Source organism: Luteimonas suaedae (assembly GCF_008312895.1).
Taxonomy (GTDB): Bacteria; Pseudomonadota; Gammaproteobacteria; order Xanthomonadales; family Xanthomonadaceae; genus Luteimonas; species Luteimonas suaedae.
Window position 1 is genome coordinate 454,010 of sequence record NZ_VSSP01000001.1, and the last position, 113,641, is coordinate 567,650.

99 protein-coding genes and 3 tRNA genes (2 of these 102 cut by a window edge) are annotated in these 113,641 nt (G+C 68.9%); 50 read left to right on the plus strand and 52 right to left on the minus strand.

Going from position 1 to position 113,641, the window contains the following annotated elements:
* The 4 genes from FXO19_RS01975 to FXO19_RS01990 all read right to left on the minus strand — a co-directional run.
* Positions 1–493, minus strand: the 5' portion of a protein-coding gene (locus FXO19_RS01975; protein ID WP_149193369.1) for a methylthioribulose 1-phosphate dehydratase. Its footprint begins 146 nt before the window's first position; 493 of the gene's 639 nt are visible here — the first part of the coding sequence; its start codon is at positions 491–493; the stop codon falls past the left edge of the window.
* Between the two features lie 151 nt (positions 494–644).
* Positions 645–2,003, minus strand: a complete 1,359-nt coding sequence (locus tag FXO19_RS01980; protein WP_149193370.1) for a sodium-dependent transporter — start codon at positions 2,001–2,003, stop codon at positions 645–647.
* 36 nt (positions 2,004–2,039) lie between these two features.
* Positions 2,040–3,554: a Na+/H+ antiporter NhaC gene (nhaC, locus tag FXO19_RS01985; RefSeq protein WP_149193371.1), complete on the minus strand. Its 1,515-nt coding sequence runs from the start codon at positions 3,552–3,554 to the stop codon at positions 2,040–2,042.
* Between the two features lie 13 nt (positions 3,555–3,567).
* Positions 3,568–5,121: an alanine/glycine:cation symporter family protein gene (locus FXO19_RS01990; protein ID WP_149193372.1), complete on the minus strand. Its 1,554-nt coding sequence runs from the start codon at positions 5,119–5,121 to the stop codon at positions 3,568–3,570.
* A gap of 226 nt (positions 5,122–5,347) precedes the next feature.
* On the opposite strand from FXO19_RS01990, the gene FXO19_RS01995 reads away from it, so the two are divergent.
* Positions 5,348–5,929 carry an NUDIX hydrolase gene (locus FXO19_RS01995; protein WP_149193373.1) on the plus strand — a complete coding sequence of 194 codons (582 nt, stop codon included), beginning with the start codon at positions 5,348–5,350 and terminating at the stop codon, positions 5,927–5,929.
* A 152-nt stretch (positions 5,930–6,081) separates the two neighbouring features.
* Here FXO19_RS01995 and FXO19_RS02000 read toward each other — a convergent pair whose 3' ends face one another.
* From FXO19_RS02000 to FXO19_RS02055, 12 genes are all read right to left on the minus strand, one after another.
* Positions 6,082–6,879 carry an HvfC family RiPP maturation protein gene (locus FXO19_RS02000; RefSeq protein ID WP_149193374.1) on the minus strand — a complete coding sequence of 266 codons (798 nt, stop codon included), beginning with the start codon at positions 6,877–6,879 and terminating at the stop codon, positions 6,082–6,084.
* Positions 6,872–7,723 (minus strand): HvfB family MNIO-type RiPP peptide maturase, encoded by an 852-nt coding sequence (locus tag FXO19_RS02005; RefSeq protein ID WP_255516243.1) that lies wholly within the window; start codon positions 7,721–7,723, stop codon positions 6,872–6,874. The genes FXO19_RS02000 and FXO19_RS02005 overlap by 8 nt, the downstream gene beginning before the upstream one ends.
* A gap of 55 nt (positions 7,724–7,778) precedes the next feature.
* Positions 7,779–8,156 (minus strand): HvfA family oxazolone/thioamide-modified RiPP metallophore, encoded by a 378-nt coding sequence (locus tag FXO19_RS02010; protein ID WP_149193376.1) that lies wholly within the window; start codon positions 8,154–8,156, stop codon positions 7,779–7,781.
* A 273-nt stretch (positions 8,157–8,429) separates the two neighbouring features.
* Positions 8,430–9,134, minus strand: a complete 705-nt coding sequence (phoU, locus tag FXO19_RS02015) for a phosphate signaling complex protein PhoU (RefSeq protein WP_149193377.1) — start codon at positions 9,132–9,134, stop codon at positions 8,430–8,432.
* A 146-nt stretch (positions 9,135–9,280) separates the two neighbouring features.
* On the minus strand, positions 9,281–10,099 hold the full coding sequence (gene pstB, locus FXO19_RS02020; RefSeq protein ID WP_255516282.1) for a phosphate ABC transporter ATP-binding protein PstB: 819 nt from the start codon (positions 10,097–10,099) through the stop codon (positions 9,281–9,283).
* Between the two features lie 109 nt (positions 10,100–10,208).
* On the minus strand, positions 10,209–11,063 hold the full coding sequence (gene pstA, locus FXO19_RS02025; RefSeq protein ID WP_149193378.1) for a phosphate ABC transporter permease PstA: 855 nt from the start codon (positions 11,061–11,063) through the stop codon (positions 10,209–10,211).
* Positions 11,060–12,034 carry a phosphate ABC transporter permease subunit PstC gene (pstC, locus tag FXO19_RS02030; RefSeq protein ID WP_149193379.1) on the minus strand — a complete coding sequence of 325 codons (975 nt, stop codon included), beginning with the start codon at positions 12,032–12,034 and terminating at the stop codon, positions 11,060–11,062. Before pstC ends, pstA begins: the two co-directional genes overlap by 4 nt.
* An 81-nt stretch (positions 12,035–12,115) precedes the next feature.
* Positions 12,116–13,216 carry a phosphate ABC transporter substrate-binding protein PstS gene (pstS, locus tag FXO19_RS02035; RefSeq protein WP_149193380.1) on the minus strand — a complete coding sequence of 367 codons (1,101 nt, stop codon included), beginning with the start codon at positions 13,214–13,216 and terminating at the stop codon, positions 12,116–12,118.
* A 63-nt stretch (positions 13,217–13,279) separates the two neighbouring features.
* Positions 13,280–13,531, minus strand: a complete 252-nt coding sequence (locus FXO19_RS02040; protein WP_149193381.1) for a hypothetical protein — start codon at positions 13,529–13,531, stop codon at positions 13,280–13,282.
* Positions 13,532–13,710: 179 nt separating this feature from the next.
* Positions 13,711–14,337 carry a TetR/AcrR family transcriptional regulator gene (locus tag FXO19_RS02045; protein ID WP_149193382.1) on the minus strand — a complete coding sequence of 209 codons (627 nt, stop codon included), beginning with the start codon at positions 14,335–14,337 and terminating at the stop codon, positions 13,711–13,713.
* A gap of 22 nt (positions 14,338–14,359) precedes the next feature.
* Positions 14,360–14,617: an acyl-CoA-binding protein gene (locus FXO19_RS02050; RefSeq protein WP_149193383.1), complete on the minus strand. Its 258-nt coding sequence runs from the start codon at positions 14,615–14,617 to the stop codon at positions 14,360–14,362.
* A gap of 291 nt (positions 14,618–14,908) precedes the next feature.
* Positions 14,909–16,870 (minus strand): PhoX family protein, encoded by a 1,962-nt coding sequence (locus FXO19_RS02055; RefSeq protein ID WP_149193384.1) that lies wholly within the window; start codon positions 16,868–16,870, stop codon positions 14,909–14,911.
* Between the two features lie 263 nt (positions 16,871–17,133).
* Here FXO19_RS02055 and FXO19_RS02060 point away from each other — a divergent pair, with 263 nt between their 5' ends.
* Positions 17,134–19,122 (plus strand): SDR family oxidoreductase, encoded by a 1,989-nt coding sequence (locus FXO19_RS02060; protein ID WP_149193385.1) that lies wholly within the window; start codon positions 17,134–17,136, stop codon positions 19,120–19,122.
* Between the two features lie 70 nt (positions 19,123–19,192).
* Here the strand turns inward: FXO19_RS02060 and FXO19_RS02065 are convergent, their stop codons facing one another.
* The 3 genes from FXO19_RS02065 to FXO19_RS02075 form a co-directional block, all read right to left on the minus strand.
* Positions 19,193–20,164 carry a restriction endonuclease gene (locus FXO19_RS02065; RefSeq protein ID WP_149193386.1) on the minus strand — a complete coding sequence of 324 codons (972 nt, stop codon included), beginning with the start codon at positions 20,162–20,164 and terminating at the stop codon, positions 19,193–19,195.
* A gap of 360 nt (positions 20,165–20,524) precedes the next feature.
* A complete protein-coding gene (locus tag FXO19_RS02070) occupies positions 20,525–21,076 on the minus strand; it encodes a phasin family protein (protein ID WP_149193387.1) in 552 nt (183 codons plus the stop codon).
* Positions 21,077–21,374: 298 nt separating this feature from the next.
* A complete protein-coding gene (locus tag FXO19_RS02075; RefSeq protein WP_149193388.1) occupies positions 21,375–22,640 on the minus strand; it encodes a patatin-like phospholipase family protein in 1,266 nt (421 codons plus the stop codon).
* Positions 22,641–22,726: 86 nt separating this feature from the next.
* Between FXO19_RS02075 and FXO19_RS02080 the strand changes: the two genes are divergently transcribed.
* Positions 22,727–23,446, plus strand: a complete 720-nt coding sequence (locus tag FXO19_RS02080; RefSeq protein ID WP_149193389.1) for a DUF8198 family protein — start codon at positions 22,727–22,729, stop codon at positions 23,444–23,446.
* 49 nt (positions 23,447–23,495) lie between these two features.
* Here FXO19_RS02080 and FXO19_RS02085 read toward each other — a convergent pair whose 3' ends face one another.
* The gene (locus FXO19_RS02085; protein ID WP_149193390.1) at positions 23,496–23,774 is read right to left on the minus strand and encodes a polyhydroxyalkanoic acid system family protein; all 279 of its coding nucleotides are present in this window, start codon (positions 23,772–23,774) and stop codon (positions 23,496–23,498) included.
* Between the two features lie 90 nt (positions 23,775–23,864).
* On the opposite strand from FXO19_RS02085, the gene FXO19_RS02090 reads away from it, so the two are divergent.
* A complete protein-coding gene (locus tag FXO19_RS02090) occupies positions 23,865–24,686 on the plus strand; it encodes an FHA domain-containing protein (protein ID WP_149193391.1) in 822 nt (273 codons plus the stop codon).
* Here FXO19_RS02090 and msrQ read toward each other — a convergent pair.
* Positions 24,671–25,309 (minus strand): protein-methionine-sulfoxide reductase heme-binding subunit MsrQ, encoded by a 639-nt coding sequence (msrQ, locus tag FXO19_RS02095; RefSeq protein ID WP_149193392.1) that lies wholly within the window; start codon positions 25,307–25,309, stop codon positions 24,671–24,673. The two genes, FXO19_RS02090 and msrQ, sit on opposite strands and share 16 nt — an antisense overlap.
* Before the next feature lie 248 nt (positions 25,310–25,557).
* Complete coding sequence (gene msrP / locus FXO19_RS02100) at positions 25,558–26,526, minus strand: protein-methionine-sulfoxide reductase catalytic subunit MsrP (protein WP_149193393.1); 969 nt, start codon at positions 26,524–26,526, stop codon at positions 25,558–25,560.
* Between the two features lie 126 nt (positions 26,527–26,652).
* Here msrP and serC point away from each other — a divergent pair, with 126 nt between their 5' ends.
* From serC to aroA, 4 genes are all read left to right on the plus strand, one after another.
* Complete coding sequence (gene serC / locus FXO19_RS02105) at positions 26,653–27,738, plus strand: phosphoserine transaminase (RefSeq protein WP_149193394.1); 1,086 nt, start codon at positions 26,653–26,655, stop codon at positions 27,736–27,738.
* A 114-nt stretch (positions 27,739–27,852) separates the two neighbouring features.
* Positions 27,853–28,971: a prephenate dehydratase gene (gene pheA / locus FXO19_RS02110; protein ID WP_149193395.1), complete on the plus strand. Its 1,119-nt coding sequence runs from the start codon at positions 27,853–27,855 to the stop codon at positions 28,969–28,971.
* A 43-nt stretch (positions 28,972–29,014) separates the two neighbouring features.
* Positions 29,015–30,178 (plus strand): histidinol-phosphate transaminase, encoded by a 1,164-nt coding sequence (hisC, locus tag FXO19_RS02115; RefSeq protein WP_149193396.1) that lies wholly within the window; start codon positions 29,015–29,017, stop codon positions 30,176–30,178.
* A gap of 115 nt (positions 30,179–30,293) precedes the next feature.
* Positions 30,294–31,625, plus strand: a complete 1,332-nt coding sequence (gene aroA / locus FXO19_RS02120) for a 3-phosphoshikimate 1-carboxyvinyltransferase (RefSeq protein WP_149193397.1) — start codon at positions 30,294–30,296, stop codon at positions 31,623–31,625.
* A 43-nt stretch (positions 31,626–31,668) separates the two neighbouring features.
* On the opposite strand, the gene FXO19_RS02125 is transcribed toward aroA, so the two are convergent.
* Entirely contained in the window at positions 31,669–32,253 is a 585-nt protein-coding gene (locus FXO19_RS02125) for an energy transducer TonB (RefSeq protein ID WP_149193398.1), read from the minus strand.
* A gap of 239 nt (positions 32,254–32,492) precedes the next feature.
* Positions 32,493–33,140 carry an energy transducer TonB gene (locus tag FXO19_RS02130; RefSeq protein WP_149193399.1) on the minus strand — a complete coding sequence of 216 codons (648 nt, stop codon included), beginning with the start codon at positions 33,138–33,140 and terminating at the stop codon, positions 32,493–32,495.
* 118 nt (positions 33,141–33,258) lie between these two features.
* Here FXO19_RS02130 and serS point away from each other — a divergent pair, with 118 nt between their 5' ends.
* Complete coding sequence (serS, locus tag FXO19_RS02135; protein WP_149193400.1) at positions 33,259–34,548, plus strand: serine--tRNA ligase; 1,290 nt, start codon at positions 33,259–33,261, stop codon at positions 34,546–34,548.
* A 198-nt stretch (positions 34,549–34,746) separates the two neighbouring features.
* Here serS and FXO19_RS02140 read toward each other — a convergent pair whose 3' ends face one another.
* Positions 34,747–35,331, minus strand: coding sequence for an FMN-dependent NADH-azoreductase (locus FXO19_RS02140; protein WP_149193401.1), 585 nt, complete (start codon positions 35,329–35,331; stop codon positions 34,747–34,749).
* 115 nt (positions 35,332–35,446) lie between these two features.
* On the opposite strand from FXO19_RS02140, the gene FXO19_RS02145 reads away from it, so the two are divergent.
* Positions 35,447–36,463, plus strand: a complete 1,017-nt coding sequence (locus tag FXO19_RS02145; RefSeq protein WP_149193402.1) for a LysR family transcriptional regulator — start codon at positions 35,447–35,449, stop codon at positions 36,461–36,463.
* A 32-nt stretch (positions 36,464–36,495) separates the two neighbouring features.
* Positions 36,496–36,585 (plus strand) — tRNA-Ser (locus FXO19_RS02150).
* Positions 36,586–36,838: 253 nt separating this feature from the next.
* Here FXO19_RS02150 and FXO19_RS02155 read toward each other — a convergent pair.
* The gene (locus FXO19_RS02155; protein ID WP_149193403.1) at positions 36,839–37,804 is read right to left on the minus strand and encodes a M28 family peptidase; all 966 of its coding nucleotides are present in this window, start codon (positions 37,802–37,804) and stop codon (positions 36,839–36,841) included.
* 46 nt (positions 37,805–37,850) lie between these two features.
* Between FXO19_RS02155 and FXO19_RS02160 the strand changes: the two genes are divergently transcribed.
* A complete protein-coding gene (locus tag FXO19_RS02160; RefSeq protein ID WP_149193404.1) occupies positions 37,851–38,744 on the plus strand; it encodes a ZIP family metal transporter in 894 nt (297 codons plus the stop codon).
* Positions 38,745–38,856: 112 nt separating this feature from the next.
* Positions 38,857–39,504 carry a response regulator gene (locus FXO19_RS02165; RefSeq protein ID WP_149193405.1) on the plus strand — a complete coding sequence of 216 codons (648 nt, stop codon included), beginning with the start codon at positions 38,857–38,859 and terminating at the stop codon, positions 39,502–39,504.
* A gap of 24 nt (positions 39,505–39,528) precedes the next feature.
* On the opposite strand, the gene FXO19_RS02170 is transcribed toward FXO19_RS02165, so the two are convergent.
* Entirely contained in the window at positions 39,529–42,576 is a 3,048-nt protein-coding gene (locus FXO19_RS02170) for an Rne/Rng family ribonuclease (RefSeq protein WP_149193406.1), read from the minus strand.
* Positions 42,577–43,048: 472 nt separating this feature from the next.
* On the opposite strand from FXO19_RS02170, the gene FXO19_RS02175 reads away from it, so the two are divergent.
* Positions 43,049–44,011 carry an RluA family pseudouridine synthase gene (locus FXO19_RS02175; RefSeq protein ID WP_149193407.1) on the plus strand — a complete coding sequence of 321 codons (963 nt, stop codon included), beginning with the start codon at positions 43,049–43,051 and terminating at the stop codon, positions 44,009–44,011.
* Between the two features lie 198 nt (positions 44,012–44,209).
* Here FXO19_RS02175 and FXO19_RS02180 read toward each other — a convergent pair whose 3' ends face one another.
* Positions 44,210–44,551 (minus strand): 4a-hydroxytetrahydrobiopterin dehydratase, encoded by a 342-nt coding sequence (locus FXO19_RS02180; protein WP_149193408.1) that lies wholly within the window; start codon positions 44,549–44,551, stop codon positions 44,210–44,212.
* A 93-nt stretch (positions 44,552–44,644) separates the two neighbouring features.
* Between FXO19_RS02180 and FXO19_RS02185 the strand changes: the two genes are divergently transcribed.
* Positions 44,645–45,238: an NfuA family Fe-S biogenesis protein gene (locus tag FXO19_RS02185; RefSeq protein ID WP_149193409.1), complete on the plus strand. Its 594-nt coding sequence runs from the start codon at positions 44,645–44,647 to the stop codon at positions 45,236–45,238.
* Between the two features lie 16 nt (positions 45,239–45,254).
* The gene (locus FXO19_RS02190; protein ID WP_149193410.1) at positions 45,255–46,880 is read left to right on the plus strand and encodes a hypothetical protein; all 1,626 of its coding nucleotides are present in this window, start codon (positions 45,255–45,257) and stop codon (positions 46,878–46,880) included.
* 256 nt (positions 46,881–47,136) lie between these two features.
* Here the strand turns inward: FXO19_RS02190 and FXO19_RS02195 are convergent, their stop codons facing one another.
* Both FXO19_RS02195 and FXO19_RS02200 read right to left on the minus strand, forming a co-directional pair.
* A complete protein-coding gene (locus FXO19_RS02195) occupies positions 47,137–47,562 on the minus strand; it encodes a c-type cytochrome (protein WP_149193411.1) in 426 nt (141 codons plus the stop codon).
* Positions 47,563–47,573: 11 nt separating this feature from the next.
* On the minus strand, positions 47,574–47,936 hold the full coding sequence (locus tag FXO19_RS02200; protein ID WP_149193412.1) for a c-type cytochrome: 363 nt from the start codon (positions 47,934–47,936) through the stop codon (positions 47,574–47,576).
* A gap of 238 nt (positions 47,937–48,174) precedes the next feature.
* On the opposite strand from FXO19_RS02200, the gene FXO19_RS02205 reads away from it, so the two are divergent.
* Genes FXO19_RS02205 through FXO19_RS02215 form a run of 3 tightly spaced genes read left to right on the plus strand, consistent with a single transcriptional unit; the run spans position 48,175 to position 55,897 of the window.
* Positions 48,175–49,299: an efflux RND transporter periplasmic adaptor subunit gene (locus tag FXO19_RS02205; protein ID WP_149193413.1), complete on the plus strand. Its 1,125-nt coding sequence runs from the start codon at positions 48,175–48,177 to the stop codon at positions 49,297–49,299.
* Complete coding sequence (locus FXO19_RS02210; RefSeq protein WP_149193414.1) at positions 49,296–52,823, plus strand: efflux RND transporter permease subunit; 3,528 nt, start codon at positions 49,296–49,298, stop codon at positions 52,821–52,823. Before FXO19_RS02205 ends, FXO19_RS02210 begins: the two co-directional genes overlap by 4 nt.
* The gene (locus FXO19_RS02215; protein ID WP_149193415.1) at positions 52,820–55,897 is read left to right on the plus strand and encodes an efflux RND transporter permease subunit; all 3,078 of its coding nucleotides are present in this window, start codon (positions 52,820–52,822) and stop codon (positions 55,895–55,897) included. The genes FXO19_RS02210 and FXO19_RS02215 overlap by 4 nt, the downstream gene beginning before the upstream one ends.
* 288 nt (positions 55,898–56,185) lie before the next feature.
* Here the strand turns inward: FXO19_RS02215 and FXO19_RS02220 are convergent, their stop codons facing one another.
* From FXO19_RS02220 to ykgO, 7 genes are all read right to left on the minus strand, one after another.
* Entirely contained in the window at positions 56,186–57,421 is a 1,236-nt protein-coding gene (locus FXO19_RS02220; RefSeq protein ID WP_149193416.1) for a TraB/GumN family protein, read from the minus strand.
* Between the two features lie 100 nt (positions 57,422–57,521).
* Positions 57,522–58,430: an alpha/beta hydrolase gene (locus tag FXO19_RS02225; protein WP_255516254.1), complete on the minus strand. Its 909-nt coding sequence runs from the start codon at positions 58,428–58,430 to the stop codon at positions 57,522–57,524.
* A 76-nt stretch (positions 58,431–58,506) separates the two neighbouring features.
* On the minus strand, positions 58,507–59,115 hold the full coding sequence (locus tag FXO19_RS02230) for a TetR/AcrR family transcriptional regulator (RefSeq protein ID WP_149193417.1): 609 nt from the start codon (positions 59,113–59,115) through the stop codon (positions 58,507–58,509).
* Between the two features lie 146 nt (positions 59,116–59,261).
* Positions 59,262–60,164 (minus strand): carbon-nitrogen hydrolase, encoded by a 903-nt coding sequence (locus FXO19_RS02235; protein WP_149193418.1) that lies wholly within the window; start codon positions 60,162–60,164, stop codon positions 59,262–59,264.
* A gap of 216 nt (positions 60,165–60,380) precedes the next feature.
* Complete coding sequence (locus FXO19_RS02240) at positions 60,381–61,436, minus strand: agmatine deiminase family protein (protein WP_149193419.1); 1,056 nt, start codon at positions 61,434–61,436, stop codon at positions 60,381–60,383.
* A 91-nt stretch (positions 61,437–61,527) separates the two neighbouring features.
* A complete protein-coding gene (locus FXO19_RS02245) occupies positions 61,528–61,857 on the minus strand; it encodes a hypothetical protein (RefSeq protein ID WP_149193420.1) in 330 nt (109 codons plus the stop codon).
* A gap of 151 nt (positions 61,858–62,008) precedes the next feature.
* A complete protein-coding gene (gene ykgO, locus FXO19_RS02250) occupies positions 62,009–62,134 on the minus strand; it encodes a type B 50S ribosomal protein L36 (protein ID WP_005913193.1) in 126 nt (41 codons plus the stop codon).
* 154 nt (positions 62,135–62,288) lie between these two features.
* On the opposite strand from ykgO, the gene cmk reads away from it, so the two are divergent.
* From cmk to galU, 8 genes are all read left to right on the plus strand, one after another.
* Positions 62,289–62,963 (plus strand): (d)CMP kinase, encoded by a 675-nt coding sequence (gene cmk / locus FXO19_RS02255; protein ID WP_149193421.1) that lies wholly within the window; start codon positions 62,289–62,291, stop codon positions 62,961–62,963.
* Positions 62,964–63,192: 229 nt separating this feature from the next.
* Entirely contained in the window at positions 63,193–64,884 is a 1,692-nt protein-coding gene (gene rpsA / locus FXO19_RS02260) for a 30S ribosomal protein S1 (protein WP_149193422.1), read from the plus strand.
* A gap of 67 nt (positions 64,885–64,951) precedes the next feature.
* On the plus strand, positions 64,952–65,254 hold the full coding sequence (locus FXO19_RS02265; RefSeq protein ID WP_149193423.1) for an integration host factor subunit beta: 303 nt from the start codon (positions 64,952–64,954) through the stop codon (positions 65,252–65,254).
* Between the two features lie 147 nt (positions 65,255–65,401).
* A complete protein-coding gene (locus FXO19_RS02270) occupies positions 65,402–65,674 on the plus strand; it encodes a lipopolysaccharide assembly protein LapA domain-containing protein (RefSeq protein ID WP_187775588.1) in 273 nt (90 codons plus the stop codon).
* A gap of 4 nt (positions 65,675–65,678) precedes the next feature.
* Positions 65,679–66,860 (plus strand): lipopolysaccharide assembly protein LapB, encoded by a 1,182-nt coding sequence (gene lapB / locus FXO19_RS02275; protein WP_149193425.1) that lies wholly within the window; start codon positions 65,679–65,681, stop codon positions 66,858–66,860.
* Positions 66,861–67,039: 179 nt separating this feature from the next.
* Entirely contained in the window at positions 67,040–68,017 is a 978-nt protein-coding gene (locus FXO19_RS02280; RefSeq protein WP_149193810.1) for an MraY family glycosyltransferase, read from the plus strand.
* A complete protein-coding gene (locus FXO19_RS02285) occupies positions 68,014–69,924 on the plus strand; it encodes a polysaccharide biosynthesis protein (RefSeq protein ID WP_149193426.1) in 1,911 nt (636 codons plus the stop codon). The genes FXO19_RS02280 and FXO19_RS02285 overlap by 4 nt, the downstream gene beginning before the upstream one ends.
* 201 nt (positions 69,925–70,125) lie before the next feature.
* Entirely contained in the window at positions 70,126–71,025 is a 900-nt protein-coding gene (gene galU / locus FXO19_RS02290; RefSeq protein ID WP_149193427.1) for a UTP--glucose-1-phosphate uridylyltransferase GalU, read from the plus strand.
* Between the two features lie 164 nt (positions 71,026–71,189).
* Here galU and FXO19_RS02295 read toward each other — a convergent pair whose 3' ends face one another.
* The 3 genes from FXO19_RS02295 to FXO19_RS02305 all read right to left on the minus strand — a co-directional run bounded on the left by FXO19_RS02295 (position 71,190) and on the right by FXO19_RS02305 (position 75,698).
* Complete coding sequence (locus tag FXO19_RS02295) at positions 71,190–72,392, minus strand: acetyl-CoA C-acyltransferase (RefSeq protein WP_149193428.1); 1,203 nt, start codon at positions 72,390–72,392, stop codon at positions 71,190–71,192.
* A 119-nt stretch (positions 72,393–72,511) separates the two neighbouring features.
* Positions 72,512–74,887: a 3-hydroxyacyl-CoA dehydrogenase/enoyl-CoA hydratase family protein gene (locus tag FXO19_RS02300; protein WP_149193429.1), complete on the minus strand. Its 2,376-nt coding sequence runs from the start codon at positions 74,885–74,887 to the stop codon at positions 72,512–72,514.
* Between the two features lie 193 nt (positions 74,888–75,080).
* A complete protein-coding gene (locus FXO19_RS02305; RefSeq protein ID WP_149193430.1) occupies positions 75,081–75,698 on the minus strand; it encodes a TetR/AcrR family transcriptional regulator in 618 nt (205 codons plus the stop codon).
* Positions 75,699–76,426: 728 nt separating this feature from the next.
* Here FXO19_RS02305 and ndk point away from each other — a divergent pair.
* The 11 genes from ndk (at position 76,427) to FXO19_RS02360 (ending at position 87,530) form a co-directional block, all read left to right on the plus strand.
* A complete protein-coding gene (gene ndk / locus FXO19_RS02310) occupies positions 76,427–76,852 on the plus strand; it encodes a nucleoside-diphosphate kinase (protein ID WP_149193431.1) in 426 nt (141 codons plus the stop codon).
* A gap of 113 nt (positions 76,853–76,965) precedes the next feature.
* Entirely contained in the window at positions 76,966–78,120 is a 1,155-nt protein-coding gene (gene rlmN / locus FXO19_RS02315; protein ID WP_255516258.1) for a dual-specificity RNA methyltransferase RlmN, read from the plus strand.
* Positions 78,107–78,925 (plus strand): type IV pilus biogenesis/stability protein PilW, encoded by an 819-nt coding sequence (gene pilW / locus FXO19_RS02320; protein ID WP_149193433.1) that lies wholly within the window; start codon positions 78,107–78,109, stop codon positions 78,923–78,925. Before rlmN ends, pilW begins: the two co-directional genes overlap by 14 nt.
* The gene (locus FXO19_RS02325; protein WP_149193434.1) at positions 78,922–79,770 is read left to right on the plus strand and encodes a helix-turn-helix domain-containing protein; all 849 of its coding nucleotides are present in this window, start codon (positions 78,922–78,924) and stop codon (positions 79,768–79,770) included. The genes pilW and FXO19_RS02325 overlap by 4 nt, the downstream gene beginning before the upstream one ends.
* A 108-nt stretch (positions 79,771–79,878) precedes the next feature.
* Positions 79,879–80,511 (plus strand): YfgM family protein, encoded by a 633-nt coding sequence (locus FXO19_RS02330; RefSeq protein WP_149193435.1) that lies wholly within the window; start codon positions 79,879–79,881, stop codon positions 80,509–80,511.
* A gap of 14 nt (positions 80,512–80,525) precedes the next feature.
* Positions 80,526–81,710, plus strand: coding sequence for an outer membrane protein assembly factor BamB (bamB, locus tag FXO19_RS02335; RefSeq protein WP_425481435.1), 1,185 nt, complete (start codon positions 80,526–80,528; stop codon positions 81,708–81,710).
* A 169-nt stretch (positions 81,711–81,879) separates the two neighbouring features.
* Entirely contained in the window at positions 81,880–83,295 is a 1,416-nt protein-coding gene (der, locus tag FXO19_RS02340; protein ID WP_149193437.1) for a ribosome biogenesis GTPase Der, read from the plus strand.
* 33 nt (positions 83,296–83,328) lie between these two features.
* On the plus strand, positions 83,329–83,922 hold the full coding sequence (gene mobA, locus FXO19_RS02345; RefSeq protein ID WP_149193438.1) for a molybdenum cofactor guanylyltransferase: 594 nt from the start codon (positions 83,329–83,331) through the stop codon (positions 83,920–83,922).
* A gap of 7 nt (positions 83,923–83,929) precedes the next feature.
* Positions 83,930–85,153 (plus strand): molybdopterin molybdotransferase MoeA, encoded by a 1,224-nt coding sequence (locus FXO19_RS02350; protein WP_149193439.1) that lies wholly within the window; start codon positions 83,930–83,932, stop codon positions 85,151–85,153.
* Between the two features lie 29 nt (positions 85,154–85,182).
* Entirely contained in the window at positions 85,183–86,379 is a 1,197-nt protein-coding gene (gene moeB / locus FXO19_RS02355) for a molybdopterin-synthase adenylyltransferase MoeB (RefSeq protein WP_255516283.1), read from the plus strand.
* A 113-nt stretch (positions 86,380–86,492) separates the two neighbouring features.
* On the plus strand, positions 86,493–87,530 hold the full coding sequence (locus tag FXO19_RS02360; RefSeq protein ID WP_149193441.1) for a DUF2272 domain-containing protein: 1,038 nt from the start codon (positions 86,493–86,495) through the stop codon (positions 87,528–87,530).
* Positions 87,531–87,558: 28 nt separating this feature from the next.
* On the opposite strand, the gene FXO19_RS02365 is transcribed toward FXO19_RS02360, so the two are convergent.
* Positions 87,559–88,329 carry an alpha/beta hydrolase gene (locus FXO19_RS02365; RefSeq protein ID WP_149193442.1) on the minus strand — a complete coding sequence of 257 codons (771 nt, stop codon included), beginning with the start codon at positions 88,327–88,329 and terminating at the stop codon, positions 87,559–87,561.
* A 2-nt stretch (positions 88,330–88,331) separates the two neighbouring features.
* Positions 88,332–88,655 (minus strand): DUF1244 domain-containing protein, encoded by a 324-nt coding sequence (locus FXO19_RS02370; RefSeq protein ID WP_187775589.1) that lies wholly within the window; start codon positions 88,653–88,655, stop codon positions 88,332–88,334.
* A gap of 102 nt (positions 88,656–88,757) precedes the next feature.
* Between FXO19_RS02370 and folD the strand changes: the two genes are divergently transcribed.
* The 3 genes from folD (at position 88,758) to guaA (ending at position 93,228) form a co-directional block, all read left to right on the plus strand.
* Positions 88,758–89,633, plus strand: a complete 876-nt coding sequence (gene folD, locus FXO19_RS02375) for a bifunctional methylenetetrahydrofolate dehydrogenase/methenyltetrahydrofolate cyclohydrolase FolD (RefSeq protein WP_149193444.1) — start codon at positions 88,758–88,760, stop codon at positions 89,631–89,633.
* 464 nt (positions 89,634–90,097) lie between these two features.
* Positions 90,098–91,555 (plus strand): IMP dehydrogenase, encoded by a 1,458-nt coding sequence (gene guaB, locus FXO19_RS02380; protein ID WP_149193445.1) that lies wholly within the window; start codon positions 90,098–90,100, stop codon positions 91,553–91,555.
* Positions 91,556–91,623: 68 nt separating this feature from the next.
* A complete protein-coding gene (guaA, locus tag FXO19_RS02385) occupies positions 91,624–93,228 on the plus strand; it encodes a glutamine-hydrolyzing GMP synthase (RefSeq protein WP_149193446.1) in 1,605 nt (534 codons plus the stop codon).
* A gap of 105 nt (positions 93,229–93,333) precedes the next feature.
* On the opposite strand, the gene FXO19_RS02390 is transcribed toward guaA, so the two are convergent.
* Genes FXO19_RS02390 through FXO19_RS02400 form a run of 3 tightly spaced genes read right to left on the minus strand, consistent with a single transcriptional unit; the run spans position 93,334 to position 96,579 of the window.
* Positions 93,334–94,305, minus strand: coding sequence for an ABC transporter ATP-binding protein (locus FXO19_RS02390; RefSeq protein WP_149193447.1), 972 nt, complete (start codon positions 94,303–94,305; stop codon positions 93,334–93,336).
* 1 nt (position 94,306) lies between these two features.
* Complete coding sequence (locus FXO19_RS02395) at positions 94,307–95,386, minus strand: FecCD family ABC transporter permease (RefSeq protein WP_223115406.1); 1,080 nt, start codon at positions 95,384–95,386, stop codon at positions 94,307–94,309.
* Entirely contained in the window at positions 95,383–96,579 is a 1,197-nt protein-coding gene (locus FXO19_RS02400) for an ABC transporter substrate-binding protein (protein ID WP_149193448.1), read from the minus strand. Before FXO19_RS02400 ends, FXO19_RS02395 begins: the two co-directional genes overlap by 4 nt.
* A 104-nt stretch (positions 96,580–96,683) precedes the next feature.
* Between FXO19_RS02400 and FXO19_RS02405 the strand changes: the two genes are divergently transcribed.
* From FXO19_RS02405 to tadA, 4 genes are all read left to right on the plus strand, one after another.
* Positions 96,684–98,747 (plus strand): TonB-dependent siderophore receptor, encoded by a 2,064-nt coding sequence (locus tag FXO19_RS02405; protein WP_187775590.1) that lies wholly within the window; start codon positions 96,684–96,686, stop codon positions 98,745–98,747.
* Positions 98,748–99,074: 327 nt separating this feature from the next.
* Entirely contained in the window at positions 99,075–100,847 is a 1,773-nt protein-coding gene (locus tag FXO19_RS02410; RefSeq protein WP_187775591.1) for a sensor histidine kinase, read from the plus strand.
* On the plus strand, positions 100,844–101,221 hold the full coding sequence (locus tag FXO19_RS02415) for a response regulator (protein ID WP_149193451.1): 378 nt from the start codon (positions 100,844–100,846) through the stop codon (positions 101,219–101,221). Before FXO19_RS02410 ends, FXO19_RS02415 begins: the two co-directional genes overlap by 4 nt.
* A 98-nt stretch (positions 101,222–101,319) precedes the next feature.
* Complete coding sequence (gene tadA, locus FXO19_RS02420; RefSeq protein WP_149193452.1) at positions 101,320–101,793, plus strand: tRNA adenosine(34) deaminase TadA; 474 nt, start codon at positions 101,320–101,322, stop codon at positions 101,791–101,793.
* Positions 101,794–101,886: 93 nt separating this feature from the next.
* Here tadA and FXO19_RS02425 read toward each other — a convergent pair whose 3' ends face one another.
* The gene (locus tag FXO19_RS02425; RefSeq protein ID WP_149193453.1) at positions 101,887–102,366 is read right to left on the minus strand and encodes a DUF2721 domain-containing protein; all 480 of its coding nucleotides are present in this window, start codon (positions 102,364–102,366) and stop codon (positions 101,887–101,889) included.
* Between the two features lie 62 nt (positions 102,367–102,428).
* Here FXO19_RS02425 and orn point away from each other — a divergent pair, with 62 nt between their 5' ends.
* On the plus strand, positions 102,429–103,007 hold the full coding sequence (orn, locus tag FXO19_RS02430; protein WP_149193454.1) for an oligoribonuclease: 579 nt from the start codon (positions 102,429–102,431) through the stop codon (positions 103,005–103,007).
* A 34-nt stretch (positions 103,008–103,041) separates the two neighbouring features.
* Here orn and FXO19_RS02435 read toward each other — a convergent pair whose 3' ends face one another.
* Positions 103,042–103,974 (minus strand): mechanosensitive ion channel family protein, encoded by a 933-nt coding sequence (locus FXO19_RS02435; protein WP_149193455.1) that lies wholly within the window; start codon positions 103,972–103,974, stop codon positions 103,042–103,044.
* A 100-nt stretch (positions 103,975–104,074) separates the two neighbouring features.
* A complete protein-coding gene (gene ppsA / locus FXO19_RS02440) occupies positions 104,075–106,471 on the minus strand; it encodes a phosphoenolpyruvate synthase (RefSeq protein ID WP_149193456.1) in 2,397 nt (798 codons plus the stop codon).
* Positions 106,472–106,568: 97 nt separating this feature from the next.
* Between ppsA and ppsR the strand changes: the two genes are divergently transcribed.
* The gene (gene ppsR, locus FXO19_RS02445) at positions 106,569–107,402 is read left to right on the plus strand and encodes a posphoenolpyruvate synthetase regulatory kinase/phosphorylase PpsR (protein WP_149193457.1); all 834 of its coding nucleotides are present in this window, start codon (positions 106,569–106,571) and stop codon (positions 107,400–107,402) included.
* Between the two features lie 163 nt (positions 107,403–107,565).
* Positions 107,566–108,075: a DUF1249 domain-containing protein gene (locus FXO19_RS02450; protein ID WP_149193458.1), complete on the plus strand. Its 510-nt coding sequence runs from the start codon at positions 107,566–107,568 to the stop codon at positions 108,073–108,075.
* Positions 108,076–108,095: 20 nt separating this feature from the next.
* On the opposite strand, the gene FXO19_RS02455 is transcribed toward FXO19_RS02450, so the two are convergent.
* The 4 genes from FXO19_RS02455 to FXO19_RS02470 form a co-directional block, all read right to left on the minus strand.
* Entirely contained in the window at positions 108,096–108,761 is a 666-nt protein-coding gene (locus tag FXO19_RS02455; RefSeq protein WP_149193459.1) for an SAM-dependent methyltransferase, read from the minus strand.
* Positions 108,758–110,116, minus strand: coding sequence for an APC family permease (locus tag FXO19_RS02460; protein ID WP_149193460.1), 1,359 nt, complete (start codon positions 110,114–110,116; stop codon positions 108,758–108,760). The genes FXO19_RS02455 and FXO19_RS02460 overlap by 4 nt, the downstream gene beginning before the upstream one ends.
* Positions 110,117–110,282: 166 nt before the next feature.
* Positions 110,283–110,358: transfer RNA gene (locus FXO19_RS02465), tRNA-Glu, on the minus strand.
* 46 nt (positions 110,359–110,404) lie between these two features.
* A tRNA-Ala gene (locus FXO19_RS02470) sits at positions 110,405–110,480 on the minus strand.
* Between the two features lie 388 nt (positions 110,481–110,868).
* Between FXO19_RS02470 and FXO19_RS19065 the strand changes: the two genes are divergently transcribed.
* Together FXO19_RS19065 and FXO19_RS02480 are read left to right on the plus strand one after the other, a co-directional pair.
* Complete coding sequence (locus FXO19_RS19065) at positions 110,869–111,246, plus strand: CopL family metal-binding regulatory protein (protein WP_187775592.1); 378 nt, start codon at positions 110,869–110,871, stop codon at positions 111,244–111,246.
* Between the two features lie 117 nt (positions 111,247–111,363).
* A protein-coding gene (locus tag FXO19_RS02480; protein ID WP_149193462.1) for a TonB-dependent receptor crosses the window boundary here: on the plus strand, positions 111,364–113,641 show its 5' portion. The gene runs 443 nt beyond the window's last position; the window shows 2,278 of its 2,721 coding nt (coding positions 1–2,278); its start codon is at positions 111,364–111,366; the stop codon falls past the right edge of the window.

The following is a 113,641-nucleotide window of genomic DNA, read 5'->3' on the forward strand; positions in this document are numbered from 1 at the left end:
CGAGCAGGGCGTCGACCTGTGCCGCCAGCGTCGCCATGTCCTGGCTGTTGGGCAGTACCGGCACGTCGATCGCCGCTTCGTGGCTGGTGTTGCCGGCGAAGGCCTTGAGCAGCTCGTAGCCTTCCAGGCGCACGTGGCCGGCGCCGGCGTACAGGCGCGAGGCGACCGTCTGGTTGTGCGAATGGGTATGCAGGATGCAGCCGATGTCGTCGAAACGCCGGTACAGCTGCGTATGCAGCAGGGTCTCGGCGGACGGCCGGTGCTCGCTGCCGACGGCCGCGCCATCGAGGTCGACCACCATGATGTCGCTCTCGCGCAGCCGGCCCTTGTCACGGCCGGACACGGTGATGGCGGCATGGCGCGCGTCCAGCCGGTGCGAGAAGTTGCTGCTGGTGGCCGGCGTCCAGCCGCGCGCCGACAGCTCGCGCACGTTGACGATCAGCTCGCCGGCCAGCTCGCACAGACGGTGATGGTCGTAGGGCGAGGGGTTCATGGGGGGAAGTCTAGCCTGAAAGCCGTGATTGGTGATTCGTGATTGGTGATTGGCAAACGCGTAGGGCAAGGGCTCGTCATCCCTGGGACGGCGGTTCTATAGCTCTTACCGCTCTTGCGAATCACCAATCACGAATCCCGAATCACGGCTCTCAAACCACCGCCCGCACCAGGACGATCAACACCAGCAGCGGCGCCACCACGCGCATCAGCCAGCGCCAGACGAGGAACAGGCTCTCCGGCATGTCCGACAGCTGCTCGCGCAGGATGGTGCGGTTGAGCGCCCAGCCGGCGAACAGCGCGATCAGCAGGCCGCCCAGCGGTAGCATCAGGTCGTTGGCGATGAATTCGATGAAGGTCATGATGTCGCGGCCGAGGATCCGCACCCCGGACAACCGGTTCAGCGACAGCACCGACAGCAGGCCCAGCACCCACGACAGCCCGGCAATCATGATGGCAGCGCGCTTTCGGTGTTTGACCCCGAATCGCTCCACCAGGAACGCCGTCGCCGGCTCCAGCAGCGAGATCGACGAGGTCCAGGCCGCCACCGCCAGCAGGCCGAAGAACAGCAGGCCGTAGACGATCCCGAACGGCATCGCCTCGAAGGCCAGCGGCAGCGAGGTGAAGATCAGGCCCGGACCGCCGCCGGCCGGGTCGATCCCGAACGACAGCACCACCGGAAAGATCGCCAGGCCCGCCAGCAGCGCCACGCAGGTATCGGTCAGCGCCACGGCGATGCCGACGCGCGGGATCGAGACGCCCTTGAGCGGCAGGTAGGCGCCGTAGGTCATCATCGTGCACATGCCCAGGCTCAGGGTGAAGAACGCCTGGCCCATCGCCCGCAGGAAGGTGCCGCCGTCGATCACCGACCAGTCGGGGCGGAACAGGAATACCGCGGCCTGTCCCATGTAACCGGTGGTCATGCCGTAGATCACCAGCAGCAGCAGCAGCACGAACAGCGCCGGCATCAGGAAGCGCACCGCGCGCTCCAGGCCTTTCTCCACGCCCAGCGCGACCACCATCACCGTCAGCAGCATGAAGGCGGCGTGCCAGAACGTCAGTTCCAGCGGATTGCCGAGCAGCGAGGCGAACGTCGCGCCGGGATCGCTGATCGGCGCGCCGCCGAACATCTGCTTCACGTAGAGGAAGGTGTAGTGCAGGGTCCAGCCCGCGACCACGCTGTAGAAGCTCAGGATCAGGATGCCGGCGACGATGCCGATCCAGCCGATGCCGACCCAGCCGCGGCTGACGCCGCTCTCGCGTACCAGGCCGCGCAGGGTGTTGACCGGGCTCACCCGGCCGTGGCGGCCGATCAGGATCTCGGCCATCAGGATCGGCAGGCCGACCAGCAGGATGCAGCCCAGGTAGATCAGCACGAAGGCGCCGCCGCCGTTGTCCGAGGTCATGTAGGGAAAACGCCAGATGTTGCCCAGGCCGACCGCGGAACCGGTGGCGGCGAGGATGAACATCAGGCGCGAGGACCACATGCCGTGGATCGAGGTCTTGTCCATATCGGAGTCCGAAGAGTGCGTGGATCGGGAGTTCGGTCAGTCGCGCGCGTGGGCGGGCGAGGCGGCGGTCGCGGAGATCGCGGCGGCGGCCTCCGCGTCCGATTGCGGTGGCAGCCGCAGGATCTTGAAGCCGGCGTAGGCCAGCACCGTCGCCACCAGCGGGCTGGCGAGGTTGAAGAACGCGTAGGGCAGGTAGTCGAGCGTGGCCACGCCCAGGGTCGCCGCCATGTAGGCGCCGCAGGTGTTCCAGGGCACCAGCGGCGAGGTGATGGTGCCGGCGTCCTCGAGCGCGCGCGAGAGGTTCACCGGCGCCAGCCCGCGGCGACGGTACTCGGGCTGGAACAGCCGGCCGGTCAGCACGATCGCCATGTACTGGTCGGCGGCAACGGCATTGGCGCCGATCGCGGTGCCGAGGGTGGCGGCGATCAGCGAGCCGGTCGACTTCGCCGCCTTGAGCACGCTGCGGATCATCCGCTCCAGCAGCCCGGTCTTCTCCATCACCGCACCGAAACCCATCGCGCAGACGATCAGCCAGACCGTGTTGAGCATGCTGATCATGCCGCCGCGGCTGAGCAGCTCGTCGATCGCGGCATTGCCGGTCTCGGCCTGGTAGCCGTTGAACAGGGCGGTCCAGGCGCCGGACAGCAGCGTCATCGGCCGCGACAGGTCGGAGCGGTCGGCCAGCGCCAGCACCGCCTCCGGCTGGAAGACCACCGCGAACACGGCGCCGAGCAGGGCGCCGATCAGGATCGTCGGATAGGCGGGAAAGCGGAGCACCGCCAGGGCGAACACCACCGCCATCGGAATCAGCAGGTACCAGCCGAGATCGAACTGCGCGCCGAGCATCGCGGGCAGGTCGCCGAAGGCCTCGACGCCGTCGCCGCGACCGCCGCCGCCCAGGCCGATCAGGGCGAACAGCACCAGCGCGATGGCGATGCTCGGCCCGGTGGTCCAGATCATGTGGCGGATGTGCGCGAACAGCTCGCTGCCGGCCGCGGCTGGGGCGATGTTGGTGGTGTCCGACAGCGGCGACATCTTGTCGCCGAAATAGGCGCCGGAGATGATCGCGCCCGCGGTGATCGGCAGTGACATGTCCAGGCCCTGGGCCACGCCGATCAGCGCCACGCCGAGGGTGCCGGCCACCGTCCACGAGCTGCCGATGGCGATCGCGACGATCGCGCAGATCAGGCAGGCGGCGGGGTAGAAATACGCCGGGTGCAGCAGCTGCATGCCGTAGACGATCAGGGTCGGCACGGTGCCGCTGAGGATCCAGGTGCCGATCAACGCGCCGACCGCCAGCAGGATGAAGATCGGCACCACCGCCAGCGCCACGCCCTGCACCAGGCTGTCCTGGATCTCCTGCCAGCGCATGCCGTTGCGCAGCCCGACCAGGGCGGCGATGCCGGCCGCCAGCAGCAGCGCGATCTGGTTGGCGCCGTAGGAGGCGTCGTCGGCGTACAGGTACACCGCGGTGGCCAGCATCGCCATCAGGAACAGCAATGGCGTGAGCGCCTGCAGCAGGGAGGGTTCGCGCGAAGCGGGCCGGTTCATGCGTCGATCGTTCTCAGGAGGGCTGCGGCTGGCGGCGGTAGTTGCGGATCTCGCCGCCGCGCACCCGTGCCAGGTAATGCTCGACCTCGCGCCGCACCACCGGTGCCAGCAGGTACACGCCGATCAGGTTCGGCACCGACATCACCAGGATCATGGCATCGGAGAAGTCCATCACCACGCCGAGATTGCTGGAGGCGCCGATCACCACGAACGTGCAGAACAGCAGCTTGTAGGCCAACGCCACCGGCCGCGACTCGCCGAGCAGGTAGCAGGCCGCCTTCTCGCCGTAGTACGACCATGCCAGCATGGTCGAGAACGCGAACAGCAGCACCGAGACGGTCAGCAGGTACGGGAACCACGACAGCACCGAGGCATAGGCCATCGAGGTCAGCTGCACGCCGTCGCCGACGCCCTCGACCTGGTACATACCGGTGATCACGATCACCAGCGCGGTCATGGTGCAGATCACCACGGTGTCGATGAACGGCTCCCACAGCGCCACCAGGCCTTCCGAGGCCGGCTCGTTGGTGCGCGAGGCGGAGTGGGCGATGGCCGCCGAGCCGACGCCGGCCTCGTTGGAGAACGCGGCACGACGGAACCCCTGGATCAGCACGCCGATGAAACCGCCGTAGCCGGCCTCGGGCGTGAATGCGCCCTCGAAGATGGCGCGGAACGCCGGGCCGACGTTGCCGATGTCGGCGATGATGATGTACAGCCCGCAGGCGAAGTACAGCACCGCCATCACCGGCACCAGCTTGCCGGTCACGCGCGCGATCGACTTCAGCCCGCCGATGATCACCCCTGCCACCAGCACCGCCATCACCAGGCCGAACAGCCAGCCCTTGCCGGCCAGCCAGCTGTCGGCGCCGCCGCTGACCTGCAGCATCTGCTGGAAGCTCTGGTTGGACTGGAACATGTTGCCGGCGCCGAGCGAGCCGCCGATGCAGCAGATCGCGAACACCACCGCCAGCACCTTGCCGAACCCGGCCAGCGACGGGTGCTGCTCGGCGATGCCGCGGCTGAGGTAGTACATCGGGCCGCCGGACACGGTGCCGTCGGCGTTGATGCGCCGGTACTTCACGCCCAGCGTGCACTCGGCGAACTTGGAACTCATGCCGAGCAGGCCGGCAACGATCATCCAGAAGGTCGCGCCGGGCCCGCCGATGCTGATGGCGATGGCGACGCCGGCAATGTTGCCCAGGCCGACGGTGCCCGACAGCGCCGTGGCCAGCGCCTGGAAATGGGTGACCTCGCCCGGGTCGTCCTTGCGCGAGAAGTCGCCGCGGATCAGGCGATAACCTTGGGCGAACCCGCGCACGTTGATGAAGCGGAAGTACAGCGTGAACGCGGATGCCGCGATCAACAGCCACAGCACCACGAACGGCAGGCTGGCGCCGAAGCCGATCGGGATCGGATAGAACACCAGCCACGACACCGCGTCGGCGACCGGGGCGAAAGCGTTGTTGATGGCCTCGTCCAGGCCGGTTCCCGCCGGCGGGGCCGCGTGCACGGCGGCGGTGGACGACAGCGCGCAGAGGCCGGCGAGCGCACGGCCGGCTGCCCTCATGCGGATCCCTCGCGTGGCGCGGGACACGGGGTCCGGATATCCGGACGACGGGCGTGCTCGGAAATGCTGATGCGCAAGTTGATTCGGTCCCCTGGCCTGGCGTGGCCGCTCGATGCGGCTGCCGTACCTTGCCAAAGCACGCAGGCGATCACAAGCGGCGATCGCGGCCGGGCACCGGCGCACGCTAGACTGCGGCCCTTCCCGAGTCTGATTGCGGCAGCGCAGCATGAGTCCGGTTCCCGATTCGCCCTCCGCCCTGGTGGCGGCTTTCGACGCCTATGCCGCGCGCTGGCCGCAGGAGGCGGACTGTGTGGCCCTGTTCATCGCCCTGGCCGGCGACGCACGGCAGGACCCGTTCACGCGCGGGCGGCTGGGCGGCCACTTCACCGCCTCGGCGCTGCTGCTCAGCGGCGACGGCCGCCGCACGCTGCTGACCCACCACCGCAAGCTCGGGCTCTGGCTGCAGCCGGGTGGCCATGCCGACGGTGACCGCGACCTGGCCCGGGTAGCGTTGCGCGAGGCGGAGGAGGAGACCGGCCTGTCGGGACTGACGCTCGAGCCGGGCATCTTCGATCTCGATCGCCACTGGATTCCCGAGCACAAGGGCGTGCCGGCGCACTGGCACTACGACGTGCGCTATGTGATCCGCGCCGGTGACGACGAAGCCTTCGTGGTCAGTGAGGAATCGCATGCACTGGCCTGGCGCGACCTCGCGACCCTGGTGGACGACTCCGCCATCGATGCGTCGCTGCGGCGGATGGCGCGCAAGTGGCTGACGCGAGCGGAGGCCGCCGCCGCGCCCCCGTAGGAGCGCGCCATGCGCGCGATATCGCGGGTGCCGGCGGGATCTCGCGAATGCTGCGATTCCGGACCGGCAGGCGCGCCGGTCACCGGACGTCACGGGCGGCGAGATGCCCGCGGCATCGCGCGCATGGCGCGCTCCTACGAAAGGGCCGGCCGCTACGGAGAATGGCGGATGCCGAGCAGGGTGCCTTCGGCGTGCAGGCGTTGCATCATCGCGGCGCCCTCGGCGAGGAAGGGTTCGGCATCGGCTGCGCCGGCCTCGACGGCCAGTTGCCGCAGGCAATCGCCGCCGCTGCGCGCGTCGTTGCTGCCGAGGATCTCCAGCAGCCGGTAGACCAGCGGCGAGAGCTCCGAAAAGCGCACGGTGCCGTCGGCGTCGCGGCGCACCAGCATCAGGGTCGGCGCCGACGGCGGTTGCAGTGGCTGGAAATGCGGCCCGATCCGGTGGACCGGCCAGCGATAGGCGAGCGCCCAGGCCAGTGGCGAGACCACCGGTACGCCGTCAAGCAGGACCTGGCGCGAACCGGCGATGTCATCGGCGGCGTCGACCGGATCGTGCGGCGGCGGTGCGGCGTCGGCGATCTGCAGCGCCAGTTCCACCCACTCGTAGTGCGCCAGTTCGGGCAGCCAGGGCGCATCGTCCACGGCATCGCCGGCGCGGTCTTCGAGAAAGCGGACGAACTCGCGCCCGATCTCGGTGAACAGCGGCGTACGGCTGCGGTGGCGGGCGAAGAATTCCCGCACCAGCGCGCGCCAGCCGTCCTCGCCCAGGGTGCGCCGGATCACCGGGAAGTTGCCGGACAGCAGGCTGCGGATGTTGTCCTGGAACAGATTGCGGTAGACCGTCAGGCGGCGGTCCTCGATGCCCGGTGGCGGGGGATTGCGTTCCGGGTCGCGCAGGTGCCGTGCCAGTGCGAACTGCTGCGCACGCAGCATGTCGGACGGATCAGGCATGCCCGGCAGCGCGTCCATGCCCGTGCCCGTCACGCTGCAGCTCGCGGATGCGCCGTACCTCCGCCAGCAGCTCGGCGAACGGCGGGAAGTTGAAGTCGCGCTCGAGCAGGGTCGGGCGCAGGCCGTGCAACCGGTAGGCCTGGCGCAGCAGCTCCCAGACTTCGGGGATGATCGCCGCGCCGTGGGTATCGATCTTCAGGTTGTCGGCCTCGTCGTAATGACCGGCGATGTGATAGCTGGCGATACGCCCGGCCGGCATCCGCGCCAGGAAGTCGGCGGCGTCGTAGCCGTGGTTGATCGCATTGACGTGGACGTTGTTGACGTCCAGCAGCAGGTCGCAGTCGGCCTGCTCGAGCACGGCGAGGATGAAGTCGGCCTCCGCCATCGCCTGGTAGGGCGCGGCGTAGTAGGACACGTTCTCGATCGCGATGCGCCGGCCGAGCGCGTCCTGCACGCGGCGGATGCGCGCCGCGGCGTTCCTCACCGAGGCCTCGGTGAACGGCACCGGCATCAGGTCGTAGAGCTGGCCGTCGTCGGCGCAGCAGCTCAGGTGTTCGCTGTACAGCGTCACCCGGTGGCGATCGAGGAACTCGCGCAGGCGCCGCAGGAAGGTCTCGTCCAGCGGCTCGACGCCGCCGAGCGACAGCGACAGGCCGTGGCAGGTCAGCGGGTACCGGGCCGCCAGGGCCTCGAACGCGGCGCCCAGGCGTCCGCCGACGCCGATCCAGTTCTCCGGCGCGCACTCGAGAAAATCGAAGTCGTCGCGCGAGGCGGCCTGCAGCGACGGCAGCAGGCCGCGTCGCAGTCCGAGTCCGGCGCTGGCGGGAGCGAGCGGTGCGGCCACCGGAGTCAACCCATGCCTCGCGTGCCCGGGCTTGCGGGCACGCGAGGCGGATGCTTCAGATGGCGCCGCCGCATTGACCCTCGCCGCACTTGCCTTCCATCCCGTCCTTGGTGGCATGGTGCGCGTCGTGCTCGCTGCTGTCGATGAAGCCGTCGCTGTTGGTGTCGATGTCGGCGAACTTCTCGGCCTTGTCCGGATGCGCGGCTTCGAACTCGGCCGCCGAGATCCTGCCATCGCCATCGCTGTCGACGCGTTCCATGCCGCACTTGCCCTCGCGCGCCTTGTCGGCTCCGGCCGTGGCGGCTTCCTGCGCACCGAGCAGGTAGCCCTGGGCGAGCGGGGTCATGGCGAAGGCGGAGCCGGAGAGCAGCAGGCCGCCGGCGAGCGCGGTACCGAGGGCAACGGCGACGGGTTTCTGGTCGGAACGGGACATGTGCAACCTCCTTGGGGCGTTGCGGGTCATCACCCGCGGGTGGGTGTGGAGTCTAGCGCTGTTGCCGGGGCAGGGGCGGAGTGGGCGGCCGGAGGCGGCGCGGCGGAGAACGCCTCTGCCGCCGGCCGCCCGCCACGCCGGATGCAGCACGGGCTTTGCCGCGATCTTACGCGCGAAAACCACGCACCGGCACGCCCGAAGCGCGCATCAGCATGCGCTTCGGGTGTGCGGAAAGCATGAATTGCAGGTGACGTTAAGCCCGCGTTAGCGGCGTCAGCTGACGGTGTTGGTCTCGTCGCGCTTCTCGCGCGGCGGCAGGGCGTCGTCGCCGTGGACCAGGAACCAGATGTTCTCGGCGATGTTGGTGGCGTGGTCGCCGATGCGTTCCAGGTTCTTGGCCATGAACAGCAGGTGGGTGCAGGGCGTGATCGCGCGCGCATCCTCCATCATGTAGGTCAGCAGCTCGCGGAACAGGCCGGTGTAGATCGCGTCGAGTTCGGCGTCGCGGTCACGGACCTGCTGCGCCGCCGCGGCGTCGTTGTTGCGGTAGGCCTCGAGCACATCGCGCACCTGGCGCACCGCCAGCTGGCCGAGCATGTTGAGGCCGCGGGTATGCGGCAGCGGCGGCGCCTGGTTGAGCGCGGTCGAGCGCTTGGCGACATTGGCGGCGTAGTCGCCGATGCGCTCGATGTCGGAGGACACCCGCAGAGCGGCCAGGATCTCGCGCAGGTCGCGCGCCATTGGCCCACGCAGGGCCAGCTTCATCACGTCGTGGCTGACTTCCTTCTCCAGCGCGTCGATCGCATCGTCGTTGCCGATGATGCGCTCGGCGGCCTTGTCGTCGCGGCGTTCCACCACGTCCAGCGCCGCCTCCAGCTGCGCCGCCGACATCTCGCCCATGCGCAGGATCTCGCCCAGCAGCCGCTGGCGCTCTTCGTCGTAGCTCTTGACGATGTGGTCGTGGGGCTGAAGGCTCATGAGATGTCCGTGACTCTTGGTTGGTGATTGGTGATTCGTAATTGGTGATTCGTGATTCGTGATTCGTGATTCGAAGAAGCGGAGGCGATCGTGGCTGTTGCGTTTGCTGTTGCGAATCACCAATCACGAATCACCAATCACGGCTCCTACCCGAACCGCCCCGTAATGTAATCCTCGGTCTGCTGCTTCGACGGGTTCGAGAAGATCGTCTCGGTCGTATCGTGCTCCACCAGGTCGCCCAGGTACATGAACGCGGTGTAGTCGGACACGCGCGCGGCCTGCTGCATGTTGTGGGTGACGATGACGATGGTGTAGTCGCGCTTGAGCTCCTCGATCAGCTGCTCGATGCGGCTGGTGGAGATCGGGTCCAGCGCCGAGGTCGGCTCATCGAGCAGCAGCACTTCCGGGCGCAGCGCGATCGCGCGGGCGATGCACAGCCGCTGCTGCTGGCCGCCGGACAGGCCCAGCGCGCTCTGGCCCAGCTTGTCCTTGACCTCGTCCCACAGCGCCGCCTGCACCAGGGCCTGCTCGACCCGCTCGTTCATCTGCGCCTTCGACAGCTTCTCGTGGTGGCGGATGGCGTAGGCGACGTTCTCGTAGATCGTCATCGGGAACGGCACCGGCTTCTGGAACACCATGCCGACCTTGCTGCGCAGCCGGTTCATCGGGTACTTCGGCGCCAGGATGTTCTCGCCGTCCAGTAGCACTTCGCCGCGCGCCTCCTGCTTCGGGTACAGCGCGTAGATCCGGTTGAACACACGCAGCAGGGTGGACTTGCCGCAGCCCGACGGGCCGATCAGCGCGGTCACGCGCTTCTCCGGCATGTCGAAGTTGATGTTCTTCACGGCGTGGAAATCGCCGTAGTAGAAGTCCAGGCCGCGTGCCGACAGCTTGACGCGTGCGGGTTCCGTGCCCGTGGTGGCGGCACGTTCCTGCCTGGCGATATTGATGCGGGCGTCGTTCATGACCGGTGTCCGGGAAACGGGGGGTATGGAGATCTTCGCCTTGGCCGGCGTACGCTGGTCGGCGGTGGCATCGCTGTCGTGGCGGGCGGTCGTTTCCATCGGCGCGGCCTCAGTCCTGGACGATGCGGTTGCGCATGACGATGGCACGGGCCACCAGGCTGACCAGCAACACGAACATGGTCAGGATGAAGGCGCCCGCCCAGGCAAGCGTATGCCAATTCTCGTACGGGCTCATCGCGTACTGGAAGATCACCACCGGCACGTTGGCCATCGGCGCCAGCAGATTGCTGCTCCAGTACTGGTTGTTTAGCGCGGTGAACAGCAGCGGTGCGGTTTCGCCGGAAATGCGCGCCAGCGCCAGCAGGATGCCGGTGACGATGCCCGGCAGCGAGGCGCGGTACAGCACCTGCACGATCACCTTCCACTGCGGCACGCCCAGCGACAGCGCCGCCTCGCGCATCTGCGTCGGCACCAGCCGCAGCATCTCGTCGGTGGTGCGCACCACCACCGGCAGCACGATGAAGGCCAGGGCGATGCCGCCGGCCAGCGCCGAGAAGTACCCCATCTGCGCCACCACCAGGGTGTAGACGAACAGGCCGAGCACGATCGATGGCGCCGACAGCAGGATGTCGTTGACGAAGCGCACCGTCTCGCCGATCCAGCTCTTCTGCGAGTATTCGGCTAGGAAGGTGCCGGCCAGTACCCCGATCGGGGCGCCGAAGGCGATGCCCAGCAGGCTCAGCACGGCGCTGCCGAAGAAGGCGTTGAGCATGCCGCCGCTGGCGCCCGGGGGCGGGGTCATTTCGGTGAACAGGGCGAGGTTGAGCGAGGTGATGCCCTTGCTCAGCGTGGTCCAGATGATCCACACCAGCCAGAACAGGCCGAACACCGTCGCCAGCACCGCCAGCACCTGCGCGACCAGGTTCTTGATCCGGCGGTTGCGGTAGATGACGGCGGCGCTCACAGGTTGCCCTCACGGCGGCTGAGCTGGCGCAGCATCAGCCGGGCAATCGCCAGCACCACGAAGGTGACCAGGAAGAGCACGAAGCCGAGCGCGATCAGCGAGGACAGGTACATCGGCGAATCGGCCTCGGCGAACTCATTGGCGATGGTCGCCGCGATCGAGTTGCCCGGTTCCAGCAGCGACACGGTCAGGCGGTGGGCGTTGCCGAGCACGAAGGTCACCGCCATGGTCTCGCCCAGCGCGCGGCCCAGGCCGAGGAACACGCCGCCGACCACCGCCGAGCGGGTGTAGGGCAGCACCACGTCCCAGACCACCTCGGTGGTGGTGGCGCCGAGCGCGTAGGCCGATTCCTTAAGCCGGGTCGGCACGGTGAGGAACACCTCGCGCATCACCGAGGAGATGAACGGGATCACCATGATCGCCAGCACCAGGCCGGCGGTGCCCATGCCCAGGCCCAGCGGCGGGCCGGAGAACAGGGCGCCGACCAGTGGGATCTCGCCCAGGTTGGCGTCGACCCAGGGATAGACGTTCTGGCCGAGGAACGGCACCAGCACGAACAGGCCCCACATGCCGTAGATGATCGACGGGATGCCCGCCAGCAGCTCGATCGCCGCGCCCACCGGCCCGCGCAGCCAGCGCGGCGCGATCTCGGTCAGGAACATGGCGATGCCGAAGCTGACCGGCACCGCGATGACCATGGCGATCAGCGCGGTGACCAGGGTGCCGTAGATCGGCACCAGCGCGCCGAAGTCCTGCAGCACCGGGTTCCAGGCGTCGCGCCAGAGGAACTCGAGGCCGAACTTCTCGAACGCCAGCCGCCCGCCCCAGAGCATCGACAGCGCGGCCGCGCCCAGCGACACGAGCACGAGCACGCCGGCGGCGGTGACCAGCCAGCGAAAGCCGCGATCGGCCCGGGTATCGGCGGCGTCGCGGCGCGAGGACGTGTCGATCGGGAGCGTGGTGGCGTTCATCGGCTCGCTGCGGGGCGGCGGAAGGTGGAAGACCGTGCCCGCGCCGCGGCGTCATCCGCGGCACGGGCCGTCACGGTGCGGTCAGCCCTGGATCTCGGCGGCCCAGTAGGCCTCGACCTGCTCGACCAGCGGCGCCGGCAGCGGGACGAAGTGCAGCTCGTCCGCCTGTGCCTGGCCGTTCTCCAGTGCCCACTTGAAGAAATCCAGCGTCTGCTGCGAGCGCTCGGGATTTTTCGGCTGCTTGTACATCAGGATGAAGTTGGTGGCGGCGACCGGCCAGGACTCCGCACCCGGCGCGTTGGTGATGATCAGGCTGAAGTCCTGCGAGTTCGGCCAGTCGGCGCTCGCCGCTGCCGCCTGGAAGCTCTCGGCGCTCGGCTGCACCCACTGGCCGTCGGCGTTCTGCATCGAGGCGAAGGACATGCCGTTCTGCGTGGCGTAGGCCAGCTCTACGTAGCCGATCGATCCCTTGATCTGCTTGACGTAGGCGGCCACGCCTTCGTTGCCCTTGCCACCGACGCCGGTCGGCCAGCTGACCGAAGTGCCTTCGCCCACCTGCTCCTGCCACTCCGGGCTCACCTTCGACAGGTAGTTGACCCAGTTGAAGGTGGTGCCGGAGCCGTCGGAACGGTGCACCACGTTGATCTTCGACGACGGCAGGTTGGCGTCCGGGTTGAGCCCGGTGATCGCCGGGTCGTTCCAGGTGGTGACCTTGCCGAGGTAGATGTCGGCGATCAACGGGCCGGTCAGGCGCAGCTGGCCCGGCTCGACGCCGTCGAGGTTGACCACCGGCACCACGCCGCCGATCGCGGACGGGAACTGCGCCAGGCCGGCCTCGGCCAGTTCCTCGGGAGTGAGCGGCTTGTCGGAGGAGCCGAAATCGACGGTGCCGGCCTTGATCTGGGCGATGCCGCCACCGGAACCGATCGACTGGTAGTTGATGCGTGCGCCGGTGGCGCGGGAGTAGTCGTCCGACCAGCGCGACAGCAGCGGATAGATGAAGGTGGCGCCGGCACCGGTGATCTGCACGTTGACGCGGTCGCCGGAGGTATTGCCGGTGGCGTCGGCGGGCGTCGGGCCGACGGTCGGGGCGCCGCCTTCGCCGGAGTCCTGGCAGGCGGCCAGGCCGAGCGTGAGCGCGGCGGACAGGGCGAGTGCGGCGATTGGTCGCTGGATCTTCATGCGTGACTCCCTGAGAAGCGGCCAGGGTGGCCGGCGGAATGACGCTATAAAATGATGTTTTTGTTACAGCTCAATGACAAGATCGCAACGATCTCGCGTCGCCAGCGCCTCGGCCGCGCCACGCTGCGGTTTTTCAGCCTCCTGCAGGAAAAAAAGCGGGCCCGTGCGGGCCCGCAAATCGGAGGGGAAGCAATCAGGGGAGAGAGACCTGGCGTGTGCGGAACCGGCACAACGGCTGCCGCCGGTCGCTCCGTTCGCCGCGCCATTCAAACGCCCGGGCATGATCGGCGCATGTCCGTGCGATGACAGGAACATGACGCAGCCCCGTGTCCTTGTAGGAGGGGCTTCAGCCCCGACCGGGCACCGACAAGACCTACGGCCTCAGCTTCCCGACCGGCACCGCGCGCTTCCTGTTTCCTTGGTCACGATCTTCGGCAGGTCGGGGCTGAAGCCCCTCCTACAAAGGTGGGCGGAGGGCGTGAATGCCGATGCGGCTAGCGCCGGTAGGCCTGGGTCAGGGTATCGAGATGCACCCGCTCGGCGTCGCGCAGGAATGGCGCGATCAGCATCAGCACCTGCACGATGCCGTCGCGGATCGCGACCTGTTCGTCCTGCTCGCCGCGGACGGCGGCGTAGTTCAGCCAGAACGTGGCCACCACCAGGAGGTTGGTGCCGACCGCGTCGAGTTCGGCGGCCGAGCCGCGCATCACCCCGGCCTGCGACAGGCCGCGCATCACTTCGCGGGCACGCGCGTCGGCGCGCCGCAGGATCCGTGCGAAACGCAACCGCAGGCGGCGGTTGCGGCTGAGGATCTCCAGCAGGTCGCGATAGAGGAAGCGGTAGTCCCAGATGCACTCGAACACCAGGTGCAGCTGCAGCCACACGTCCTCCAGCCCCGGCAGGCGGTCGCCGGGGCCGGCGAGCGCGTCGTCCATGCGCTGTTCGAAGCGCGCGAACAGCTGCTCGATGATGTCGTCCTTGTTGCGGAAGTGGTAGTACAGGTTGCCGGGGCTGATTTCCAGCTCGTCGGCGATGTGGTTGGTGGTGACCGTCGGCTCGCCCTGCGCGTTGAACATCGCAAGCGAGCAGTCGAGGATGCGTTGGCGGGTATCGCGCGCCATCGGCCGGGCGGGGCAGCGGCGCTCAGGCCGTCAGCTGCTTCACCAGCTCGACGTACTTGCCCATGGCCTCGTCCTGCGGCGTGCCCTTGAGCTTGGCCCAGGCCTCGTACTTGGCGGTGCCGACGAAATCGAAGAACCCCGGCTTGGGGCCGTTGACGTCGCCTTCCGCGCCCTGCTTGTAGAGGGCGTAGAGCCGCAGCAGGGTGTCGTTGTCGGGTCGCTCGGGCAGGTTCTTGACGTCCTTGGCGGCCTGCTCGAAATCGCGCTTGAGATCCGACATGCGTGCTACTCCTGGCGGGAGCGCAGGTGATAGCACGGGGACCTGAGAGGGTCAACAAACGGACCGGTCGCCGGGGTTTCCCCTTTTTGAAAAGGCGGGTGGGGATTTGCTTGGTGCCTGACCAAGTAACAGCAACAGCAAATCCCCCTCAATCCCCCCTTTTTCCAAAGGGGGAAGACAAGCACTGAGATCCGCGTTCGTCCGCGGCTGATCGCTTTTTGGCGCACAAGAACGGCCGGGCGCGCCCGCGCCCGGCCGTCCGCGCTTTCCCTGCGCGGACGGCCCCGGTACTCAGGTTCCGACGATGCCGCCGTCGCGGCGCGTCACCACCACCGTCGCCGAGCGCGGCTTGAGCATGCCGCCGGGCCAGGCGCTGCCGCCGCTTTCGCCGGGGTGCTGGATGTTGACGAACAGCGTGCGGTGGTCGGGCGTGGCGGTGATCCCGGTGACCTCGCAGCCGGACGGTCCGACCAGGAAACGCTTGATCGCGCCGGCGACCGGGTCGGCCACCAGCATCTGGTTGTTGCCGAACGGCCCGCTGCCGAGCTGGCTGCCGCTCATGTCGGTCTGGATCCACAGCAGGCCGTTGCGGTCGAACCAGAGTCCGTCGGGGCTGGCGTGGATGCTGTCGGCGGTGAGCGGGTCGCCGTCGGGACCGAGGCTGTCATCCGCGGAACCGCTGAGCAGGAAGAGATCCCAATCGAACGCGATGGCATCGCCGCGGCTGGCGTGCTCGAGGAAGCGGACGATGTGCCCATACGGGTTCGGCCCGCGCGGGTTGGCGGCGTCGGTCTCGTCGGCGGTACGTGAAGCGTTGTTGGTCAGGGTGAAGTACACCTGGCCGGTATTCGGGTCGACCGCGCCCCATTCGGGCCGGTCCATCGGTGTGGCGCCGGCGACGTCGGCCGCCAGACGGGTGTTGATCAGCACGTCGCCCTGATCCGCGAAGGCGACACCGGCGGCGGCCGCCGCCGCGGCGAAGCCCGGGTCGTCGATGTCCAGCGCCAGCCATTCGCCGCTGCCGTCGTCGTGGAAGCGCGCCGCGTACAGGGTGCCGTGGTCGAGCAGCTCGCCGCTGGCGCGGCCCGGGGTGTAGCGCTCGCGGCTGACGAACTTGTAAATGTATTCGCCCTGGGCGTCGTCGCCCATGTAGGCGACCAGCGGCTGGCCCGGCTGCGGCTGCGCGAACACCAGGCCCTCGTGGGCGAAGCGGCCCAGCGCGGTGTGCTTGACCGGGGTGCTGTCCGGATCGAACGGGTTGATCTCGACGATCCAGCCGAAGTGGTTCGGCTCGTTGCGATAGTCCTGGACGGCGTCGTCCGCGGTGGCGGTGGCGTCGAAGCGCGCCTCGACCGTTTCCCAGCCGTAGCGGCCGGTGGTGGCGGACACGCCGTAGCGGGCGTGCTCGCGGGGACGCTCGCCGCGGTTGACGAAGTAGCTGGCCCAGTTCTCCTCGCAGGTCAGGTAGGTGTTCCACGGCGTATGGCCGTTGGCGCAGTTGTTCAGCGTGCCGCGGGTGCGGGTGCCGTCGGGGCTGTAGGTGGTGCGGAGCTTGGCATGGCCGCGGGCGGGGCCGGCGATCTCCATGGGCGTGGCGCCGGTGATGCGGCGATTGCGGCGGCTGCCGATGATGCTCCAGCCGTCGACGCGCCTGCGGATCTCGGCCACGCTGACGCCATGGCCGGCGATCTCCTTGCGCACCTGGTCGGCATCGCGCACGCCGCCGACGCTGATTGGTCCGGCCGGATGCATCGCCGCCTGGTCGATGTACTCGTGGTTCATCACCAGCAGCCCCAGCCCGGATTTGTGCGGCGGCGCCTTGGACAACGGGAAGAAGTGCATGCCGTCGTGATGCATGCCGACCTGCTGCTCCTGGTCGGCGCCGCTGTTGAGCCCGCCGTCCCGGTAGGCGGGGTAGTCGCCGCAGATCGGCTCGCCCCAGGGCAGGATCACCGAGAAGTCGTACTCCGGCGGCACCAGGATGTCATCGACCCGGCTGACCGGGACCGCGGTGAAGTCCAGCGGCCGGATGCGCGGATTCGGGCGCCCTGGCTTGCCGGCCGCGGCCAGTGCGGTGGCGCCGGTCGCGAAGAGGCCGGCGGTGACCGCCAGGCCCAGCCCGCCCTTGAGCAGTTGCCGGCGGGCCAGCCGGGTGCGCAACACCTCGCCGAAATGCGGATTGCCGGAGCGGTTGCTGTCTTCGTGGTCGAAATCTTGTTCGCTGTAGGGAACGGGGGCGTCTTGCTCGGTCATGCCTGGCTGCCTCGTACGGATTGGGTGGTGGTATCCGGCCCCCGCGAACGACGTTAGCCAGCGCGTGTTGCAGCGCCGTGTCGCCGTCGGCGCCCTGTCCCCGTTTTTGTGAAGCGACGGCAGTCGCGACTGCGATCCGGCAGCCGCTGCAGCGCCGCGCCCGCAGGCCCGTTTCGCCCGCCCTAGGCAGGTCCGGCCGCGCTGGCTATGCTGGCGCAGACGGCGCCGTATGGTTGCTTGCCATCATTCCTGGGAGGGGAGACATGAGCTATTTCGTCACCGGCGCAACCGGGTTCATCGGCCGCTTTCTGGTCAGCAACCTGCTCCGGCGCAAGGGCACGATCCACGTGCTGGTGCGCGAGGACTCGCGGAAGAAGTTCGACGCGATCGCCAGGAAGATGGGCTGGGACCCGAAGCGCGTCGTGCCGGTGTCCGGCGACATGACCGCGCCGAAATGCGGCCTGGGCGCGGCGCAGGTCCGCGGCCTGAAGGGCAAGGTGAAGCACTTCTTCCACCTGGCCGCGATCTACGACCTCACCGCCAGCCCGGAAGCGCAGCAGGCCGCCAACGTCGACGGCACCCGGCACGCGCTGGACCTGGCCGCCGCACTCGAGGCCGGCTGCTTCCACCATGCCAGCTCGATCGCCGCCGCCGGCCTGTATCCGGGCATCTTCCGCGAGGACATGTTCGACGAGGCCGAAGGCCTGGACGATCCGTACCTGCGCACCAAGCACCAGTCCGAACGCCTGGTGCGCGAGGAGGCGCGGTTGAAGTGGCGCATCTACCGGCCCGGCATGGTGGTCGGCCATTCGCAGACCGGCGAGATCGACAAGATCGACGGTCCGTACTACTTCTTCACCTTCATCAAGAAGCTGCGCCAGATGCTGCCGCCGTGGATGCCGACGCTGGGCATCGAGGGCGGGCGCATCAACATCGTGCCGGTGGACTTCGTCGCCGATGCGATGGACCACATCGCCCACAAGCCCAGGCTAGACGGCCACACCTTCCACCTCACCGACCCCGAGCCGATGCGCGTGGGCGAGGTGCTCAATGCGTTCTGCCGCGCCGGCCACGCGCCGGAGATGACCATGCGCATCGATGCGCGCATGTTCGCCTTCGTGCCCTCCGGCATCCGTGCCGCGGTCGGCAACCTGCCGCCGGTGCGGCGCCTGGTCGGCACGCTGCTGCGCGACTTCCGCATTCCGAAGGACGTGCTGAAGTTCATCACCTATCCCACGCGCTTCGACAGCCGCGAGGCCGAGCGTGCGCTCAAGGGCAGCGGCATCGCGGTGCCGAGGCTCGACGACTACGCCTGGCGGCTGTGGGACTACTGGGAGCGCAATCTCGATCCTGACCTGTTCGTCGACCGCACCCTCAAGGGCAAGGTGCGCAACAAGGTGGTGGTGATCACCGGCGGCTCGTCCGGCATCGGCCTGTCCACCGCGCAGCGGGTGGCCGAGGCGGGCGCGATCACGGTGATCGTGGCGCGCGGCAAGGAGGAGCTGTTCAAGGCCCGCGACGAGATGAAGGCCGCCGGCGGCAAGGTGTTCGCGTACACGGCGGACCTGTCGGACATGGCCGATTGCGACCGGCTGGTGCAGGCGATCCTCAAGGACCATGGCCACGTCGACGTGCTGATCAACAATGCCGGCCGCTCGATCCGGCGCTCGATCGAGCTCAGCTACGACCGCTTCCACGATTTCGAGCGCACCATGCAGCTCAACTACTTCGGCAGCCTGCGCCTGATCATGGGTTTCATGCCGACGATGACCAAGCGCCGCAAGGGCCACATCATCAACATCAGCTCGATCGGCGTGTTGGCCAACTCGCCGCGGTTTTCGGCCTACGTCGCCTCGAAGGCGGCGCTGGACGCCTTCAGCCGCTGCGCCCAGGGCGAGCTGTCGGGCAAACGCATCAGCTTCACCACGGTCAACATGCCGCTGGTGAAGACGCCGATGATCGCGCCGACCAAGATGTACGAGAGCGTACCCACGCTGACCCCGGAAGAGGCCGCCGACCTGCTGGTCAAGGCGATCATCGAGCGCCCCAGCCGCATCACCACCCGCCTCGGCGTGTTCGCGGCGCTGCTCAACGCGATCGCGCCGAAGGCCTACGAAGTGGTCATGAACAGCGCGTTCGAGCTGTTCCCGGATTCGGCCGCCGCCAAGGGCGATCGCGAGGCCCTGAAGGACGAGACCCCGAGCCAGGAGCAGATCGCGTTCGCGGCGCTGATGCGCGGCGTGCACTGGTAGCGCAGCACCTCGCAGCGCTTGCGGCATCTCCCGGCAAGGCGGCCGCAGGCCGGGCGCTTCGCCGGAACGATCAGTAGGTCCGGCACTGCCGGAAGCGCACCTGCAGCCCGCTGCCCGGCGGCGGCGTCAGCAGGATCCGCGAGGCGGCCAGGTCCGGATAGCGCTCGACCAGCGGACAGATGCTCGGCATCGCATCCTCGCTGACATCGAGCAGGTGGACCTCCAGTGTCGACTGCGTCGCCCACAACGCCCGGTCGACCATCGGCAGGGTGGCGATCGCGCCGACCACCGCCTCGCGCTGCTCCTGCGGCGACGCCACGGTCGGCGCCGGGCCGGGGCTGTCGTCGACATTCTCCGTTGCGGCGGTATCGGTCTCCGGCCCGGCGTCGGCGGCGGGTGCCGGCGCATCGGAGGACACCGGCGCGGCCGGTGATGTACCGATGGATGTCGGCGAGCGGTCCGCGATCGCGAAGTACACGGCGATGCCGACCAGGAGCGCCAGCAGCCAGGCCACGGCGATGCGCTGCCGCGCACGCCGTTCGGCGCCGGCGCGGATCGCCGCCAACTGTTCCGGCTTGAGGTCGCGCAGCTCCGGCCACAGGGTGGCGCCGTCGAGCAGCTCGATGTTCCGGTCGGCGGCGGTCTTGCGCGCCTCGTTCGAGATCCGGCCCTGGGTGAACAGGAATCCGCCGCTGGCATTGGCCAGACGGATGTCGTTGGACAGGTCGTTGACGGTGGCGTTGCCGAGCACGAAGGCACTGCCGTGCTTGCACGACAGCAGCCAGCGGCGGCCGTCGCGTTCCAGCGTGTAGTCCTTGTCGCCGGCGGCGATCTCGTGGTCGAACACGCGCTCGAAACCGCGCCGCGACAACGCCTGCAGGACCAGATGGATGAACTCGCGCCAGGAAGTGCCGGCGAGCGCCGCGATGCCGGCGCGGGTTTCGTCCCGCTGCCGCAGGACGCGCTGGATATAGACGGTGGCGATGGTGCCGAGCAGCAGAACGACGACGACGACAACCAGCCACTGCAGCCCTGCGCTCACGAATCGATTTTCCTGTCCGGACGGTGATGGTTTCCGCCTACAGGCGGAAGCGCGTGCAGGATAGTCGGAATCGCGAAACAGGTTAAGGGCGCATGGTCACGGTGCGCCGGAAGACGGCAGGCGCATTTTCCTTCTCCCTTCGGGAGAAGGTGGCCCGAAGGGCCGGATGAGGGTACGGCGAAACGGCAGGAGTCTGAACCATCGCGGCTTCGCCGTACCCTCACCCCAACCCCTCTCCCGAAAGGAGAGGGGCTTCAAAGCGGCTGCCGGAAAGAGCCTGCCCCTGCAAAGGCAAGGGTCAAACCTTTGGCAGTCTCCCGGCAGAGCCGGGAGGTTGTTTCAAAAGAATCAACCTGCAGGTCAACCGGCGGTGGTCTTGCGCACGCGCTTGCGCGGGACTTTCTTCACCGCCGCCTTGGTTGCGGTCTTGCGGGTGGTGGCTTGCTTCGCGGTCTTGCGCGCCGCCGGCGTGCTCGACTGGCGGCGCAGCTCCGTGGTCAGGATCTCGACCCGGCGGGCGAGGTCGGCGAGATCGTCGCGGCTGGGAACGCCGAGCTTGACCAGCGCGCGCTGCACGCGGTCTTCGAACACCTTTTCCAGCCGATCCCAGGTATCCGTGGCGCGGTGGCGCGCCTGGCCGACGCTGCTCTCGACCGCATCGCGCACCACGTCCGCGCGACCGCCGGCGAACTTGCGTGCGTTCTGCTCGACGTTCAGGCCTTCCTTCACCAGGGCCTCGAACAGCTTGGCGCCCTCGGCCTGCGCGCGGCCGAACGCGCCGACCCCGGCCAGCCAGATCTGCTGCGCCGATTCGCTCAGGCCCTTGGACAGGCGTTCGGCCTGCTGCTGCGGGTCCGCGGTCGACGAGCGCCGGGTGCCGGTTTTCTTTGCGGTCTTCTTGAACGTGGCCATGGTCCCTCCGATTTCTGGCAAAGATTAAGGATTGCAGCATCACGGCCGTGTCTAGAGCTTTCACACCACCGGGGATTGTTCGGGGAGGGCCAAGAGCAGTCTGGCCACGGATCTACGCGGATAGAGCGGACAAGGGGGCAAGGCGGATAGGCAGCCGCCGCTCGATGGATCTGCCGGCACACCGGTACTGCCGACCGCCCGCACGTCGGGCACTGCGGAGGTGTTTCAAATATTCCGAATGTCCGGTTTTATTCGCGCCAATCCGCGCAGATCCGCGGCAAAACGCCCTGCCGGCCGCTCACGATCGTCGCGAGCCGGCACGCCGGCGGTTGGTGATCAGGCGTTCGGTGTCGTCGAGTGCACGGCGCAGGCGCGCGGTGGTCTCGGTGCTGCGTGGCGGTGGCGGCCGCAGTCCGTCGAGGAGGGTGCGGTGTTCGTCGGCGAGGATTTCGTCGCGCAGGTCGATGCCGTGCGCCGCCAGCACCGGTCGCAGCTCGCCGGCACGGCGGCGCAGGTCGGCGAGGGTGTTGCGGTAGGCGAGTTCGCAGACGCGCCGCCGCGAGGAGAAGCTGAAGGCGTTGGTGAAGAACAGTTCGCCGTCGGCCTCGTCGGGTTCGAACACCAGCTGGTCGATGTCGGGATACTGGCCCGCGTACTTCGCCATGCCCACCTGCATGCGCGATTGCAGCAACGTGCGGAAGGTCTGCGACAGCACCGCCGGCAATCCGCCTTCGGCCAGGCGCCGCGGATCCGTGCCGGTCGCCAGGTCGCTGTTGTGCAGGGTGTTGTTGAACGGCACCAGCGGGTTGACGCCGAGCAGCAGATCGATGCCGCGCTCGAGCAGCACCGAGGCGTGCATGGTGCGGCGCAGGGCGCCGTCGACGAAATGGCGGCCGCGGATCTCGACCGGGGGATACAGGCCGGGCAGCGCCGCGCTGGCCTGCACCGCGACCGAGATCGGCACGTCGTCCCAGCCGTCGCCGCCGAACAGCACCGGATCGCCGCTGTCGAGGTCGACCGCGACCACGTACAGCTTGCGCTGCAGCTCGCGGAAATCGTTGCTGCGTCCACGCCGCGTCAGCACGCCGCGGAGGAAGCGTTCCAGTTCGCGGTTGTCGAACAGCCCGGTCGGCAGCACGCCGCCGATGCGCGGGATCATGTCCCAGCGCGCGTCACGGGGACCCAGCAGCAGGCCCTGCCACCACTGTATCGTCAGCCGAGGCAGGGCGGCGGCGCGGCGCAGGTATTCGAACAGCGCCGGCCGCAGGAAGATTTCCGGACGGAACCGCACGTCGTCGCTGTCGCCGGTGATGAAGATGCGGCACATCGCCTCGGTGCCGAGACCGTTGGCCAGGCCAGCGGCGAGAAAGGCGCCGCTGCTGACGCCGACATAGCAGTCGACCGCCGTCGGGTCGAAGCCGTCCAGCGCCTCGTCCAGCGCGCGCAGCGCACCGAGCTCGTACATGCCGCCGATCGGGCCGCCGCCTGCGATCGCCAGGCCGATCCTCGCGGCTTGCCGGCGTGACGGACGGGAACGTTGGCGAGCGGAATGCAGGGAGAGCATGCGGTCGGATCCGTGGAGGTCGCGCGAGTGTAGCGGAGCGGCGCGCGGGGTTGCCTCGGCCGCGCCAGGGCAACGATGATGCCGGCATGTCGCATCCCCACGCCGTCGTCCAGCGCCTGTCGCGCCGCGTCGCCTGTCATCAGGCCCTGCACGATCCGGCCATCGAGCCGCGCAACCGGCTGCGCTGGCTCCCGGAGTTGCGGCGTTGGCAGGCAGAACGCCTGCAGCGCAGCTTCGCCCGCTTCCTGAGCGACCCGCGGCGCCGGGCGGCGGCCGAGTTCTTCCTCACCGACGTCTATGGGGATCGCGATTTCGCCCGCCGCGATGCCGACATCGTGCGGGTGATCCCGATGATGCAGAAGCTGCTGCCGACACGGCTGCTCGCCACGATCGCCTCGGCGATCGAGCTGGGCGCGCTCAGCCACGCGCTCGACCTGCGCATGGCCGAAGCCCTGCAGCGCCTGGCGCCCCGGCGCCGCAAGCTGGACCAGGACCTGTACGCGCGGGCTTACCGCGCGGTGGCGTTGCCGCGGCTGCGCGGGCGCCAGATCGCCTTGATCGAGGAGGTCGGCGGCGGGTTCGGCCGCGCCCTGAAGGCACGCGGCGTGGCGGCCCTGCTGGCGTTCTCGCGCGGGCCGGCGCGGCTGGCGGGGCTCGGCGAACTGCAGGGTTTCCTGGAACGCGGCTACGCCGCGTTCGAGCAACTGGGCGATGTCGAGGGGTTCGTTGCCGAGATCGGGAACGACGAGCGCGAAGCCATGCGGCGGTTGTTCGAAGGCCATCCGCAGCCGTTCGCCGCAGACTGAACGATCGCGGTGACCAGACCGTCGACCACGCTGGCGGCTGCTCCGGCGATCAGGCGTCGAACTTCTCGGCCAGCACCCGTCGGATCTCACTTTCGATCGGGCCCTGCATCGCCGACAGCAGGAATCCCAGCTTCGCGGTGACGTGCAGCTCCTCAGGCGCCAGCTCGATGCGGCCGTCCACGCCGGAGCGTTCGAAGTTCAGACAGTCGCCGTCCCACGTGCATGCCATGCCGAAGCGCTCGTCCAGTTTCCGCGCGACCTCCTCGATCGCCTTGCGCGCCTTCGGCATCGGCATCGAGTGGGGATGATGGATATCGATATCGGCCATGGCGGCGGTTCGCGGCGGGGAAAGAGGCATCCATTCTGAAGCGGCCGCGGCCGCGATCCAAGCCCTGGGGGCATGCTAGATTCATGCCGGATGGAATCCCTGAAGCTGCGTTTCACCACCGCCGGCCAGCCCGATCTCCCGCTCGGCATCGGCATGCATGCGATCGGCCGGGCGCCGGGCCGCGACCGCATGGGCGTCGTCGCCGACGGGCAGCAGGCGATCGTCCGCTTTTGCGTCGACCGGCGCGGCGTATGGCTGACCGTATCCGAGGGCGCGCGCGGCGTGCACGTCAACGGACGTGAGATCCGGCGGCTGGCGATGCTGCGCATCGGCGATGCGGTCTACATCGACGGTATCGAGATGCGCCTGGTCGGTGAACGTGCTGCACTGGCCCGTCCCCAACCGGAGCCGGCGGCCGCCGAAGCCGAAGCCGATCCGCGCGTGGTCCTGCGCGGGATCGGCGGCCAGCATCACGGCCGCAGCTTCACCCTCGACCGTCCGCGGCTGGTCGGGCGCGCGCGCGAGGCCGACATCCGCATCGACGACGATGCCTTCGCCGAGCGCCATGCCCGCATCGAACTGGCGGACGGGCGCGTGGTCCTGCGCGACCTCGGCTCGGACGAGGGCAGCCAGGTCAACGGCGAGGCGGTCCGCGACGCCGTGTTGTTGCCGGGCGACCAGGTGGTGTTCGACGCCCACCAGCGTTTCGTGGTCGAGGCACCGATGCGCGCCGACGCCGGGCGCGAGCCCGAAGCGGGTGGCACACTGGAAACACGAACGCTCGCCGAGCAGCTGTCCGACGACGCGTCGCGCGAGGACCGGCGCGCGCCATGGCGGCTGCCCTGGCTGCTGCTGGCGGCATTGGTGCTGGCCGGATTGCTGAGCCTGCTGCTGCTCTACGGTTCGGGCTGAGGGGCTGCCCGGCGCGATGCCCGCCAGCGCCACAGGCGCCAGCCCAGCAGCAGCGCGAGGATGCCGGCATACAGCAGCGGCTCGCGGATATCCGACTTCACGATCCACCAGAAGTGCAGCACCGCCAGCACCGCGACCGCATAGACCAGCTTGTGCAGCCGGCCCCAGTTGCGCGCCAGCCGCCGCATCCAGCCCCTGGTCGAGGTGATCGCCAGCGGCACCAGCAGCAGCCAGGCGGTGAAGCCGACGGTGATGTAGGGACGCTTGACGATCTCCTCGAACAGCATCGTCCAGTAGCCGCGCAGATCCAGCACCAGCCAGGCGGAGAAATGCAGGCTGGCGTAGGCGAATACGTACAGCCCCAGCATGCGGCGGAAGCGGATCAGCAGCGGCTGGCCGGTGATCTGCCGCAGCGGCGTGACCGCCAGGGTGACCAACAGCAGGCGCAGCGCCCAGATGCCGAGGCGGTGTTCGATCTCGGCCACCGGATCCGCGCCCAGCGCATCGATGTCGGCCTCGCTGAACACCTGCCAGAACTGCCAGGACAGGATCGCCAGCGGCGTCAGCGCGAGCGCGTGGACGAAGGTCTTGGTGAGGACAAGGAATGATCTAGGCGGGTTCATGGATGGTCAGCAGAATGACGGGTTTTCAGCCGCGGATCTGTGCAGATGGACGCGGATAAGACCTTAGGTTTTCGACGGAGGACCTATTCCTTGCCGCTTCGATGGTGCTCAATACGCCGTCATCCCGGCGAAAGCCGGGATCCATTTTGACGTTGCAGCGAAAGCAACTGGATCCCGGCTTTCGCCGGGATGACGGCCTATGGGCATCCCGGTGATACCGCCCCCTGCCGTGGTCCACGCCGTCCAATTCAAAACCACTTCTTCAGGTCCATACCCGTGTACATCGACGCGACCTGGTCGGCGTAGCCGTTGAACATCCGCGTCTCGATGCGGTTGGCGAACAGCTTGCCGGCGCTGCCGGCGATGCGGCGTTCGGTCTTCTGGCTCCAGCGCGGATGGTCGACCTGCGGATTGACGTTGGAGAAGAAGCCGTACTCGGACGGCTGCAGGTCGTGCCAGGCGGTCTCGGGCATGCGCTCGACGAAGCGGATCGCGACGATCGACTTGATGCTCTTGAAGCCGTACTTCCACGGCACCACCAGCCGCAGCGGCGCGCCGTTCTGCTGCGGCAACGGCTTGCCGTACAGGCCGGTGGCGAGCAGGGTGAGCGGGTGCATGGCCTCGTCGATGCGCAGGCCCTCGCGGTAGGGCCAGTTGATCGAGCGGTAGCGGATGCCCGGCATCTGCTCGCGGTCGGCGAGCGTGGTGAAGGCGACGAACTTCGCCTTCGAGGTCGGCTCGAAGCGCTTGAGCACCTCGCCCAGCGGCATCCCCAGCCAGGGAATCACCATCGACCAGCCTTCCACGCAGCGCAACCGGTAGGTGCGCTCTTCCGGCGTGAACCCCTTCAACAGGTCCTCCAGCGCGACCATTCCCGGCTTCGCGCATTCGCCGCCAACCTCGACCTGCCACGGCGAGGTGCGCAGCGTCTTCGCGGCGCGCGAGGGGTCCGCCTTGCCGGTGCCGAACTCGTAGAAGTTGTTGTAGCTGGTGACGTCCTCGTAGCGGGTCAATTTCTCGTCGGTGTCGAATCCGGCCCGCACCTGCGCAGGACTGGGCGTCGGGCGCGGCGGTGGCGGCGGTTCGGCCTCGGCGCAGCCGGACAGGCCGAGCACCGGCGCGCCGGCGAAGGCGGCGAGCAGCCGGCGGCGTTCGCGATAGATGGTTTCGTCGGTAACTTCCGACGCGGGGATTCGCAGGGCATCGCGCAATGACATCGGCTGGCTCCGGTGGGGCGCTGTTGGAGATAGATACGCACGACAGGGGCAAAAGGTTACGCCGCAAATGCTTGATGCGCTGCGGCATACTAGCGGCCCCCGTGTCGATCCGAAGCGAAGCCGCCGATGTCGCGTGCCTACAATTTCAGTGCCGGTCCCGCCGCCCTGCCGGAAAGCGTGCTGCGGCAGGCGCAGGAGGAGATGCTCGAGTGGCGGGATTCCGGTGCATCGATCGTCGAACTGAGCCATCGCGGCCCCGAGTTCATGCAGGTCGCGGCCGAGGCCGAGGCCGACCTACGCGCACTGGTCGGCATCCCCGACGACTACGCGGTGCTGTTCGTGGGCGGCGGCGCGACCACGCAGCAGGCGCTGTTGCCGCTGAACTTTGCCGACGCCGGCCAGGCGGCGGACTACGTGGTCACCGGACACTGGGGCAGGACCGCGATCCGGCAGGCTGCACCCTATGTCGACCTGCGCATCGCCGCCAGCGGCGAGAACGACGGCTTCCGCAGCATTCCGGAACGGGGAGCATGGCAGTTGTCGGAAGACGCGGCCTACGTGCACATCACCGCCAACGAGACCATCCACGGGGTCGAGTTCCGCGATGTGCCCGACGTCGGCGACGTGCCGCTGTTCGCCGACTTCAGTTCCAGCATCGCCTCCGAGCCGATCGACGTGACCCGCTACGGCGTGATCTACGCCGGCGCGCAGAAGAACCTCGGGCCAGTCGGCATCGGCGTGACGATCATCCGTCGCGACCTGCTCGAGCGCGTCGGCCAGCCGCGCGCCGACATCTTCGACTACCGCCTGCAGCTGGCCAACGGTTCCATGCTCAACACGCCGCCGAGCTGGAACTGGTACATGCTCGGGCTGACGGTGAAGTGGATGCTGGCCGAGGGCGGCGTGGCGGAATTCGCGCGCCGCAGCGCGGCCAAGTCGACGCTGCTGTACGAGACCATCGACGGCTCCGGCGGCTTCTACCGCAACCAGGTTGACCCGGCCGCGCGCTCGCGCATGAACGTGCCGTTCTTCCTGCACGACGACGCGCTGGACCGGCCTTTCCTGGAAGAGGCGAGGGCCGCCGGCCTGATCTCGCTGAAGGGCCATCGCGTGCTCGGCGGCATGCGCGCGTCGATCTACAACGCGATGCCGGTGGAGGGCGTGCGCGTGCTGGCCGAGTTCATGCAGGAGTTCCGGCAGCGCCATGGATGACGCCTCCACGGGAAACGGGAAGAGGGAACGAAGCATGCATCGAGGGGATCTCTCGTTTGCCGTCATCAAGCTTTCCAACCGTTCCCCGCATCCGACCCATCCACGAGAACAGGCATGACCGCAAAAAAGAAAACCGGTAAGCCGCCGGGCAAGCCCAGCACCGACCTGTCCACGGTGCGCGACCAGATCGACGGCATCGACCGCGAGATCCAGACGCTGATCGCTGAGCGCGCGCTGTGGGCGCACCAGGTCGGCAAGGCCAAGGGCAAGCTCGCGGCGGCGGTCGACTATTACCGCCCCGAGCGCGAGGCGCAGGTGCTGCGACGGGTGGTCGACCGCAACGACGGTCCGCTGTCCGACGAGGTGCTGGTGCGCCTGTTCCGCGAGATCATGTCGGCCTGCCTGGCGCAGCAGGAACCGCTGAAGGTCGGCTACCTCGGGCCGGAAGGCACCTTCTCGCAGCAGGCGGTGCACAAGCATTTCGGCCATTCGGCCAAGGGCCTGCCGCTGGCGAGCATCGAGGAGGTGTTCGACGAGGTCGCCGCCGGCACCGCCGATTTCGGCGTGGTGCCGGTCGAGAATTCGGGGCAGGGCACGATCCAGTCCACGCTCGACCTGTTCCTGACCTCGCCGCTGAAGATCTGCGGCGAGGTCGAGCTGCGCGTGCACCAGTACCTGCTGTCGCGCACCGGGCGCATCGAGGACGTCGAGCGGGTGTATTCGCACGGCCTGTCGCTGGCGCAGTGCAAGTCGTGGCTGCGGCAACACCTGCCGAAGGTGGAGAAGCAGGCGGTGGTGAGCAATGCCGACGCCGCGCGCCGCGCCCGCAACGCCGACGACGCCGCCGCGATCGCCGGCGAGAACGCCGCCCACGTCTACGGTCTGAAAGTGGTGGCCGGGCCGATCGAGGACCGCGACGACAACACCACCCGGTTCCTGGTGCTCGGCCGCGCCTCGTTCCCGCCGTCGGGCCACGATCGCACCTCGCTGATGGTGTTCATCCGCGACCAGCCGGGCGCGCTGTACAAGATCCTCGAGCCGCTGGCGCGCGCCGGCATCAGCATGAACCGGATCGAGTCGCGCCCGGCGCACGGCGCGCTGTGGCAGTACGCGTTCTTCATCGACGTCGCCGGTCACGCCGACGAGTCGCCGCTGGAGGACGCGCTGGGTGAGATCGACGAGTTCGCCGGCGACGTGCGCGTGCTCGGTTCGTATCCGGTGGCGGTGCCTTGAAGGCCGGGATTGGTGATTCGTGATTGGGGATTCGAGATGGGCGATGGCGGCTGTGACGGAGCGTAGACAACCGGAGATGGTGGGTGAAGCGACTTTCGCCGGACTGGCGCAACCGGGCATCCGCGCGTTGAAGGCCTACGATCCGGGTCATGACCTGGTGGCGCTGCGGCGGCGCTTCGGTACGGAGCGGCTGGTCGAGCTCGGCGCCAACGAGAATCCGTACGGGCCCAGCCCTGCGGCACGGCAGGCGGCGCTGGAGGCGCTGGAGACCGCGCACCGTTATCCCGACCCGCTCGGCGGGGGATTGAAACGTGCGCTCGCGGAGCGGCTCGGCGTGGCGCCGGCGCAGCTGCTGCTGGGCAACGGCTCGCACGAGCTGCTGATGCAGTTCGCGCAGGTGTTCGCCGGCCCGGACGCGGCGGTGGCGATGTCGCAGTACGGCTTCGCTGTCTACGCGCTGGCGGCGCAGGCCGCGGGTGCGCCGCTGCAGTTCGCCCCGGCATGGGCGCCCGACGTCGCGATGCCGCGTGGGCATGCGCCGGACGCGCTGGCATCGGTGGTGTCCGCGCGCACGCGGCTGCTGTACCTGGCCAACCCCAATAACCCGACCGGCACCTGGATCGCCGCCGATGCGCTGGCGGCGCTGCTGGCACGGCTGCCGGACGAGGTGATCGTGGTGGTCGACGAGGCCTATGCCGAGTTCGCCGACGCGCCGGACTATCGTTCCGCGCTGTCGCTGCTGCCGCGCCATCGCAACCTGGTCGTCACCCGCACCTTCAGCAAGGCCTATGCGCTGGCCGGGCTGCGGGTCGGCTATGCGGTCGCCGATGCCGGGCTGGTCGCGGTGATGGAGCGATTGCGCGAGAGCTTCAACGCCAACAGCGTGGCGCTGGCCGCGGCGACGGCCGCGCTGGAGGACGAGGCGCATCTGCAGCGGGTGGTCTCTGCGAACGCGCAACAGCGGCCGCTGCTGGCCGAGGCGTTGCGCGCGCGCGGCTGTTTCGTGCATCCCTCGCAAACCAACTTCCTACTGGCGGGCTTCGGAGAAGAAGAAGCGGCAACCGCGGTCGAGGTCGGCCTGCTGCAGCGCGGCGTGGTGGTGCGGCCGATGGCCGGCTACGGCCTGCCGCAGTGCCTGCGCATCACCGTCGGCACTGCCGACGAGAACCGGCGCCTGCTGCAGGCGCTCGACGAAATACTGAAGTGAACATCTTTGGCCATGGATCAACGCGGATGAACGCGAAAAAAAGGACATCGAGCTGCCCCTTGCGCGCTCATCCGCGGCCATCCGCGGCCGAACCGCTTTCGAGGTGCGACAGGTGATGCAACAAGAACGGCAGCAGGGCTGGATCGCCACCCGCGGCAGGCCGCTGCGCGGCGAGCTGACGGTGCCGGGTGATAAATCGGTCTCGCACCGGGCGATCATGCTGGCGTCGCTGGCGGACGGCGTGTCGCGCATCGACGGATTCCTGGAAGGCGAAGACGCGCGTGCCACCGAGGCGATCTTCCGGCAGCTGGGGGTGCGCATCGAGACGCCGGAACCCGGCATGCGGGTCGTGCACGGGGTCGGCATCGATGGGCTGCAGCCTTCGCCGCAGCCGCTGGACTGCGGCAATGCCGGCACCGCGATGCGCTTGCTGGCCGGGCTGCTGGCCGGGCAGCGGTTCGATTCGGTGCTGGTCGGCGATGCTTCGCTGTCGCGGCGGCCGATGCGGCGGGTAACGGAGCCGCTGGCGCAAATGGGCGCGCGCATCGAAACCGCGCCGGACGGCCGTCCGCCTTTAAGAATCCATGCGAGTAATGGGCTGCAAGCCACTGAATTTCATCTTGAAATTGCGAGCGCACAGGTCAAGTCGGCGCTCCTGCTGGCGGGGCTCTACGCCACCGGCGAAACGGTGGTGCGCGAGCCGCAGCCCACCCGCGACTACAGCGAGCGGATGCTGGCGGCGTTCGGCTGGCCGATCGCGTTCTCGCCGGGCATCGCGCGGCTGTCCGGCGGCCACCGCCTGCGCGCCACCGATGTTTCGGTGCCGGCGGACTTCTCGTCGGCGGCATTCTTCCTGGTCGCGGCGACCCTAGTCCCGGAATCGGAGCTTTGCCTGCGCCGGGTCGGCATGAACCCGCGCCGCATCGGCTTGCTGCACGTGCTGCGGGCGATGGGCGCGGACATCGTCGAAGAGAATGCGGGCGAGCAGGGCGGCGAGCCGGTCGCCGACCTGCGGGTGCGCTCGGCGCCGCTGCGCGGCATCGCCGTGCCGCGCGAGTACGTGGCGGACATGATCGACGAGTTTCCGGCGCTGTTCGTGGCGGCCGCCTGCGCGGAAGGCACGACCACCGTGCGCGGCGCGGCCGAGCTGCGGGTCAAGGAATCGGATCGCATCGCCACCGTGGCGACCGGCTTGCGCGCGCTCGGTATCCGCGTCGACGAGACCCCGGACGGCGCCACCATCCAAGGCGGCCGGCTACGGGGCGGGGCGGTCGGCAGCCACGGTGATCATCGCGTGGCGATGGCGTTCGCGGTCGCGGCGCAATGCGCGGCGGATGCGGTGACGATCGACGACGTCGCCAACGTGGCCACCTCGTTCCCCGGCTTCGACACGCTGGCGCGCGAAGCGGGCTTTGGACTGCAAGAGACCAGCCCCTCTCTTCCGTAGGAGCGCGCCATGCGCGCTCCTACGGCGGGGGCGGCGAGCGTCGCTACTGCGTGTCCATCCGGAAATCGACCGGTACCTCCACCGTCGAAGCCACGGCCTGGCCGTTCTCCATCGCGGGATTGAATCTCCATTTGCGCACCGCCTCGCGCGCGGCACGGTCGAGGTCGCGCGAGCGGCTGCTGCGGGCGACATCGACCTCGGTGGGATTGCCCTGGGCGTCGACCTGCACGCGCAGCAGCACCGTCCCTTCCTCCTGCGCACGCAACGCGGTCGGCGGGTAGGTCGGCTCGACGCGCTCGATCGGGTCGGCCGGCCGCACGGCGGGTTCGGTGGTGCCGGCGCTGGGTTCGGGTGCGGTCGCCGCCGGCGCCTCGCGCTCGGTGGCGGGTGGCGGCGGCGTGCCGTCGCCGATGTCGGCGGGCTCGCCGATCGGCGTTTCCGGCTCGACCGGCGTGTCCGGCGTGCCGCGTTGCGCATAGAAATACCAGCCGATCGCGATCAGCGCGATCAGTACCAGGATCCAGATCAGTGGACCGGAAGACTTGCGCGGCTCCTCGGGCGGAGGCGGAGGCGGAGGCGGCGGCGGCGGCGGGGAAGACTGGTTCGGGCGGTTCATCGGATCGGACATCGTCGTACCCCTGTTCAGGATGGCGCCATGAGCGTTCCACAGCGCTTGTGGCGACCGCGTCACGATGGCGTTGACGCACGCTTAACGCATGCCGCCGCCACGGTCGGCGGTCAATCGAGGCGTGGCTGGCCCGTACCCGCCGGTTTCCGCGAGCGCGCCGAGATCCGCGGGTCGGAACACTTCCAGCAAGCCGGGCACGGATCCTCGCCCCGTCCCACATCGGACCGATCGGTCGGTCGTCAGCGTGCCGGGTTGAAGACGATCGGCACCTGAACCATGCCGGGCACCGGCTGCCCGTCGCGCAATGCGGGCTGGAACCGCCAGCGGCGCACCGCGGCGACGGCGGCGCGATCGAGCGCACGCGAGTTGCTGCCGCGGACGACTTCCACGGCCTGGGCGCTGCCGTCGGCGCCGACCCGTACCTGCAGGACCACTTCGCCCGAGTCACCGCGCCTGAGCGCCGAGGAGGGATAGCGCGGCGCCGGCGTCTCCACCGCTACGGGCGCACGCGTCGCGGCCGCCGCCGTGGCGGATGCCTCGTTTTCCACGAACCCGGGCCCGTCCCTCGACGGCTCCGGCTCGGGCGCCTGCTCGACCCATTGCGGCTGCGCGTCCGGATCCGGCTCCTCCATGCCGCTCGCACCGCCGGGGTCGGCCGGATCGGCCGGTTGCGGTGTCGGAAGCCCGCTCGCAGTCGTGTCCGCGGCCTCCGCGGGCGTGGTGACGGCGGCGGGCGCGGCCGTGCGCTCGCCGCGCTGTCCGAACCACAGCAGGCCCGACAGCAGCAGGCCGGCGGTGAAGGCGGCGGCAATGATCAACCAGGCGCGCGCGGGCAACAGGAAGCGGGGGCCGCGCCGGGGACGCCGGTCGGGATCGGGAGAAGACATCCTGCGCACCGATGGGGAGAGCCGTGAAGCATTCTGGCACAGCGGCGCGGACGCGACGGCGGCATCGAAGGCGCTCTCGGGCGATAATCGCGCGCTCCGTTCATCACGCGAACTCCTCATGCTCGATCCCAACCTGCTGCGCAACGATCCCGATGCACTTGCCCGTCGCCTGCGCGAGTCGCGCGGTTTCGTGCTCGACGCGGACGCGCTGCAGGCGCTCGAGCGCGAGCGCAAGCAGCTGCAGGTCCGCACCCAGGAGCTGCAGAACCTGCGCAACACCCGCAGCAAGGCGATCGGCCAGGCCAAGGCCAAGGGCGAGGACATCGCGCCGCTGCTGGCGGAGGTGGCCGGCTTCGGCGAGGAACTGAAGGCCAGCGAGGAGCGGCTGGATGCGCTCAGGCGCGAGCTCGACGCGATCGCGCTCGGGATGCCCAATCTGCCGGACGACAACGTGCCGGCCGGCGCGGACGAGAACGACAACGTCGAGCAGAAGCGCTGGGGCACGCCGCGTGATTTCGCCGCGGAAGGCTTCGCACCGAAGGATCACGTCGAGCTCGGCACGCGCGACGGTTGGCTCGACGGCGACGCCGCGGCCAAGCTGTCCGGCGCCCGCTTCACCGTGTTGCGCGGCCCACTGGCGCGCCTGCATCGTGCGCTGGCGCAGTTCATGCTGGACCTGCACGTCGGCGAGCACGGCTACCAGGAGACCAACGTCCCGCTGCTGGTCAACGCCGAGGCGATGACGGGCACCGGCCAGCTGCCGAAGTTCGAGGAGGACCTGTTCGCCACCGCGGTGGGAGACAGCAGGCGCTACCTGATTCCCACCGCCGAAGTCCCGCTGACCAACCTCGTCCGCGACGAGATCGTGGACGCCGAGCGCCTGCCGCTGCGCATGACCGCGCACTCGATGTGCTTCCGCGCCGAGGCCGGCAGCCACGGTCGCGACACCCGCGGCATGATCCGCCAGCACCAGTTCGAGAAGGTCGAACTGGTCGCGGCGACCCGCCCGGACGACAGCGATGCCGAGCACGAGCGCATGACCCGCTGCGCCGAGGTCGTGCTGGAGAAGCTGGGTCTGCCCTATCGCAAGGTGCTGCTGTGCAGCGGCGACATGGGCTTCGCCGCGCGCAGGACCTACGATCTGGAGGTGTGGCTGCCGTCGCAGGACGGCTATCGCGAAATCTCCTCCGTTTCCAACTGCGGTGATTTCCAGGCCCGTCGCATGCAGGCGCGCTGGCGCAATCCCGACAGCGGCAGGCCGGAACTGCTGCACACCCTCAACGGCTCGGGCGTGGCGGTCGGCCGCGCGCTGATCGCGGTGATGGAGAACTACCAGCAGGCCGACGGCGGCATCGGAATCCCGGAAGCGCTGCGGCCGTACATGGGCGGCGCCGAACGCATCGCCTGAACCCGCCGAACGTACGACCCCGTGCACGACCCCTTGTAGGAGGGGCTTCAGCCCCGACCGCGCCAGGCAGTCCTATCGGCGGCGACCGCGGTGAACCTGCCACCGCGTGCGGAGGGCAGAAACGGTAGAACGCATCTGCATCAGACCGCGCGCGCGGTCGGGGCTGAAGCCCCTCCTACAGGGGCGGCAGCTCGCGGCTCAGGCCGCCAGCCGCAGCGGGGCAGGTGTCGGGATGGATGCGCGCGCCGCGGCCAACGCCTGCTCGCGATGCTGCGCGGACAGCGCCACGCCCTCGGCGCGGACGAAATGGATGTCGTTGATGCCCAGGAAACCGAACACGAGGCGCAGGTACGGCTCGATGAAGTCGCTGGGCGCACCGGCATGCTGACCGCCGCTGCCAACCGCGACGATCACGCGCTTGCCGCCCGCCAGGCCTTCCGGCCCCTCGGAGGTGTAGCGGAAGGTCTTGCCGGCGACCGCGATCCGGTCGATCCAGGCCTTCAGCGTGGACGGAATACCGAAGTTGTACATCGGCGCTCCCAGTACGATCACGTCGGCATCGAGGAACTCCTGCAGGGCGTTTTCGGCTTCCGCCGCGGCCGCGGAGTCCTTGCCCGCCAGCGCGGCGCCGTGCAGGTGCGCGATCGGTGCGGCGTCGAGATCACGGTAGACGACGCGGGTGCTCTCGGGGCAATCGTGCCAGGGCGCGACGATGGCGGCGGTGAGGGCGCGGGTGATCGAGCCGGCCCCGGAGACGCTGGAATCGATATGCAGCAGGTTCATGGCATCTTTCCTTTCAGGTGAGCGGCGACGCCGCGACACGGCCAATCTAGGTCGTTGCCGAGGTGGGATAAACATGCTTTAATGCCACGCATCGTTCTATTCATGGGAAACGGTCATGCAGGACCTCAACGATCTCTACTATTTCGCCGTGGTCGTCGAACACGGTGGTTTCGCGGCGGCGGAGCGGGCGTTGGGCATTCCCAAGTCGCGCCTGAGCCGGCGCATCAGCCAGCTCGAGAACGACCTCGGGGTACGCCTGCTGCAGCGTTCCACGCGCCGCTTCGCCGTCACCGACGTCGGCCAGAGCGTCTACCGGCACGCGCAGTCGATGCTGGCCGAGGCCTCGGCGGCACGCGAGGTGGTCGATCGCCTCAGCGCCGAGCCGCGCGGCGTGGTGCGGGTCAGCGTGCCGGTCGGCATCGCCCAGCAGTCGATGCCCAAGCTGCTGCCGGACTTCCTGGCCAAGTACCCGCAGGTGCGGGTGCAGATGCACGTCAGCAACCGTCGCGTCGACGTCATCAACGAAGGCTTCGACGTCGCCATCCGGGTGCGCTCGAAGCTCGACGACGACGGCAGCCTGATCATGCGCAGCTTCGGCCAGATCCAGGAGCTGCTGGTCGCCAGCCCGAAGTACCTCGACCGCGCCGGCCGCCCGCGCACGCCGGACGAGCTGAAGGACCACACCACCATGACCATGGGCGAGGACGAGGTGCGGCAGCGCTGGGACCTGCAGGGCAGCGACGGCCAGGTCAGCCGGGTCGAGCTCAAGCCGCGCGTGGCCGGGTTCGACTTCCCGATGCTGATGGCGCTGGCACGGCAGGGCCTGGGCATCACCATGCTGCCGGAAACCCTGTGCGCGGACGCGGTGCGCAGCGGCGAGTTCGAGGTGGTGCTGCCGGACTGGCGCCTGCCGCAGGGCATCGCCCACGCGGTGTTCGCCTCGCGCCGCGGGCTGTTGCCGGCGGTGCGGGTGTTCATCGATCATCTCGCCGAGGCGCTGCCGCCGTTGATCGAGGAGTCCAGCCTCAACTGCAAGCACTGCGGCAAGACTCCGGAGATCGAGCAGAGCAAGCTGGCCGCGCGGCAGCGCGAAGAGGCGCCGGCGGAAACCTCACATGCGACAATCCGCTGACGCTGGCGGGCTTGTTCCGCGCATCCGGATCCGGAGAGATGGCCGAGCGGTTTAAGGCACCGGTCTTGAAAACCGGCGTGGCAGCGATGCCACCGTGGGTTCGAATCCCACTCTCTCCGCCACACCCGCAAGCGCCCCGCGAGGGGCGTTTTGCCTATAACGCGAGACTCGTCCTGGGCGCGAATCCCCACGGAGGAGGGTGGAGAAGAGCCTTTGCCGCGGATTGCACGGATGAACGCGGACAAGGCAAATCGAAGATGACGTTGAGCAATGTCGAACGTCCTCTCCCCTGCACGTGGTGGAGAGCGATTGGCGCAGTTCGATCCCTATCGCCGGTTGGGGATCTATCCGCGTTGACCGTCTCGAAAACGCACCTCAGTCGGCACGCGGCATCGCCGCGTCCCAGCGCCGCAGCGCGTCTTCGACCACATCGACTCCACGCGCCACGGCGACCGCGTCGATCTGTTCGACGGTGTCGGCGGGGGAGTGGATGACCTGCATCACCTTGGGCAGGGGGTCGGGACGCTGGCCGTCGTACATGGCGAGGATCGACGGGATCTCGTCGCCGCCAACCAGCGAGTAGGACACCGCCGGCCAGCCGGCGTCGAGGAAGGCACGGTGGTCGGTCGGCGGGTATTGCTCGCCCGGGGCGAATCCGGTTCCGGCGGCCGCGGCCGCGGCGGCGCTGTCGGCGACCAGGCGGTGGGCCGGGTCCGGCGTCATCATCCACAGCGTGTCGCCCCAGCCGAAGACGTCGAAGTTGACGTAGAGCGCAGGGCGTTCGCCGCCTTCGGCGACGTAGGCCTTGGAGCCGAGCAGGCCTGCTTCCTCCAGGTCCCAGAAGGCAACCGCGACGCGATGATGCGCGAGCGGGCGGTCGTGCAGGCGTTGTGCAAGCGCCAGGACGACCGCCGCGCCGGAGGCGTTGTCGGTGGCGCCGTCGCCCTGGTCGACGCGGTCGGCATGTGCGCCGAGCAGCAGCAAGGGCGCGTCGTCCTTGCCGCTCACGATGGCGGTCAGGTTGGTTCCGGAGCGATCGCCGCTGTCGAAGGCGGTGTCCGCCGGTGCCAAGCCGATCGCCTGCATGCGCTGCCGGATCGCGCCCAGACGGGCGACGTTGTCGCCGGCGCTCGCGATCGCGGCGACGTCCGCACGCCAGCTGTCGCCGGCGCCCGGTGCGGTGACCGTCGCGGCCGGTTGCCGGCTCCCGTCGTCGGTGGCGGAGCGGTCGCATGCGATCAGCAGCGCGAGGGCGGCGAGGGCGGCGGCGAGGTGGCGGTACGGGTCGCGCATGTTCGGATGTCCCCGGTGCAGGATGTGCAGGAAGTCGCCAGTCTGCACGATCGCGACGTGCGCCGCGATGGCCGAATGATGCGATCATTCGCGCATGCACGCACCGCACCTGCCGCCGCCCGCCACGCTGCGACGACTGCTCGGTCTGGGCATCGTGGTGCTGGGTCTGTTCGCGATGCTGCAGTCGTTCTGGCGGATGTTGCAGTCGCAGTACCCGGAGCCGGTATTCGAGGCGTTCCTGGCAGGTTCGATGGCGGCGGTCGCGACCGCGCTGGGCACGCTGCCGGTGTGGTTTTCGCAGCGCCTGTCCGACCGTGTGCTCGACAGCCTGTTCGGCTTCGGCGCCGGGGTGATGCTGGCGGCGGTGTCGTTCTCGTTGATCGTGCCGGGCATCGAGGTCGCGCGGGCCGAAGGCACCGGTCCCTGGGGCGCGGGCGCGATCGTCGGGGGCGGGATACTGCTCGGTGCCGCGGTGCTCCTGCTGGTCGAGCGCTGGGTGCCGCACGAGCATTTCATCAAGGGCGTCGAAGGCCAGCGCGCGCAGACGTTGCGCCGCAGCTGGCTGTTCGTGTTCGCGATCGTGCTGCACAACATTCCGGAAGGTTTGGCGATCGGCGTCGCCTATGCCGGATCGCACGCGGCCAACGCCAGCACGCTGGCGACCGGCATCGCGATCCAGGACATCCCGGAAGGCCTGGTGGTGGCGGTGGCGCTGATCGCCGCCGGATACCGCCGCGCCACCGCGATCACCATCGGCATGCTGTCGGGCATCGTCGAGCCCATGGCGGCGGTGTTCGCGGCGATGGTGATCGGCGTTTCCAAGCTGCTGCTGCCCTGGGGGCTCGCGTTCGCGGCGGGCGCAATGCTGTTCGTCATCAGCCACGAGATCATTCCCGAATCGCACCGCAAGGGTCATGAGGCTTCCGCCACCGGCGGCCTGATGCTTGGGTTCGTGCTGATGCTGCTGCTGGATACCGCACTGGTCTGAATGGGCGTGCGATACCACCCGGGGCGATGCCCTGGCACGCGCACGCTTGCGGGCGGGCGGCGCTGGCGCTAGCCTGCGATAGGGGATACCAGATCAAGGGGCAGGGACAAGGATGACCATCCGTATTTACATCGTGGACGACCATGCGCTCGTGCGTACGGGAATGCGCATGATTCTGGCAGGCGAATCCGACATCGAAGTGGTCGGCGAGGCCGAAAACGGCGAGACGGCACTGCCCGAGATCCGCAGGCTCAAGCCGGATGTGGTGCTGTGCGATCTGCACCTGCCCGGCGTCAGCGGACTCGAGGTGACCGAGCGCATCGTCAAGGGCGATTACGGCCCACGCGTGATCGTGGTGTCGGTGCTCGAGGACGGGCCGATGCCCAAGCGTCTGATCGAGGCCGGTGCGTCAGGCTATGTCGGCAAGGGCGGCGATGCCGGCGAACTGCTGCGCGCGGTGCGCTCGGTGTCGGCGGGCAAGCGCTACCTGTCCAGCAGCATCGCGCAGAACCTGGCGCTGTCGGGGCTCGACGGCGTCGAAAGTCCGTTCGACATGCTGTCGGCGCGCGAGCTCGAGATCGCCATGCTGCTGATGCAGGGATTGCGGCAGGAGCAGATCGCCAAGCGGCTCAGCGTGAGCGCGAAGACGATCAACACGCACAAGACGCGCATGTTCGACAAGTTGCAGATCAGCGATACGATCGCGCTGGCGCGGCTGGCCAGTCAGTACGGATTGAGCGATCCCGCGCAGACGCTGTAGGCGCCTGCGCGGGACCTGTTGCCGTCAAGCGCTACGGAAGCGTTCGTCGCGGTCGTGGCTGGTTTCTTCCGCGGTTTCGTCTTCGTCGGACGTCTTCTCTTCCTGTCCGGCGCCTTCGGTGAGGGCGTTGGCGGCGGTTTCGGCCGGTTCCGCTGCGACACCGTCGAACAGTCCGGGCGTGCGCGCCGGCTCCGGCGATGCCGCCGGTTCGGCACTTTCCGCGGCCCGATCGGCCGGGGCCGAAGTCACGGGTGCCGAGTGTTCGGTCGCGGGGGCGGCGGATCGCGGCGCCTCGGCCATCGCATCCGGTGTCGGCGGTGCCGATTCGGTGACCTCCGGCGGCGCGGCAGGCGCGGGCGTCGGTGTCGGTGAAGCGGTGACCGGCGGTGCAGCAGAGGCGGTTGCCTCGGCAGCGGATTCGGTCGTTTCCGGTGTCGCCTCGGCAGAGGGCGCTTCGCGGTCTTCGATGGCCGCCGGAGCGCTCATGACCGATGCGGACTGCCCGCCCTGCGCGTTGTCGGATGCAGGAGGAGCCGTGGGCGCGCTCGTGGTGGGCGTGGTTTCCGGAGTGGTGTCCGGCGAGGGTGCGGCTTCCGGCTCCACGACGGAACCCGCGACCGCGGCGACGCTCGGCGCGGCGTCAGGCTTGCGCGCCGACGGCGGCCTGGACTTCGGCATGTCGTCGAAATCGAATTCCGGCTGGCTGTCGTCGACCTCCGCCACCGGCTCCGAGCCGGCCTCGTCGATGTCGGCCGCAGCCGAATCGGTATCGCCGCCGCCACGACGACGGCGACGACCGCCGCGACGTCCGCGACGACGACGGCCACCGGCTTCGCCGCCGGACTGGGTGCCTTCCTCGCCGGGCGCGGTGCCGGCGATCGCCTTGTCCTCGGACCCGGCGTCTTCCTGCGCGGCGGGTGCCGCGGCCGGCGGAACCTCGTCACGAATCGCTTCGGAAGGCGCAGACGGCTTCGCCGCGGTCGTGGCGGCGGTCTCCTCGCGCTCCTTGCGGGCCGGCTCGACCGCGGCGTCTTCGGCTGCCGCGGCATCGCGGCGCGATTCACCGCGGCCCTGTCCCTTGCGCCTGGGCTGCCGCGGCGCCTTCGGCTCCTGCTTCTGCGGCGCGACCTGGCCCTTGTCGGCCTGCTGGTCGGCCTCCGGCTTCTCCTCGCGCGCCTGCTTGGCGTCCTGCTTCTGGCCCCGCCGCGGCTCTTCGCGGCGCTTGCCGTCGCGGCCCTGTCGACCGCCGCCGCGGCGTTGCCCGGAACGCTCGCCGCGCTCGGCTTGATCGCCGCGGGTGCCACGCGAAGACGATCGCTGCGGCGTCGGCGTGGCCGTTTCAGTGGCCGGTGGTGCTGCGAAAACACGCTTGAGCCAAGCCATGAATCCGCCGCTCGCGGGGACCGCGGCCGGTGCCGGCGGCGCAGCCGCGATCGGTGCCGGTTCCTCGCGCGGTTCGCGAATCGGAGCGGGCTGGGCCGGCTGCACGTTGGTCACCGCGGCGGGTGGCGGCACGTTGAGGTTGGATTTGCTCAGCGCAATCGTCGCCAGCCTGCGCGGCGTGCCGCGCTGGTAGCTGGGCTTGCTGGTTTCCTCGCCGAGCTCGTTCTCGCGGATACGGGTGACTTCGTAGTGCGGGGTCTGCAGCTGGTCGTCGGCGACGATCACGATCGGCGCGTCGTGGCGGCCTTCGATCTCGGCCAGTGCGCGGCGCTTTTCGTTGAGCAGGTAGTTGGCGATCTCGGTCGGCGCCTGCACCAGCACCTGGCCGGTGTTGTCCTTCATCGCGTGCTCCTCGGCCACGCGCAGGATCGATAGCGACAGCGACTCGATGCTGCGCATGCGGCCGTGGCCTTCGCAGCGCGGGCAGACGATCTGGCTGGATTCGCCCAGGCTGGCGCGCAGGCGCTGCCGCGACATTTCCATCAGGCCGAACTTGGAGATCCGACCCAGCTGCACGCGTGCGCGGTCTTGCTTGAGCGCGTTCTGCAGCCGGTTCTCGACCTCGCGCTGGTGCTTGTTCGACGACATGTCGATGAAGTCGATCACCACCAGCCCGCCGAGGTCGCGCAGGCGCAGCTGGCGGGCCACCTCGTCGGCGGCCTCGAGGTTGGTGTGGAACGCGGTCTCCTCGATGTCGCCGCCCTTGGTGGCGCGCGCCGAGTTGACGTCGACCGCGGTCAGCGCCTCGGTCTGGTCGATCACCAGTGCGCCGCCGGACGGCAGGCGGATAGTGCGCTCGTAGGCGTTCTCGATCTGCGACTCGATCTGGAAACGGTTGAACAGCGGGACGTCGTCGGTGTAGTGCTTGAGCTTGCGCAGGTTGTGCGGCATCACCTGCTCGACGAACTCGCGCGCCTCGTCATACATCTTGTCGTCGTCGACCAGGATCTCGCCGATGTCGGCGCGCATGTAGTCGCGCAGGGCGCGGGTGATCAGGCGCGACTCCTGGTAGATCAGGAACGGCGACGGCCTGCCCAGCGCCGCCTCGGCGATCGCGCGCCAGATGCTGAGCAGGTAGTCCAGGTCCCACTGCAGCTCCTCGGCATCGCGGCCGACGCCGGCGGTGCGGATGATCACCCCCATCTCGTCGGGGATGTTCAGCTTGTCCATCGCCTCCTTGAGCGCGGCGCGGTCATCGCCCTCGATCCGGCGCGAGACGCCGCCGGCGGTGGGCGAGTTCGGCATCAGCACCATGTAGCGGCCGGCCAGCGAGATGAACGTGGTCAGGGCGGCGCCCTTGTTGCCGCGCTCTTCCTTCTCGACCTGGACCACGACCTCCTGGCCCTCGCGCAGCAGCTCCTTGATCCCGGCGTTGCGGTGATCGGCGCCGGCCTGGTAGTAGTCGCGGGAGATTTCCTTCAGCGGCAGGAAGCCGTGGCGCTCGGCGCCGTACTCGACGAAGGCCGCTTCCAGCGAAGGCTCGAGCCGGGTGATGCGGCCCTTGTAGATGTTGGACTTCTTCTGTTCCTGCGACGGTTGCTCGATATCGATGTCGTAGAGCGTCTGGCCGTCGACGATGGCGACGCGCAGTTCTTCTGCCTGCGTCGCATTGATCAGCATGCGTTTCATGATGCGTTCCTCGCGCGCTGCTACCGCGCGGAACGCCGTGGGCGTTTCGCCTCTGGAGACTGCCAACTGCGCCAGCGGACCCTCGCGGATCCTCGGCGGGGCGATGGACCGCCCCGCGCCGCGGCGCGGCTTCAGGTTTTCCAGCGCTGCAACACCACGGCATGCCGCGGGAGCGCTTCTGTTCTCAGTTCAATCTGTTGCAGGGCCGGCGGCGGCTTTCGGCTTTGGCGTGAGCGCCGCGCGGGACATGTTCAACTCCGGACCCAAAGGGACCGGGCGATGGCCGGGACTGCCGCTGAGCCGCTAACATGTCCACCCCGGGGGTGGTGGCCGCGCACTGCATCGGGATCGCGGGAGGTGGGCTTTCGGCCCGGTTTGTCCGGTTGCATGCCGCCAGAGCGGCGTGCGGGACAACTCCCTGCGAAATCAGACCCTTATCTCGCGCGGTGAGTGTAGCAGATCAAAACCGCCCATGACCCATTCAGACTCCCCGGCGCCTCCGTCCGGCGGTGCCCGCACCGTGCAGGTGCCGGCCGACCGCGCCGGCCAGCGGCTCGACAACTTCCTGCTCGGCCAGCTCAAGGGGGCGCCGCGCAGCCTGGTGTACAAGCTGGTCCGTTCCGGCCAGGTGCGGGTCAACGGCGGCCGCGCCAAGGCCGAGCGCAAGCTCGAGGACGGCGACGCGGTCCGCATTCCGCCGGTGCGCCTGGAGGATCCGGCGCAGCGGGGCAGCCCGGCGAAGGGCCTGCTGGCCGCGGTCGACGCCGCGGTCGTATTCGAGGATGCGCGCCTGCTGGCGCTGAACAAGCCGATCGGGCTGGCGAGCCATGGTGGCAGCGGGATCAGTTTCGGTGCCATCGAGACCCTGCGCGCGTTGCGGCCCGACGCGACCCTGGAACTGGTGCATCGTCTCGATCGCGACACCTCCGGGCTGCTGCTGGTGGCGAAGAAGCGCTCCGCGCTGACCGAGCTGCAGGCGCTGATGCGGGCCGACGCCGGCATCGCCAAGCGCTATCTGGCGCTGCTGGTCGGGCGCATGCCCGACGGCGTGATGAGCGTCGACGCACCGCTGCACGTCGGCCTGCGCCAGGGCGGCGAACGCCATGTGCAGGTCAACCCCGCCGGCAAGCCCTCGCTGAGCCATTTCAAGGTGCTCGAGCGCCGTGGCGGCCATTCCTGGTGCGAGGTCCGGATCGCCACCGGACGCACCCACCAGATCCGCGCCCATGCACAGCACATCGGCCATCCGGTCGCCGGCGACGACAAGTACGGCGACGCCGAGGTCAACCGCCGCCTGCGCGAACGGGCCGGAATGAGGCGGATGTGCCTGCACGCGGCGTCGCTCGAGTTCGCGCTCGACCAGGGACGTGCGCCGTACATGCTGCATGCGCCGCTGCCGCCGGACCTCACGGCCGTGCTCGACGCGCTCACCTAGGCCCACCCCGCGGCTCATCTTCTGTAGGAGGGGTTTCAGCCCCGACCGCGCGCGGTCTGACGGTAGATGCTCTCTGCCGCTGTTTGCCTTCGCAACGCGCGGCGGCGCGTTCATCGTGATCGCCGCCGATAGGGTTGCCTGGCGCGGTCGGGGCTGAAGCCCCTCCTACACGAGCATCGCCAGGGGCATGGGATGCCGTCAGCGCAGCAATGCGTCGGCCTTGGCCGCGCAGATGAAGTCGTTCTCGGACAGGCCGCCGACGTCGTGGGTGGAGTAGCGCACCACGCAGCGGTCGTAGTGCACGCCGAGATCGGGGTGATGATCCTCGCGGTGCGCGATCCAGGCCAGCGCGTTCACGAACGCCAGGGTGCGGTGGTAGTCGTCGAAGCGGAAGGTGCGGGTCAGCGCACGCCCGTCCTCGGCCAGGTCCCATTCCGGCAGCTCCGGCAGCAGCTCACGGATGCGGGCCTCGTTGAGCCGGTGTTCGCTGCCTTTGCGCGGCACGCAGCGGGCCTGGTCGAGGGGAACGAGGTCGGACATGGGCGGTTTCCTGGCAGAACGTCAGTCGAACGGCGGGCATTCTCGCGCCGCCGGCGTTCGAAAAGCGTGAGGCGGGACGGCTAGAATACGGGAATGATAGAGATCTCAGACAATGCGCAGACCCACTTCCGCAAGCTGATCGAGCGCGAGGCGCTGCCCGGCCTCGGCGTGCGGCTGGCGGCGATCCACCCCGGCACCGCACGCGCCGACGTGCGCCTCGAGTTCGCCGAGCCCGGCGAGCTGCAGGGCGACGAGTGGGCGATCGATTGCGAGGGCTTCACCCTGTGGCTGGACGCGGACAGCGTGAAGTTCCTCGACGGCGCGCAGATCGACTACACCACGCAGGCCACCGGCGGGCAGCTGCAGATCCGCGCGCCGAAGATCAAGGGCGAGACGCCGGACGCGTCGGCGTCGCTGGTCGAGCGGGTGCGTTGGCTGGTGGAATTCGAGATCAACCCGCAACTGGCACAGCACAGCGGCCACGTGTCGGTGGTCGAGGTCACCGCGGAGGGCGTGGTGGTGTTGCGCTTCGGCGGCGGCTGCCACGGCTGCGGACTGGCCGACGTGACCCTCAAGCAGGGGATCGAGAAGACGCTGATGGAGAAGGTGCCCGGCGTGACCGCGGTGCGCGACGTGACCGACCACGACACCGGTACCGCGCCCTACGTTCCGCGCGACGCGGCCTGAGCGGACACCGGCGCGAGTGTTCACCTCCGCCGACCTGATCGAAGCGCTGCGCCGGCGCATGCGCCGCTCGATCAGGCCGCTGCCGCCGAGCGGCGAGTTCCCGTCGGCCTGGCAGGCCTGGTTCCAATCGATGCGTGCCGGAGCCGGCGCGGTGACCGGCGCGCCCGCCGCGGCGATCGTTGCGATCATGGTGCAGCGCGAACCGGCGGCGCCGGCGGCGTGGGTGCAGTTGAACCGCTGGCAGGCGTTCACCGCGTTGTGGCGCCAGCAGTGGCATCCGGCCAGCGAGGACGAGCGCTGGCTGCGGGTCTCGGCGACGGTGCTCAGCCTGGTGTTCCATATCGTGTTCGTGGTGCTGCTGGTGTGGCTGATGCACGCACGCTTCATGCTGATGCCCCAGCCGGCGCAGCGCGGCGAGCATGTGGTGGAGGTGGAATTCATCGGCGAGGGCACGCCGGAGGAGGAGGGCGGCGGTCCGCCGCAGAGCGCGCTGGTCGTGGAGGAGACGGCGCCCACCGCAGCGGCCGCGCCGGTCGAACCGCCGCGGCCGTCGTCGGAGCCGTTGCTGCCGCCGCCATCGGTGACGCGCCCGGAACCGACACCGCCACTGCCTTCGCCGCCGCCGGTCGAACAGCCGCTGACGGTCACCGAGACCCCGCAGCCGGACACGCGCTTCGTGGTACCGCCGCCACGTGCGCCGGAACTGGCGCAACCGCAGATCGAGATGCCGGAGGTGCCGCCGGTGCGCAGCCGCGACATCGAGGTGGTGGAGGTCCCGGACCTGCCGACGCCACGCACGCGCGCGCTGCCGCAGGCGCAAGTCGAGGTGCCCGATCTCGAGCAACCACCGATCGACGTGGTCGAGCGCGAGATCGCCACGCCGCTGCCGCGCGTGCGCACGCCGGAACTGGAGGCGCCGGTGGTCGTGGCGCCGGACCTGCAGCGCGAATCGCCGCAGATCCGCACGCGCGAGATTCCGCTGCGCTCCGCAGCGGACGAGCGCGCAGCCGAGGCGGCGGCGCAGTCCGCGGCCACCGCCGCACAACGTGCCGAGGAGGGCTCGACGCCGTCCCCGTCCACCGCGTCCGAGACCGCCAGCGGCACCCGACCGGCGGCACCCGCGGCGGGCAGCGGCGTGGCGCAGACGCCGGCGCCGGGGGCGTGGCAGACCCCGCAGCGCGGCGACGACTGGGGCGATTCCGCGCGCGAGCAGGCGGGCGGACAGCAAGGCACCTCCAGCCTGTTCAATCCCGACGGCAGCCCGCGACTGGCGGACGGGACGGCGCCGGTGGGCGGCGGGTTGCCGCCGGGCACGATCACCGAGGATTACGAGAAGATCGACCGCATGGGCACCTGGCTCAGGCGCCCGCCGACCGACTACGAGCCGACCAGCTTCGATCGCTTCTGGGTGCCGAACGAAACGCTGCTCGAGGAATGGGTCCGGCGCAGCATCCAGACCGTGCTGATCCCGATCCCGGGCACCAGCAAGAGCATCCGCTGCGACGTCATCACCCTTGCGCTGGCGGGCGGCTGCAGCATCACCGATCCCAATATGCAGGACGTGGAGGCCGAGGCACGGCCGCCACCCGATGTGCCGTTCAAGCGCGAGCTGTTCGAGGATCAGGAGAGCCTGGGCGACTGAGCACGGGCACCGCGAATGAAGCCCCGTAGGAGCGCGCCACGCGCGCGATACCGCGGGGCGCGTCGCCGCCACGCGATTCCGCACACCGACGCGCCTTCCGGTTCGTGCAGGCGCCGTCGATCGGCCGTCGCCGGAAGCGCCCGCGGTGCCGCGCGCATGGCGGGCTCCTACGCAGTCATGGCCACGGTCGCGCTCTAGTGAAGACGGGACCGCGCGGGTCCCGTCGTTGTTCCAGTCGCTTGGCGAAGCGCGCCGCTCAGTACGCGCCGCTCAGGTCGCGGATCTGGGCCGGGCGCGAGCCGAAGTAGGCGGCGAGATCGGCGATCTGCTGGTCGGTCAAGCCCTGGGCCTGGTTCGACATCAGCGCGTGCTCGCGATTGCCGTTGCGGTATTCCTGCAGCGCATGGGCCAGATAGTCCGTATGCTGGCCGCCGAGCTTGGGATAGGTCGCGTCCAGCGGGTCGTTGCCGTCGGCGCCGTGGCAGTCGATGCAGGTCTGGCCGGTGGCTTCGCTCTTGACGTTGGCCTGCTGCTCGCCGGCCTCGATGCGGCCCTTCGGCAGGCCGGCGGAGGACGAGCGCTGCTCGGCGTCGGGGTCGTGGCCTTCCTCGCCGGAGCAGGCAGTGAGCACCGCGCATGCGGCAAGAACGGACACGAAAAGGCAATGCTTGGCGTTGATCATGGCGGCGCGGCTCACTGGTTCAGGCTGGACAGGAACGCCGCGATATCGGCGATGTCCTGGTCGGAAAAGCTGTTGGCCTGGGCTTGCATGGTCGGATGCCGACGCGTGCCGCGCTTGTATTCGGTCAGGGCATTGATCAGGTATTCCTGCGACTGACCGCCGATCTTCGGCACCCGGTAGTTCGGGTAGGCGTTCACGTAGTTGGTGACGCCGTGGCAGCCCTGGCAGGTGTAGGCGAGCATGCGACCGTTTTCGGCGGAGCCGGCACCGGTGCTGTCTGCCGGCTCGGGCGCGGCGGCGGACTCCTGGGCGAGGGCCGCGAACGGAAGCGCGGCGAGGGCGAGGCAGGCAGCGAGTTGCAGCGGTCGCGTCATGTGGGGTTCCGCAATCCTGGTGGCTGAATGGAACTTGGCTTGTAACCGGAGATCGCGCACGGACATCCCCGGCGCGCGATCACGACAGTATAGCCTGCCGCCGGATCGCGACCCAATCTCGCGCGACAGAAAACGACGGCGGCCACCGACTGGCCGCCGGTCACCATGACCTTCGGCGGATGGCCAGCGGAGGACTTGGTGATATACATGACTACAACACCTAATGGGGTCCTCTGAAATGCGCTCGAACACATGGATTGCAGGCCATCGCCGATGGCTGGCACTGTTGCTGCTCGCCGGTCTGGTGCCGCTGACGGGTTGCGGTCGCGGCGGCGAAGCGCAGGCCAAGGAAGGGGAGGAGGCACAGACGCAGGCGGTGCCGGTGGAGACCGCCGCCGCCGCCAGGCGCACCGTCGCGGCCAGCTATATCGGCACCGCGTCGCTGGAACCGCTGGCAGAGGCGCAGGTGGTCGCCAAGACCTCCGGCGTCGCCCTGCAGGTGCTGGTCGAAGAGGGGCAGACGGTCAAGGCCGGCCAGACCCTGGTGCGGCTCGATCCGGACCGCGCGCGCCTCAATCTCGCCCAGATCGACGCGCGCAAGCGCAAGCTGGAGAACAGCTTCCGGCGTTCGGATCAGCTGGCCGCGCAGCAGTTGATCAGCGCCGGCGACCATGACCAGCTGCGCTACGACCTGGAGGAGGCGCGCGCCGCCTACCGGCTGGCGGCGCTGGAACTGTCCTACACCAACGTGACCGCGCCGATTTCCGGGGTGATCGCCTCGCGCTCGATCAAGACCGGCAACTTCGTACAGATCAATTCGCCGATCCTGCGCATCGTCGACAACTCGCGCCTGGAAACCACGCTCAACGTGCCCGAGCGCGAGCTGGCGACGCTCGAGGCCGGCCAGCCCGTGCACATGCAGGTCGACGCATTGCCAGGGATGACGTTCGAGGGACGCGTGGCTCGGATCGCGCCGGTGATCGATGCGGGCAGCGGCACCTTCCGCGTGATCTGCGCCTTCGAGGGCGGTGGTTCGCTGCAGCCGGGCATGTTCGGCCGCATTCGCATCGACTACGACCATCGCGCCGACGCCCTGGCGATTCCGCGCCAGGCGCTGCTCGACGACGAGGGTGAGCCCGCGGTCTACGTGGTCCGCGACGGCAAGGCGGTACGGACCGCGATCGAGACCGGCTACGCCGACGGCGCCTTCGTCGAGGTGCGCAAGGGCCTCGAGCCCGGCGATGCGGTGATCACCGCCGGCAAGGTCGCGTTGCGCGATGGCAGCGACGTGCAGGTGATCGGAGCGCCCGCCGCAGCGGTGGCATCGGCTGCCGCCGCCGCGACCGACGGCGACAAGCAATGAGTGCTCCGGTCGGGGACCCACACGGCACGCCGCCCGGCGGCGCCGGTATCGCGGCGGCTGCGCGTGGCGGCGTGATCGAGTTCTCCACCCGCCGTCGGGTCACGGTCGCGATGGTGACGATCAGTTTTCTGTTGTTCGGCCTGATCGCGCTCGGTGATCTCAAGGTCAACCTGCTGCCGGACCTCAGCTATCCGACGCTGACGGTCCGCACCGAATACACCGGTGCGGCGCCGTCGGAGATCGAGACCCTGATCAGCGAGCCAGTCGAAGAGGCGCTGGGCGTGGTCAAGGGCCTGCGCAAGCTCAAATCGGTTTCGCGCACCGGCCAGAGCGACGTCGTGCTCGAGTTCGCCTGGGGCACCGACATGGACCAGGCCAGCCTGGAGGTGCGCGACAAGCTGGAAACGCTGGAACTGCCGTTCGAGGTGCGGGCGCCGGTGCTGCTGCGCTTCAATCCCTCGACCGAGCCGATCCTGCGCATCGCGCTGAGCGCGCAGGGCGAGGGCGACGAGATCCGGCAGCTGACCGAACTGCGCCGCTACGCCGACGACGACCTGAAGAAGAAGCTCGAACCGGTGCCCGGGGTGGCGGCGGTGAAGGTCGGCGGCGGGCTCGAGGACGAGGTCCAGGTCGAACTCGACCTGCAGCAGCTCGCGCGCATCGGGCTGCCGGTGGAGAACGTGATCCAGCGCCTGCAGCAGGAGAACGTCAACCTGTCCGGCGGGCGGCTGGAACAGGGCACGCAGCGTTACCTGGTGCGGACCGTCAACCAGTTCGCCAGCGTGGACGAGATCCGCGGGATGCTGGTGGCCACACAGGCCGGCGCCAGCGAAGGCGAGGGCGCGGCGGACGTGGCGCGCATCGCCGCCGCCAGCGGCGATGCACAGGTGCTGGCGGCGGCGATGTCGGCGCAGAACGCCGCGGCCACCGCGGACCGCGCGGTGGCCGAAGGCCGCCCGGTGCGCCTGCGCGATGTCGCCGAGGTACGGCAGGGCTTCAAGGAGCGCGAGGCGATCATCCGCCTGGCCGGACGCGAGGCCGTGGAACTGGCGATCTACAAGGAAGGCGACGCCAATACGGTCGCCACCGCGGACGCGGTGCACGCACGGCTGGCGCAGATCCGCGAGCAGATCCCGCCCGACATGGACCTGACCGTGATCGACGACCAGTCCAAGTTCATTCGTGCGGCGATCTCCGACGTCAAGGTGGACGCGGTGCTGGGCGCCTCGCTGGCGATCCTGATCATCTTCCTGTTCCTGCGCAGCGGCTGGAGCACGTTCGTGATCGGCCTGTCGCTGCCGGTGTCGATCGTCACCACGTTCTTCTTCATGGACCAGTTCGGGCTCGGCCTGAACGTGATGTCGCTCAGCGGCCTGGCGCTGGCGACCGGCCTGGTGGTGGACGATTCGATCGTGGTGCTGGAGAGCATCGCCAAGGCCCGCGAGCGCGGCCTGGGCATCCTCGAGGCCGCGATCGAGGGCGCGCGCGAGGTCGGGATGGCGGTGGTCGCCTCGACCCTGACCATCATCGCCGTGTTCCTGCCACTGGTATTCGTCGACGGCATCGCCGGGCAGCTGTTCCGCGACCAGGCGATGACGGTGGCGCTGGCGGTGGGCATCTCGTTGATCGTGTCGATGACCCTGATCCCGATGCTCAGCGCGCTCAAGGGCCGGGCGCCGATGGCGTTCCCGGACGAGCCGGCGCACCCGCAATGGCGGCCGCAGCGCAGTTGGCAGAAGCCGGTGGCGGCCACCGGACGCGGCATCGGTGCCGGCGTGCGCGGGGCGTCGTTCGGCATCGCCTGGCTGCTGGTGCGCCTGTGGCGCGGACTGGTGGCACTGGTGTCGCCGGTCATGCGCAAGGCCAGCGATCTGGCGATGGCGCCCTACGGGCGCGCCGAGCGCCACTACCTGCAGGTGCTGCCGGGCGCATTGCGACGTCCCGGCCTGGTGCTGGCGGTCGCCGCTGTCGTGTTCGTGGCCAGCTTGCTGACGCTGCCGTTGCTCGGAACCGACCTGATCCCACAGCTGGCCCAGGACCGCTTCGAGATGACGGTGAAGCTGCCGCCGGGTACGCCGCTGCGCGAGACCGACCGGGTGGTGCGCGAGGTGCAGGCCGCGCATGCCGACGAGGACGGCATCGCCGCGTTGTTCGGCGTGAGCGGCAGCGGCACGCGCCTGGACGCCAACCCGACCGAGAGCGGCGAGAACATCGGCAAGCTGACCGTGGTGATGGCCGACGGCGGCAGCCGACGGCTCGAGGCGGATCTCACCGAGCGCCTGCGCGCGACGATGACGCGCTTCCCGGGCGTGCAGGTGGACTTCAGCCGGCCGGCATTGTTCAGCTTCTCGACGCCGCTGGAAATCGAACTGCGTGGACAGGACCTGGACGCGCTGGCCGCCGCCGGGCAGCGCATGGCAGGGCTGCTGCGCGACAACCCCAACTATGCCGACGTCAAGTCGACGGTGGAGCAGGGTGCGCCGGAGGTGCAGATCCTGTTCGACCAGGCGCGCGCCGGCGCGCTCGGCCTGACCACGCGCGAGATCGCCGACGCGGTGGTACGTTCGGTGCGCGGCGAGGTTGCCACGCGCTACAACTTCCGCGACCGCAAGATCGACGTGCTGGTCCGCGCGCGGGAAGGCGAGCGCGACTCGGTCGAACGCATTCGCAACCTGATCGTCAATCCCGCCGCCGCGCGTCCCGTGCGGCTGTCGGCGGTGGCCGACGTGGTCGCCACCACCGGTCCCAGCGAGATCCATCGCGCCGACCAGGTGCGCGTCGCCGTGGTGTCGGCCAACCTGCGCGGCGTGGATCTCGGGACCGCGGTCGACGACGTGCGGCGGATGGTGGCCGAGGACACGCGGGCCGGGCGCGGGCTCGGTGCCGGCATCAGCCTGCACATCGGCGGCCAGGGCGAAGAGCTGGCCGAGTCGGTACGCTCGCTGTTGTTCGCGTTCGGGTTGGCGATCTTCCTGGTGTATCTGGTGATGGCGTCGCAGTTCGAATCACTGCTGCATCCGTTCGTGATCCTGTTCACCGTGCCGCTGGCGCTGGTCGGTGCAGTGCTGGCGCTGCTGGTGACCGGCAACACCATTTCGGTGGTGGTGTTCATCGGCCTGATCCTGATGGTCGGGCTGGTGGTCAAGAACGCGATCATCCTGATCGACAAGGTCAACCAGCTGCGCGAAACCGGCGTGGCCAAGCGCGAGGCGCTGGTGGAGGGCGCGCGCTCGCGGCTGCGCCCGATCGCTATGACCACGCTGTGCACGCTGTTCGGGTTCCTGCCGCTGGCGCTGGCGTTCGGCGAGGGCGCCGAGGTGCGCTCGCCGATGGCGATCACGGTGATCGGCGGCCTGCTGGTTTCCACGCTGCTGACCCTGCTGGTGATCCCCGTGGTGTACGACCTGCTGGACCGGCGCGGAGACGCGCACTACGTCGAGCGCGGGCGACGGGCGCGGGCACGGATCGCCGCCCGGGGCGAGGCCGGTGAAGGCTTCGACGAAGGCGGAGCCGAGCACGCATGAGCATCGCCGAGCTCAGCCTGAAGCGGCCGGTCACCACGGTGATGCTGTTCCTGTCGCTGTGCGTGGTCGGACTGATCGCGTCGTTCCGGCTGCCGCTGGAGGCGCTGCCGGACGTATCGGCGCCGTTCCTGTTCGTGCAGTTGCCGTACACGGGATCCACGCCGGAGGAGGTGGAACAGAACGTGCTTCGGCCGGTGGAGGAGGCATTGGCGACGATGAACGGCATCAAGCGCATGCGCGCCAACGCCGCCGCCGACGGCGCCTTCGTGTTCATCGAGTTCTCCGACTGGGACCGCGACATCGCCGTCACCGCGTCCGATGCGCGCGAGCGCATCGACGCGATCCGCGACGACCTGCCCGACGACTTCCGACGCTACTTCGTCAGGAAGTTCTCCACCGCCGACGAGCCGGTGCTGCGCGTGCGGCTGGCCGACGAGACCGACCTGACCGGTGCCTACGACCTGATCGACCGCCAGCTCAAGCGGCGCGTGGAGCGGGTGCCGGGCGTGGCCCGGGTCGAGATCAACGGCGCGCCGCCGAACGAGGTCGAGATCGCGATCGATCCGGATCGGCTGACCGCGCATGGCCTGGAGTTGAACGCACTGGCCGAGCGACTGCAGGCGGTCAATTTCTCCATTTCCGCCGGCCTGATCGAGGACGGCGGACGCCGCCTGCGGGTGCAGCCGATCGGCGAGATCGCCGACCTGCAGCAGTTGCGCGACCTGTCGTTGAACGACAAGGGCCTGCGCCTGGGCGACGTGGCCGAGGTGCACTTCCGACCGGCACGCATGGACTACGGACGTCGGCTCGACGGTCGCTCCGCGGTCGGGCTCGACATCTTCAAGGAACGCGACGCCAATCTGGTGGAGGTCTCGCAGGCGGCGCTGGCCGAGATCGAAGCGGCCCGCGGCGAACCCGGATTGCGCGGAATCGAGGTCAAGGTCATCCAGAACCTGGGCGACGAGGTCACCGACTCGTTGCTGGAACTGGCCGAGGCCGGCGCGATCGGCCTGATCCTGTCGATCGCGGTGCTGTTCTTCTTCCTGCGCCACTGGCCGTCGACGCTGATGGTGACCCTGGCGATCCCGATCTGCTTCATCATGACGCTGGGTTTCATGCACTTCTTCGGCGTCACCCTCAACGTGCTGACGCTGATGGGCCTGCTGCTGGCGGTCGGCATGCTGGTCGACAACGCGGTCGTCGTGGTGGAAAGCATCTACCAGGAACGCGAGCGCTATCCCGACCGTCCATGGTATGCGTCCATCGTCGGCACCCGGCACGTCGCCATTGCGCTGTCGGCCGGCACCCTGTGCCACTGCATCGTGTTCCTGCCCAACCTGCTGGGCGAGACCAACAACATCAGCATCTTCATGGCGCAGATCGCGATCACCATCTCGGTGTCGCTGCTGGCGTCCTGGCTGGTGGCGGTCAGCCTGATCCCGATGCTGTCAGCGCGGCTGAAGACCCCGCCGGCGGTCAGCAAGCCCGGCGGGCTGATCCCGCGCATGCAGCATCGTTATGCGCGAATACTGCGCTGGACCCTGGAACATCGCGGCTGGAGCGTGGCCGGCATCGTGCTGATCGTCGCCGTGAGCGTGGTGCCGATGAAGCTGACCCGGTTCGACATGTTCGGCGGCGGCAGCGCCGGCGAACTGCAGCTCTACTACCAGTGGAAGGGAAGCTACACCAAGGCGCAGATGTCCGAGGAGGTCGCGCGGGTCGAGAACTTCCTCGAGGAACGCCGCGACGAGTTCCGGATTACCCAGATCTACTCCTGGTTCAGCGAGCAGGGCGGGGCCGGCACGATGCTCACCCTGGACGACACCGTCAAGGACACCCGCCCCATAGGCGAGGCGATCAGCAAGGCATTGCCGAAATCCGCACGGGCGGAGGTCGGCATCGACGGTGGCGGTGGCGACGGCGGCGGTGGAATGGGCCAGAACATCCAGGTGCAACTGGTGGGCGACAGCGCGCAGATGCTGCGCGCGCTCGGCGACGACGTCGTACCGATCCTGGAGCAGCGCCCCGAGCTGCGCGACGTGCGGGTCGACATCGGCGACCACAACGACGAGTTGACCGTGCGCGTGGACCGCGAGCGCGCCGCGGCGTTCGGCTTCAGCGCCGAGCAGGTGTCGACCTTCGTCGGCCTCGCCCTGCGCGGCAGCCAACTGCGCGAGTACCGCCGCGGCGAGAGCGAGGTGCCGGTGTGGGCGCGCTTTGCCGGCGCGGAAAACTACGGTGCCGAGGACATCGCCACCTTCATGGTGCGCTCGCCCGACGGCCGCAGCGTGCCGCTGCTGGCGATGGTGGATATCGGCGTGGTGCCCTCCGCCAACCGCATCAGCCGCACCGACCGTCAGACCACGCTGGCGATCAAGGCCAACCTGGAAGGCGAGACCACGATGCCGGATGCTCGCAAGGCGATGGAACAGACGCTGGAGACGCTCGCGTTCCCGGCCGGCTACGGGTACAGCTTCTCCGGCAGCGGCTTCGAGGAGGACCAGCAGGCGATGCAGCAGATGCTGTTCAACCTGGTGCTGGCGCTGGTGATGATCTACGTGGTGATGGCGGCGGTGTTCGAGTCGCTGCTGTTCCCGGCGGCGATCATGAGCTGCGTGCTGTTCTCGATCTTCGGCGTGTTCTGGCTGTTCTGGATCACCGGCACCTCGTTCACCATCATGGCCTTCATCGGCATCCTGGTGCTGATGGGGGTGGTGGTGAACAACGGCATCGTCATGATCGAGCACATCAACAACCTGCGCCGCCGCGGCATGAGCCGCACCGACGCGCTGGTCGAGGGCAGCCGCGAGCGCCTGCGCCCGATCCTGATGACGATGGGCACCGCGATCCTGGCGATGGTGCCGATCTCGCTGAGCAACACGGTGGTGCTGGGAGGCCTGGCGTACTCGCCGATGGCGCGCGCGGTCGCCGGCGGACTCGCGTTCTCGACCGTGGTCAGCCTGCTGTTCCTGCCGACGATCTACGCGATCCTCGACGATTTCAGCAACGGCACGGCGCGCCTGCTGCAGCGGGCGCGCGGCGCCGGTGGAAAGATCGCCACGGCCCGCGCGTGAACCGCGCTACCTGCAATGCCGGCACGTCATCAACGCTGCCGCGGCCCCGACGTGCCCGCGCATCCAATCGCGCCGGCATGGGCTGACTTTCCGTAGGAGCGCGCCATGCGCGCGATGCCGCGGGTATTTCGCCGCCCGCGAATTTTGGTACCGGCGCGCCTGCCGGTCCGGATTCGCGGCATCCACCGGATCCTGCCGGCACCCGCGGCATCGCGCGCATGGCGCGCTCCTACGGGGCCTGCCGGGTGCGTGGGCCGAAGTCGCCGTCGCTCTACGGGTCGGTCGTCGTCAGCCGATCAGCTTGCCGAGCATCCGCAGGCCGCCGGCCCATACCCCGATCGCGGTGCCGAGGCTGGTCAGGAAGAAATTCAGCAGTACCCGCGCGACCCGGTTGCGCCACCAGCCCTTCAGCGTCTGCACGTCGTCGCGCAGGGCCATGAAGTCGGCATAGGTGGGTTTGCGCAGGGCCGCCTCCACCAGCGCGCTGACCGTGCCCGACGCCAGCGCCGGATGCAGCGGCGTCAGCGGCGAGGCCAGGAACGCGGCGGCGATGCTCAGCGGATGTCCGCCGGCGATCGCGCAGCCGAGCGCGCCGAGGCCGCCGGTCACCAGCACCCACTGCAGCATCAGTTCGGTGCCGACGTCGAAGCCGCCGCGCCAGAAGCCCCAGGCGAAACCGCCGAGCACGAATGCGGCCAGGATCAGCGTGAACCACGGGATCGACGATTTTTCCCGGACCGACTCGAGCCCGGCCCGGATCGCCGCAGGCTCCGCCTGTTCGGTCTGCAGGTGACCGGCGAGCCCCTGCAGGTGGCCGGCGCCGACCACGGCGAGAATCTCGTAAGGCGTGATCGCGGCCGGACGCTCTGCCGCGCTTTCGCGCAGGCGCGCGGCCATGTAGCGGTCGCGCTCGGCGATCACCGTGTCGTACAGCGCCGGCGTATCGGACGCGAACTCGCCGAACGCGGCTTCCAGGATGTCGCCTTCCTTGAGCTTCTCGATGTCTTCTTCGCCGAGCTTTTCGTCGACGAACATGCCCGCCAGCAGGCCGCCGCCGAGCTTGGCGCGGCCCCACCAGCCCAGGCGCTGCGAGGCGCGCTTGAAGGTCAGGCCGACGTCGCGGTCGATCAGGTGCATTGGCAGGCCGCGCGCCTGCGCATCGGTCGCCGCGACCTTCAGCTCCGCGCCGGGCTCGATGCCCAGCTGCTCGGCGAGCCGGCGCTGGTAGGCCGCCAGGCCCAGGTGCGCGGCGAACAGCGCCGCCTTGCCTTCGCGCAGCACCTTGATCAGATCCATCTTCGCCATGGCGTCGGGCTGCGTCAGCGCCTGCATGCGTTGCGGATCGAGCTCGACCGCGACCGCGTGGTAGCGGCCGCAGGCGATCGCGGCGCGCACCGCATCCACGCTGGCGTGCGAGACGTGTGCGGTGCCGAGCAGGGTGTAGCGCACGCCGTCGCGCTCGACGATCCGGTGCGGCTGGCCGGCAAGCGGATCGGATGCGGACGGAACGCTTTCTATGGTCATTCGGGACGTTGGGCAATCGCGGGGCGTCGCGAACACGGACGCGGGCCGCGCAGCATAGTCGCTCCAACGTGCCGCCGGCAAAGCGCGCCGGCGGCGGGGTTCAGGCGAGCCCGTAGGGCAGGTTGGGGGAGGAGACGATGCGCTCGCCGACGGTGCCGCCGGCGAAAAACCGCAGCGCCGCCTCGATGACCTCGTCGTCGTCGACGATGCGGTTGTGCCCGAGACGGCGCGTTGTCAGCAGGCGCGCGTGCGACCAGTGGCGCGCATAGCGCTCGCCTTCCGACCATGGCACCTCGCGATCCTCCAGATCGTGGATGATCAGGGCCGGCCGGCCGATTCGCGGCGCGATGTGCTGGGCCTGCAGCTCGGCCATGGACGTGCCGAGCTGTCGCTCGAACATCGCGATCATGTCCCTGCACAGGCGCCCGGGTAGACCGATCTGGCGGGAAAAGCGGTAGGACGCATCGATCGGGTCGGCGGCCGGCGCCAGCAGTACCGCGCGTTCCGCAGCCAGTCCCCGGACCAGCGCGACCGCCGCGGCGGCGCCACCGAGCGAGTGCCCGACCACGGCATGCGCAGGTCCGAAGTGGCGCGCGACTGCGAGCAGCGTATCGGTGAAGACCGGCAGGTTCGCCGACCGGCCCTCACTCCTGCCGTGCGCCGGCTGGTCGAAGGCGACTGCCGCGTATCCCGCGGCGCGCAGGGGCCCGATCCATCGTGCAAAGCGCGTGCCGTGGCTGGACCAGCCGTGTGCGAACAGCACGTAAGGCTGCGCCTGCGGGTCGCCCCAACGATAGGTGCGGATACGCTGCCCGCGCTTCTCGTCACCTTCGCCCCAGCCAGCCGTTTCGAGCCAAGCCTCGCGGGCGCCGTGATCGGACACGGCCGCAGCGCGCGTGCGGCTGCTGGCCAGCGGGGTGCCGAACAGTTCGCCGGCACGCCGTACCGTCGCCCGCGGGCGCAGCAGGCTGCCCGACAGGAACGTGGTGCGCAGCAGCAGCATTCTCATTCTAAATCGAACGTTCGTGCTAAATATGGAGCGCGGGGTTGCGGGTACGGAAGCCATCGCGGCATCTCCGGTGGGGTCAGTGGTTGGAGGCGGAGCGGATCAGGCGTTCGAAGGCGGTCTGGCCGCGCTTCGCGGACGCCTCGTAGCCGAACAGTCCGGCGTCGTGATGCACCGCCAGCGCCAGACCGTAGATCTCGAAAGCGAACTGCTCGGCGTCGGTATCGGCGCGCAATTCGCCGCTGTCGACGGCGAGCCGGATGGCGCGGGCCAGTTCCGCCCGCCAGCGCGTCTCGTGTGCCAGCAGGCGATCGCGGAGCGGCCCGGGGCGGTCGTCGTACTCGCTGGCCGCGGCCAGGAACAGGCAACCGCCGTCGCTGCTGTGCCGCACCCAGTCGATCCAGGCGGCGACGATCGCGCGCAGCCTCGGCAACCCACGCCGGGCCTTCAGCGCCGGCAGCAGGACGTGGGCGACGAAGCGATCGCCGGCATGGTCGAGCACGGCCAGCTGCAGGTCCTCGCGCGAGCCGAAATGGGCGAAGACACCGCTCTTCGACATCCCGACCTGCTCGGCGAGGGTGCCGATGGTCAGACCCTCCAGGCCATTGACGCAGGCATGGGTATAGGCCCGCCCCAGGATCGTCTCCCGGGTCGAGGCGCCTTTCCCGCCGGCGGTCGACGTGCTCATGCCGGCACTAAAGCACGACCGTTCGTTTTATGCAGCCCCGTGATGGCCGGGCTCGAACAGCCCGCCGCATGCAGATGCGCCTGGATGCCAGGTCGAGGGGGAACGGCAGCCGGGCGCCTCCCGGGCTGCCGGGTATCCATGGAATCTCAGTCGATATAGCGCCGCAGCAGATCGCCATAAGCGTCGATCCGGCGGTCGCGCAGGAACGGCCAGATCCGGCGCACGTGCTCGCTGCGCCCGAGATCGATCTCGGCGAGCAGGATCTCCGGATCGCCGCCGGCTTCGGCGACGAACTCGCCCTGCGGCCCCAGCACATGGCTGTTGCCCCAGAAATCGATGCCGGCCGCACCGGCGTGACCCTTGGAAGCGGCGGGCGACGGCTCGTGGCCAACACGATTGCAGGACAGCACCGGCAGGCCGTTGGCCACGGCATGGCCGCGATGGCTGAGGATCCAGGCATTGCGCTGGCGCCGCTTCTCGGCATCGTCGTCGCCGGGTTCCCAGCCGATCGCGGTCGGATACAGCAGCAGTTCCGCGCCGGCCAGCGCCATCAGCCGCGCGGCCTCCGGATACCACTGGTCCCAGCACACCAGCAGGCCCAGCCGCCCGACGGAGGTGTCGATCGGCCGGAACCCGAGATCGCCCGGGGTGAAGTAGAACTTTTCGTGATAGCCGGGATCGTCGGGAATGTGCATCTTGCGATACGTGCCGGCGATGGTGCCGTCGGCTTCGAACACCACCGCGGTGTTGTGGTACAGGCCGGCGGCGCGGCGCTCGAACAGCGAGCCCACCAGCACCACGCCATGGCGCTGCGCCAGCGCCGACAGGCGCTGCGTGCTCGGGCCTGGGATCGGCTCGGCGAGGTCGAACTCGGCGACCGACTCGTGCTGGCAGAAATAGGCGCCGTTGTGCAGTTCCTGCAGCAGCACCAGGCGTGCGCCGCGCCCGGCGGCCTCGGCCACGCGCGCCTCGATGATGGCCAGATTGACCTCGGCGGTGCCGTGGTTGCGTTCCTGGACCAGGGCGACGGGCAGGGTGCGTTGGGTCATGGATTGGCGGGCGGCAGCGGGGACTGCGTACATGGTATCCATTCGCCGTCCACGCGGCGTCTCCGCGGTCACGCCCGGCGGACAGCGATAGCCAAATGTTGGGACAGGGACCAACGCGAATAGGCGCGGAAGAATCTTAGGAAGATGCTCTATCCGTGCTCCTCCGCGTCGATCCGCGTCCAAAAGGCGCTCGGGATCGGTGCAGCGATACCGCCTCTACGGGTGGGTGCCGATGTTCTCGGATAGCACGCCTGCCGGCAGCTGCATGGTGAGGCAGTGCAGGCTGCCGTTCTGCCAGATCAGCGGGCGGCAGGGCACCTGCACGATCTCGCGGTCCGGAAAGGCCTGCGCCAGCACGTCGCGCGCCGCGGCGTCGGCGGGATCGTCGTAGGCCGGCATCAGCACCGCGCCGTTGACGATGAGGAAATTGGCGTAGGACGCGGCCAGGCGGCGCTCGCCGTCGTGGATGGGCCGCGGCCAGGGCAGCGGGAACAGGCGGTAGGAACTGCCTTCGCGCGTGCGCAGCGCGGCCAGTTCCCCCGCCATCGCCTGGAGTTCGGCGTAGTGCCGATCGTCGGGATCGTCGCAGGCCTGGAACACGATGGCGTCGGAGGCGGCGAAGCGGGCGAGGGTATCGATGTGGGCGTCGGTGTCGTCGCCTTCCAGGTAGCCATGCTCGAGCCAGAGCACGCGGTCCTGCCGCAGCCAGCCGGCGAGCCGTTGCGTCAGCACGTCGCGCCCGAGCTGCGGATGGCGCTCGTGCAGGCAGCGCCAGGTGGTCAGCAGCGTTCCTTCGCCGTCGGTCTCGATCGCGCCCCCTTCCAGCGCAAAATCAATCGTTTGCAGCGAGTTTCCAGAAAGCTCGGGAAGTTCGTGCAGCCGGCCGGCAAGCCGGTCGTCGCGACCTGCCTCGAACTTGCCGCCCCAGCCGGTGAAGCGGAAATCCAGCAGGCGGAAGCCGTCGCCGTCGTGCAGGGTCACGGGGCCCGAATCGCGCAGCCAGGTGTCGTCGTAGTCGATCTCGGCGAAGCGGACCCGGGTCATGTCGACACGCGCCGACGCCAGCCGCGCGCGGGCGTAGGCCTCGATATCCTCGTCGGCGACGCAGACCAGCACCGGCTCGAAGCGGACGATCGCCGCGACCAGCGCGATATAGGTCTCCTCGACCTCGGCCAGCCGTGCCGACCAGTCGGTGCCGGCATGCGGCCACGCGATCAGCACCGCGGCCTGGGGCTCCCACTCCGCGGGGAAACGCACTGCGGTTTCGGTCATTGGATCGTTGTCTGGATCTTCGTTCGGGAACGTGCCGGCGACCGGCACGGGGGAATTCCTGTGCCGGGCGCGTACAGGCTTGTCGCGTCCGTCAACGGATGGCCGGTTTCGGCCCGACCTCGTTGCTGGCGGCCTGGTTGAGCACCGCGTCGACCACCCGGTCGCGCTCGAAGTACACGGTGAAGGCGGGATAGACCCAACGGTTGATGGTGGGCCACTGCTGCTTCTGCCCGCCGCGCGGGTCGAGGCGCTGGCTCGGCGCGCCGAAGCGGGCCTCCACATCGGCCATGCGCATGCCGCGCGCGGGCAGGGCGGATTCTTGTTGAGCCTGCGCGCGTTCGATCAGCAGGACGTCGGCCGATGCGGTGCCGGCGATCGCCAGCAGGGCCAGCAGCGGCAGGGCTCGGAAGGGACGGTTCATGGCGCGGCTCCTCGGATGGACGGCCGATTGTAAGCAGATGCCGGTTCCCGCGGCGAGGCGGCGCGCACAAACGAACGGGGCCGCATCGCTGCGGCCCCGTCTGTCGTCCGGCGACCGGGTCACCGGACGCCGATCGGGCATCGCCCGCGCCTCAGCGCTGGCGGGCCTTGAAACGCGGGTTGGACTTGCAGATCACGAAGACCTTGCCGCGACGGCGAACGACCTTGCAGTCGCGGTGGCGGGTCTTCGCCGACTTCAGGGAGGACAGGACCTTCATGATGCAACCTCGAAACGGTGATGGTGGAATCAAACCCGCAATGCTACAGGGTTCGACGCCATCGAATCAACAACTTCCGTGAGTCCGGGACGTCGTCCCCTTCCCGTTTGCCCCGTCACCGATAATGGGGTCCCCCACGCCAGCGACCATGCCCATGTCCGATACCGCCGCCATCCCCGTGCTCACCATCGACGGCCCGTCCGGTTCAGGCAAGGGCACCATCAGCCGTGCCGTCGCCGGACGGCTGGGCTGGCATTACCTGGACTCGGGCGCGCTGTACCGCGCGATCGGGGTCGCGGCAGGCTGGGCCGACCTCGATCTCGCCGATCCCTCGGCACTGGTGCGCTGCGCCTTCGATACCGAGATCGGCTTTCGCGAGGCCGATGGAGAGCCGCGGGTGATCGTCAACGGCGCCGACGTCACCGACGAGCTGCGCACCGAAACCGCCGGCGCGGCGGCTTCGGCGATCGCCGCCATCCCGGAGGTGCGCTCCGCATTGAAGGAGCGGCAACGGGCCTTTCGCCGTGCCCCGGGGCTGGTCGCCGACGGCCGCGACATGGGCACGGTGATCTTCCCGGATGCCGGGCGCAAGGTGTTCCTGACCGCCAGCGCCGAGGAGCGTGCTGAAAGGCGCTATAAGCAGTTGAAGGACAAGGGGGTTTCGGTTACATTGGACGGTCTGCTGCGCGAGATTCTCGCCCGCGACGCCCGCGACGCCAGTCGTGCGGTGGCGCCGCTGCGACCGGCCGACGACGCCGTTCGCATCGACACCACCGGCCTGGGCATCGGAGTGGTCGTCGAACGGGTGCTGGCGCTGATGGAACCGTAACCGCGATTTGCGGCCGTCGGCGCTATCGGCATCATTCCCGGCGCGGATCCGCCAGCAGATCGTCCCACCGGCGCACCTTATGGCATGCCGGTGGATTCTTCGTTCACCACAACACTCACGGCCATACGCAATCCCGCAAGGCCGACAAACGGGTGGACCGCCGCGCGCAGCCGAAGTTCCCGGACATCGCGCCGCCGCGGTCTGAGTCATCAACCGAGTAACCGACAAAATGACCGAATCATTCGCAGAACTGTTCGAACAGAGCCAGGGCAATCTGGCCAAACTGAAGCCGGGTGCCATCGTCACCGGCATCGTGGTGCAGGTGCGCAGCGACGTTGTCGTGATCAACGCCGGCCTGAAATCCGAAGGCATCGTGCCGATCGAGCAGTTCCGTAACGACGACGGCGAAATCGACGTCGCCGAGGGCGACACCGTCAAGGTGGCGCTGGACGCGCTGGAGAACGGCTTCGGCGAGACCGTGCTGTCGCGCGAGAAGGCCAAGCGCGCCATGGTGTGGGACGAGCTGGAAGAAGCGCTGGAGAAGAACGAGACCGTCACCGGCCGCATCAGCGGCAAGGTCAAGGGCGGCTTCACCGTCGACATCAAGGACGTCCGCGCGTTCCTGCCCGGTTCGCTGGTCGACGTGCGCCCGGTGCGCGACCCCGTCTACCTGGAAGGCAAGGAACTCGAGTTCAAGCTCATCAAGCTCGACCGCAAGCGCAACAACGTGGTGGTCTCGCGCCGCGCGGTGGTCGAGAGCGAGCATTCCGAGGAGCGCGAGCAGCTGCTCGAGAAGCTGGTCGAGGGTGCCGTGCTCAAGGGCGTGGTCAAGAACCTCACCGACTACGGCGCGTTCGTCGACCTGGGCGGCATCGACGGCCTGCTGCACATCACCGACATGGCATGGAGGCGCGTGCGCCATCCGTCCGAGGTGGTGGAAGTGGGCCAGGAGCTGGAAGTACGCGTGCTCAAGTACGACCGCGAGCGCAACCGCGTCAGCCTGGGCCTGAAGCAGCTGGGCGAGGATCCGTGGGACAACATCGCCCGCCGCTATCCGTCCAACACCCGCGTGTTCGGCAAGGTCAGCAACGTCACCGACTACGGCGCGTTCGTCGAGATCGAGCCGGGCGTCGAGGGCCTGGTGCACGTGTCCGAGATGGACTGGACCAACAAGAACGTCAACCCGCAGAAGGTCGTGCAGGTCGGCGACGAGGTCGAGGTCATGGTGCTGGACGTCGACGAGGAGCGTCGCCGCATCTCGCTGGGCATGAAGCAGGTCACCTCGAATCCGTGGGAGACCTTCGCCGCGATCCACAAGAAGGGCGACAAGGTCGAGGGCCAGATCAAGTCGATCACCGACTTCGGCGTGTTCATCGGCCTGGACGGCGGCATCGACGGCCTGATCCACCTGTCCGACATGAGCTGGAACACCAGCGGCGACGACGTCGCCCGCAACCTGAAGAAGGGCGACACCCTGCAGGCGGTGGTGCTGGCGGTCGATCCGGAGCGCGAGCGCATCAGCCTCGGCGTCAAGCAGATGGAGCAGGATCCGTTCGGCCAGTTCATGGCCTCGCATCCGAAGGGCTCGAAGGTCAGCGGCACCGTCCGCGAGGTCGACGCCAAGGGGGCGATGATCGATATCGCCGAGGGCGTGGAAGGCTACGTGGCCGCACGCGACATCAGCGACCAGCGCGTCGACGACGCCACCCAGCACCTCAAGGTGGGCGACACGATCGAAGCCAAGTTCGTGAGCATGGACCGCAAGGGCCGCACGCTGCAGCTGTCGATCAAGGCCAAGGACGAGGCCGAGACCGCGCAGACGCTCGCCGAGTACAACAAGGTGGCGGCGGAAGCCTCCAGCGGCACGACCAAGCTGGGTGCCCTGCTGCGCGAGCAGCTGGAAGGCAACAAGTCCGAGTGAGTCCGCGCGTCGGCGGCCCGGCTACGGCCGGGTCGCCGAGCGCTTCGCGATGCGGAATACGGTGTCCATGACCAAGTCGGAACTGATCGAGATCCTCGCCGAGCGCCAGGCCCACCTGAAGGCCGACGACGTCGACCTGGCGGTGAAATCGCTGCTGGAAATGATGGGCGGCTCGCTCGCCCATGGCGAGCGCATCGAGATCCGCGGCTTTGGCAGTTTTTCCCTGCATTACCGGCCGCCGCGTACCGGCCGCAATCCCAAGACCGGCGACGCGGTGGCGCTGCCGGGCAAGCATGTGCCGCATTTCAAGCCCGGCAAGGAACTGCGCGAACGCGTCAGCGACGTCGTGCCGGTCCCGCCGGAGGACTAGGGTCGATTACGGGCACTGGCCCGGATCCATGGGTTTTCCCATGGGAGCGACGGAAGTCGCGATTTCCTGCGGCAGTCCGCGACCTCACGGCTTCCGTCGCTCCCGCGGGAAGCGACCGCATTTCGGGTAAGCTGAACGATCATGCGATTGCTCCGGATTCTCATCGCCGTGCTGTGCCTGGTCGCCGGCCTCCTGGTCGGCGTGCTCAATCCGCAGACGGTCTCGATCGATCTGGGGTGGGTCACGCTGTACGCCAGCCTCGGCGTGACGCTGCTGGTGACGTTGCTCTGCGGCGTGGTGGTCGGCGGCCTGATCCTGACCGTATCGGTCGTGCTGCCGCTGCGGCAGCGACTGCGGCGCGCGCAGGCACCGGTGGGTGCGTCCGCGGCACCTCCGCCCGATCGCGGACACGGAGCCTGATCCGATGGCCTTCGTCACCGAATGGTTCTGGTTCTTCCTGCTGCTGCCGATCGCGGCCCTGAGCGGCTGGGTCATCGGCCGACGCGGCGGCGAACGCCACAGCGATACCCAGGTCAGCCGCCTGTCGACCACCTACTTCCGCGGCCTGAACTACCTGCTGAACGAACAGCCGGACAAGGCGATCGAGCTGTTCCTGCACATCGCCGAACTGGACAAGGAAACCTTCGAGACCCAGGTCGCGCTCGGGCATCTGTTCCGACGCCGCGGCGAGGTCGACCGCGCGATCCGCCTGCACCAGGGCCTGGTGCAGCGCTCCGACCTGAGCGACCAGCAGAAGGTGCAGGCGCTGCTGGCACTGGGTGAGGACTACATGCGCTCCGGACTGCTGGATCGCGCCGAGACCGTGTTCACCGAACTGGCCAAGCTCGACCAGCGTGCGCCGCAGGCGCTGCGACACCTGATCAGCATCTACCAGGCCGAACGTGACTGGTCCAAGGCGATCGAGAACGCCACCCGCTTCGAGGCCGCGACCGGCGAGCCGATGGGCAAGCTGATCGGGCATTTCGAGTGCGAGCTGGCCGAGCGCCTGCGTGCGTCGGGCGACGTCGATGGCGCCCGGGCCGCCGTCGCACGTGCCTACGCGGCCGATTCCAAGTCGGTCCGCGCCGGCATTCTCGAGGGCCGGATCGAACTGGAGACCGGGCATGACGCCGCGGCGATCCGCGCCTTCGAGCGGGCGGCACGGCACGACACCGACTTCCTGCCGGAGATCCTGCCGCCGCTGCTGTCGGCCTACGCCCGCATCGGCGACGCGCCCGGCGCACGCACGTTCCTGGCCGAGATGACCGAACACTACCGCGGCATCGCGCCGGTGCTGGCGCTGGCACGGCTGCTGGAGGCGGAGCAGGGTGTCGCGCAGGCGCGTACCTATCTGGCCGAGCAGCTCAAGGACCGGCCCTCGGTACGCGGGGAGGCCGCGCTGATCGAACTGACGCTCGCCGACGAAGGCGCGGATACCGGGCGGACCCTGCACGACCTCAAGCACATCACCGACCAGTTGCTGGTGCGCAATCCCAGCTACCGCTGCAGCCGCTGCGGCTTCGGTGCCCGCAGCCACCACTGGCAGTGCCCGAGCTGCAAGGAATGGGGCACGATCAAGCCGCTGTTGAACTATGCGGTGGTGTAGCCCGGGCGACAGCGTAGACCCGGAAGCCTGCAGTCGCGGGGCGAGGCCCGCACCGTCGGGCGACCACGCCGGCTCCGGGCGCCTGTCGGACGCGACCGCGCTTGCACGGGCCGGGAGTTCCTGAGGTGGACCCGTTCACCGGTCCCGGCGCCTGGCTCGTCCTGCACCTGGCGATCGCGATGCTCGGTACCTGGGCGGCGCGCCGCTATGCCCTGCATCGCAGGCTGCTCGACGAACCCGGCGAACGGCGCAGTCATGCGGTCGCCACGCCACGCGGCGGCGGGATCGCGATCGTGGCTTCGCTGCTGACGGCGCTGGCGCTGCTGGCGCTGGGGTACCCCGGGCAGCGGATCCTGCTGCTGGTCGCCGGCGGCGGCACCTTGCTGGTGGCGGCGATCGGCTGGATCGATGATCACCGGCCGCTCTCGCCGTGGCTGCGGCTGATCGTGCATGCCGTGGCTGCGGCCATGCTGGCGGCGGCGGTCCTGCAGTCGGGCGGCGATGCGCTCATGGCCGCGACCGGCTTCGCCGCCGCCCTGGTGCTGGTCAATGTCTGGAACTTCATGGACGGGATCGACGGCCTGGCGGCGAGCCAGGCGGCGATCGCCGCGCTTGGCTATGCGCTGCTGGCGCACCTCGATGGTGCGGGCGGCGCCGTCGTTTGGCTGGCATCCAGCCTGGCGGTCGCCTGCCTCGGGTTCCTTCCCTTCAATTTTCCGCGCGCGCGGATCTTTCTCGGCGATGTCGGCAGCGGCGCGATCGGCTACGGCCTGGCATGCCTCTGCGTGCTGGCCATGGCCGGCGGGGGGGATGAGCCGGGCCGCTGGCCGCTGCTGGTGCTGCCGCTGTCGGCGTTCCTCGTTGATGCGACCCTCACATTGGGCTCGCGCATGCTGCGGGGCGAGCCGTGGTGGAGAGCACATGTGCAGCACGCCTACCAGCGATGGTCGCGCCGGATCGGGCGACATCCGCCGGTCACGTACGCGTATGCCACCTGGAGCGCATGCAGCGTCCTGGCGATGCTCGCCGCTCGGCGGCTTGACACTGCGTTTATCATTGTCGTCGCCGTCGCGTGGTGTCTGGCAGGGGGATGGATCTGGATGACCTTGCAAGATGGCGCCCGTCGCACGAGCCTGAAGGAAGAAGAACAACGATGAATCGCTGGAAGGATCGGGCGGCTATCACCTTGCCTCGCGCAGGCATCATTGCGCATGACCTGTTCATGGTGTGGCTGTGCTGGATCGGCCTGCATCAGTTCCGGCTGTCGATCCACCCGTTCGCGTCGCCGATGCCCTGGTGGTCGACCGAGATCGCGCTGATCCTGCTCGCGCAGGGCCTGGTGCTTTGGCGGGTGGGGCTGTATCGCGGAGTCTGGCGCTTCGCCAGCGTTCCGGACCTGCTGAACATCCTCAAGGCGAGCCTGTTCGGGCTGTTCGCGATCCTGCTGGCGTTGTTCCTGTACAACCGGCTGGACCAGGTGCCGCGCACGGTGCTGGTGCTGTACCCGGTCGTGCTGACCGCGCTCCTGGGCATGCCGCGCCTGCTGTACCGCAGCTGGAAGGACTACAGCCTCAACCGCACCGACCAGACCTCGGTGCGCGTGCTGATCCTCGGCGCCGGCCAGGCCGGAGAAGCACTGCTGCGCGACCTGCGCCGTGCCGGCTCCTATCAGGCGGTCGGGTTCCTGGACGACGCGGCCAAGCTGCACGGCAGCCACCTGCAGGGCGTGCCGGTGCTGGGGCGGGTCAGCGACGTCGCCCGGATCGCGCCCGAGACCGCGGCGCGATTGCTGATCATCGCCATGCCCTCGCTGGACGCCTCGTCGATGCGGCGGATCGTGGCCGCCTGCGAGGAGACCGGCTTGCCGTTCCGGACCGTGCCGCGCCTGGACGACCTGCTCGAGGGGCGTTCGCTGCCGGGCGAGCTGAAGGAGGTCGCGATCGAGGACCTGCTCGGGCGCAAGCCGGTGACGCCGGACTGGAAGTCGATCCGCGGCTGGCTCGGCGGCCGCAGCGTGCTGGTGACCGGCGGCGGCGGCTCGATCGGCGCCGAACTGTGCCGCCAGTGCGCCCGCCACGGCGCACGGCAGATCGCCATCGTGGAGATGGACGAACTCGCCCTGACCACCATCGAGGCGCAGCTGCGCCGCGATTTCCCCCAGATCCAGTGCGTGCCGGTCCTGGGCGACTGCGGCGACCCCGCGGTGATCCGCTACGCACTGTCGCTGTCCACGCCGGAAGCCGTCTTCCACGCGGCCGCCTACAAGCAGGTGCCGGTGCTGGAGGCGCAGCTGCGCGAAGCGGTGCGCAACAACGTGCTGGCGACCGAGACCGTGGCCCGCGCGACGCAGGCAGCCGGCGTCGCCACCTTCGTGCTGATCTCCACCGACAAGGCGGTCGATCCGGTCAACGTGCTCGGCGCCACCAAGCGCCTGGCGGAAATGGTCTGCCAGGCGACGAGCTCCGATCCGCAGTCGACGCGCTTCGTCACGGTGCGCTTCGGCAACGTGCTCGATTCGGCCGGCAGCGTGGTGCCGCTGTTCCGCGAACAGATCCGCAGCGGCGGCCCGGTGACCGTGACCGATCCGGAGGTCACCCGTTTCTTCATGACCATCCCCGAGTCCTGCCAGTTGATCCTGCAGGCCGCGGCGATCGGGTCGCGGCATGCGATCTACACGCTGGACATGGGCGAACCGGTGTCGATCCGGCTGCTGGCCGAGCAGATGATCCGGCTGGCAGGCAAGCATCCGGAACGGGACGTAGCGATCATCTACACCGGACTGCGGCCGGGCGAGAAGCTGCACGAGACCCTGTTCCATGCGGACGAATGCTATCGCCCGACCGCGCACCCGAAGATCCTGCAGGCCGAGGCGCGCGAGATCGTGCAGCAGAACGTGTTCGAGGCGACGGCGAAGCTGCGCGAGGCGATCGGGACCTATGACCTCGCGACCCTGGCCCAGGTCCTGCGCGCTTCGGTCCCCGAGTTCATGCCGCAGCAGGACAACGGACAGCAGCAGGCCGCGACAGTCGTCGCTTTTCCCGCTCGACATGCAAGAAGGACGTGACCGTCGTCGCCTTCCTCGCTCGACACGCAAGCAAGGTCGTGACAGCTGAAATATGAGTCGAATACGATCCTGAGTGCATGGCGAAGGTGCTGCGCAAATCGGTTCCCAAGCTCATGCCGCAACCCGACAACGGCGACCAGCAAGCCGTAGCCGTCGTCGCCTCCCCCGTGCGACATGCAAGAAGGATGTGACAGCAGGCATATGAGCCGAAGAATCCGGAAAGCCGTATTTCCCGTCGCGGGTCTCGGGACCCGCTTCCTTCCCGCCACCAAGACCGTCCCCAAGGAAATGCTGCCGATCATCGATCGGCCGTTGATCCAGTATGCCGTCGACGAGGCGATCGAGGCGGGGTGCGATACGCTGATTTTCGTCACCAACCGCTACAAGCACGCGGTTGCCGACTATTTCGACAAGGCCTACGAGCTCGAGGAGAAGCTGGAGAAGGCCGGCAAGCTGGCGCAACTGGAGGTGGTGCGCAATCCGTTGCCGCCGAACGTGCGCGCGGTGTTCGTCACCCAGACCGAGGCGCTCGGACTCGGTCACGCCGTGTTGTGCGCAAAACCGGTGGTCGGCGACGAGCCGTTCGCGGTGATCCTGCCGGACGACCTGATCTGGAACCGCGGTCCCGGTGCGCTGACCCAGATGGCCGACGCCGCCGAGGCCAGCGGCGCCAGCATGATCGCGGTGCAGGACGTGCCGCACGACAAGACCGACAGCTACGGCATCGTCGCGACCGAAGACTTCGCCGACCGGCAGGGCCGCATCCGCGCGATGGTCGAAAAGCCCAAGCCCGCCGATGCCCCGAGCACCCTCGCCGTGGTCGGCCGCTACGTGCTGAATCCCCGCATCTTCGCGCTGCTCGAGTCGACGACCCCCGGCGCCGGCGGCGAGATCCAGCTCACCGATGCGATCTCGGCGCTGCTCGCGGAGGAGGCGGTGCATGCCTACCGGTTCCGCGGTACCCGCTTCGACTGTGGCACCCATATCGGCCTGATCGAGGCCACCATCCGCTATGCACTCGACCACGAGAAGCTGAGCGAGGCGGCCGCGGCCATGATGCAGAGCGCCCTGGACGAACTCGGCGTGCGCGAACTGGAGTAGGGCACGCGGCGGACACACTGCGGCAGGGAAGGCGGGCGGCACCGCGACCATCCGGCCGGTCCCCGGGAGGCGATCAGCCATCGCCACCGACCGATGCAAAGAGGCACGGCGCCATGATCGGCGCCGTGCCCGTTAGCCGAAACGGCGGAACTCCCGCGGTTCGGCTACAGCGCCTCGAAAATGCCCGCCGCGCCCATGCCGGTGCCGATGCACATCGTCACCAGGCCGTACTTCTGCTTGCGACGGCGCAGGCCGTGGACGATGGTCGCGGTGCGCACCGCGCCGGTGGCGCCGAGCGGATGGCCGAGCGCGATCGCGCCGCCCAGCGGGTTGACCTTGTCCGGATCCAGCTCCGAATCGCGGATCACCGCCAGCGCCTGCGCGGCGAAGGCCTCGTTGAGCTCGATCCAGTCGATCTGGTCCCTGGTCAGCCCGGCCTGCTTCAGCGCCTTCGGGATCGCCGCGATCGGTCCGATGCCCATCACTTCCGGCCGCACGCCCGCCACCGAGAAGCTGACGAAGCGGGCGAGGGGCGCCAGGCCGTAGTCCTTGATCGCCTGTTCCGAGGCCAGCAGCACCGCGCCGGCGCCGTCGCTCATCTGCGACGAGTTGCCGGCGGTCACGGTGCCGCCGAACTGGCCGTTGCGGAACACCGGGCGCAGTTTGGCCAGTCCTTCGGCCGAGGAATCCGGGCGCGGACCTTCATCGGTGTCGACGCGCGCCTTCCGCAGCTGGATGGTATTGCCCGCCAGGTCGGGGACGTGCGACATCACCTCGTACGGGGTGATTTCGTCCCTGAACTCGCCGGCCTGGATGGCGGCGATCGCCTTGCGGTGCGAGGCCAGCGCGAACGCGTCCTGGTCCTCGCGCGAGACCTTCCATTCTTCCGCCACCTTCTCGGCAGTGATGCCCATGCCATAGGCGATGGCGACGTGGTCGTCCTTGAAGACGTTCGGCGACAGCGCGACCTTGTTGCCCATCATCGGCACCATGCTCATGCTCTCGGTACCGCCGGCCAACACCAGGTCGGCGTTGCCCAGGCGGATCTGGTCGGCGGCCAGCGCCACCGCCTGCAGGCCGGAGGAGCAGAAGCGGTTGATGGTCTGCGCGGCCACAGTGTTCGGCAGGCCGGCCAGCAGCACGCCGATGCGCGCCACGTTCATGCCTTGCTCGCCTTCCGGCATCGCGCAGCCGATCACCGCGTCCTCGATGCGGTTCACGTCGATGCCCGGCGCCTGCGCGACGACGGCCTTCAACACGTGCGCCAGCATGTCGTCGGGGCGGGTATTGCGGAACACGCCGCGCGGCGCCTTGCCGACCGGGGTGCGGGTGGCGGCGACGATGTAGGCGTCTTGGAGTTGTTTCATGGGGCTTTCTCCGAAAGCGTGATTCGTGATTCGTGATGGGTGATTCGCAAAAGCGAGGCAGCGGGACTGGCGAATGGCTTTGACCAATCACCAATCACGAATCACCAATCACGGCTTTATCAGTTCCTGAGCGGCTTACCGGTCTTGAGCATGTGCGCGATGCGCTCCTGGCTCTTGGGCATCTGCGCCAGGGCGACGAAGTGCTCGCGCTCCAGCCGCAGTAGCCAGTCCTCGTCGACCGTGGCGCCGCGATCCACCTCGCCGCCGCAGAGCACGGTGGCGATGCGGGTGGCGATCTCGTAGTCGTGCGGCGAGATGAAGCGTCCCTCCAGCATGTTGACCAGCATCATCTTGAAGGTGGCGATGCCGACGTCGCCGGCGACCTGCACCGCGCGCTCCGGCAGCGGCGGGCGATAGCCGCTCTCCGCCAGCACCAGCGCCTGCTGTCGCGCGATGTGCAGCAGCTCGTGCGGATGGAAGACGACCGGATCGTCCCTGCGCAGCAGCCCGAATTCCCGGGCCTCGAATGCCGAGGTGGAGACCTTGGCCATCGCCACCGTCTCGAACACCGACTTCAGCTCCGCGAACACGTCGCCGCCCGGTCCGGCCGCGCGCGCGGCGCGTACCGCCAGCTCCTTCAGGCCGCCGCCGGCCGGCAGCAGGCCAACCCCGGCCTCGACCAGGCCGATGTAGCTCTCCAGCCCCGCGACCGTGCGCGCGCTGTGCATCTGGAACTCGCAGCCGCCTCCGAGCGCCAGGCCACGCACCGCCGCGACCACCGGCACCAGCGCGTACTTGATCCGCTGGCTGGTGGCCTGGAAGTTGGCGACCATCGCCTCGAACGCATCGACCTTGCCGGCCTGCAGCAGTCCGAGTGCACCGGCGAGGTCCGCGCCGGCGGAGAAGGGTTCCTTCGGCTGCCAGATCACCAGGCCGCGCAGGTCGCGCTCGGCAATGCCGATCGCCTCCTGCAGGCCGTCGAGCACCTGGTCGCTGACGGTGTGCAGCTTGGTCTTGAACGAGGCCACGCCGATGCCGTCGCCGTCGGTCCACAGGCGGATGCCGTCGTTCTCGAACAGCGTCTCGCCCCGCGCGAAGGTTTCGCCGAGCAGCGGATCGGGAAAGCGCTGGCGCCGGTAGACCGGCAACGACGAGCGCGGCACAGAGGCGTTGCGCGCGGGGCTGAAGCTGCCGTCCGCGCCGTGGACGCCGTCGCGGCCGTCCAGCACCCAGTCGGGCAGCGGCGCGTCGCTCATGGTCTTGCCCGCGGCGATGTCCTCGGCGATCCATTGCGCCACCTGCTTCCAGCCGGCCGCCTGCCAGGTCTCGAACGGGCCCAGAGACCAGCCATAGCCCCAGCGGATGGCGAGGTCGACGTCGCGCGCGGTCCCGGCGATGTCGGCCAGGTGGTACGCGCTGTAATGGAACAGGTCGCGGAACGCCGCCCACAGGAAGCGCGCCTGCGGATGATCGCTCGCGCGCAACCCGGCGAATTTCTCTGCCGGGTCCTTCGTCTTGAGGATCTCCACCACCTCGGGTGCCGCCGCGTCCTGGTCTGCCGGCCGGTAATCCTGCTTCTCCAGGTCCAGTACCTGGATCTCCTTGCCGGCCTTGCGGAAGATGCCGGCGCCGGCCTTCTGCCCCAGCGCCCCCTGGTCGATCAGCGCCTGCAGCCAGGCCGGCGCCTTGAAATACCGGTGCCAGGGATCGTCGGGCAGGGTGTCGGCCATGGTCTTGATCACGTGCGCCATGGTGTCCAGGCCGACCACGTCGGAGGTGCGGTAGGTCGCCGATTTCGGCCGCCCGACCAGCGGGCCGGTCAGCGCATCGACGGCGTCGAAGCCGAGCCCGAATGCCGCGGTGTGGTGGATCGTCGACAGGATCGAGAACACGCCGATGCGGTTGCCGATGAAGTTCGGCGTGTCGCGGGCGTAGACCACGCCCTTGCCGAGCGTGGTGGTGAGGAACGTCTCCAGCCCTTCGAGCACCGACGCGTCCGTGGTCGTGGCCGGGATCAGTTCGGCGAGGTGCATGTAGCGCGGAGGATTGAAGAAATGCACGCCGCAGAAGCGGTGGCGCAGTTGCTCGGGCAGCACGTCGGCCAGCGCGTTGATGCCCAGGCCCGAGGTGTTGCTCGCCAGTACCGCATGGTCGGAGACGTGCGGGGCGATCTTGCGATACAGGTCCTGCTTCCAGTCCATGCGTTCGGCGATCGCCTCGATCACCAGGTCGCAGTCCTGCAGCAGTTCCAGTCCGCTGTCGTAGTTGGCGGGAACGATGCGCCCGGCCAGCGGCTTGTCGGCGAGCGGGGCGGGGCGCAGCTTGCCCAGATTGGCGATCGCCTTAAGCACCACGCCGTTGGGGTCGCCTTCCTTCGCGGGCAGATCGAACAGCACCGTGTCGACCCCGGCGTTGGTGAGATGGGCGGCGATCTGCGCCCCCATCACCCCGGCACCGAGCACCGCGGCGCGGCGTACCAGCAGTTTTTCAGACATGTTTCGTAACTCCTTGTATCAATTTGTTTATTGCCGCGGATTGACGCGGGTAAGCGCAGATAGGGCGAGGCGGGAGGGGGAACGCTCTTGGCGGGCATGCTAACTACGTAGAAACTTTAGGTATGCCATGTATCTTGTTGAAAATAATTGTTTTATCCGTGCTCGTCCGCGTCAATCCACGGCCAAAAAATCCCTATGCCTTGAACCCGGCGGCGGCGAAGCGGATCAGTTCCTGCGCGGCGCGGCGGCGATGGGCCTTCTCGTTCATGCCGTGCGGGCGCTTGATCAGTCCGAAATCGGCCATCGCGTAGGTCAGCGCGCCGGCCAGGAAGTCGAGCCGCCAGTACAGCTCCTCCTTCGACAGCTCCGGCAGGCAGGCGGCGAGGGCGCGGGCGAAATCGCGCTGCACGTGCCCGTAGCGTTCGGACAGGAAGGCGCGCAGGCCGTCGTTCTTCTCGGCATAGGCACGCGCGATGACGCGGATGAAGGCACCGCCGCCGTTGCGGTCGCCCGCCAACGCCAGGGCCGGCTCGACGAAGGCGGCGAGCACCGGCTCCAGCACGCCGGGGTGTTCCTCCTGGGCGGCGCGCAGCATCGACAGCCGCTGCGTGCTCATGTCGTCCATGCGCCGCCGGAACACCTCGTTGACCAGGTTTTCCTTGCTGCCGAAATGGTAGTTGACCGCGGCGATGTTGACGTCGGCGCGGGTGGTGACCTGGCGCAGCGACGTGCCGCTGAAGCCCTGCTGGGCGAAGAGTTCCTCGGCGGCACCGAGGATGCGTTCCTTGGTCGAGAACTGGGTAGCGGGCATCGGCGCTCCGGAGCGGCTGAATCAAACGCTTGTTTGATGGTAGGGGGATCGCCTGTGCGGGTCAAACCACGGGCGTCTGCGCCCGGTGCCGATGCCCGGGCATGGCTTGAGCCTGAGGTTTCTCCACATTTTTCGCGGCCTATCTTCCCCCTTTGAAAAAGGGGGATTGAGGGGGGCGAAAGCCGCCGCTTGCAAGCCGCAGGCTTGCGGCGGCTTGAGCGCCCTCGCGCGCTGCGCAAGGGCCGGGAATCGCATAGCGATTTGCTGTTGCTGTTGCTTGGTCGGGCACCGAGCAAATCCCAACCCCCCTTTTTTCAAAGGGGGGAAGCAGCCAAGCCGTTGAATCGATTGCAGGAAAACAGGCGACACCTCAGGCTTGAGCCCCGTCATCCCAGCGCAAGCCGGGATTCTATTTTGATCTCGTAGTTGCTTTGAGACTGCATTCGAACGAGCAACGGCAACATGGATCCCGGCTTGCGCTGGATGACAAGCAGAGCGTTCAGGCTCGCCCGAGCCTGGGCCTGGCCTGGGCCTGGCCTGGGTCCGAGCCCCGACCGCACCAGCCGTTCCGACCGGGCGGCGATCTTCAAGCAGAAATGGGTTCTGCAGACCGTGAGGATCGGTTAGAATTCCCGCTAGCCAGTTCGGCTAAACCCGTGCCACATCACGGGTTTTTCATGTTAATGTGGGTCGCTCACAGCAGCCGCCCGCCTCACCGGAGACATTCCATGGCGCTGGAGCGCACCCTCTCGATCGTCAAGCCCGATGCCGTCGCCAAGAACGTCATCGGCGAGATCTACTCTCGTTTCGAAAAAGCCGGTCTCAAGATCGTCGCCGCGAAGATGAAGCATCTGTCCCGCGCGGAGGCGGAGGGCTTCTATGCCGTGCATCGCGAGCGTCCGTTCTTCAGTGCCCTGGTCGAGCTCATGAGCAGCGGTCCGGTGATGATCCAGGCGCTCGAGGGCGAGGACGCAATCGCCAAGAACCGCGAACTGATGGGCGCGACCAATCCGAAGGAAGCCGCCGCCGGCACCATCCGCGCGGACTTCGCCGATTCGATCGACGCCAACGCCGTGCACGGTTCCGACGCGGCCGAAACCGCCACGCAGGAAATCGCGTACTTCTTCGAACCGAACGAAATCTTCTCTCGCTGATCGAACCGCATCGTGCAATGAGCGACTTCATCATCCAGCCGTCTTACGCAGGGCCCGGAGCCATTCCGGGTCCTGCGTCACCGCGTCCGCAAGCGGACGCCGGGACGGCTGCGGTGTCCGCCGGCGCGGCCAGGCAGAACCTGCTCGAGCTGGACCGCGCGGGCCTGGAACGCTTCTTCGTCGAGACCCTCGACGAGAAGCGCTACCGCGCGCACCAGGTGATGAAGTGGATCCACCACCGTCACGTCACCGCGTTCGACGAAATGACCGACCTGGGCAAGGGATTGCGCGCCAAGCTCGAGGCGCATGCCGAAGTCCGCGTGCCGCAGATCCAGTTCGAAAAGCCCTCCACCGACGGCACCCACAAGTGGCTGCTGGCGATGGACGGCAAAAACGCCATCGAGACGGTCTTCATTCCCGACAAGGGGCGCGGCACCCTGTGCGTGTCCTCGCAGGTCGGCTGCGCGCTGAACTGCCAGTTCTGCTCCACCGCCACCCAGGGCTTCAACCGCAACCTGTCGACCGCCGAGATCATCGGCCAGGTCTGGGTGGCGGCGCGGCACCTGGGCAATGTCCCGCACCGCGAGCGCAAGCTCACCAATGTGGTGATGATGGGCATGGGCGAGCCGCTGATGAACTTCGACAATGTGGTCCGCGCGATGAGCGTGATGCGCGACGACCTCGGCTACGGGCTCGCCAACAAGCGCGTCACCCTGTCGACCGCCGGCATGGTGCCGATGATCGACCGCCTGGGCGAGGAGAGCGACGTGTCGCTGGCGGTCTCGCTGCACGCCGCCGACGATGCGCTGCGCAGCGAACTGGTGCCGCTCAACCGCAAGTACCCGGTGGCCGAGCTCATGGCCGCGTGCCAGCGCTACGTGCTGCGCAAGCGCGGCAGCTCGGTCACGTTCGAATACACCATGATGAAGGGCGTCAACGACCGCCCCGAGCACGCGCGCCAGCTGGCGCGGCTGATGCGCGGCTTCGACAACGCGGTACAGATGAAGGACGCCGCCAAGGTCAACCTGATCCCGTTCAATCCGTTCCCCGGCACCCGTTTCGAGCGCTCGCCGGAGACCGACATCCGCGTATTCCAGAAACTCCTGCAGGACGCGCGGGTGCTGACGACCGTGCGCCGCACCCGCGGCGACGACATCGACGCCGCCTGCGGCCAGCTCAAGGGGCAGGTCGCCGACCGGACCCGGCGTCAGGCGGAGTTCCGCAAGCGGCTCGCCGCCCCGGAGGGAGAGGCGGATGCCGCTGCGTAGCGCACTGGTGCTGGGCCTGTTGGCAGTGCTGCTTTCCACGGCGTGTTCGCGCCTGTCGTTCGTCAAACCCAGCGCCAAGCGCGGCGATTCCGAGCAGGTCGCGCAGCGCTACGACGTCAGTGGCACCGCCGAGAGCCGGCGACGGTCCGAGAACCGCCTGCGCCTGGCCCGGGCCGGGCAGGCGCTCGCCAATGGCGAACCCGAAACTGCCGAAAAGCTGGTCCGCGAGGCGCTCAAGGCCGATCCGGGCGATGCGGAGGCGCTGACCCTGATGGCCCTGCTCGAGTCGCGGCGCGGGCGCAGCCAGGAAGCCGGCGGCTACTACGCCAGGGCCGCCGAGCTGGCGCCCGCCAGCGGCCGGGCGCAGAACAACTACGGCGCCTGGCTGTGCGGCAACGGGCGGGCCGCCGAGGCGATGGCGTATTTCGACAGAGCGCTGGCCACGCCGGGATACCCGGAGCCGGCCTCCGCGTTGGCCAATGCCGGTGCCTGCGCCGAAGCGGCCGGGCAACCCGAGCGGGTCGAGCGCGACCTGCGTGCGGCGCTTTCGCTGCAGCCGACCAATGCCGTGGCGTTGTCAGCGATGGCCGAATACCAGTACCGTAAGGGGAGTTACCTGGAAGCACGTGCATTTTCGCAGCGCCGCCTCGCCGCGGCGCCGGCGTCAGCCGACGTTCTTCTATTGGCGTCACAAATCGAGGAAAGACTCGGCGACAAGGCCGCCGCCGATCGCTACCGTCAGCGTTTGGGGAAGGAGTTCCCGCAGGCGTTGTCCGCACAACCCGGGGAAAGCAGACAACCATGACTTCTGCAGCGAATGCAGGCATGCCCGAGCAGGGCTGCGGCGATCGCCTTCGTGAGGCGCGCGCCGCCGCCGGCTTGGACATCGCCGATGTGGCAGCAAAAATGCACGTTCCGGTTCGGGTCGTCGAATCGCTCGAGGCCGAGGACTGGGGGCGCTTGGGGGCGCCGGTATTCGTCCGTGGACAGTTGCGCAGTTATGCGCGGGCGCTCGGCCTTCCGCCCGACGCGCTGCTGCCGGCGCAGGCATCCACTCCGATCCAGCCGCCGCAGCTCGAACCACGCACCTTCACCTCTCCGCTGCAGCGGTTCGCCGAACAGGCCGCGCGCCGCCTGGTCTATGTCGTGATCACCGCGGCGATCGCAGTGCCGGTCTGGATGGTGACGCGTCAGCATGTGGACAGCGATCCGCAGGAAACCGCATCGCTCGACATTGATCCCGGTCGGGGCCAGGCCGCTGCCGCACCCGGACGATCATCGCCTTCGTCGCAGGCCGAACAGCAACCGTTCGTGGCTTCGCTGACGCCGATCCAGAGCCGGAAGTCGCAGAAACCCCGCTCGCCGGAACCGCAACAGCCCTCGGCGGCGGCGCTGACGTTGCAGTTCAGCGACGACAGTTGGGTGGAAGTGCAGTCGGCCGAAGGCCGCTCGCTGGAGCAGGCGCTGGTCCGCGCCGGCGAACGTCGCAGCTACGCGGCCGGCGAAGTGGGGCGCATCGTGCTCGGCAATGCCGGTGCGGTCGAAGTGCGCCGGTACGGCCGCGTTCAGGATATGACGCCCTATCAGCGAGCGAACGTCGCACGCTTTACGGTATCCTCTGACGGTTCGATGGCACCAGCGACCGAGTAACGTCCGCCACGGCCCGCCACGCGGGTCCGCGACACGCAGACACGGGCCCGGCAGCGGGCCCGTTTCCCATGACAGGGCCCGCGCCCGGCGCGCAGGGCGAGAGACAGTATGGCGATCGAAATTCTCGACGAACACGAACAGGGCGAACGGGTCCGTGAATGGCTGCGACGCAACGGATTCGGACTGTTTGCCGGCGTGGTGCTCGGGCTGGGAATAATCGGTGGCTGGCAGTGGTGGCAGCGGCACCAGCACGGTGAGCGCGTACAGGGCGGCGAGCGCTACCAGGCGGCGCTCGCCAGCATCCAGGCCGGCGATCTCGACGCCGCCCGGAACCAGGCGCAGGAGCTGCGGAAGGGCGGCGTCTACGGCGCCCTGATTGCCTTCGACCTGGCCAAGGCCGAGTTCGAAGCCGGCGACCGCGAGGCCGCCATCGCCACGTTGCAGCAGGCAGCCGATGCCGCCGGTCCCGCGCTCGAGCCGATCCGCCGCCAGCGCCTGGCGCAACTGCTGATCGATGCGGGACAGGCGCAAGAAGCGGCGACCCTGCTCTCGGACGCCGCCGACGCCACCGGGCTCGAAACGCTGGGCGACGCCCGGTTCGCGCTCGACCAACGCGACCAGGCGCGGCAGGCCTACGAGGAAGCGCTGCGACGGATGGACGTCGCGGCGCCGCAGCGCCGCCTGGTCGAACTCAAGCTCACCCAAGCCGGCGGCAAGCCGTCCCAGCCCGAGACCATTTGATGAAGCCAGCGAAGATCAAGCCACATTCCCTGCTGCTGCGCACCGCCGCGGTGCTGCTATGCGCGATCGCGGTGTCGGGTTGCAGCACGATCCGTGGCTGGTTCGATGGCGACGACGACGAGGTCAATACCACCGATCCGGCCGAACTCACCGATTTTACCCCGTCGGTTTCGGTGTCGCGGATCTGGACCGCCTCTGCCGGCAAGGGCGAGAAGCGGATCGGTGCCGGGCAGGCTCCGACCGTGGCCGACGGCCGCGTCTATGCCGCCGCGATCGAGGGCGGCGTGCGCGCGTTCGACCTGCAGAGTGGCGCCACGCTCTGGCACCACGAATCCGACCTCCGGCTCTCCGGCGGCCCGGGTGTCGGCGAGGGCCTGGTCGTGGCCGGCGGCCTGGAAGGCGATGTGCTGGCGCTGGACGCGGAGAGCGGCAGCGAACGCTGGCGCGCCAGGGTCGGCAACGAAGTCATTGCCGCGCCCGCGATCGGGCAGGGCATCGTGATCGTGAGGTCCAACGACGGTCGGGTGACCGCCTTCGATGCGGCCAGCGGCGAGCGTCGCTGGTTCTGGGTCCGCGACCTGCCGCCGCTCACCGTGCGCGGCAACGACGCACCGGTGCTCGGCCCGGGCTACGTGTTCGTCGGCAACGACGACGGCACCGTGGTCGCGCTCGGCCTTGCCGATGGCCGTCCCATCTGGGAACAGGCCGTCGGCCAGCCCGATGGCCGGACCGACCTGGAACGCATGACCGACATCGACGGCAGCCCGGTCCTGGACGAGACCATTCTGTACGCCAGCAGCTACAAGCAGCAGACCATGGCGATCGAAGCGCCGAGCGGCCGCCCGCTGTGGTCCAGCGACCGCGGCGGCGCCGGTCGCATCGGGCTCGGCTCCGATCGCCTGGTGGTCGCCGACCCGGCCGGAACCGTCTGGGCGCTGGACAAGAACGGCGGTTCTGCCCTGTGGCAGCAGGACGTGCTGGCACGACGCAACCTCAGCTCGGCGGCGGTGCAGGACGGCCATGCCGTGGTCGGCGATTTCGACGGCTATCTGCACTGGCTCAAGCTCGAGAACGGCGAGCTGGCGGCGCGCACCCGCGCCGGCCGCGCCGCCATCAAGGGCGCTCCGGTCATCGCCGATGGCATTCTGGTGGTGCAGAACATCAAGGGCGACCTGAGCGCTTACCGGCTGGAGCAGTAAAAGCCGGGAATCGAGAATAGGGAATAGGGAATCGGCCACGGCCGACCCCAGCGACACCGCGGTTCCCGGCCCTGTCGCTCACGCCTCCCATGACGGGGCGGCGTGAACCATGCCTTCCGCCGTCCTGTTTTACGATTTCCCATTCCCGATTCCCCATTCCCGGCCCCCAATGCTCCCACTCGTCGCCCTTGTCGGCCGCCCGAACGTCGGCAAGTCGACGTTGTTCAACGCGCTGACCCGCAGTCGCGACGCGCTGGTGCATGATCAGCCGGGGGTGACCCGCGACCGCAACTACGGCGTCTGCCGGCTCGAGCCGGAGCGCCCGTTCGTGCTGGTCGATACCGGCGGCATCGCCGGCGAGAACATCCATCTCGAAACCGGCGGGCTGGCCGGCGCGACCGCGCGCCAGGCCCGGGCCGCCGCGGACGAAGCCGACCTGGTGCTGTTCATCGTCGACGGCCGCGAAGGCCCGACGGCGCTGGACGACGAGCTCGTACAGTGGCTGCGCAAGCGCGACCGGCCGGTGCTGCTGGTGGTCAACAAGACCGATGGCATCGATACACGCGCGGCGATGGCCGAGTTCGCCCGCTATGGATTCAGCGATGCATTGCCAGTGTCGTCGGCGCACCGCCAGGGGATCGACGAACTGCTGGCCGAGGTCCTCGGGCGCCTGCCGGTGGACGGCGACACCGAGGTGCTCGACGAGGATCCGGAACGCATGCGCGTGGCCTTCATCGGGCGGCCGAACGTTGGCAAGTCGACGCTGGTGAACCGGCTGCTCGGCGAGGAGCGCATGATCGCCTCGGAGGTGCCGGGCACCACCCGCGACTCGATCGCGGTGGACCTCGAACGCGACGGCCGCAAGTACCGACTGGTCGACACCGCCGGCATCCGCCGCAAGGCGCGCGTGGAGGAGGCGGTGGAGAAGTTCTCGATCGTCAAGACGCTGCAGGCGATCGAGCACTGCCAGATCGCCGTAGTGTTGCTGGACGCCAGCGAGGGCGTCACCGACCAGGATGCCAGCGTGCTCGGCGCGGTGCTCGACGCCGGCCGCGCGCTGGTGGTCGCGGTCAATAAATGGGACGGACTGACCGCCTACCAGCGCGAGCAAACCGAAGCGCTGCTGTCGCGCAAGCTGGTGTTCATGCCGTGGGCCGAGGCGGTGCGGATCAGCGCCAAGCACGGTTCCGGACTGCGCGAGCTGTTCCGCGCGATCCACCGCGCGCACGCCTCGGCGATGCGCGAGTTCGGCACCTCCGAGGTCACTCGCGCGCTGGAGGCCGCCTACGCGGCAAGCCCGCCGCCGACGGTGCGCGGCCATGTCGCCAAGCTGCGCTTCGCCCACCCGGGCGGCAGCAACCCGCCGACCTTCGTGGTCCACGGCAACCGCCTGCGCACGCTGTCGGACAGCTATCGCCGCTATCTGGAGAATTTCTTCCGCAAGCGCTTCAAGCTGGTCGGCACGCCGGTGCGGTTCGTGTTCAAGGAAGGCGAGAACCCCTACAAGGACCACAAGAACGTACTGACCGAGCGCCAGGTCGAGAAGAAACGGCGGCTGATCCGGCACGTCAAGCGAAAGGGCTGACATGGCCGAGAGGGGGCGCAGGTGCCAGGTGGCATGAACGCACGACCTCCGGCGCTCGGCCAGGAGGCCGTAACGCTCGGTATGCTCGCCGGCGGCCGCGGGCTGCGGCTGGGCGGCGCCGACAAGGCCTGGCTGCGCCGCGATGGCGTGGCCCAGGTGCAGCGCCTGGCCGCGCGGTTCGCGCCCGAGACGGGCGCCGTGCTGGTCAGTGCCAACCGTGCAGCCGAACGTTATGCCGCCGTCGGTCTGACCATGGTTGCCGACCGCACACCCGACGTCGGACCGCTCGGCGGGCTCGATGCGCTCGCGCAGGCGTGCGGCAGCGACTGGCTGCTGACTGTCCCCGTGGACGTGGTGTCGGTCAATGACTGCCTGTTGCCGAGTCTGGCCGCTGCCGGCGGCACGGGGGCGTATGCGGTCGACGATGACGGCGTGCAGCCGCTGGTCGCGCTGTGGCGGGTCGAAGCCCTGCGACGGGCGGCCGCCGCCGCGATCGCATCCGGCGATCTCGCGGTGCAGGTACTGCAGCGGCGGCTGGGCATGGCAGCGGTGCGGCTGGCCGGCGTACGCTTCGGCAATCTCAACACCCCGGAGGACCTGGCCGCAGCCGGCTTCGACCCGGCATGAGCCCGACATGAGCGACTTCCCGACCCGCATCACCTACGCCGCTGCCTGCGAGATCGTCGATGCCGTTGCCATCGACAGGCAACGGCCGCCCGAACGCTGTGCGCTGCCGCGTGCACATGGCCGGGTGCTCGCGGCCGACGTGCATGCGGTGCTGCAGCAACCGCCATTCGACAATTCGGCGATGGACGGGTTCGCGCTGCGTCACGCCGACCTGGGCGACGGCGACACCACACTCGAGCTGGCCGGCGAGCAGTTCGCCGGCACCGCGCTCGACCTGCACATCGGCCCCGGCCAGTGCACGCGCATCACCACCGGCGCGCCGCTGCCCGCCGCTGCCGATACCGTGGTGATGAAGGAGAACGCCGCCGTCGACGCCAATCGCGTGCGCGTGCTGGTGGCGCCCGGACCTGGGCAGCACGTTCGCCGCGCCGGCGAGGACAGTGCCGTCGGCGACCGTCTGCTGCAGGCGGGCGACGTCCTGTCGCCGTCGCGGGTCGCCCTGTGCGCATCGCAGGGCATGGCCGAGCTGGAGGTCCGGCGGCGGCCGACGGTCGCGGTCTTCACCACCGGCGACGAACTGGTGGAGCCCGGGCTGCCGTTGCGGCCGGGCGAAATCTACAACTCCAATCGCGAGCAGCTGATGGGGCTGCTGCGGGCCGAGGGCCTGGAGCCGGTCGCCTGGCCGACGTTGCCGGACGATCCGGGGACGATCGAATCGGCCCTGCGCCACGCCGGCAACGCCTTCGACCTGGTGATCACCTGCGGCGGCGTCTCGGCCGGCGAGAAGGACCACGTGCCCGCGCTGCTGCAGGCGCAGGGACGGGTGCGGTTCTGGAAGGTGCGGATGAAGCCGGGCATGCCGTTGCTGCTGGCCGAGGGTGGCCGGCTCGGCGACGCGCTGTTCCTGTGCCTGCCGGGCAACCCGGTCTCGGTGCTGGCGACCTGGCTGACGCTGGGACGCCGGCTGCTGGACGGCCTGCAGGGCCGGCGCGAGCCGCGGCTGCGGCTGCACGCGCGCCTGGGCACCGACTGGCACAAGGGCCATGAGCGGCTGGAATTCCTGCGCGGCCGGCTGCATTGCGGCGACGACGGCGTGCTGCGGGTCGAGCCGAACCCCGCCGACGGCTCGCACCGGATGCGCGCCGCGGCCGATTCCGACGCGCTGATCGTGCTGGCGGAAGGTCCGCGCGACTATCCCGTCGACAGCGTGGTGGAAGTGCTGCCGTATTGAGCACCTCGCAGAGCGGAGCGAGCTCCGCTCTGCGGCGGGATGCACCGCAGCGTTCCCGTCCGGGCGCTGCGCAATCGCGCGATAATCGCCGCATGGCGATCCTGGAAATTTCTCCGCGCGAGGCCTACCGGCGACTGGCCAGTGGCGTGCGCCTGATCGACGTGCGCGAGGAGCACGAGCGCGTGGCCGGCATGGCACAGGGTGCGAGCGGCGTCGAACGGGCGGAACTGGAGCGTGCGCCCGATCGCCACGCGCCGGTGCGCGACGCGCCGCTCATGCTGATCTGCCAGGGCGGCGCTCGCTCGCTGCAGGCGGCGCAGGCGCTGCAGGCGCAGGGCTATGCGGATCTCGCCTCGATCGCCGGCGGCACCACGGCCTGGCAGGCGGAAGGCCTGCCGATGACGGCGCCGGAGCCGGGCGTCGACATCGATTTCCACGAACGCTATTCGCGCCACCTGCGCCTGCCGGAGATCGGCCTGGCCGGGCAGCAGCGGCTGCAACAGGCCCATGTGCTGCTGCTCGGCGCCGGCGGCCTCGGCTCGCCGGCGGCGTACTATCTGGCCGCGGCCGGCGTCGGCCGCCTGCGGATCGCCGACGACGACGTGGTCGACCGCAGCAACCTGCAGCGGCAGATCCTGCACACGGAGGATCGCATCGGCACGGCCAAGGTCGCCTCCGCCGCGGCCACGCTCAACGCGCTCAATCCGCGCACCCGGATCGATGCCGTCGCCGAGCGCGTGACCAGCGCCAACGTCGAGCGCCTGCTCGAGGGCGTCGACGTGGTGATCGACGGCGCCGACAATTTCCCCGTCCGCTACCTGCTCAACGACGCCTGCGTGAAGCTCGGCAAACCGCTGGTCTACGGCGCGGTGCACCGGTTCGAGGGCCAGGCGAGCGTGTTCGACGCCGGCCGCAGGCGCGGCGAAGCGCCCTGTTACCGCTGCCTGTTCCCGGAGCCGCCGCCGCCGGAGGCCGCGCCCAACTGCGCCGAGGCCGGAGTGCTCGGGGTGCTGCCCGGGGTCATCGGCCTGATCCAAGCCACCGAGGCCATCAAGCTGCTGCTCGGGCTCGGCGATCCGCTCAGCGGCCGCCTGCTGCATTTCGACGCGCTGGCGATGCGCTTCCGCGAGACCCGGCTGACGCCGGACCCGGACTGCCCGTTGTGCGCGCCGGGCCGCGAATTCCCCGGCTACATCGACTACGCGGCGTTCTGCGCAGCGCGCTGAGCGCGGGACGCGCGGACGGCACTGCGGGGAGTCTTCACATCCGCTGCGGCACGATGCAGGCGAGGCGGGCAACGAGGCTGTCCGTGTCGCGCTGACTACCGACAGGAAGTTCGATGTTCCGGATGTTGTGGTTGCTGTTGACGCTGACGGCCGTGCCGGCACTCGCGGCCGACGTCTGCCCGATCCTGCGCACCCAGACCGGCGCGTCCCAGGCCGCCACGCGGATCGCGGCGTTCGCCTGCGAGGAGCATCAGCTGTGGCATCGCCCGTTCATCGACGCCGACGGCCGCCTGGCCGGGTCGACCGTGCGCGAGGCCGAGACCGGGCTGCTCGCCAACGGCGAGCAGGCCTGGCGGCGCGTCGCCGGCTACTGGCGCGACAGCGGACTGCTGGGGCAGGCGGCGGGCCGCCCCGGCGCGGTCGAGTGCGGCTATGCCGCGATGGGCGGTCCGCCATCGGCGGGCTGCCGTGCCTTCATCGTCGACGCGCCATGGTCGGCGGTGTTCGTGTCGTGGGTGCTACGGCGCGCCGGGCTACCGGGATTCGCCGCCGCCGCCAACCACCTCGCCTACGTCCGTGGCGCCTATCGCGGCCCCGAGGCCAGCGCCTATCGCGTCGCCGATCCGGCCACCGCGCGTCCGGCGCTGGGCGACCTGCTGTGCCACGTGCGCTCGAATCGTCAAATCTACGGCTTCGGCGGGCTCGCCAGGCTGCTGAGTGCGGGAGAAGCGGGGCTGGGCATGCACTGCGACATCGTGGTCGCGGTCGATCCGGATCGCGACGGCCTGGCCTACCTGGTCGGCGGCAACGTGCTCGACGGCGTCACCATGCGCCTGCTGCCGCTCACCGGCGGTGGACGGTTCCGCGACCTGCCGATGCGGCGTCTCGACGCGCCGGCGTGCACGCCCGACGCGCCGGCGGCCTGCAACGCCAACCGGCAGGACTGGGCGGTGCTGCTGCAACTGCGGCCGCAACAGGATCTGGCGCGCCTGACGCCGCCGCCCTCGTTGCCGGCGGCGACCTCTCCGGCGTCGCCGGCGATGCCGGCGCAGCCAGCGGGCACTCCGGCCGGCTGCTGCGTCCATTGCGTCGCCGGCGATACCAGCGTGCCGCGTTGTCCGAAGGGTGCATCGCCAGGAGGTGACCGGTAGCCCGGGTGGCCCGCGGCGCGTTCGCGGCTCAGCGCAGGAAGCGCGCCAGCGCCTCGCCGTAGCCCGGCTGCAGATGGATATCGTTGTGGCCGGCCTGCGAGAAATCGACCACCGTGGGTGTACCGCGCCACGAGGCGATCAGGCGATCGGTATGTCGCGGCGGGATCACGGCATCGTTGCCGGCGCGCAGGATCAGCAGCGGCCCGTCGTAGCGCGACAGCGAGGCCACGGAGTCGTAGCGGTCGCGCAGCAGCAGGCGCACCGGCAGCCAGCGATAGTGGCCCTGGGCGACGGCGGCGAGGCTGTCGAACGGCGTGACCAGGACCAGCCGCTCGACGTCGCGATGGGCGGCGACATGGCTGGCGATGCCGCTGCCCAGGCTGCGCCCGATCAGCGCGATGCGGCCATGCGGATGGCGCCTGCGCACCTCGTCGTACAGGGCAAGGGCGTCGGCGAGCAGGGCGGATTCGCCCGGGTTGCCGTCGCTGGCGCCGTAGCCGCGATAGGCGAGCAGGTAGCTGCTGCGCGCCGGCAGCCACGCGGCGAGGTCGTCGCGGTTGTCCTCGATCCGCTCGGCATTGCCGCCGAAATACAGCACCGCGTCGGTCTGGTGCGGATTCACGATCCAGCCGCGCAACACCGCATCGCCACGGTCGAGCTCGAAGTCGGTGTCGGCGGCATCGCCGCGGGTGAACTGCGGGAAGTACATCAATCCACGCTGCTGCACGTACATCAGCACGCAGATGCCGAGATAGAGCAGGCCAGCGACGGCGAGCAGCCCCAGCACCGCCTTGGCCATCGTCAATCGTCCTTCGGGTGCGCGCGCTGCGCGGCTTCGAACGCCGCCAGTTGTTCCGGCGTCGTCGGCGCCTGGTGCCGCGTTTTCCAGTCCGCGAAGGGCATGCCGTAGATCGCTTCGCGCGCCTGGTCCCTGGTCATCGCGACGCCGCGCGCCTCGGCCGCCTCGCGATACCAGTCGGCCAGGCAGTTGCGGCAGAAGCCGGCCAGGATCATCAGGTCGATGTTCTGCACGTCGGGCCGCGTTTGCACCAGGTGCCGCAGCAGGCGGCGGAAGGCAGCGGCTTCTATTTCGGTCGTCGTGGAATCGCTCATCGTGTCTTCCATGCGCATCTCGGGGGCTGTGACAGGATCGCGCCCATGGCGCGCGCCTACAAGCACGGCGCTGAATCGGGGACAATACGGGCCGTTTTCAGCAGATCATCCCGTATGACCGAGCCCGCCCCGCACCAGGCCCGCATTCTCGACGGCAGACGCGTCGCCGACGCGCTGCTCGACGAGCTGCGGCTGCGGGTGGATGCGCGGGTCGCCACCGGCGCCGCGCGGCCGGGACTTGCCGTGGTCCTGGTGGGCGACGATCCGGCTTCGCGTTCGTACGTGCGCAACAAGCGGCGCGCGGCCGAGAAGGTCGGCATCCGTGCGCTGGACTTCGACCTGCCGGCCGGCACCGGGGAAGGCGAGCTGCTGGCGTTGATCGACCGCCTCAACGCCGACCCGGACGTGCACGGCATCCTGGTGCAATTGCCGCTGCCGGGCATTCCCGACGCCACCCGCCTGATCCACCGCATCGATCCGCGCAAGGACGTCGACGGCTTCCACCCGGAGAACGTCGGCCACCTGGCGCTGCGCCAGTTCGGCCTGCGCCCGTGCACGCCGCGCGGCATCACCACGCTGCTGGCCTGGACCGACCGTCCGGTACGCGGCCAGAGCGCCACCATCGTCGGCGTCAGCAACCACGTCGGCCGGCCGATGGCGATGGAGCTGCTGATTGCCGGCTGCACCGTCACCAGCTGCCACCGGTTCACCCCGGCTGACGTGCTGCAGCGCCACGTCGGCGAGGCCGACATCCTGGTCGTCGCGGTCGGGCGGCCGGGGCTGATCCCGGGGGAGTGGGTCAAGCCGGGCGCGGTGGTGATCGACGTCGGCATCAACCGGCTCGAGGACGGGCGGCTGGTGGGCGACGTCGGCTTCGCCGAGGCCTCGTGCCGCGCCAGCTGGATCACCCCGGTGCCGGGCGGAGTGGGGCCGATGACCGTGGCCACGCTGATGCAGAACACCCTGGAAGCGGCCGAAAACCTGAACTGACCGGAGCCCAAGCCGTGCAGGCGGGAACGGATGCCGTCTAAGCGACGCGCGCATGGCACGATCGCCCTTCCCCCGCTTTGCGGGGAAGGGGACGGGATGGGGGTGACGCAGCTGAGAGTTCGGGCACAACCGTAAGCGACCGGAAAAGCCGGAACACCCGCGTCGTCATCCCGGCGAAGGCCGGGATCCATTTTTGACGTTGCCCGGAAAGCCGGTGGATCCTGTTCGGCGGTAGAAAGCCGTCGAGATGACAGGACTGGGCGAGGATGCCTTTCTGGCTGGAAGAAAATGGCCGATGCCTCCGATCGGCAGTCCCGACGGCCTGCCCCCATCCCTTCCCCCGCAAGCGGGGGAGGGCACATGTGCCATGCGGGAGTCCCTTCGGGACGCTCCGAATCAACGGTGAGGCCGCGGGCGTCGGTCGTAGCGGATATAATGGCGCGCTTCCCCTCCCCGGACCGCTCATGCTGCGCATCCTGGCCGAAGCGCTCACGTACGACGACGTTTCCCTCGTTCCCGCCCATTCGCAGGTCCTGCCCAAGGACGTCTCGCTCGCCAGCCGCCTGACCCGCGACCTGCGCCTGAACCTGCCGATCCTCTCCGCGGCGATGGATACGGTGACCGAGGCACGCCTGGCCGTCGCCATGGCCCAGCTCGGCGGCATCGGCATCCTGCACAAGAACATGTCGGCCGAGCGCCAGGCCGCGGAAGTGGCGCGGGTCAAGAATTTCGAGGCCGGCGTGATCCGCGAGCCGTTCACCGTCGGCCCCGACACCACCATCGGCGAAGTGCTCAAGCTCACCCGGGCGCGCAACATCTCCGGCGTGCCGGTGGTCGACGGCGGACGGCTGCTCGGCATCGTCACCGGGCGCGACATGCGCTTCGAGACCCGGCTCGAGGATCCGGTGCGCAACGTGATGACGCGCAAGGAGAAGCTGGTCACCGTGCGCGAGGGCGCCAGCGACGAGGAGGTGCTGCAGCTGCTGCACAAGCACCGCATCGAGAAGGTGCTGGTGGTCAACGACGGCTTCGAGCTGCGCGGCCTGATCACCGTCAAGGACATCCAGAAGGCACGCGACAACCCCAACGCCGCCAAGGACTCCGACGAGCAGCTGCTGGTCGGGGCCGCGGTCGGCGTCGGCGGCGACACCGAGCGGCGCATCGAGGCGCTGGTGGCGGCGGGCGTGGACGTGGTGATCGTCGACACCGCGCACGGGCACGCGCAGGGCGTGATCGACCGGGTCGCCTGGACCAAGAAGACCTTTCCGCAGGTGCAGGTGGTCGGCGGCAACATCGTCAGCGGCGATGCCGGGCTGGCGCTGATGGATGCCGGCGCGGACGCGGTGAAGGTCGGCATCGGCCCCGGCTCAATCTGCACCACGCGCATGGTCGCCGGCGTCGGCGTGCCGCAGGTGACTGCGGTGTCGATGGTCGCCGATGCATTGCAGGATCGCATCCCGCTGATCGCCGACGGCGGCATCCGCTTCTCCGGCGACATCGGCAAGGCGATTGCCGCCGGCGCCTCGACGGTGATGATCGGCGGCCTGTTCGCCGGCACCGAGGAATCGCCCGGCGAAACCGAACTGTTCCAGGGGCGCAGCTACAAGAGCTACCGCGGCATGGGCAGCCTGGGCGCGATGGAGCAGGGCTCCAAGGACCGCTACTTCCAGGACGCCAGCGACGCCGACAAGCTGGTGCCCGAAGGCATCGAGGGCCGGGTGCCGTACCGCGGCCCGCTCAGCGGCGTGGTCCACCAGCTCGCCGGCGGCCTGCGCGCGACCATGGGCTACGTCGGCTGCGCGAACATCGAGGAAATGCGCAGCAAGCCGTCGTTCGTGAAGATCACTGGCGCCGGCCAGCGCGAGAGCCACGTGCACGACGTGCAGATCACCAAGGAACCGCCGAACTACCGCATGGGCTGACGCTTATGCGGCGGGATTGGTGATTCGTGATTGGTGATTCGATAAAAGCAGAGGCTCAGCGAGGAAATATGTCGGGCGTTTCCGAATCACCAATTACCACTCACGAATCACGGCTCCACGCCGACAAGATCCTCATCCTCGATTTCGGCGCGCAGTACACGCAGCTGATCGCGCGGCGCATCCGCGAGATCGGCGTGTACTGCGAGGTCTGGGCCTGGGACCACGATCCGGCCGAGATCGCGAAGTTCGGCGCCAAGGGCATCATCCTCTCCGGCGGCCCGGAATCGACCACTGTCGAAGGCGCGCCGTGTGCGCCGAGCGAGGTGTTCGACTGCGGCCTGCCACTGCTCGGCATCTGTTACGGCATGCAGACGATGGCCGCCCAGCTCGGCGGCGAGACCGAAGCCGCCGACCAGCGCGAATACGGCCATGCCGAAGTGGAGCTGACCGCCCGCGACCGGCTGTTCGACGGCCTCGCGGACCATCCGGGTCCGCCACCGCGGCTGGACGTGTGGATGAGCCACGGCGACCACGTCTCCAGGGCGCCACCGGGCTTCACCGTCACCGCCAGCACCGGGCGGGTGCCGGTCGCGGCGTTCGCCAACGACGAGAAGCGCTGGTACGGCGTGCAGTTCCACCCCGAAGTCACCCATACCAGGCAGGGCCTGGCCCTGCTCAGGCGCTTCGTTACCGATATCTGCGGCTGCGACACGCTGTGGACCGCGGCCAACATCATCGGGGACCAGATCGCGCGCGTGCGCGAGCGGGTCGGCGACGACGAGGTGATCCTCGGCCTGTCCGGCGGCGTGGATTCCTCGGTGGTCGCCGCGCTGCTGCACAAGGCCATCGGCGACCAGCTCACCTGCGTGTTCGTCGACACCGGCCTGCTGCGCTGGCAGGAGGGCGACCAGGTCATGGCCACCTTCGCCGAGCACCTCGGCGTCAAGGTCATCCGGGTCGATGCCCACGAGCGCTATTTCAGCGCATTGCGGGGCGTGGCCGATCCCGAGGCTAAGCGCAAGGTCATCGGCAACCTGTTCATCGAGATCTTCGACGAGGAGGCAGGCCGGCTGGCGAACGCGAAATGGCTGGCGCAGGGCACGATCTACCCGGACGTGATCGAATCGGCCGGCAGCAAGACCGGCAAGGCGCACGTGATCAAGAGCCATCACAACGTCGGCGGCCTGCCCGAGCACATGAAGCTCGGCCTGGTGGAGCCGCTGCGCGAACTGTTCAAGGACGAGGTGCGCCGCCTCGGCGTGGAGCTGGGCCTGCCGCGCGAGATGGTCTACCGGCACCCGTTCCCGGGCCCTGGTCTGGGCGTGCGCATCCTCGGTGAGGTGCGGCCGGAATACGCCGACCTGCTGGCGCGTGCCGATGCGATCTTCATCGAGGAGTTGCGCAAGGCCGACCTGTACGACAAGACCAGCCAGGCCTTCGCCGTGTTCCTGCCGGTCAAGTCGGTCGGCGTGGTCGGCGACGCGCGCGCCTACGAGTGGGTGATCGCGCTGCGCGCGGTGGAGACCGTCGACTTCATGACGGCGCACTGGGCGCACCTGCCGTACGAGTTTCTTGGTCGCGTCTCAAATAGAATTATCAACGAGTTACGCGGTATTTCTCGCGTGGTTTATGACATCAGTGGCAAGCCGCCCGCGACGATCGAGTGGGAGTGACGGGGGTTCGCCGGTCGCTCGGCAGGACGCCAGCGGAGCATGGGCGATCACGCCCATGGCGCGGCGCCTTTGCCCTGACTCGCAGCCCGTTGGAACGGTCCCTCGCTAGCGCGCCGCCAGCAGCGCCAGGATCTCCGCGATGTTCCCGGCCTCCCGCTCTCCGTCGACGCGCCACCGTCCCGGCGCGGCCGGGGTGATGCGGTGTGCCGTTTCCGCCGGATGCGCGGCCAGGCCATAGCCGCGCCGGCGCAAGGCGCGCGCCAGCCAGGCGGTCGCCACGTCGTCTCCCTCGACGTAGACGGACAGGCCGGCGACGACCGAACTCTCGAAGCGCCCGGAGGCCAGCGAGAACGCCAGGTTCTCCTGGTTGAAGGCGTCGCCGACGGCGCCGGACAGCGCCACGTCCTCGGGCGTCCCGTCGATGAAGCGTCCCTGGCCGGGCAGCAGCCACAGGCGGTCGGCGGTCTGCAGCGACAGCTCCAGGTCGTGGCTCGACAGGATGATCGTCACCCCTTTCTCGGCGGCGATCCGGCGCAGCATGTCGATGATGGTGACGCGGCTGGGCAGGTCGAGGAAGGCGGTGATCTCGTCGAGCAGCATGACCTCCGGCTGCTGCACCAGGGCGCGCGCGATCATCACGCGCTGCCGTTCACCGTCGCTGAGGCTGTCGACCGTGCGCCCGGCCAGGTGCGCGCCGCCGACCTGCTCCAGCGCCGCCGCCGCGATGCGGCGGTCTTCCGCGGTCAGCACGCCGGCCCAGCCCGTGTACGGCTGGCGGCCCATCTCGACCAGGTCCATCACGCCCAGCGCGCCGACTTGCGGCCGCTCGGTCAGTACTACGGCGATCCGGCGCGCGCGCTCGACGCCGCGCAGCGAACGCACCGGCCTGCCGTGCAGCAACACCTCGCCGGCGACCGGCGCCAGGAATCCGCCCAGCGTGCGCAGCAGGGTCGACTTGCCTTGCCCGTTGCGGCCGAGCAGGCAGACGAACTCGCCGGGTGCCACCGCAGTGACTTGCGGCAGCGTCGCCAGCACCTTGTGGTCGTAGCCGATCTGCAATCCGTTCAATGCCAGCATGTCATTCCCCCGCCGCGCGCAGGCTGCGCGACTTGAGCAGCAGCACGATCACCACCGGCGCGCCAAGGATGGCGAGGATCGCGTTCAGATGCAGGAAGTGCTGGCTCCACGGCAGGTGCACGACGAAGTCCGCCGTCAGCGCCAGCAGCGCGCCGAGCAACAGCGTGGCCGGGATCAACGCGCCGATCCGCGCCGATCCGAGCAGCCCGCGCGCCAGGTGCGGCGTGATCAGGCCGATGAACGCCACCGGCCCGCAGAACGCGGTCACCGGCGCCGCCAGCAGGATGGTGGACGCCAGCACCAGCCGGCGCAGCCGCGGCACGTTCACGCCCAGGCTCTCGGCATAGGTCTCGCCGAGCAGCAACGCGGTGAGCGGCTTGGCCAGCCAGACCGCCAGGGCGAGCCCGACCAGCAACGGTGGCAGCAGGGTCGCGAAGTCCGGCCACACCACCGAGGCGAAGGTGGCGTCGTTCCACGACGAGAACAAACGCGACTGGGTGCGGTTGGTGAAGTGCAGTAACACGCTGATCAGGCCCTGCGCCAGGAAGCCGAGCATCAGGCCCAGCACCAGCAAGGTCACGGTGTGCACGCGCCGCGCCATCGCCGCCATCGCCAAGGCGACCGCCAGGGTGCCGAGCATCGAGCCGGCGACGATGCCGACGCCGGCCAGGCCGGTGATCAGTGCCAGCGCCGCCGGGCCGACCACGGCGCCGGCGACCACCACCAGCGCGGCGCCGAACTGGCCGCCCGCCATCAGGCCCAGCGACCAGGCGTCGGCCAATGGATTGCGGAACAGCGTCTGCATCAGCAGCCCGACCAGCCCCAGCGCCCCGCCGCCGACGACCGCTGCCAACACGCGCGGCAGGCGCAGCTCGACGACGATGCGCGACTCGGTGGAGCCGCTGCCGAAGTCCGTGAGACCGCGCAGCACCTCGGCCGGCGACAGCACCACCTGGCCGATGGCCAGGCTGGCCACCAGCGCCGCAAGCAACGCCAGCAGCAGCGCGGCGATCGTCAGCAGCGGCGGCGACGTGCGGCGCTCCGGCGCCGGCGCCGCCACGAGGGCTTCTGCGCGGTTCACTGGTATTGCCCCTGCGGCAGCGGTTTGAGGAACCGGAACGGCTCGTCGACCAGGTCCGGGTGCAATGCCTTGACGAAATCCGCCAGCACCCAGTCCGGTCGCACCAACGCGGTCTGGTACCAGTCGTAGGCGTTCTCCGCCGCCACGGTGCGCCCGGTGTTGCCGAACAGGCGCCCCTCGCGCCAGGCACGGAAGCTGCGCTCGATCGCCGGATTGCGCGGCGGGACCGCATGGATGTCGCCGACCAGCCAGACGTCGGCCTCGTCCGCCAGTGGCAGGATCGCTTCGGTGGAGACGGTCTCGGCCGAGTACCGGTTCGGATCCTCCGCGCGCGCCATCAGGTTGATGCCGCCAGCGTCGGCGATGTAGCTGGCCTCGGCGCCGCGCACCGTGGCGATCCAGCGGTCGGCGCCGTTCGGATAGGCCCACAACACCCGGGGCTTCGGCTGGTCGGCGACCTGCGCCTTCAGTTCGGCGACGCGCGCTTCCACCGCGGCGAAGATCCGCTCGGCGCGCGCCTCGGTGCCGGTGAGGATGCCGTAGAGACGGATCCATTCGGCGCGCGCGAGATAGTCGTGCTCCTCCTCCGCCAGCGTCGGCAGCACCGCGATGCCCAGCCCCTGCGCGCGCTGCATCACCGGCGTATGCGCCGGATCGCTCAGGCGCATCAGGAACACGTCCGGCGCGATCGCGAGCAGCACGTCCAGGTTCGGCGGCGCGTGCCAGTTGTAGCCCACCTGGCCGATCTCGCCGGCCTTGGCCTTGCGGCGGATCTCGTCGTCGTAGGACGCCAGCCCGCCCACGGCCACCAGCCGGTCCTCGACGCCGAGCTGGCCGAGGAAGGCCTCGTCGGAACCGGCATTGCTCGCGATCCGACGCACCGGCGTGCGGATCACGGTGGCGCCGCGCAGGTCGCCGCGCAGCGCCGGCGCCGGGCCGTCGAGCGGGGCCAGCACCACCACCGTCGCCGGCCCGTCCTGCGTCGCACCGGTCTCGTTGGCCGTCGACGCCTTCAGGCGCGCCACCACGAAGCCGTCATGGCGCTCCAGCGCCAGGTTGCGTGCGTGCCGCAGCGGAATCGGCTGGCCCGGCTGCACCGACTCCGCCGCAGCGGCGGGTCCGGACCGATCGCAAGCGGTCACTCCCCATCCCATCGCGAACACGGCACCCAGGACAAGCAAACGGTGGTTCATCGGACCTCCCCAACTTGATGGAACCGGCCGGCACCGCACCGTGCCGACCGGATGGATTTAGAAATGTTATATCGTTTCATCTTTGCATTCATCCTCGAGACCTCATGCGCAAGCACCTCCCGGCGGCCCTCGCGTTCGCCCTGTTCAGCACGTCGGCGACCGCCGAGCAACTCCCTGCGCCCGTGGCGACCGACCTCGACACGATCACCGTCTACGGGCGCCCGCTGGGCCGGATCCCCGGCGAAACCGCGACCAAGTCCGGCGCGCCCGTGCTGGAGACGCCGTTCACCGTCAATATCGTTCCGCGCGAGCTGCTGGACCTGCGCAACGTGTCGAACATCGGTCAGGCCATGGAGACCATCAGCGGCGTGGAGCGCACCATCGGGTTCTCGGGCAACCAGCGCTTCCGCATCCGCGGCTTCCAGGCGATCAGCACGCTGCGCGACGGCTTCCGCCAGGGCGTATCGCAGCCGGAGATCGACCTGCAAGGCATCGAGAGCATCGAGGTGTTGAAAGGACCGGCGTCGGCCCTGTATGGCCGTTTCGAGCCCGGCGGCGTGATCAACTTCGTCGCCAAGCGACCCGAGGAGCACTTCGCCGCGAGTGCCTCGCTCACCGGCGGCTCCGACGACTACGCGCGGCTGGGCGTGGATCTGACCGGCCCCCTCAATGCCGGCGGCACGGTGCTCGGCCGGATCAACCTGGCCCACGAGGACGCCGGCAGCTTCCGCGACGGCATCGACAACCGCCAGACCTTCGTCTCGCCGGTATTGGAGTGGCGGCCCGACCGCGATACCAGCCTGATCGCGCGGCTCGAATACCTGGCCCGCGACGCCGCCTTCGACCGCGGCCTGGGCAATCACCCGTTGTTCCTGCAGGTGCCGATCCGCCGCAGCTACGGCGAGGACTCCATGCGCATCCGCAAGGAGCAGTGGATCGGCAGCGTGGAGTTCAACCGGATGCTCGCCGCCGACTGGCGCCTGCGCGTGGGCGCGTTCCGGTCCGACGTCAGCGTGCCCGAGGAAGCGTTCTTCAACTACGGCTTTCCCGCGCTGAGCGGCACCACGGTCAACCGCAATTTCGTCCGCTATCGCGAGCGGCAGAAGGACGCGACACTGCAGGCCGAACTTCACGGCCGCGTGACCACCGGTCCGCTGCAGCACCGGCTGCTGGTCGGCGCGGAGCGCAACATCGACCGCCTGGCCTATCTGGACGGCAGGATCTCCTACGACAATCCGATCGATCTGCTCGAGCCGGTGTACGGTGGCCGCCCGAGCGACTACCTCGATACCGGCGACAGCCGCTACGAGTTCGAGACCACCGCGCTGTACCTGCAGGACGAGATCAGCTGGAACCGCTGGCGCCTGCTGCTCGGCGGTCGCCAGGAAAGGACCGACACGCTGTCGTTCTACACCGGCGGCGTCGATCCGGCGGTGACCCGGCGCGACACGCCGTTCTCGCCGCGGGCGGGCCTGACCTTCCTGGCCACGCCGGACCTGTCCCTCTATGCCAGCTGGGCACATTCGTTCCGCAACGAGGCCGACGTCGGACTGCTGGAAAGCGGCATCACGCCCAAGCCCACGCGGGGCGAACAGATCGAGGTGGGCGCGAAATCGATCCTGCTCGACGGCCGCATGGAAGCCACCCTGGCGCTGTACGACCTGCGCAAGCGCGACGCCGTGGTGGCCGATCCGGTGGACTGGAACCTGGTCATCCAGACCGGCGAACTGCGCTCGCGCGGCATGGAGGCGGAGATCTCGGCGCGTCCGCTCGAGGCCTGGACCCTCGTCGCCTCCTATGCCTATGCCGATGCCACCATCGCCAGGGACACCGACCCCACCATCGTCGACAACCGGCTCGCCGGCGTTCCTCGCCATCAAGCAAGCCTGTGGACCTCATGGGCCTTCGACGGCGTCCTGGCCGGACTGACGGCGGGCGGGGGATTGTTCCATGGCAGCGCGCAGGCCGCGACGACCGCGAACGATCTCTTCCTGCCCGCCTACACACGGCTGGATCTCAACGCGCGCTATGCCTTCGGAGATGGGATGGAACTGCTGCTCAACGTCGACAACGTCACCGACGAGCGCTACTACATCACCGGCGGCTTTTCGCAGATCTATCCACAGCCGCCGCGCGCGTTCCGACTGACCTTCTCGAAACGATGGTAGCGTCCGGCCCTGCAAGCCGGCGACGGTCGAGCGGGAGTGGGCCGGCATCCGTCCCGCGGCACGGCGGCTCCCGTTCCTCCCGCAAAGATCCGAACGCCTGGGCGATCAGGCGCAGGGGAGGGGACGCGTGCTCCCGATGACCGTACTGCCGCATTCACCCTTCCTTCACGCAAATTTCTCCCGTGATGCGTTTGCATGTCCAGATGTGCTGCATGCGACCGGTGCAGCGAAATCGTGATGGCAATGACCGGGCGCCGGCATCGGCGGACAGGCCGGCGGTACAGGGGGAAGCAACTTCATGAGCGGTTCCCATCGATGAGCAGCACGATGACGACCGTGCACGCCGACTTGCCGCGGATCGGCGAGGACCCTCGGAAGAAGGCAGCGCAATGGTTCGACCGGACCTTGCTGGACGCGATCCCGGCACCGATCTGCCTCTGCGACATCGACGGTACGATCGTGCGCTGCAACCGTCGCGCCGAGCAACTGCTGGGGCCCGAACCCGGGACAGTGGAATTTCCGGAGCACGCAGGCGCTCCCGGCGCTGCCGCAATGGGCGATGGCGGCGTGGAAGCCGCATTGCGCGCCGGCATCCCGATGCAGGGGCGGCGGCTGACGATCCGGAACGCGCAAGGCGTCTGCTTGACCATGCTGGCGGACAGCGAAGCGCTGAGTGATGGCGACGGCCGGACCCTGGGCGCCGTGCTGCATCTGCACGATCTCGGCTGGCTGCAACGGGAACAGCTCGAACTGGAACATGACCGGCTGGAGGACTTCTTCCACAATGCCGCGGTCGCGCTGCATCTGGTGGCCGCCGACGGCACGATCCTGCGGGCCAACCAGGCCGAGCTCGACCTGCTGGGCTACGACGTCCACGATTACGTGGGCCGCTCGATCACCGAGTTCCACGACGATCCCGACGCGATCGCCGACATCCTGCGGCGGCTGGCGGCGGGCCAGCGCCTGGACAAGTATCCGGCGCGGCTCCGGGCCAGGGACGGATCGATCGTGCATGTGCAGATCACGTCCAACGCATCGTTCCGCGACGGCAAGCTGGTCAACACCCGCTGCTTCACCGTCGACGTCAGTGAACAGCATGCCGCCGAGCAGGCCTTGCTGCGGCAGGCGACGCGCGAGCACGAGTTGCTGGACGCATTGCCGGTCGCCCTCTACACCACCGATGCCGAGGGCCGTGTCACCTTCTTCAACCGCGCCGCGGCCGCATTCTCGGGGCGCATGCCGGAGCTCGGAAGCGACCACTGGTGCGTGACCGCGCGTCTCTACGAACCGGACGGCACGCCGCTTCCGCACCACAAGTGCCCCATGGCGGTGGCGCTGAAGGAGGGCCGCGACGTGCGCGGCGCCGAGGCGCTGGCCGAGCGCCCGGACGGCACCCGGGTCCCGTTCCTGGCCTTTCCCAGCCAGCTGCGCGATGCGGCCGGCACCGTCGTCGGCGCCGTCAACATGCTGGTGGACATCAGCGAGCGCAAGCGCGCCGAGGCCGAGCAACGCGTACTGATCGACGAGCTCAACCACCGGGTCAAGAACGCACTTGCCGCGGTGCAGGCGATCGCCGCGCAGACACTGCGTTCGACACCCGATCCGTCCCTGTTCGCCGCCAACTTCGAGCGCCGGGTGATCGCGCTTGGCAAGGCCCATGACCTGCTGACGCGGCGGCGCTGGACCGGGTTGGGCATCGGCGAGCTGATCGACTCGGAACTGGCCGCCGAGATCGGGCACCCGGGCCGGATCCAGCTCGAAGGCCCCGAAATCACGCTGCCGCCGCGGGTGGCGCTGTCCTTGCGACTGGTATTGCACGAACTGGCGGACAACGCACGCCGACACGGCGCGCTGTCCACCGCGGAAGGCTGGGTCAGATTGCGCTGGTCACAAACATCGGCCGCGCACTCCGGCACGCTCCGCCTGCAATGGAACGAAGTGAACGGCCCTGCGGTCGCGCCACCCGAAAAGCGCGGATTCGGCATCCGCTTCATCGAGCACAGCGTCGGCACCGAGCTGCGGGGCGAGGCCCGGTTCGATTTCGATCCTACCGGCCTCAGTTGCCGGGTCACGGTTCCGATGGACGACAACGCGCCATGACCGCGGCCAACGCCCGACGTCAGATCCTGGTCGTCGAAGACGAGAGCCTGCTGGCGATGCTGCTCGAGGATCTGCTGACCGACCTTGGCATGCAGGTGCGCCTCACCGCATCGATCGAGGACGCGCTGCAGGCGGTGGAGGCAGAGACGCCACCGGATCTGGCGCTGCTGGACGTGAACATCGGCGGGCGGATGGTCTTCCCGGTGGCGCATGCCCTGGAACGCCGGGGCATCCCCTTCGCCTTCGCCACCGGCTACGGCGAGCAGGGCCTGCCGGAAGATTTCTGCCGGCGCCCGATCATGTCGAAACCGTTCTCGCTGGCCGAACTGCATCAGGTCCTGGATGCGATAAGCGAGCAGCAGGCCGCGCTATAAATTGGAACAGGCGCGGCGCAGCATGCGCCAGGAGTGCCGACAAGCCCCGGGATGCGACAATCGTGCCGCCGGCGGCCGCCGGCGTGTAGGAACGGTCGATGCCGGTCGAAGACGTACAACGGATGCGCCAGGCGCTTGCGCTCGCCGAGCGTGCCGAGAAGGAGGACGATGAGGTTCCGGTCGGCGCGCTGCTGGTGGACGCGGACGGGCGGGTGCTCGGCGAGGGCTGGAATCGCAACATCGGCGAACACGACCCGACCGCGCACGCCGAGATCGTCGCGATGCGCGCCGCCGGTCGCCGGCTGGGCAACCACCGCCTGCCCGGTTGTACCCTCTACGTGACGTTGGAGCCGTGCGCGATGTGCGCCATGGCGATGGTGCACGCGAGGATCGCCCGCGTGGTGTTTGCCGCCGCCGATCCGAAGACCGGTGCCGCCGGCAGCGTCTTCGACCTGCTTGCCGATCCGCGCCACAACCATCTCGTCGCGGTCACCGGCGGCGTACTTGCGGACGAGGCGGGCGCCATGCTCAGCAACTATTTTCGCCGCAAGCGCGGCAGGCCTGCGCTCTAGAGCCGCCGCACCTTTCCCAGTAGAGCGGAGCTTGCTCCGTTGCTCCCGGCTCCGGAACCCGCGTAGGCTCGGCTCTACCGGCCCTTGGGCCGATCACCCCGTCGGGCCGCGCTGCCTGGCGCGGACGTGCGCATCGTCCATCTCGTCGTTGACTGCGGCGACCGCGAGCGCCGCCTCGCGTGCCAGCAGCAGGCTGGCGGCGAACATCGCCAGTACGCCCAGCACCGCCAGCACCGTCGGCAACTGGTCGAAACGATGGCCGAGCAGGGAATCGGCGGCAACCGTCAGGCTGGTGCCGACGAAGCAGCTGATCGCCACGTACAGCAGCTGGCTGCCGCGCAGGATGATCGTGCTGCGGCGACGCTGCAGCTCGATACGCTTTTCCAGCAGCGATCGCTCTTCGGTGTCCTCGCTTTCGCCCAGTTGCTTGAGCAGCGCCCGCGCCCGGTCGATGATGCGCGCCAGGCGGGAGTTCGCCGAGGTCAGCAGGGCTGCGGTCGCGGTCAGGAAGAATGCCGGCGCCAGCATCGCGGTCAGGATGGCGTAGTGGGAGAGTGCGGAACTCGGGATCATGGAGGACAGGGGATGGGGGGCGCTGCGCTATGATGCGCCCTCCCGACGACGATCGCGAGCGCATGGCACAGCGACAATCCGATGCCGACGAAGGCCGCCTGATCTGGATCGACCTGGAGATGACCGGGCTCGACACCGGGCGCGACTCGATCCTGGAGATCGCCACCGTCGTCACCGACTCCGAGTTGCGGGTTCTGGCCGAAGGTCCGGAATGCGCGATTGCCCATCCGCTTGCCACGCTCGAGGCGATGGACGACTGGAACCGCAACCAGCACGGCAAGTCCGGACTGTGGCGGCGCGTCCTCGAGGAGGGCGTGTCGATGGAAGAGGCGGAGCAGCGCACGCTTGGCTTCCTTCGCCGCTGGGTTCCGGAGAACGCCTCGCCGATGTGCGGCAACTCGATCTGCCAGGACCGGCGCTTCCTGCATCGGCAGATGCCGGAGCTGGAGCGTTACTTCCACTACCGCAACCTCGATGTCAGCACCATCAAGGAACTGGCTCGGCGCTGGGCACCATCGCTGCTCGCAGGCGTCAGGAAGCAGGCCGCGCACACCGCCATGAGCGATGTACGCGACTCGATCGAGGAACTGCGGCACTACCGCGAAGGCATGGGGGCGTTCGCTCCGTTCGACCGCTACTGAGTCGACGCCTGCCGGATCGACCGGCCACGGCCGCTCATTGCGGGTCCGGACGCGGCTGATGCTCCGGGTCGTCCAGGCCGATCGCCTCGCTGCCGGAGGTGTCGGGAGCCGGCAGCGCCTGCTGCCCGCCGGCACCGGTATCGCCGACGTGGTGATACATGTGCACGTCGCGCTGCGGGAATGGAATGGAGATGCCGTCGCGGTCGAACGCCTTCTTGATCCGCTCGGTCAGTTCGCACTTGGTGACGAACCAGTCGGCATTGGCGGTGTGGCAGCGGATGCCCAGATTCACCGAACTGTCGGCAAGCTCGTACACCAGCACGTCCGGCGGCGGTTCCGGCAGGACCCGCTCGTCGGCCTGCATGATGTCCATGGCGAGGCCGCGAGCCGTGTCGATGTCGGCGTCGTAGCTGACGCCGATCACCAGCTCGACCCGGCGCATCACGTCCGGGGTCAGGTTGATGATGGAGTCGGTGGTGATCAGGCTGTTGGGGAGCACGATCGTCTGGTTGTCGGCACCGCGCAGTTGGGTCTGGAAGATGCTGATCGACTCGACCTTGCCGGTCTGTCCGTTGATGGTGACGATGTTGCCGACGCGGAACGGCCTCAGCGAGACCAGCATCACTCCCGAGGCGATGTTGGACAGCGAGTCCTTCAACGCCAGGCCGATCGCCAGGCCGGCGGCGCCGAGGACCGCGACCATCGGGGTCATGGACACGCCCACGACCTGCAGCGCCGCCAGTACCAGCACCACCAGCAGGACCACGTGGGTCACCTTGCGCAGGAACATCGCCGCCGTCGGCTCGACGTTGGCACGGGCCAGTCCGCGTTCGGCGACTCCGGTGATCCACTTGACGATGCGCAGCCCGATGAGGAACAGCGCCAGGGCGCCGAGCACATGCAGACCGATCGATATCGCCATCTCGGACCAGCCGGCTTCGTGCAGCCACGACCAGAACGATTCCATGCTTGCGCCTCCCTCTCTATGGTCCTGAAAGTGCGTGGCGCCCCGCAAGCGGGGCGCCGGTTCCCGCGACGACGGTAGCGACGGCGTCGTTAGAGCGACGTTATCGCGCGTCGGATGCTTTGCGCTTGGCCAGCCGCAGCCAGGTGTCGACCACGGTATCGGGATTGAGCGACACCGACTCGATGCCTTCCTGCATCAGCCATTCAGCCAGGTCCGGATGGTCGCTCGGGCCCTGGCCACAGATGCCGACGTACTTGCCCTTGGCACGGGCGCTCTTGATCGCCATCGACAGCAGTTTCTTGACCGCCGCGTCGCGCTCGTCGAACAGGTGCGCGACGATGCCCGAATCGCGGTCCAGGCCGAGGGTCAGCTGGGTGAGGTCGTTGGAGCCGATCGAGAAGCCGTCGAAGATCTCGAGGAACTCGTCGGCCAGCAGCGCGTTCGACGGCACCTCGCACATCATGATGATCTTCAGCGCCTGCTGTCCGTCGACGTGCTGGCCCTGCTTGAGGCCGTTCTTCTCCAGCACCTCGACCACCTTGCGGCCCTCGCCGAGCGTGCGCACGAATGGGATCATCACCCACAGGTTGTCCAGGCCCATCTCGTCGCGGACCTTGCGCACCGCCTCGCACTCCAGCGCGAAGGCGTCGGCGAACGACGGATCGACATAGCGGCTGGCGCCGCGGAAGCCGATCATCGGGTTCTCTTCCACCGGCTCGTAGCGGCGGCCGCCGATGAGGTTGGCGTACTCGTTCGACTTGAAATCCGAGAGGCGCACGATCACCGGATGCGGCGCCACCGAGGCGGTGAGGGTGGCGATGCCCTCGGCCAGGCGGTCGACGTAGAACCGCACGGGGTCGGCATAGCCGGCGCTGCGGGCGTCGATCTGGCGCTTGATGTCAGGGTCCTGGCGGTCGTACTCGAGCAGCGCCTTGGGATGCACGCCGATGTGCGAGGCGATGATCATCTCCAGCCGTGCCAGGCCGATGCCGGCGTTGGGCAGCTGGCCGAAGTCGAATGCGCGTTCGGGGTTGGCGACGTTCATCATGATCTTCAGCGGCGCCTCGGGCATCGACGTGAGGTCGGTGGTGGTGCGCTCGAAGGGCAGGGCATCGGCATAGATGTAGCCGGTATCGCCCTCGGCGCAGCTCACCGTCACCTCGCGGCCGTCGGCGATCGCCTCGAGCGCGGTGCCGGTGCCGACCACCGCGGGCACGCCGAGCTCGCGGGCGATGATCGCCGCGTGGCAAGTGCGGCCGCCGCGATTGGTGACGATCGCCGCCGAGCGCTTCATCACCGGCTCCCAGTCCGGATCGGTCATGTCGGCGATCAGCACGTCGCCGGGCCGCACCTTGTGCATGTCCTCGAGCGAGCGCACCACGCGGGCGACGCCGCTGCCGATCTTCTGGCCGATGGCGCGGCCCTCGGCGATCACCTCGCCACGGCGCTCCAGCGCGTAGCGCTCGATCTGGGTGGCCTTGCCGCGCGACTTCACCGTCTCCGGCCGCGCCTGCACGATGAACAGCTTGCCGCTGACGCCGTCCTTGGCCCATTCGATGTCCATCGGACGCTGGTAGTGTTCCTCGATCGTCAGCGCCTGCCGTGCCAGCTCGTGCACGTCGTCGTCGCTGATCGAGAAGCGCGCGCGCAGTTCCGTCGGCGTGTCCTCGTTGCGCACGCGCTCGCCGGGCGTGTCCGAATACACCATGCGGATCTGCTTGCTGCCCAGGGAACGGCGCAGGATCGCCGGCCTGTCCTGCCGCAGCGTGGGCTTGTAGACGTAGAACTCATCGGGATTGACCGCGCCCTGGACCACGTTCTCGCCGAGCCCGTAGCTGGCGGTGATGAACACCACGTCGCGGAAGCCGGATTCGGTGTCGAGCGTGAACAGCACGCCCGAGGCGCCGACGTCCGAGCGCACCATCAGCTGCACGCCGGCCGACAGGAACACGTCCTCGTGCTTGAAGCCGTGGTGCACGCGGTAGGCGATGGCGCGATCGTTGTAGAGGCTGGCGAAGACCTCCTTGACCTTGACCGCGACGTCGTCGGCGCCGGTGACGTTGAGGAACGTCTCTTGCTGGCCGGCGAAACTGGCGTCCGGCAGGTCTTCGGCGGTGGCCGACGAGCGTACCGCCACCGCCACCTCGCCGCCGCCGTTGTCGGCGCAGAGCTGCCCGTAGGCCGCGCGGATGCCGGCGTCGAGCTCCGGCTGCAGCGGCGCGTCGATCACCCAGCCGCGGATCTCCCGGCCGGCCGCCGTCAACGCCGGCACGTCCTCGACGTCGAGCGGCGCCAGGCGGTCGAAGATCCGCTGCTCGAGGTCGTTGTGGGCAATGAACGCCTTGAACGCGTCGGCGGTCGTGGCAAAGCCCCCGGGCACCGAGACGCCGAGCTGGGCGAGGTGGCCGATCATCTCGCCGAGCGAGGAGTTCTTGCCGCCGACCTGGGCCAGGTCGTTCAGTCGCAGATCGTGCAGCCAGAGGATGTTGGCGCTCAAGGGAGGGCACTCCGAGGGATGGCGGATGGGGGAAACCGGGCGAGGCCCGGCGGAAACGGCTATTTTAGCAACCCTCCCGTCGTCCATGCCCGAATCCATGCATCCGGAATCGCAGCCGCCTCGCCCGGTGTTCTACGTCTCCGACGGCACCGGCATCACCGCCGCGACCATCGGCCACAGCCTGCTGACCCAGTTCTCGGGCTTCCGTTTCGTGACCGACCGGATCCCGTTCGTCGACACGCCCGAGAAGGCGCACGAGGCCGTCGCCGAAATCGTCCGCGCCGGGGCGAACTGCGGCAGCCGGCCGATAGTGGTCAATTCCTGCGTCGATCCCGAGCTCAACCGCATCCTGTCCGAGAGCGGCGCGCTGATGCTCGACGTGTTCGCGCCGTTCATCAAGCCGCTCGAGCGCGAACTCGACGCCCCGCGGCAGTCGCGGGTGGGGCAGGCGCACGGCATGGTCGATTTCGACACCTACCACCGCCGCATCAATGCGATGAACTACGCGCTCACGCACGACGACGGCATGGCGCTCGACTACGGCGACGCCGACCTGATCCTCGTCGCCGTCTCGCGCGCGGGCAAGACGCCGACCTGCGTGTACCTGGCGCTGCATTACGGCATCCGCGCGGCGAACTACCCGCTGACCGAGGAGGATCTCGAGTCGGACCGCCTGCCGCCGAGGCTGCGCGCGCACCGCGACAAGCTGTTCGGCCTGACCATCGATCCGCTGCGCCTGCACCAAATCCGCCAGGAACGACGCCCGAACTCGTGCTACGCGGAAATGGAGACCTGCCGGCGCGAGGTGGCGGCCGCGGAAACGCTGCTGCGCATGGAGCGCATTCCCATCCTGAGCACCACGCACACGTCGATCGAAGAGATCGCCAGCCGCATTCTCGAGGAGCTGGGGATCAACCGCGAAATGTTCTGACGTGTGGATTGCGGCGTGCGGGTCCCGGTGTGCGGGCCCAGAACCCGGATCCGAGGCGCCGACCGCCGATGCGGAAAAACGCGGCAAGGAATCTGAACGTTAGGCCGCCCACGCGATGCCGTCAATGCTGCCGCACTCGCGATCGAGCGTGTAGCATCGGGGCATGTCCCAGCAGGTCGCCATCCGCAATTCCGCCCGCATTCCCAGGCTCAGCCGCTTCGGCTGGCTGATGGGGCTGTATGCGGAGAACCACCAGCGCCTGACCCGCCTGTTCGAGCCGGCCGGGCTCGCGCCCGGCCGCTATCTCTCGCGCAACGGCGACGGCCTCGACGTGCACCTGGACGTGATCGAACAGCACCGCTACACCACCGAGCTGCGCCTGAGCTATGCCATGCGCGATCCGGTGACCGGCGAACCCGATCCGTCCGCCTGGCTGCGCCTCTACCGCGATGCGCGCCAGGTCGAGGCGACCCACTGCTATGTCGGCCGGCGCTGGCAGGACGTGATCGGCCTGTATCCGCCGCCGGCCGAGGTGGTCGACCATCGCATGCGGATGAACACCTTCCTCGGCAAATGGCTGCAGTACCTGGCCGAGCGCGGCCATGGCGTGGCCACGCTGTCGCTCGACAGCGGCGCGCCTGCGCCGGACCTGGCGCGCCTGCCGCCAGCCTGACCGGGCGCCGCGACGGACGCTCAGCGCTCAGGCACCGTCCACATGTAGATGCTGCTGCCGTCCACTTCCTCGGTATGCTCGGGTTCCCATTCGCCGGCCATGTCGAAGGCATGGCTGACGATGCGCGTGCCGGGCTTCAGTTCGCTCAGCAGCTTCGGTCGCAGCTTCACGTTCAGGCTCTGCAGCAGATACAGCGTGACCACCGACGCCTCGCTGATGTCGGTCTCGAACAGGTCCTCCTCGCGGAAGGTCACTTGATCGGTCACGCCGGCCTTCTCGGCGTTCTCATTGGCCTCGCGGATGCGCACCGGATTGATGTCGATCCCCACCGCGCGCACGCCATAGTCCTTCGCCGCGGTGATGGCGATGCGGCCGTCGCCGGAGCCCAGGTCGTAGAGCACGTCGCCTTCCTGGAGCTTCGCCAGTTCCAGCATCCGGTCGACCACCGGCTGTGGCGTCGGCACGTAGATCACGTCCGGCTCGCGCTTGGGGCGCGGCGCATTGTCGTCCATCGCGTAGGACGAATCGGGTTCGGTGGCCGCGGTCACCGCGTCCATCGAGGTGGCCTCGTCCTGCGTTGGTTCCGACTCGAGGACCGGGTCGTAGGCGGTCACGGCGCTCTCGCCGCAGGCGGACACCAGCGGGACCAGCAGCAACAGGCAGGCGATCGACGGGATCGTTTTCATGTAAGCGACTCCTGGGATGGTTGGATCGGTTTCAGGTACAGCAACAGCAATCCTCCGGCCGCCAGCACGCCGACGCCGACCAGGGCGCCGATACCGGTATAGGCCAGACTGGAATACAACAGGAAAGCACTGGTGGCGCAGAACAGCAGCGGCAGCAGCGGATACAACGGCACCCGGAACGGGCGCGGCAGATCGGGATCGCGCCGGCGCAGTACGAACAGCGACACCCCGACCAGCAGGAAGAACAGCCAGAACACGGGCGCGGTGTACTCCACCGCGGTGCGGAAGCCGTCGCGGGCGATTGCGCCCAGGCCGACCAGCAGCAGCGCCAGGCCGCCCTGCACCAGCATCGCCGTGCGCGGCGAACCGCTGCGCGCGTCCCAGCGGCCGATGAAGGCCAGGGCAGGGAAGTCGCGGCCTACTGCGTACACGCTGCGCGCGCCGGTGATCAGGGTGGCGTTGGCCGAGGTCAGCGCCGCGGCCACGACCAGCGCGCTCATGAAGACCGCGCCGCTTTCGCCGAACAGCCGTCGCATGGCATCGGCGGCCACGGCATCGGAATCCGCCATGCCCGACAATCCCAGCACGCGCAGGTAGGCCAGGTTGACCAGCAGGTACAGCGCGGTGATCGCGATCAGGCTGAGCGTGAGAACGCGGGGCATCCAGCGCCGCGCGTCGCGGACCTCGGCGGTGACATAGACCGCCTCGTTCCACCCGCCGTAGGTCAGCAACACGAACACCAGGACCAGGCCGATCGCGCTGTCGCCGCCGGCGGTGGCGGTGGCCGGTGCGGCGCCGGCAGGCGCGAGCAGGAGGGCCGCGGCGACGATCAGGCAGATGCCGGCGATCTCGATCACGGTGAGCCAGTTCTGCGTGCGGGTTCCCTGGCGCACGCCGAGCCAGTTGAGGATGGTCAGCACGATCACGGCGGCAGCGGCGAACAGCGGCGATGCCCATGCGCCGAGCCCGAACAGCTGCGCCAGGTAATCTCCGATCACGAAGGTGAGTACCGCCACCGACCCGGTCTGGATCACCGCCAGCCGTGCCCATGCATAGAGAAAGGCGGGGCGCGCGCCGTAGGCGCGGCGCAGATAGGCATAGTCGCCGCCGGCTTGCGGGTAGGTGGTCGCGAGTTCGGCGTAGCACAGCGCGCCGACGACCGACAGCAGCCCGCCTACCGCCCAGGCCGCGAGCATGATCGCCTCGCTGCCGGAGGCGCCGGCGACCAGGGAAGGCGTCCGGAAAATACCGGCACCGACGACGATGCCGATGGTGATCGCGAAAGCCTCGCGTGCGCGCAGGGTAGGACGGGGCAGGGCCGCAGCCGCGGAAAGCGGCCGTTCGCTCGGGTCCATGACGCTCCGGAGGAAGGCGATGCGCCGGCACGCCGCACCGCGTGGATACCGGTCGATTGAACCAGCCGAAAGATTCGGATCCTGTGAACGCGACGGCCCGACACCGGTCAGCGTCGAACAAAAAAACGCAGGACCTGCAGAGGCAGGTCCCGCGGTTCGTCGTAAATGGCGTCCCCACGGGGATTCGAACCCCGGTCGCCACCGTGAAAGGGTGGTGTCCTAGGCCTCTAGACGATGGGGACGCGGATGTCGCGTTGCGGTTGCCGACCGGCCTTTGGGCGGAAACCGTGGTGGAGCCAGGCGGGATCGAACCGCCGACCTCCTGCATGCCATGCAGGCGCTCTCCCAGCTGAGCTATGGCCCCACGAGTGGAAGCGCGAAATTGTAGTGGCGCCATGATCGGGGCGTCAACTGGCATGACGACTTTGCGTTTCGCCCCGGGAACGGCCTGGGCCCGGATCTGCCGAATAGCGAGCGAAGAGGAACGAAAAACGAGTGGGCGCGCGCGCCCTTGTGTGGGAGCGACGGAAGTCGCGACGCCGCGGAGGGGGCCGCGACTTCCCGGCGCCGGCATGCCGCCGCCACTCCCGCAAAGACAGGGCGCGCGGCGGGATTTTCCGGTCCAAGCAAGCGAGCATCGACATGCCCGGCTGCCGGATCGCGATATTGACACTCCGGTTTCGAGCGTGCTAACTGAAGGGACCGACCACCTCGAGGCTCGGCCCCGCCCAATGTCCCCGCTCGCGCTCGTCATGCGCTATCTGCTGGTCCTGGCGTTCTGCCTCGACGGCAGCATCGGGCTTTGGCGCGCCAGCGCCATGGCGGGAGATCTCTCGCACCACGTCGGCGACCACGCCGCCTCGGCGGATCATCACGACCCGATCGCTGCGGCGCCGTCCGACGAAGATTGCGACGACGAGCCCGCCGCCGGGCAGGGCGCATCCGTGCACGAGGATTGCGACTGCCGCGTAGCCGGCTGCGCCTGCGCCTGTGGGTTCGCCATCACGGCGGTCGTCGGCTCGGTGCCGTTCGCCGCACAGCATCGGCTCGCCGCCGCGCCGCCGGCGCGCGCCGATATGGGCGTGCTCCAGTCCGCGCGCTCCGCAGTCTTCCGACCTCCGATCGGTTGATCTCGTCCGGCCGTCTCCGCGACGGCCCCGATGTCTCGTCCGAACCGGGCGTGCGCGCCACGCATGCCGCGACGGGACCTGTGCCGACCAGATCCGATACCGCTCGGAGGAGTCCCCATGTCACTGCAGCACCATCATCTTGCGCTGGCGATCGCCGCGCTCACCACCGCCGGCGTCCCGTCCGCGGCCTTCGCCCAGACCATCGACGATCGAGCCGACGCGTCGGAAGCGGCCACCCTGGAGACCGTCACCGTGACCGGCAGCCACATCAAGCGCGCCGCGATCTCGGGCGTCGGCCCGGTCACCGTCATCGACGCCGAGGCCATCGAACGCTCCGGCGTGACTTCGGTGGAGACGCTGTTGCAGCGCCTGCCGGCGTCTGCCGGCTTCGGCGGCAACCAGACCAACGCCTACTGGGCCGACAACGGCTACGGCACCGCCCAGATCAACCTGCGCGGCCTGGGCATCAACCGGACGCTGGTGCTGCTGAATGGTCGTCGCATGGTCAACGGTGGCACCGGCGCCAACAGTTCGGTCGACCTCAACACGATCCCGGTCGCGCTGATCGAGCGGATCGAGGTGCTCAAGGACGGCGCGTCGGCGATCTACGGCGCCGACGCCCTCGCCGGCGTGGTGAACATCATCACCAAGCGGGACTTCGAAGGCGTCGAGGCATCGGTCCGCTATGGCCAGACCACCAAGGGCGACGGCGAGGAGGGCGCCGCGGACCTGGTCTGGGGCACCACCGGGGAGCGCGGTTCGCTGGTGGCCGCGATCAGTTATTCCGAAAGCCGCGAGGTCAACATGGCCGACCGCCAGCCCTGCGGCCTGGGCGAATCCGACGGCCGGTTGGTCTGCGTCGGCAGTTCCGCCACCATCGGCGGCCGCGCCGTGCTTGCGGACGGCAGCAGCGTCAACTTCAACCAGGATCCGGACGGCGACGGCGACTTCTACGAGCCTTATTCGCCCGACAAGCACAACTTCAACTCCAATCCCTATCTCAATGCGGTCAATCCGATCAAGCGGTTGAGTTTCAGCGCCTTCGGCCACCTCGCGCTGAGCGACGACGTGCGGCTGTTCACCGAGTTGATGGCCAGCAACCGGCGCTCCGACCAGCTCGCGACCGCCGGTTCGCTCGGGCTGTACCGCCCGGTCGAGATCGCGGCCGATCATCCGACCAATCCCACCGGCCAGGACCTGCTGCTGCAACGTCGCCGGCTGATGGAGGCGGGAACGCGCGACTTCTTCCAGGACGTCGACACGTTCCGGGTCGTGGCTGGGCTGGAGGGCCGGTTCGGCATCGGCTGGGACTGGTCGGTGGCGCTGAACTGGGGGCGCAACACCGGCGTCGACGGCTCGACCAACGTCGCCAACCTCGATCGCGTCGACCAGACGCTCGACCGTTCCGTCTGCAGCGATGCGCCCGGCGCCGCCATCCCGTGCGGGGACTACCTGGGCTACGGCGACCTGAGCCGGGAAGTGCTCGACTACATCCTGTTCACCACCCGCGATACCGGCGGCAACGAGCAGAAGAGCTTCACCGCCAACCTCAGCGGCCAGGTGTTCGAACTGCCGGCGGGCTGGGTCGGCGTGGCTGCCGGTGTCGAGGTCCGCGAGGAACGCGGCTGGCGCGATCCCGACCAACTCACCGTGCTGGGCATCGCCAACAGCAACCAACAGGACCCGATCGATGGCGAATACCTGGCCAAGGAGGCATTCGCCGAAGTCGCGATACCGCTGCTGCAGAGTCGGCTGCTGGCGGAATCGCTGACGCTCAACGCGGCGGTCCGCCATTCCGACTACGACCTCTTCGGTGCCGACACCAACTACAAGATCGGGCTGGACTGGCAGGTGGTGCCGGCGCTGAAGTTGCGGGCCAACTACGCCACCGCGTTCCGCATTCCCAACGTGCCGGAACTGTTCGGCGGCGTGTCCGAAGGCAATCTCACCACCACCGATCCGTGCAGCGGATGGAGCAATCTGCCGTCCTCGTCCGTGGTCTACCAGAACTGCCAGGCTTCCGGCGTGCCGGCGGGCTACACGCAGCTGGGCAACACCATCCTGACCACCGTCGGCGGCAACCAGGACCTGGAGCCGGAAGACGCCAGGACGCTGACCCTCGGCGTCGTGTGGACGCCGGCATTCGCCGAAGATCTCACGCTGACGCTCGACTACTTCAACATCCGCATCGACAACGCGATCCAGCGCATCGACGGCTCGACCAAGCTGGCGGTCTGCTACGACACGCCCGGGCTCGCGCATCCGTTCTGCGACTCGTCCAGCTTCACCCGCAACGCGCAGACCGGCGAGGTCGATTTTCTGTCCGCGCAACCGGTCAACGCCGCCAGCGAACGCGTCTCCGGCATCGACCTCGGCCTGCTGTACCAGTTCGGCA

Coding starts and splice junctions, on each gene's coding strand:
- nhaC (WP_149193371.1), bottom strand. CDS start 3,554: ATGAACCGGCCCGCTTCGCGCGAACCCTCCCTGCTGCAGGCGCTCACG.
- FXO19_RS02215 (WP_149193415.1), top strand. CDS start 52,820: ATGAGCATCGCCGAGCTCAGCCTGAAGCGGCCGGTCACCACGGTGATG.
- FXO19_RS02455 (WP_149193459.1), bottom strand. CDS start 108,761: ATGAAAACGATCCCGTCGATCGCCTGCCTGTTGCTGCTGGTCCCGCTG.
- FXO19_RS02450 (WP_149193458.1), top strand. CDS start 107,566: ATGTCCCAGCAGGTCGCCATCCGCAATTCCGCCCGCATTCCCAGGCTC.
- FXO19_RS02010 (WP_149193376.1), bottom strand. CDS start 8,156: ATGTCCCGTTCCGACCAGAAACCCGTCGCCGTTGCCCTCGGTACCGCG.
- ykgO (WP_005913193.1), bottom strand. CDS start 62,134: ATGAAGGTCCTGTCCTCCCTGAAGTCGGCGAAGACCCGCCACCGCGAC.
- FXO19_RS02085 (WP_149193390.1), bottom strand. CDS start 23,774: ATGGCCGATATCGATATCCATCATCCCCACTCGATGCCGATGCCGAAG.
- FXO19_RS02405 (WP_187775590.1), top strand. CDS start 96,684: ATGCGCAAGCACCTCCCGGCGGCCCTCGCGTTCGCCCTGTTCAGCACG.
- hisC (WP_149193396.1), top strand. CDS start 29,015: ATGGCGGCTGTGACGGAGCGTAGACAACCGGAGATGGTGGGTGAAGCG.
- FXO19_RS02160 (WP_149193404.1), top strand. CDS start 37,851: ATGCACGCACCGCACCTGCCGCCGCCCGCCACGCTGCGACGACTGCTC.
- FXO19_RS02230 (WP_149193417.1), bottom strand. CDS start 59,115: ATGAGCACGTCGACCGCCGGCGGGAAAGGCGCCTCGACCCGGGAGACG.
- FXO19_RS02185 (WP_149193409.1), top strand. CDS start 44,645: ATGATAGAGATCTCAGACAATGCGCAGACCCACTTCCGCAAGCTGATC.
- pstS (WP_149193380.1), bottom strand. CDS start 13,216: ATGAAGATCCAGCGACCAATCGCCGCACTCGCCCTGTCCGCCGCGCTC.
- FXO19_RS02140 (WP_149193401.1), bottom strand. CDS start 35,331: ATGAACCTGCTGCATATCGATTCCAGCGTCTCCGGGGCCGGCTCGATC.
- FXO19_RS02285 (WP_149193426.1), top strand. CDS start 68,014: ATGAATCGCTGGAAGGATCGGGCGGCTATCACCTTGCCTCGCGCAGGC.
- FXO19_RS02180 (WP_149193408.1), bottom strand. CDS start 44,551: ATGTCCGACCTCGTTCCCCTCGACCAGGCCCGCTGCGTGCCGCGCAAA.
- pstB (WP_255516282.1), bottom strand. CDS start 10,099: ATGAACGACGCCCGCATCAATATCGCCAGGCAGGAACGTGCCGCCACC.
- FXO19_RS02000 (WP_149193374.1), bottom strand. CDS start 6,879: ATGCCTGATCCGTCCGACATGCTGCGTGCGCAGCAGTTCGCACTGGCA.
- FXO19_RS02225 (WP_255516254.1), bottom strand. CDS start 58,430: ATGAGAATGCTGCTGCTGCGCACCACGTTCCTGTCGGGCAGCCTGCTG.
- FXO19_RS02365 (WP_149193442.1), bottom strand. CDS start 88,329: ATGGCCAAGGCGGTGCTGGGGCTGCTCGCCGTCGCTGGCCTGCTCTAT.
- FXO19_RS02170 (WP_149193406.1), bottom strand. CDS start 42,576: ATGAAACGCATGCTGATCAATGCGACGCAGGCAGAAGAACTGCGCGTC.
- FXO19_RS02050 (WP_149193383.1), bottom strand. CDS start 14,617: ATGTCGGATCTCAAGCGCGATTTCGAGCAGGCCGCCAAGGACGTCAAG.
- FXO19_RS02295 (WP_149193428.1), bottom strand. CDS start 72,392: ATGAAACAACTCCAAGACGCCTACATCGTCGCCGCCACCCGCACCCCG.
- FXO19_RS02205 (WP_149193413.1), top strand. CDS start 48,175: ATGCGCTCGAACACATGGATTGCAGGCCATCGCCGATGGCTGGCACTG.
- FXO19_RS02195 (WP_149193411.1), bottom strand. CDS start 47,562: ATGATCAACGCCAAGCATTGCCTTTTCGTGTCCGTTCTTGCCGCATGC.
- pheA (WP_149193395.1), top strand. CDS start 27,853: ATGACCGCAAAAAAGAAAACCGGTAAGCCGCCGGGCAAGCCCAGCACC.
- galU (WP_149193427.1), top strand. CDS start 70,126: ATGAGCCGAAGAATCCGGAAAGCCGTATTTCCCGTCGCGGGTCTCGGG.
- folD (WP_149193444.1), top strand. CDS start 88,758: ATGACCGAGCCCGCCCCGCACCAGGCCCGCATTCTCGACGGCAGACGC.
- FXO19_RS02390 (WP_149193447.1), bottom strand. CDS start 94,305: ATGCTGGCATTGAACGGATTGCAGATCGGCTACGACCACAAGGTGCTG.
- FXO19_RS01995 (WP_149193373.1), top strand. CDS start 5,348: ATGAGTCCGGTTCCCGATTCGCCCTCCGCCCTGGTGGCGGCTTTCGAC.
- FXO19_RS02360 (WP_149193441.1), top strand. CDS start 86,493: ATGTTCCGGATGTTGTGGTTGCTGTTGACGCTGACGGCCGTGCCGGCA.
- FXO19_RS02330 (WP_149193435.1), top strand. CDS start 79,879: ATGGCGATCGAAATTCTCGACGAACACGAACAGGGCGAACGGGTCCGT.
- guaB (WP_149193445.1), top strand. CDS start 90,098: ATGCTGCGCATCCTGGCCGAAGCGCTCACGTACGACGACGTTTCCCTC.
- FXO19_RS02130 (WP_149193399.1), bottom strand. CDS start 33,140: ATGTCTTCTCCCGATCCCGACCGGCGTCCCCGGCGCGGCCCCCGCTTC.
- FXO19_RS02325 (WP_149193434.1), top strand. CDS start 78,922: ATGACTTCTGCAGCGAATGCAGGCATGCCCGAGCAGGGCTGCGGCGAT.
- FXO19_RS02280 (WP_149193810.1), top strand. CDS start 67,040: ATGCTCGGTACCTGGGCGGCGCGCCGCTATGCCCTGCATCGCAGGCTG.
- msrQ (WP_149193392.1), bottom strand. CDS start 25,309: ATGAACCCGCCTAGATCATTCCTTGTCCTCACCAAGACCTTCGTCCAC.
- FXO19_RS02305 (WP_149193430.1), bottom strand. CDS start 75,698: ATGCCCGCTACCCAGTTCTCGACCAAGGAACGCATCCTCGGTGCCGCC.
- FXO19_RS02350 (WP_149193439.1), top strand. CDS start 83,930: ATGAGCGACTTCCCGACCCGCATCACCTACGCCGCTGCCTGCGAGATC.
- FXO19_RS02370 (WP_187775589.1), bottom strand. CDS start 88,655: ATGGAAGACACGATGAGCGATTCCACGACGACCGAAATAGAAGCCGCT.
- lapB (WP_149193425.1), top strand. CDS start 65,679: ATGGCCTTCGTCACCGAATGGTTCTGGTTCTTCCTGCTGCTGCCGATC.
- msrP (WP_149193393.1), bottom strand. CDS start 26,526: ATGTCATTGCGCGATGCCCTGCGAATCCCCGCGTCGGAAGTTACCGAC.
- rpsA (WP_149193422.1), top strand. CDS start 63,193: ATGACCGAATCATTCGCAGAACTGTTCGAACAGAGCCAGGGCAATCTG.
- pstC (WP_149193379.1), bottom strand. CDS start 12,034: ATGAACGCCACCACGCTCCCGATCGACACGTCCTCGCGCCGCGACGCC.
- FXO19_RS02415 (WP_149193451.1), top strand. CDS start 100,844: ATGACCGCGGCCAACGCCCGACGTCAGATCCTGGTCGTCGAAGACGAG.
- FXO19_RS02220 (WP_149193416.1), bottom strand. CDS start 57,421: ATGACCATAGAAAGCGTTCCGTCCGCATCCGATCCGCTTGCCGGCCAG.
- FXO19_RS02145 (WP_149193402.1), top strand. CDS start 35,447: ATGCAGGACCTCAACGATCTCTACTATTTCGCCGTGGTCGTCGAACAC.
- guaA (WP_149193446.1), top strand. CDS start 91,624: ATGTCGGGCGTTTCCGAATCACCAATTACCACTCACGAATCACGGCTC.
- FXO19_RS02060 (WP_149193385.1), top strand. CDS start 17,134: ATGAGCTATTTCGTCACCGGCGCAACCGGGTTCATCGGCCGCTTTCTG.
- serC (WP_149193394.1), top strand. CDS start 26,653: ATGTCGCGTGCCTACAATTTCAGTGCCGGTCCCGCCGCCCTGCCGGAA.
- FXO19_RS02425 (WP_149193453.1), bottom strand. CDS start 102,366: ATGATCCCGAGTTCCGCACTCTCCCACTACGCCATCCTGACCGCGATG.
- FXO19_RS02245 (WP_149193420.1), bottom strand. CDS start 61,857: ATGAACCGTCCCTTCCGAGCCCTGCCGCTGCTGGCCCTGCTGGCGATC.
- FXO19_RS02265 (WP_149193423.1), top strand. CDS start 64,952: ATGACCAAGTCGGAACTGATCGAGATCCTCGCCGAGCGCCAGGCCCAC.
- pilW (WP_149193433.1), top strand. CDS start 78,107: ATGCCGCTGCGTAGCGCACTGGTGCTGGGCCTGTTGGCAGTGCTGCTT.
- ppsR (WP_149193457.1), top strand. CDS start 106,569: ATGCATCCGGAATCGCAGCCGCCTCGCCCGGTGTTCTACGTCTCCGAC.
- cmk (WP_149193421.1), top strand. CDS start 62,289: ATGTCCGATACCGCCGCCATCCCCGTGCTCACCATCGACGGCCCGTCC.
- FXO19_RS02040 (WP_149193381.1), bottom strand. CDS start 13,531: ATGTTCCTGTCATCGCACGGACATGCGCCGATCATGCCCGGGCGTTTG.
- phoU (WP_149193377.1), bottom strand. CDS start 9,134: ATGAGCCTTCAGCCCCACGACCACATCGTCAAGAGCTACGACGAAGAG.
- orn (WP_149193454.1), top strand. CDS start 102,429: ATGGCACAGCGACAATCCGATGCCGACGAAGGCCGCCTGATCTGGATC.
- FXO19_RS02090 (WP_149193391.1), top strand. CDS start 23,865: ATGGAATCCCTGAAGCTGCGTTTCACCACCGCCGGCCAGCCCGATCTC.
- tadA (WP_149193452.1), top strand. CDS start 101,320: ATGCCGGTCGAAGACGTACAACGGATGCGCCAGGCGCTTGCGCTCGCC.
- FXO19_RS02200 (WP_149193412.1), bottom strand. CDS start 47,936: ATGACGCGACCGCTGCAACTCGCTGCCTGCCTCGCCCTCGCCGCGCTT.
- der (WP_149193437.1), top strand. CDS start 81,880: ATGCTCCCACTCGTCGCCCTTGTCGGCCGCCCGAACGTCGGCAAGTCG.
- FXO19_RS02080 (WP_149193389.1), top strand. CDS start 22,727: ATGTCGCATCCCCACGCCGTCGTCCAGCGCCTGTCGCGCCGCGTCGCC.
- FXO19_RS02175 (WP_149193407.1), top strand. CDS start 43,049: ATGACCCATTCAGACTCCCCGGCGCCTCCGTCCGGCGGTGCCCGCACC.
- FXO19_RS02240 (WP_149193419.1), bottom strand. CDS start 61,436: ATGACCGAAACCGCAGTGCGTTTCCCCGCGGAGTGGGAGCCCCAGGCC.
- FXO19_RS02210 (WP_149193414.1), top strand. CDS start 49,296: ATGAGTGCTCCGGTCGGGGACCCACACGGCACGCCGCCCGGCGGCGCC.
- FXO19_RS19065 (WP_187775592.1), top strand. CDS start 110,869: ATGCGCTATCTGCTGGTCCTGGCGTTCTGCCTCGACGGCAGCATCGGG.
- FXO19_RS02400 (WP_149193448.1), bottom strand. CDS start 96,579: ATGAACCACCGTTTGCTTGTCCTGGGTGCCGTGTTCGCGATGGGATGG.
- FXO19_RS01980 (WP_149193370.1), bottom strand. CDS start 2,003: ATGGACAAGACCTCGATCCACGGCATGTGGTCCTCGCGCCTGATGTTC.
- FXO19_RS02045 (WP_149193382.1), bottom strand. CDS start 14,337: ATGGCGCGCGATACCCGCCAACGCATCCTCGACTGCTCGCTTGCGATG.
- FXO19_RS02125 (WP_149193398.1), bottom strand. CDS start 32,253: ATGTCCGATCCGATGAACCGCCCGAACCAGTCTTCCCCGCCGCCGCCG.
- FXO19_RS02460 (WP_149193460.1), bottom strand. CDS start 110,116: ATGGACCCGAGCGAACGGCCGCTTTCCGCGGCTGCGGCCCTGCCCCGT.
- FXO19_RS02235 (WP_149193418.1), bottom strand. CDS start 60,164: ATGACCCAACGCACCCTGCCCGTCGCCCTGGTCCAGGAACGCAACCAC.
- FXO19_RS02435 (WP_149193455.1), bottom strand. CDS start 103,974: ATGGAATCGTTCTGGTCGTGGCTGCACGAAGCCGGCTGGTCCGAGATG.
- FXO19_RS02070 (WP_149193387.1), bottom strand. CDS start 21,076: ATGGCCACGTTCAAGAAGACCGCAAAGAAAACCGGCACCCGGCGCTCG.
- FXO19_RS01990 (WP_149193372.1), bottom strand. CDS start 5,121: ATGAGGGCAGCCGGCCGTGCGCTCGCCGGCCTCTGCGCGCTGTCGTCC.
- ndk (WP_149193431.1), top strand. CDS start 76,427: ATGGCGCTGGAGCGCACCCTCTCGATCGTCAAGCCCGATGCCGTCGCC.
- aroA (WP_149193397.1), top strand. CDS start 30,294: ATGCAACAAGAACGGCAGCAGGGCTGGATCGCCACCCGCGGCAGGCCG.
- FXO19_RS02165 (WP_149193405.1), top strand. CDS start 38,857: ATGACCATCCGTATTTACATCGTGGACGACCATGCGCTCGTGCGTACG.
- FXO19_RS02410 (WP_187775591.1), top strand. CDS start 99,075: ATGACGACCGTGCACGCCGACTTGCCGCGGATCGGCGAGGACCCTCGG.
- FXO19_RS02075 (WP_149193388.1), bottom strand. CDS start 22,640: ATGCTCTCCCTGCATTCCGCTCGCCAACGTTCCCGTCCGTCACGCCGG.
- mobA (WP_149193438.1), top strand. CDS start 83,329: ATGAACGCACGACCTCCGGCGCTCGGCCAGGAGGCCGTAACGCTCGGT.
- FXO19_RS02055 (WP_149193384.1), bottom strand. CDS start 16,870: ATGACCGAGCAAGACGCCCCCGTTCCCTACAGCGAACAAGATTTCGAC.
- FXO19_RS02300 (WP_149193429.1), bottom strand. CDS start 74,887: ATGTCTGAAAAACTGCTGGTACGCCGCGCCGCGGTGCTCGGTGCCGGG.
- serS (WP_149193400.1), top strand. CDS start 33,259: ATGCTCGATCCCAACCTGCTGCGCAACGATCCCGATGCACTTGCCCGT.